The 111,500-nt window shown below is 67.6% G+C and carries 111 protein-coding genes (1 of these 111 only partly in view); 43 read left to right on the top strand and 68 right to left on the bottom strand.

The genetic code is table 11. From position 1 onward, the window contains the following. Nucleotides 1-980, bottom strand: the 5' portion of a protein-coding gene (locus E0H75_RS21210) for a thiamine pyrophosphate-binding protein (protein ID WP_202873084.1). It extends 970 nt beyond the left edge of the window; the window shows 980 of its 1,950 coding nt (coding positions 1-980); it begins with the start codon at nt 978-980; its stop codon lies off the left edge, out of view. 66 nt (nt 981-1,046) lie between these two features. Between E0H75_RS21210 and E0H75_RS21205 the strand changes: the two genes are divergently transcribed. The 4 genes from E0H75_RS21205 (at nt 1,047) to E0H75_RS21190 (ending at nt 3,709) form a co-directional block, all read left to right on the top strand. After that, nucleotides 1,047-1,667 (top strand): hypothetical protein, encoded by a 621-nt coding sequence (locus E0H75_RS21205; RefSeq protein WP_131515336.1) that lies wholly within the window; start codon nt 1,047-1,049, stop codon nt 1,665-1,667. 148 nt (nt 1,668-1,815) lie between these two features. Then, nucleotides 1,816-2,262, top strand: coding sequence for a pyridoxamine 5'-phosphate oxidase family protein (locus E0H75_RS21200; protein WP_131515335.1), 447 nt, complete (start codon nt 1,816-1,818; stop codon nt 2,260-2,262). 126 nt (nt 2,263-2,388) lie between these two features. Beyond that, the gene (locus E0H75_RS21195; protein ID WP_131515333.1) at nt 2,389-3,204 is read left to right on the top strand and encodes a universal stress protein; all 816 of its coding nucleotides are present in this window, start codon (nt 2,389-2,391) and stop codon (nt 3,202-3,204) included. A gap of 247 nt (nt 3,205-3,451) precedes the next feature. Continuing rightward, nucleotides 3,452-3,709, top strand: a complete 258-nt coding sequence (locus tag E0H75_RS21190) for a hypothetical protein (protein ID WP_131515331.1) — start codon at nt 3,452-3,454, stop codon at nt 3,707-3,709. 83 nt (nt 3,710-3,792) lie between these two features. Here E0H75_RS21190 and E0H75_RS21185 read toward each other — a convergent pair whose 3' ends face one another. Beyond that, nucleotides 3,793-4,395: an Rv1733c family protein gene (locus E0H75_RS21185; protein ID WP_131515329.1), complete on the bottom strand. Its 603-nt coding sequence runs from the start codon at nt 4,393-4,395 to the stop codon at nt 3,793-3,795. Nucleotides 4,396-4,858: 463 nt separating this feature from the next. Between E0H75_RS21185 and E0H75_RS21180 the strand changes: the two genes are divergently transcribed. After that, nucleotides 4,859-5,305, top strand: coding sequence for a CBS domain-containing protein (locus E0H75_RS21180; protein ID WP_131515327.1), 447 nt, complete (start codon nt 4,859-4,861; stop codon nt 5,303-5,305). A gap of 49 nt (nt 5,306-5,354) precedes the next feature. Then, nucleotides 5,355-6,644 (top strand): ArsB/NhaD family transporter, encoded by a 1,290-nt coding sequence (locus E0H75_RS21175; RefSeq protein ID WP_131515326.1) that lies wholly within the window; start codon nt 5,355-5,357, stop codon nt 6,642-6,644. 848 nt (nt 6,645-7,492) lie between these two features. Here E0H75_RS21175 and E0H75_RS21170 read toward each other — a convergent pair. The 4 genes from E0H75_RS21170 to E0H75_RS21155 all read right to left on the bottom strand — a co-directional run bounded on the left by E0H75_RS21170 (nt 7,493) and on the right by E0H75_RS21155 (nt 12,712). After that, nucleotides 7,493-8,854, bottom strand: a complete 1,362-nt coding sequence (locus E0H75_RS21170) for a PASTA domain-containing protein (protein WP_131515324.1) — start codon at nt 8,852-8,854, stop codon at nt 7,493-7,495. 19 nt (nt 8,855-8,873) lie between these two features. Next, nucleotides 8,874-9,401 carry a peptidoglycan DD-metalloendopeptidase family protein gene (locus tag E0H75_RS21165; protein WP_131515322.1) on the bottom strand — a complete coding sequence of 176 codons (528 nt, stop codon included), beginning with the start codon at nt 9,399-9,401 and terminating at the stop codon, nt 8,874-8,876. Between the two features lie 12 nt (nt 9,402-9,413). Continuing rightward, complete coding sequence (locus tag E0H75_RS21160) at nt 9,414-10,034, bottom strand: hypothetical protein (RefSeq protein WP_131515320.1); 621 nt, start codon at nt 10,032-10,034, stop codon at nt 9,414-9,416. Nucleotides 10,035-10,108: 74 nt separating this feature from the next. Further along, nucleotides 10,109-12,712 (bottom strand): ATP-binding protein, encoded by a 2,604-nt coding sequence (locus tag E0H75_RS21155; RefSeq protein WP_131515318.1) that lies wholly within the window; start codon nt 12,710-12,712, stop codon nt 10,109-10,111. A gap of 125 nt (nt 12,713-12,837) precedes the next feature. Between E0H75_RS21155 and E0H75_RS21150 the strand changes: the two genes are divergently transcribed. Beyond that, on the top strand, nt 12,838-13,275 hold the full coding sequence (locus E0H75_RS21150; RefSeq protein ID WP_131515317.1) for a nitroreductase family deazaflavin-dependent oxidoreductase: 438 nt from the start codon (nt 12,838-12,840) through the stop codon (nt 13,273-13,275). A gap of 14 nt (nt 13,276-13,289) precedes the next feature. On the opposite strand, the gene E0H75_RS21145 is transcribed toward E0H75_RS21150, so the two are convergent. Continuing rightward, a complete protein-coding gene (locus E0H75_RS21145; RefSeq protein WP_165553900.1) occupies nt 13,290-16,676 on the bottom strand; it encodes a glycoside hydrolase family 84 protein in 3,387 nt (1,128 codons plus the stop codon). 137 nt (nt 16,677-16,813) lie between these two features. On the opposite strand from E0H75_RS21145, the gene E0H75_RS21140 reads away from it, so the two are divergent. Beyond that, nucleotides 16,814-17,908: a serine hydrolase domain-containing protein gene (locus E0H75_RS21140; protein ID WP_131515315.1), complete on the top strand. Its 1,095-nt coding sequence runs from the start codon at nt 16,814-16,816 to the stop codon at nt 17,906-17,908. 22 nt (nt 17,909-17,930) lie between these two features. Here E0H75_RS21140 and E0H75_RS21135 read toward each other — a convergent pair whose 3' ends face one another. After that, nucleotides 17,931-18,635 (bottom strand): NUDIX hydrolase, encoded by a 705-nt coding sequence (locus E0H75_RS21135; RefSeq protein ID WP_238163167.1) that lies wholly within the window; start codon nt 18,633-18,635, stop codon nt 17,931-17,933. 70 nt (nt 18,636-18,705) lie between these two features. Here E0H75_RS21135 and nadA point away from each other — a divergent pair, with 70 nt between their 5' ends. After that, complete coding sequence (nadA, locus tag E0H75_RS21130; protein WP_238163166.1) at nt 18,706-19,686, top strand: quinolinate synthase NadA; 981 nt, start codon at nt 18,706-18,708, stop codon at nt 19,684-19,686. Then, nucleotides 19,683-21,194, top strand: coding sequence for an L-aspartate oxidase (nadB, locus tag E0H75_RS21125; RefSeq protein ID WP_131515313.1), 1,512 nt, complete (start codon nt 19,683-19,685; stop codon nt 21,192-21,194). Before nadA ends, nadB begins: the two co-directional genes overlap by 4 nt. Before the next feature lie 88 nt (nt 21,195-21,282). On the opposite strand, the gene E0H75_RS44845 is transcribed toward nadB, so the two are convergent. Further along, nucleotides 21,283-21,384: a hypothetical protein gene (locus E0H75_RS44845; RefSeq protein ID WP_337589514.1), complete on the bottom strand. Its 102-nt coding sequence runs from the start codon at nt 21,382-21,384 to the stop codon at nt 21,283-21,285. Between E0H75_RS44845 and E0H75_RS44205 the strand changes: the two genes are divergently transcribed. Further along, on the top strand, nt 21,343-21,642 hold the full coding sequence (locus tag E0H75_RS44205; protein ID WP_238163165.1) for a hypothetical protein: 300 nt from the start codon (nt 21,343-21,345) through the stop codon (nt 21,640-21,642). The genes E0H75_RS44845 and E0H75_RS44205 overlap by 42 nt on opposite strands. Nucleotides 21,643-21,972: 330 nt before the next feature. On the opposite strand, the gene E0H75_RS21110 is transcribed toward E0H75_RS44205, so the two are convergent. From E0H75_RS21110 to E0H75_RS21090, 5 genes are all read right to left on the bottom strand, one after another. Next, nucleotides 21,973-22,272 carry a hypothetical protein gene (locus E0H75_RS21110; protein ID WP_131515312.1) on the bottom strand — a complete coding sequence of 100 codons (300 nt, stop codon included), beginning with the start codon at nt 22,270-22,272 and terminating at the stop codon, nt 21,973-21,975. After that, complete coding sequence (locus E0H75_RS21105; RefSeq protein ID WP_131515311.1) at nt 22,259-22,654, bottom strand: J domain-containing protein; 396 nt, start codon at nt 22,652-22,654, stop codon at nt 22,259-22,261. Before E0H75_RS21105 ends, E0H75_RS21110 begins: the two co-directional genes overlap by 14 nt. Further along, entirely contained in the window at nt 22,651-23,127 is a 477-nt protein-coding gene (locus tag E0H75_RS21100; protein ID WP_131515310.1) for an Hsp20/alpha crystallin family protein, read from the bottom strand. The genes E0H75_RS21105 and E0H75_RS21100 overlap by 4 nt, the downstream gene beginning before the upstream one ends. A gap of 245 nt (nt 23,128-23,372) precedes the next feature. Further along, on the bottom strand, nt 23,373-23,660 hold the full coding sequence (locus tag E0H75_RS21095; protein WP_131515308.1) for a hypothetical protein: 288 nt from the start codon (nt 23,658-23,660) through the stop codon (nt 23,373-23,375). Nucleotides 23,661-23,735: 75 nt separating this feature from the next. After that, nucleotides 23,736-24,182 (bottom strand): Hsp20/alpha crystallin family protein, encoded by a 447-nt coding sequence (locus E0H75_RS21090; RefSeq protein ID WP_131515307.1) that lies wholly within the window; start codon nt 24,180-24,182, stop codon nt 23,736-23,738. Between the two features lie 132 nt (nt 24,183-24,314). Here E0H75_RS21090 and E0H75_RS21085 point away from each other — a divergent pair, with 132 nt between their 5' ends. After that, the gene (locus E0H75_RS21085; RefSeq protein ID WP_131515306.1) at nt 24,315-24,998 is read left to right on the top strand and encodes a hypothetical protein; all 684 of its coding nucleotides are present in this window, start codon (nt 24,315-24,317) and stop codon (nt 24,996-24,998) included. 74 nt (nt 24,999-25,072) lie between these two features. On the opposite strand, the gene E0H75_RS44655 is transcribed toward E0H75_RS21085, so the two are convergent. Then, nucleotides 25,073-25,204: a hypothetical protein gene (locus E0H75_RS44655; RefSeq protein ID WP_272948914.1), complete on the bottom strand. Its 132-nt coding sequence runs from the start codon at nt 25,202-25,204 to the stop codon at nt 25,073-25,075. Nucleotides 25,205-25,409: 205 nt separating this feature from the next. Between E0H75_RS44655 and E0H75_RS21080 the strand changes: the two genes are divergently transcribed. Further along, a complete protein-coding gene (locus tag E0H75_RS21080; protein ID WP_131515451.1) occupies nt 25,410-28,172 on the top strand; it encodes a helix-turn-helix transcriptional regulator in 2,763 nt (920 codons plus the stop codon). A gap of 75 nt (nt 28,173-28,247) precedes the next feature. On the opposite strand, the gene E0H75_RS21075 is transcribed toward E0H75_RS21080, so the two are convergent. The 5 genes from E0H75_RS21075 to E0H75_RS21055 form a co-directional block, all read right to left on the bottom strand. Further along, nucleotides 28,248-28,628, bottom strand: a complete 381-nt coding sequence (locus E0H75_RS21075) for a nuclear transport factor 2 family protein (protein ID WP_131515304.1) — start codon at nt 28,626-28,628, stop codon at nt 28,248-28,250. Nucleotides 28,629-28,686: 58 nt separating this feature from the next. After that, nucleotides 28,687-29,919: an MFS transporter gene (locus E0H75_RS21070; RefSeq protein ID WP_131515303.1), complete on the bottom strand. Its 1,233-nt coding sequence runs from the start codon at nt 29,917-29,919 to the stop codon at nt 28,687-28,689. A 74-nt stretch (nt 29,920-29,993) separates the two neighbouring features. After that, entirely contained in the window at nt 29,994-31,334 is a 1,341-nt protein-coding gene (locus E0H75_RS21065; RefSeq protein WP_131515302.1) for an NAD(P)/FAD-dependent oxidoreductase, read from the bottom strand. A 114-nt stretch (nt 31,335-31,448) separates the two neighbouring features. Continuing rightward, complete coding sequence (locus E0H75_RS21060) at nt 31,449-32,189, bottom strand: SDR family NAD(P)-dependent oxidoreductase (protein ID WP_165553898.1); 741 nt, start codon at nt 32,187-32,189, stop codon at nt 31,449-31,451. A 119-nt stretch (nt 32,190-32,308) separates the two neighbouring features. Then, on the bottom strand, nt 32,309-32,947 hold the full coding sequence (locus E0H75_RS21055; RefSeq protein ID WP_202873082.1) for a TetR/AcrR family transcriptional regulator: 639 nt from the start codon (nt 32,945-32,947) through the stop codon (nt 32,309-32,311). Between the two features lie 224 nt (nt 32,948-33,171). Here E0H75_RS21055 and E0H75_RS21050 point away from each other — a divergent pair, with 224 nt between their 5' ends. From E0H75_RS21050 to E0H75_RS21035, 4 genes are all read left to right on the top strand, one after another. After that, the gene (locus E0H75_RS21050) at nt 33,172-33,471 is read left to right on the top strand and encodes a DUF5709 domain-containing protein (RefSeq protein ID WP_131515300.1); all 300 of its coding nucleotides are present in this window, start codon (nt 33,172-33,174) and stop codon (nt 33,469-33,471) included. Next, nucleotides 33,471-34,520 (top strand): GNAT family N-acetyltransferase, encoded by a 1,050-nt coding sequence (locus E0H75_RS21045; protein ID WP_131515298.1) that lies wholly within the window; start codon nt 33,471-33,473, stop codon nt 34,518-34,520. Before E0H75_RS21050 ends, E0H75_RS21045 begins: the two co-directional genes overlap by 1 nt. Before the next feature lie 72 nt (nt 34,521-34,592). Next, nucleotides 34,593-35,366, top strand: coding sequence for an SDR family NAD(P)-dependent oxidoreductase (locus E0H75_RS21040; protein WP_131515297.1), 774 nt, complete (start codon nt 34,593-34,595; stop codon nt 35,364-35,366). A gap of 236 nt (nt 35,367-35,602) precedes the next feature. Beyond that, nucleotides 35,603-36,466, top strand: a complete 864-nt coding sequence (locus tag E0H75_RS21035) for an alpha/beta fold hydrolase (protein ID WP_131515296.1) — start codon at nt 35,603-35,605, stop codon at nt 36,464-36,466. 29 nt (nt 36,467-36,495) lie between these two features. Here E0H75_RS21035 and E0H75_RS21030 read toward each other — a convergent pair whose 3' ends face one another. Both E0H75_RS21030 and E0H75_RS21025 read right to left on the bottom strand, forming a co-directional pair. Beyond that, entirely contained in the window at nt 36,496-37,095 is a 600-nt protein-coding gene (locus tag E0H75_RS21030) for a sulfite oxidase-like oxidoreductase (RefSeq protein ID WP_131515294.1), read from the bottom strand. Nucleotides 37,096-37,146: 51 nt separating this feature from the next. Next, nucleotides 37,147-37,686 carry a sigma-70 family RNA polymerase sigma factor gene (locus tag E0H75_RS21025; RefSeq protein ID WP_202873081.1) on the bottom strand — a complete coding sequence of 180 codons (540 nt, stop codon included), beginning with the start codon at nt 37,684-37,686 and terminating at the stop codon, nt 37,147-37,149. Nucleotides 37,687-38,086: 400 nt separating this feature from the next. Here E0H75_RS21025 and E0H75_RS21020 point away from each other — a divergent pair, with 400 nt between their 5' ends. Beyond that, on the top strand, nt 38,087-38,761 hold the full coding sequence (locus tag E0H75_RS21020) for a uracil-DNA glycosylase family protein (RefSeq protein ID WP_238163164.1): 675 nt from the start codon (nt 38,087-38,089) through the stop codon (nt 38,759-38,761). Here E0H75_RS21020 and E0H75_RS21015 read toward each other — a convergent pair. Together E0H75_RS21015 and ctaD are read right to left on the bottom strand one after the other, a co-directional pair. Continuing rightward, complete coding sequence (locus E0H75_RS21015; protein ID WP_202873080.1) at nt 38,724-39,044, bottom strand: hypothetical protein; 321 nt, start codon at nt 39,042-39,044, stop codon at nt 38,724-38,726. The two genes, E0H75_RS21020 and E0H75_RS21015, sit on opposite strands and share 38 nt — an antisense overlap. 1 nt (nt 39,045) lies before the next feature. Continuing rightward, nucleotides 39,046-40,806 (bottom strand): aa3-type cytochrome oxidase subunit I, encoded by a 1,761-nt coding sequence (gene ctaD / locus E0H75_RS21010; RefSeq protein WP_131515290.1) that lies wholly within the window; start codon nt 40,804-40,806, stop codon nt 39,046-39,048. A gap of 144 nt (nt 40,807-40,950) precedes the next feature. Here ctaD and qcrB point away from each other — a divergent pair, with 144 nt between their 5' ends. Then, on the top strand, nt 40,951-42,633 hold the full coding sequence (gene qcrB, locus E0H75_RS21005; RefSeq protein ID WP_131515288.1) for a cytochrome bc1 complex cytochrome b subunit: 1,683 nt from the start codon (nt 40,951-40,953) through the stop codon (nt 42,631-42,633). A 6-nt stretch (nt 42,634-42,639) separates the two neighbouring features. On the opposite strand, the gene msrA is transcribed toward qcrB, so the two are convergent. Together msrA and E0H75_RS20995 are read right to left on the bottom strand one after the other, a co-directional pair. After that, nucleotides 42,640-43,191, bottom strand: coding sequence for a peptide-methionine (S)-S-oxide reductase MsrA (gene msrA, locus E0H75_RS21000; RefSeq protein WP_131515286.1), 552 nt, complete (start codon nt 43,189-43,191; stop codon nt 42,640-42,642). Next, the gene (locus tag E0H75_RS20995; RefSeq protein ID WP_131515284.1) at nt 43,184-43,423 is read right to left on the bottom strand and encodes a hypothetical protein; all 240 of its coding nucleotides are present in this window, start codon (nt 43,421-43,423) and stop codon (nt 43,184-43,186) included. The genes msrA and E0H75_RS20995 overlap by 8 nt, the downstream gene beginning before the upstream one ends. 217 nt (nt 43,424-43,640) lie before the next feature. Between E0H75_RS20995 and E0H75_RS20990 the strand changes: the two genes are divergently transcribed. Next, complete coding sequence (locus E0H75_RS20990) at nt 43,641-44,558, top strand: NADP-dependent oxidoreductase (RefSeq protein WP_131515282.1); 918 nt, start codon at nt 43,641-43,643, stop codon at nt 44,556-44,558. 81 nt (nt 44,559-44,639) lie between these two features. On the opposite strand, the gene E0H75_RS20985 is transcribed toward E0H75_RS20990, so the two are convergent. From E0H75_RS20985 to E0H75_RS20955, 7 genes are all read right to left on the bottom strand, one after another. Next, nucleotides 44,640-45,023 (bottom strand): Cif family virulence factor, encoded by a 384-nt coding sequence (locus E0H75_RS20985; RefSeq protein ID WP_131515280.1) that lies wholly within the window; start codon nt 45,021-45,023, stop codon nt 44,640-44,642. Between the two features lie 48 nt (nt 45,024-45,071). After that, complete coding sequence (locus E0H75_RS20980) at nt 45,072-45,329, bottom strand: DUF6510 family protein (RefSeq protein WP_131515278.1); 258 nt, start codon at nt 45,327-45,329, stop codon at nt 45,072-45,074. A 5-nt stretch (nt 45,330-45,334) separates the two neighbouring features. Further along, complete coding sequence (locus E0H75_RS20975; RefSeq protein ID WP_131515276.1) at nt 45,335-46,084, bottom strand: ferredoxin reductase; 750 nt, start codon at nt 46,082-46,084, stop codon at nt 45,335-45,337. Further along, on the bottom strand, nt 46,054-46,650 hold the full coding sequence (locus E0H75_RS20970) for a sulfite oxidase-like oxidoreductase (protein ID WP_238163163.1): 597 nt from the start codon (nt 46,648-46,650) through the stop codon (nt 46,054-46,056). Before E0H75_RS20970 ends, E0H75_RS20975 begins: the two co-directional genes overlap by 31 nt. Then, a complete protein-coding gene (locus E0H75_RS20965; RefSeq protein WP_165553896.1) occupies nt 46,650-47,147 on the bottom strand; it encodes a Dps family protein in 498 nt (165 codons plus the stop codon). The genes E0H75_RS20970 and E0H75_RS20965 overlap by 1 nt, the downstream gene beginning before the upstream one ends. A 158-nt stretch (nt 47,148-47,305) precedes the next feature. Continuing rightward, nucleotides 47,306-49,123, bottom strand: coding sequence for an ABC transporter ATP-binding protein (locus tag E0H75_RS20960; RefSeq protein ID WP_131515271.1), 1,818 nt, complete (start codon nt 49,121-49,123; stop codon nt 47,306-47,308). Continuing rightward, a complete protein-coding gene (locus E0H75_RS20955) occupies nt 49,116-50,927 on the bottom strand; it encodes an ATP-binding cassette domain-containing protein (RefSeq protein ID WP_238163162.1) in 1,812 nt (603 codons plus the stop codon). Before E0H75_RS20955 ends, E0H75_RS20960 begins: the two co-directional genes overlap by 8 nt. 259 nt (nt 50,928-51,186) lie before the next feature. On the opposite strand from E0H75_RS20955, the gene E0H75_RS20950 reads away from it, so the two are divergent. Continuing rightward, the gene (locus E0H75_RS20950; RefSeq protein WP_131515269.1) at nt 51,187-52,233 is read left to right on the top strand and encodes a glycoside hydrolase family 43 protein; all 1,047 of its coding nucleotides are present in this window, start codon (nt 51,187-51,189) and stop codon (nt 52,231-52,233) included. 52 nt (nt 52,234-52,285) lie between these two features. After that, nucleotides 52,286-53,524 carry a hypothetical protein gene (locus E0H75_RS20945; protein ID WP_131515267.1) on the top strand — a complete coding sequence of 413 codons (1,239 nt, stop codon included), beginning with the start codon at nt 52,286-52,288 and terminating at the stop codon, nt 53,522-53,524. Between the two features lie 56 nt (nt 53,525-53,580). Here E0H75_RS20945 and E0H75_RS20940 read toward each other — a convergent pair whose 3' ends face one another. Together E0H75_RS20940 and E0H75_RS20935 are read right to left on the bottom strand one after the other, a co-directional pair. Next, nucleotides 53,581-54,210 (bottom strand): LysE family translocator, encoded by a 630-nt coding sequence (locus tag E0H75_RS20940; protein WP_131515266.1) that lies wholly within the window; start codon nt 54,208-54,210, stop codon nt 53,581-53,583. Nucleotides 54,211-54,237: 27 nt separating this feature from the next. Further along, a complete protein-coding gene (locus tag E0H75_RS20935) occupies nt 54,238-54,981 on the bottom strand; it encodes a metallophosphoesterase (RefSeq protein ID WP_131515265.1) in 744 nt (247 codons plus the stop codon). Between the two features lie 33 nt (nt 54,982-55,014). On the opposite strand from E0H75_RS20935, the gene E0H75_RS20930 reads away from it, so the two are divergent. Beyond that, the gene (locus E0H75_RS20930) at nt 55,015-56,328 is read left to right on the top strand and encodes a nucleoside hydrolase (RefSeq protein ID WP_337589512.1); all 1,314 of its coding nucleotides are present in this window, start codon (nt 55,015-55,017) and stop codon (nt 56,326-56,328) included. Here the strand turns inward: E0H75_RS20930 and E0H75_RS20925 are convergent. Genes E0H75_RS20925 through E0H75_RS20890 form a run of 8 tightly spaced genes read right to left on the bottom strand, consistent with a single transcriptional unit; the run spans nt 56,319 to nt 63,997 of the window. Next, nucleotides 56,319-57,146, bottom strand: a complete 828-nt coding sequence (locus E0H75_RS20925; RefSeq protein WP_131515263.1) for a sugar phosphate isomerase/epimerase family protein — start codon at nt 57,144-57,146, stop codon at nt 56,319-56,321. The genes E0H75_RS20930 and E0H75_RS20925 overlap by 10 nt on opposite strands. 1 nt (nt 57,147) lies before the next feature. Then, entirely contained in the window at nt 57,148-58,212 is a 1,065-nt protein-coding gene (locus tag E0H75_RS20920) for a Gfo/Idh/MocA family protein (RefSeq protein ID WP_131515260.1), read from the bottom strand. Next, the gene (locus tag E0H75_RS20915; RefSeq protein ID WP_131515258.1) at nt 58,209-58,961 is read right to left on the bottom strand and encodes a PIG-L deacetylase family protein; all 753 of its coding nucleotides are present in this window, start codon (nt 58,959-58,961) and stop codon (nt 58,209-58,211) included. The genes E0H75_RS20920 and E0H75_RS20915 overlap by 4 nt, the downstream gene beginning before the upstream one ends. A 45-nt stretch (nt 58,962-59,006) precedes the next feature. Continuing rightward, nucleotides 59,007-59,759 carry a PIG-L deacetylase family protein gene (locus E0H75_RS20910; RefSeq protein WP_131515257.1) on the bottom strand — a complete coding sequence of 251 codons (753 nt, stop codon included), beginning with the start codon at nt 59,757-59,759 and terminating at the stop codon, nt 59,007-59,009. 6 nt (nt 59,760-59,765) lie between these two features. Then, entirely contained in the window at nt 59,766-60,656 is an 891-nt protein-coding gene (locus E0H75_RS20905; RefSeq protein WP_131515255.1) for a carbohydrate ABC transporter permease, read from the bottom strand. Then, a complete protein-coding gene (locus tag E0H75_RS20900; protein WP_238163161.1) occupies nt 60,653-61,633 on the bottom strand; it encodes a carbohydrate ABC transporter permease in 981 nt (326 codons plus the stop codon). Before E0H75_RS20900 ends, E0H75_RS20905 begins: the two co-directional genes overlap by 4 nt. Next, nucleotides 61,626-62,903: an ABC transporter substrate-binding protein gene (locus tag E0H75_RS20895; RefSeq protein ID WP_165553894.1), complete on the bottom strand. Its 1,278-nt coding sequence runs from the start codon at nt 62,901-62,903 to the stop codon at nt 61,626-61,628. Before E0H75_RS20895 ends, E0H75_RS20900 begins: the two co-directional genes overlap by 8 nt. Next, nucleotides 62,900-63,997, bottom strand: coding sequence for a LacI family DNA-binding transcriptional regulator (locus E0H75_RS20890; RefSeq protein ID WP_131515251.1), 1,098 nt, complete (start codon nt 63,995-63,997; stop codon nt 62,900-62,902). The genes E0H75_RS20895 and E0H75_RS20890 overlap by 4 nt, the downstream gene beginning before the upstream one ends. Before the next feature lie 392 nt (nt 63,998-64,389). Between E0H75_RS20890 and E0H75_RS20885 the strand changes: the two genes are divergently transcribed. Further along, a complete protein-coding gene (locus E0H75_RS20885; protein WP_238163160.1) occupies nt 64,390-65,133 on the top strand; it encodes a glucosamine-6-phosphate deaminase in 744 nt (247 codons plus the stop codon). A 104-nt stretch (nt 65,134-65,237) separates the two neighbouring features. Beyond that, nucleotides 65,238-66,221: a LacI family DNA-binding transcriptional regulator gene (locus E0H75_RS20880; RefSeq protein ID WP_131515249.1), complete on the top strand. Its 984-nt coding sequence runs from the start codon at nt 65,238-65,240 to the stop codon at nt 66,219-66,221. A 1-nt stretch (nt 66,222) separates the two neighbouring features. Here the strand turns inward: E0H75_RS20880 and E0H75_RS20875 are convergent, their stop codons facing one another. Continuing rightward, a complete protein-coding gene (locus tag E0H75_RS20875; RefSeq protein WP_131515248.1) occupies nt 66,223-67,098 on the bottom strand; it encodes an alpha/beta fold hydrolase in 876 nt (291 codons plus the stop codon). A gap of 138 nt (nt 67,099-67,236) precedes the next feature. Continuing rightward, a complete protein-coding gene (locus E0H75_RS20870) occupies nt 67,237-68,301 on the bottom strand; it encodes an alpha/beta fold hydrolase (RefSeq protein WP_202873078.1) in 1,065 nt (354 codons plus the stop codon). A gap of 112 nt (nt 68,302-68,413) precedes the next feature. Between E0H75_RS20870 and E0H75_RS20865 the strand changes: the two genes are divergently transcribed. The 5 genes from E0H75_RS20865 to E0H75_RS20845 all read left to right on the top strand — a co-directional run bounded on the left by E0H75_RS20865 (nt 68,414) and on the right by E0H75_RS20845 (nt 75,711). After that, nucleotides 68,414-71,110 carry an MGH1-like glycoside hydrolase domain-containing protein gene (locus E0H75_RS20865; RefSeq protein WP_202873077.1) on the top strand — a complete coding sequence of 899 codons (2,697 nt, stop codon included), beginning with the start codon at nt 68,414-68,416 and terminating at the stop codon, nt 71,108-71,110. Nucleotides 71,111-71,467: 357 nt separating this feature from the next. Next, nucleotides 71,468-73,675, top strand: a complete 2,208-nt coding sequence (locus E0H75_RS20860; protein ID WP_131515246.1) for a S8 family serine peptidase — start codon at nt 71,468-71,470, stop codon at nt 73,673-73,675. Continuing rightward, nucleotides 73,672-75,015 (top strand): MBL fold metallo-hydrolase, encoded by a 1,344-nt coding sequence (locus tag E0H75_RS20855; protein ID WP_131515244.1) that lies wholly within the window; start codon nt 73,672-73,674, stop codon nt 75,013-75,015. Before E0H75_RS20860 ends, E0H75_RS20855 begins: the two co-directional genes overlap by 4 nt. A gap of 77 nt (nt 75,016-75,092) precedes the next feature. Next, nucleotides 75,093-75,332: a VOC family protein gene (locus tag E0H75_RS45045; protein ID WP_420323297.1), complete on the top strand. Its 240-nt coding sequence runs from the start codon at nt 75,093-75,095 to the stop codon at nt 75,330-75,332. Nucleotides 75,333-75,369: 37 nt separating this feature from the next. After that, complete coding sequence (locus E0H75_RS20845; protein ID WP_131515243.1) at nt 75,370-75,711, top strand: TraR/DksA family transcriptional regulator; 342 nt, start codon at nt 75,370-75,372, stop codon at nt 75,709-75,711. A 4-nt stretch (nt 75,712-75,715) separates the two neighbouring features. Here E0H75_RS20845 and E0H75_RS20840 read toward each other — a convergent pair whose 3' ends face one another. Continuing rightward, nucleotides 75,716-76,381 (bottom strand): Type 1 glutamine amidotransferase-like domain-containing protein, encoded by a 666-nt coding sequence (locus E0H75_RS20840; protein WP_131515242.1) that lies wholly within the window; start codon nt 76,379-76,381, stop codon nt 75,716-75,718. Nucleotides 76,382-76,507: 126 nt separating this feature from the next. On the opposite strand from E0H75_RS20840, the gene E0H75_RS20835 reads away from it, so the two are divergent. Further along, nucleotides 76,508-77,011, top strand: coding sequence for a hypothetical protein (locus E0H75_RS20835; protein WP_131515241.1), 504 nt, complete (start codon nt 76,508-76,510; stop codon nt 77,009-77,011). Between the two features lie 42 nt (nt 77,012-77,053). After that, the gene (ppk2, locus tag E0H75_RS20830) at nt 77,054-77,854 is read left to right on the top strand and encodes a polyphosphate kinase 2 (protein WP_131515240.1); all 801 of its coding nucleotides are present in this window, start codon (nt 77,054-77,056) and stop codon (nt 77,852-77,854) included. Nucleotides 77,855-77,867: 13 nt separating this feature from the next. Here ppk2 and E0H75_RS20825 read toward each other — a convergent pair whose 3' ends face one another. Beyond that, nucleotides 77,868-78,920 carry a Gfo/Idh/MocA family protein gene (locus tag E0H75_RS20825; RefSeq protein ID WP_131515239.1) on the bottom strand — a complete coding sequence of 351 codons (1,053 nt, stop codon included), beginning with the start codon at nt 78,918-78,920 and terminating at the stop codon, nt 77,868-77,870. 183 nt (nt 78,921-79,103) lie between these two features. On the opposite strand from E0H75_RS20825, the gene E0H75_RS20820 reads away from it, so the two are divergent. Then, nucleotides 79,104-82,052: a beta-N-acetylhexosaminidase gene (locus E0H75_RS20820; RefSeq protein WP_131515238.1), complete on the top strand. Its 2,949-nt coding sequence runs from the start codon at nt 79,104-79,106 to the stop codon at nt 82,050-82,052. A 66-nt stretch (nt 82,053-82,118) separates the two neighbouring features. Here E0H75_RS20820 and E0H75_RS20815 read toward each other — a convergent pair whose 3' ends face one another. The 4 genes from E0H75_RS20815 to E0H75_RS20800 form a co-directional block, all read right to left on the bottom strand. Then, nucleotides 82,119-82,853 (bottom strand): calcium-binding protein, encoded by a 735-nt coding sequence (locus tag E0H75_RS20815; protein WP_131515237.1) that lies wholly within the window; start codon nt 82,851-82,853, stop codon nt 82,119-82,121. A 124-nt stretch (nt 82,854-82,977) separates the two neighbouring features. After that, nucleotides 82,978-83,622 (bottom strand): Crp/Fnr family transcriptional regulator, encoded by a 645-nt coding sequence (locus tag E0H75_RS20810; protein WP_131515236.1) that lies wholly within the window; start codon nt 83,620-83,622, stop codon nt 82,978-82,980. Further along, nucleotides 83,615-85,621, bottom strand: a complete 2,007-nt coding sequence (locus tag E0H75_RS20805) for an adenylate/guanylate cyclase domain-containing protein (RefSeq protein ID WP_131515235.1) — start codon at nt 85,619-85,621, stop codon at nt 83,615-83,617. The genes E0H75_RS20810 and E0H75_RS20805 overlap by 8 nt, the downstream gene beginning before the upstream one ends. Next, nucleotides 85,615-86,604: an SMP-30/gluconolactonase/LRE family protein gene (locus E0H75_RS20800; RefSeq protein ID WP_131515234.1), complete on the bottom strand. Its 990-nt coding sequence runs from the start codon at nt 86,602-86,604 to the stop codon at nt 85,615-85,617. Before E0H75_RS20800 ends, E0H75_RS20805 begins: the two co-directional genes overlap by 7 nt. 80 nt (nt 86,605-86,684) lie before the next feature. Here E0H75_RS20800 and E0H75_RS20795 point away from each other — a divergent pair, with 80 nt between their 5' ends. Then, nucleotides 86,685-87,536: a helix-turn-helix transcriptional regulator gene (locus tag E0H75_RS20795; RefSeq protein ID WP_165553892.1), complete on the top strand. Its 852-nt coding sequence runs from the start codon at nt 86,685-86,687 to the stop codon at nt 87,534-87,536. A 6-nt stretch (nt 87,537-87,542) separates the two neighbouring features. Here the strand turns inward: E0H75_RS20795 and E0H75_RS20790 are convergent, their stop codons facing one another. After that, nucleotides 87,543-87,770 (bottom strand): hypothetical protein, encoded by a 228-nt coding sequence (locus E0H75_RS20790; protein WP_131515232.1) that lies wholly within the window; start codon nt 87,768-87,770, stop codon nt 87,543-87,545. A gap of 150 nt (nt 87,771-87,920) precedes the next feature. Here E0H75_RS20790 and E0H75_RS20785 point away from each other — a divergent pair, with 150 nt between their 5' ends. From E0H75_RS20785 to E0H75_RS20765, 5 genes are read left to right on the top strand one after another with little or no spacing between them, the layout of a single operon-like run. Beyond that, the gene (locus E0H75_RS20785) at nt 87,921-88,457 is read left to right on the top strand and encodes a hypothetical protein (protein ID WP_131515231.1); all 537 of its coding nucleotides are present in this window, start codon (nt 87,921-87,923) and stop codon (nt 88,455-88,457) included. A 5-nt stretch (nt 88,458-88,462) separates the two neighbouring features. Next, a complete protein-coding gene (locus E0H75_RS20780; protein ID WP_131515230.1) occupies nt 88,463-89,593 on the top strand; it encodes a DUF4331 family protein in 1,131 nt (376 codons plus the stop codon). A 6-nt stretch (nt 89,594-89,599) separates the two neighbouring features. Continuing rightward, nucleotides 89,600-90,937 (top strand): Dyp-type peroxidase, encoded by a 1,338-nt coding sequence (locus E0H75_RS20775; protein WP_131515229.1) that lies wholly within the window; start codon nt 89,600-89,602, stop codon nt 90,935-90,937. After that, nucleotides 90,934-91,797 (top strand): enoyl-CoA hydratase/isomerase family protein, encoded by an 864-nt coding sequence (locus E0H75_RS20770; RefSeq protein WP_131515228.1) that lies wholly within the window; start codon nt 90,934-90,936, stop codon nt 91,795-91,797. Before E0H75_RS20775 ends, E0H75_RS20770 begins: the two co-directional genes overlap by 4 nt. 26 nt (nt 91,798-91,823) lie before the next feature. After that, entirely contained in the window at nt 91,824-92,900 is a 1,077-nt protein-coding gene (locus E0H75_RS20765) for a sulfite oxidase (RefSeq protein ID WP_131515227.1), read from the top strand. 9 nt (nt 92,901-92,909) lie between these two features. On the opposite strand, the gene E0H75_RS20760 is transcribed toward E0H75_RS20765, so the two are convergent. Continuing rightward, nucleotides 92,910-93,464, bottom strand: a complete 555-nt coding sequence (locus tag E0H75_RS20760; protein WP_131515226.1) for an HdeD family acid-resistance protein — start codon at nt 93,462-93,464, stop codon at nt 92,910-92,912. 17 nt (nt 93,465-93,481) lie between these two features. Then, a complete protein-coding gene (locus E0H75_RS20755; protein ID WP_238163159.1) occupies nt 93,482-94,975 on the bottom strand; it encodes a DUF2252 domain-containing protein in 1,494 nt (497 codons plus the stop codon). Between the two features lie 141 nt (nt 94,976-95,116). Between E0H75_RS20755 and E0H75_RS20750 the strand changes: the two genes are divergently transcribed. Beyond that, complete coding sequence (locus tag E0H75_RS20750) at nt 95,117-95,653, top strand: potassium channel family protein (protein WP_131515225.1); 537 nt, start codon at nt 95,117-95,119, stop codon at nt 95,651-95,653. Here the strand turns inward: E0H75_RS20750 and E0H75_RS20745 are convergent. The 5 genes from E0H75_RS20745 to E0H75_RS20725 all read right to left on the bottom strand — a co-directional run bounded on the left by E0H75_RS20745 (nt 95,634) and on the right by E0H75_RS20725 (nt 98,603). After that, nucleotides 95,634-97,211, bottom strand: coding sequence for an MFS transporter (locus tag E0H75_RS20745; protein WP_131515224.1), 1,578 nt, complete (start codon nt 97,209-97,211; stop codon nt 95,634-95,636). The two genes, E0H75_RS20750 and E0H75_RS20745, sit on opposite strands and share 20 nt — an antisense overlap. Before the next feature lie 9 nt (nt 97,212-97,220). Then, a complete protein-coding gene (locus E0H75_RS20740; protein ID WP_131515223.1) occupies nt 97,221-97,544 on the bottom strand; it encodes an SHOCT domain-containing protein in 324 nt (107 codons plus the stop codon). Nucleotides 97,545-97,553: 9 nt separating this feature from the next. Further along, nucleotides 97,554-98,000 carry a DUF6325 family protein gene (locus E0H75_RS20735; protein WP_131515222.1) on the bottom strand — a complete coding sequence of 149 codons (447 nt, stop codon included), beginning with the start codon at nt 97,998-98,000 and terminating at the stop codon, nt 97,554-97,556. A 101-nt stretch (nt 98,001-98,101) separates the two neighbouring features. Next, nucleotides 98,102-98,344, bottom strand: coding sequence for a hypothetical protein (locus E0H75_RS20730; protein WP_131515221.1), 243 nt, complete (start codon nt 98,342-98,344; stop codon nt 98,102-98,104). Beyond that, a complete protein-coding gene (locus tag E0H75_RS20725) occupies nt 98,331-98,603 on the bottom strand; it encodes a hypothetical protein (RefSeq protein ID WP_131515220.1) in 273 nt (90 codons plus the stop codon). The genes E0H75_RS20730 and E0H75_RS20725 overlap by 14 nt, the downstream gene beginning before the upstream one ends. A gap of 404 nt (nt 98,604-99,007) precedes the next feature. Between E0H75_RS20725 and E0H75_RS20720 the strand changes: the two genes are divergently transcribed. Beyond that, on the top strand, nt 99,008-101,464 hold the full coding sequence (locus E0H75_RS20720) for a winged helix-turn-helix domain-containing protein (RefSeq protein WP_131515219.1): 2,457 nt from the start codon (nt 99,008-99,010) through the stop codon (nt 101,462-101,464). A gap of 16 nt (nt 101,465-101,480) precedes the next feature. On the opposite strand, the gene E0H75_RS20715 is transcribed toward E0H75_RS20720, so the two are convergent. The 6 genes from E0H75_RS20715 to E0H75_RS20690 all read right to left on the bottom strand — a co-directional run bounded on the left by E0H75_RS20715 (nt 101,481) and on the right by E0H75_RS20690 (nt 107,117). Further along, nucleotides 101,481-101,918, bottom strand: a complete 438-nt coding sequence (locus tag E0H75_RS20715; protein WP_131515218.1) for a DUF7144 family membrane protein — start codon at nt 101,916-101,918, stop codon at nt 101,481-101,483. Between the two features lie 10 nt (nt 101,919-101,928). Next, the gene (locus tag E0H75_RS20710; RefSeq protein ID WP_131515217.1) at nt 101,929-102,411 is read right to left on the bottom strand and encodes an RDD family protein; all 483 of its coding nucleotides are present in this window, start codon (nt 102,409-102,411) and stop codon (nt 101,929-101,931) included. After that, on the bottom strand, nt 102,408-102,974 hold the full coding sequence (locus E0H75_RS20705; protein WP_131515216.1) for a hypothetical protein: 567 nt from the start codon (nt 102,972-102,974) through the stop codon (nt 102,408-102,410). The genes E0H75_RS20710 and E0H75_RS20705 overlap by 4 nt, the downstream gene beginning before the upstream one ends. 87 nt (nt 102,975-103,061) lie before the next feature. After that, on the bottom strand, nt 103,062-104,657 hold the full coding sequence (locus E0H75_RS20700) for a phospholipase D family protein (RefSeq protein WP_131515215.1): 1,596 nt from the start codon (nt 104,655-104,657) through the stop codon (nt 103,062-103,064). Nucleotides 104,658-104,666: 9 nt separating this feature from the next. Then, complete coding sequence (locus E0H75_RS20695) at nt 104,667-106,694, bottom strand: alkaline phosphatase family protein (RefSeq protein WP_131515214.1); 2,028 nt, start codon at nt 106,692-106,694, stop codon at nt 104,667-104,669. A 12-nt stretch (nt 106,695-106,706) separates the two neighbouring features. Continuing rightward, nucleotides 106,707-107,117 carry a DUF7144 family membrane protein gene (locus tag E0H75_RS20690; RefSeq protein ID WP_131515213.1) on the bottom strand — a complete coding sequence of 137 codons (411 nt, stop codon included), beginning with the start codon at nt 107,115-107,117 and terminating at the stop codon, nt 106,707-106,709. Between the two features lie 199 nt (nt 107,118-107,316). Here E0H75_RS20690 and E0H75_RS20685 point away from each other — a divergent pair, with 199 nt between their 5' ends. Both E0H75_RS20685 and E0H75_RS20680 read left to right on the top strand, forming a co-directional pair. After that, complete coding sequence (locus tag E0H75_RS20685) at nt 107,317-108,477, top strand: AI-2E family transporter (RefSeq protein ID WP_131515212.1); 1,161 nt, start codon at nt 107,317-107,319, stop codon at nt 108,475-108,477. 10 nt (nt 108,478-108,487) lie between these two features. After that, entirely contained in the window at nt 108,488-109,102 is a 615-nt protein-coding gene (locus E0H75_RS20680; protein ID WP_131515211.1) for a hypothetical protein, read from the top strand. Nucleotides 109,103-109,111: 9 nt separating this feature from the next. Here the strand turns inward: E0H75_RS20680 and E0H75_RS20675 are convergent, their stop codons facing one another. The 3 genes from E0H75_RS20675 to E0H75_RS20665 are packed head-to-tail and all read right to left on the bottom strand — an operon-like array spanning nt 109,112 to nt 111,440. Further along, the gene (locus tag E0H75_RS20675) at nt 109,112-109,576 is read right to left on the bottom strand and encodes a DUF6069 family protein (protein ID WP_131515210.1); all 465 of its coding nucleotides are present in this window, start codon (nt 109,574-109,576) and stop codon (nt 109,112-109,114) included. Continuing rightward, on the bottom strand, nt 109,573-110,157 hold the full coding sequence (locus E0H75_RS20670; protein ID WP_165553890.1) for a phosphatase PAP2 family protein: 585 nt from the start codon (nt 110,155-110,157) through the stop codon (nt 109,573-109,575). Before E0H75_RS20670 ends, E0H75_RS20675 begins: the two co-directional genes overlap by 4 nt. Next, nucleotides 110,154-111,440 carry a diacylglycerol/lipid kinase family protein gene (locus E0H75_RS20665; RefSeq protein ID WP_131515208.1) on the bottom strand — a complete coding sequence of 429 codons (1,287 nt, stop codon included), beginning with the start codon at nt 111,438-111,440 and terminating at the stop codon, nt 110,154-110,156. The genes E0H75_RS20670 and E0H75_RS20665 overlap by 4 nt, the downstream gene beginning before the upstream one ends. Between the last annotated feature and the right edge of the window lie 60 nt (nt 111,441-111,500).

The following is a 111,500-nucleotide window of genomic DNA, read 5'->3' as shown; positions in this document are numbered from 1 at the left end:
TGACCGACGATCAGGGCCGGCCGACGGGCATCGCGGATCAGCGCGGCCGCCCGGACCAACGTGTCCTCGTCGGGCCTGATGCATCGGCGGGACAGCCGTCCGGTCGAGTCCTTCGCCGCCGCGTCGGACGGCAGCACCTGCACCTCGTCGGGCAGGACCAGATGAGCGACGCCGCGACCGTCGAGCGCATGCTTGACCGCCAGGGCCGCCAGCTCGGCGTGATCGCTGCCGGCCTGGATCGCCGTACTGGACACCGCGACGTCCTTGAAGACGGCGGTCAGATCGAGGTCCTGGAACGCGCCCCTGCCGAGCACCTTGGACGGCACCTGGCCCGAGATGGCGACCACGGGCGAGCCGTCGAGCTTGGCGTCGTAGAGGCCGGTCAGCAGGTTGGTCGACCCCGGGCCGGCGATCGCGAAACAGGCTGCGGGCCGGCCGGTCAGCTTGCCGTAGGCACTGGCGGCGAACGCCGCCGCGCCCTCGTGCCGGATCCCGATGTAGGTCAGCTCGCCGCGTTCCTCCGCCCGTCGCATCGCCTCCGCGAACCCGAGGTTCGAGTGCCCGACCATGCCGAACACATGAGTGATGCCGTGGGCAATCAATGTCTCGACCAGTACGTCGGCAACGGTGCGGACCGGCGCCGGCGGCTCGGGCAACTGGACGTAGACACCGTCCGCCCGCTCGTCCACCGGGTACGACGGAACGCCGTCGGAGAACCCTTCCGGCGGCTGACCGGTGATCGGGTCGTAGTCGTACCCGTGCCAGGGACACCGCAGCAGCCCCTTCTCGATCGAACCCTCACCCAGTGGGCCGCCCTGATGCGGGCACCGGTTCTCCAGCGCACCCAGCCGCAGCCCGCACCGCGCGAGCGCGATGCTCCGGCCGTCCACCACCGCGCTGCGGACCCTGCCGTCGTCCGGTACGTCGTCCTCGTTCACCCGATGCCAGTTGCCCGACATGTAACGCCTCCCGTCTTTCATGACACGAACCATCCGAGAGATCAGTGCCGGGCGACGGCCCGGGCGTTACAGGAGGAGACTGCAGTCATGGACGAACGTTCGCTCGCCGTAACCCGACGGTCCCTGCACGGTGTCGCCGAGATGGTGCTGGCGGGACCGCAGTACCGGCACAGCAGTGACATCAGGCTGCGCGTCGTACCCGGTGGGTTCGGCACGGTGGTGATGCCGGACCTGCGCGTCGACGGCGTCACACTGGTCACACCGACCGCCTCGGTGCCGCTGGCCGGAAGCCTCGCAGAGCTGGCGGATCGCGTCGGTGTGGAGGCCAGCCGGCTCGACGACGTGTACTCAGGTGGTCCAGCGTTCCGGCCGGACGACAGGATCGAGATCGACCCGCAAGCCGCCCGCATCCTCGCCGACGCCTTCGCGCAAGGCGACGCCGCCCTCCGCGTGCTGGCGCCGGACGAGGAGCCGGTGCTGTGGCCCGAACACTTCGACGTCGGCATCAGCGTAGGCGAGGTCAACTACGGCGTATCACCCGGCGACGACACAATCCCCCAGCCCTACGCGTACGTCGGCCCCTGGACGCCGCGGACCGGTGATTTCTGGAACCAGCCGTTCGGCGCCGGCCGGCCGATGTCCGAGCTTCCCGGCGCGGCCGCCGTACTCGCCTTCTTCCGAGCCGGCGCGGAAGCAGCGAACGCTTGAGACCGGCTCTCCGGATCGGATCCGCGATGCCGGTGGCGAGTTCGACGTGGGACTTTCGGCCCTACTGCGCGGCTCCACTGCCGCCGATGGTTGATGGGGTGGACAAGCACAGCCCTGACGTCTCGTCCACTACTGTCTGGAGACCGTGATGACCACCACCGAGTTCGACCAATCCCAGCTCGAGATTCTGAGCGCGCCGGAGTGTTTGCGGCTGCTCGGTTCAGCTCCGCTCGGCAGACTGGTCTACACGCTCGGTGGTCTCCCGGCGATCCGGCTGGTCAACTTCTTGCTGGACGACGACACCATCGTCCTGAACACCGGACCGGGTCAGAAGCTCCGCGCGGCGGAGCGCGGTGACGTGGTGGCCTTCGAGGCCGACGATGTCGATCTTGCTCGTCAGGTCGGGTGGACCGTCACAGCCATCGGCCACCTGTCCGTCGTACCGGCCGATGAGGCCGAGGCTCTGCGCCGCTCGCTGCCGCTGCACTCCTGGCTCCCGATGGACGATCCACAGCTGATCCGTCTGGGCATCGAATCGGTGCACGGACGACGGCTGCTGCCGTGGGCCCAGCGTCCCCACGCGGCCGGCTCGTAGCCCCAGCCTCGGTTCACATCATCATCGGCGACCTTTCGTAGTCTGAGGCTGATAGGGCCGTCGGCACCGGACGTGCGGGACTTTCGCCCCTGCGGTGGTGGTGCCTCGCCGCGGCATCGTGGTCGCATGGTTGAGAAGAGAGTTGTCGTCGGCATCGACGGTGCGGGCGACAGCGAGAGCGCGATCCGCTGGGGCGCGGTCGAAGCGGCGGCCCACGGTGTCGGTCTGCATCTCGTCCATGCGTTCGTCTGGGCGGAGTTCCGGGTGCCGACGGGGCCGAGCGATGCCGCGCCGGGGCTTCGTGCCGCCGCCGACAAGATCGTTGCCGACGCGCTGGACTTGGCGCGCACGTTCGAGCCTCGGGTAGCCGTCACGGCCGACAGAGTCGACGGCTTCTCCTCCCCCGTGCTGCTGGCGGAATCCCGGAACGCCGAGCTGATCGTGATCGGCAGCCGTGACGCAGGTCGCGCACTCGGACTGCTGGTCGGCTCCACCGGGCTGGAGCTCGCCGCCCACGCACACTGCCCAGTGGTCGCCGTACGGCCCGCAGAAGACGCAGTGATCGGCAACCGGGTGGTGATCGGGTACGACGGCTCTCCGGCCGCAGACGCCGCCGTCGACTTCGGTCTCCAGTACGCCGATCGCCACGGCCTCGTCGCCCGGATCGTCACGGTCCGATCAGAGGACGAGGATGAGGTCGCGTCGCCCCTGCAGACCAGACCGGGCACGCAGGCGGCTGAGGTCGTCCAGGTGAGCGGCCACCCAGCCGAGCTGCTGCTCGAGTGGTCCGCCGACGCCCAACTCTTGGTCGTCGGCTCACGCGGTCGCGGCGGCTTCGCCGGCCTGCTCCTCGGCTCCGTCAGCCAAACCGTCCTACATCAGGCCCCCTGCCCAGTCGCCGTGATCCCCACCTCAGCACTCGACAGCCATCCGACCCGCTGACCGCCTCCACCCGCGCTACTTGCGCTGGTTCTTGGCGTGCACGATGGCGAAGACGGCGGCTCCGGTGCGGCGTTCCACGTTGAGTTCGCGGAGGACAGAGGAGACCGCTTGTTGTTGCCCACGGCACTCGTTCGCCAAACGTCATTCTCTTGGAATCGAATGGTTTGCCCGGCTGTCTAGACCGGTACTAACGTGGCAAGAGAGTTGCATAGGGCAACTATTTGTTGACGCGAAAGGCAGATACTGCATGAGATCGATCGGGCGAATGGTAGCGATGGCCGCGGCTGCGGTGGCTGTGGTCGCGGGCGGCGCGACAGTGGCCCAGGCGCAGACCCAGACCATCCACACCGTCACCTGTGCGAGCCAGGACGAGTGCCTTCAGAAGCAGAACGTGTACCGGCACTACGGCTACGCGGTGTCCGACGTCTGGTACCACGACCCAAACTCGACCTGCGCCCCCGAGTGGCCCTGCGCTCCGGGCTGGCAGTTCCAGTGGGAGGAATGAACTAACCGTTAGGCCGATGCGGTGAGCTGGCGGGTGGCATCCTCTCTCGGAGGTGGGATGCCACCCGATCTCGCACCAGAGCACTAGGTGCTGCGATGGCGCCAGCGTGGACCGACGCTGGCCCACTCACGGTCCCAGTCGCGCAGGCGCCGGCGATCGAGGGGTACGACGGACAGCCTCGCCAGCCCCGCAATCAGCAGCCACGACACCATCGCCGTACTCAGACCGACCGCACCACCCACTGCCGCGCCGTCGCCCGGCCGGCGAGGTGGCGTGGCGATCGCGCCGGACTGATCCAGCCAGATCGTCACCTCGGCGTCTTTCGCGGTTCCGAGCGGCACATTGGCTCGTCCCTCGTGCAGCCATCCGGCCGGATCGGTCCAGGACACCCGCACCCTCGATGTCGCCTCGGCGCCGGCCTCCGGGATCGCGGGCGGCGTCTCCTCCAACGCTCGTGCCTGGACCTGAGTCAGGGTGGCTCGACGTACGGCGTCAGATCGTTCGATTGAGTCGGTAACCCGACTACTCACCGTTACCGCGACCGGGATCATCAGGACGGCGACCAGGACCGCGGTCAGCACGACCAGCGACTGGATTCGGTCGAGCCGGCGGCGCAGGGGGCTGCGGCCGAACCCCAGCCGTCGCGCCAGCATCAGCCCCCACGAAGGCCCGCCCCCGCTGCTCATACCGCACTCCTCGACGGCGTCGGTAGCAGACGCCTTCGGCTCCCCCTGCACTCATCACAATGCGCGCACAGAGCGATCGTGACCAGGGTCCAAAGTCCCCAACGACTGATCGACCACTGCGAGAGAACCTCCAGCTCGCCATCGGTCAGCACCAGCCTGCTTCGTTCCTTCGGTGCAGTCGGAACCTGCCGCGAGCTCCGCCGCCCGGCGTACACGGTCTCGGTCTGGGCGTGATGGTGGGTGCCACGGTCGGCACGACTCGGGTGGGGTCGGTGTTTGAACCTTGTGAGTGGATGAGGGAGGGTGGGGCCTGGAGCGCCGGGAAGTCTGGTCGGCAGTGCCCGTCCCCGTTCGGGGTGCGGGCTGGATGTCGACCCTGGAGGCTGTGTGGCGCTCGCCGATCGGTGTCAGAAGCCCGTGAGAGCCGATCGAGACACGGATGGCCGCGGCGTAGGCTGCAAGTGTGCACGGAGAGCAGATGGCCGAGGAGTTCCCGGTGGTCAGCCTGGACTCGGAGGCGCGCGAAGCGGTCCAGTTACTCGCGGCGCGGCGCCTGCCCGGTCTGATCGTGGTCCGCGAGGACGGGACGCCGTACTCCGTGCTGCCGGCCTCGCAGGTCGTTCGCTTCCTGGTGCCGAGCTACGTCCAGGACGATCCGTCGCTGGCGCGGGTGATCGACGAACCGTTGGCCGACAGGGTCGCGGACAAGTTGTCCGGCGTGCCTGTGCGCAAACTGCTGCCGTCGGAGCCGGCCGAGCTGCCGGTGGTCAACCACGACGACACCGTGCTGGAGATCGCGGCCATCATGGCGCGGTTGCGCTGTCCCCTGGTCGCGGTGGTGAAGGACAAGCAGATCATCGGCGCGATCACCGCGTCCCGGTTGCTCGAGCTGGTCGCGCCCAAGGACTGACCTCGTCCGCTGCCGCGGCTCCGTCGCGGTGCGTGGCCGGAGTTGTGGCATGACTGCGATCGCCATCGTCGTCTTCGCCGTGGCCTATGTCCTGATCGCCACCGAGTGGACGCACAAGCTGCTGGCGGCGCTCGGCGGCGCGGCGGTCCTGCTCGCGCTGGGCGTGACCGACTCCGAGCATGCCTTCTACTCCCCTGACACTGGCGTCGACTGGGACGTCATCTTCTTGCTGTTCGGCATGATGGTGATCGTCGGTGTGCTGCGCCGGACCGGCGTGTTCGAGTACGTCGCGATCTGGGCGGCCAAGCGGGCCAAAGGCTCTCCGCTCCGGGTGATGATCCTGCTGACGCTGATCACGGCAGCTGCGTCGGCGTTCCTGGACAACGTGACGACCGTGTTGCTGATCGCACCGGTCACACTGCTGGTCTGCGAGCGGCTGGGGATCAACCCGGTGCCGTTCCTGATCGCCGAGGTGATGGCGTCGAACATCGGCGGCGCGGCCACCCTGATCGGCGATCCGCCGAACATCATCATCGCGAGCCGGTCCGGACTCACGTTCAACGACTTCCTCGTGCACATGACGCCGCTGGTGGTGATCGAGCTGGCGGTGTTCACGCTCGTCCTGCCCAGGCTGTTCCGCGGGTCGTTCGCAGTCGACCCGGAGCGGGTCGACGACGTGATGCGGCTGAACGAGCGGGAGGCGATCGCGGACAAGGTCCTGCTGATCAAATGCGGTGCGGTTCTGGTGCTCGTCTTCGCCGGCTTCATCGGCCGGTCACTGTTCGGCGTCGCGCCTTCGGTGGTCGCGCTGCTCGGCGCGGGGCTGCTGGTGCTGATCTCGGGAGTGAAGACCAGGGACTACATGGGCAGCGTGGAGTGGCAGACCCTGCTGTTCTTCGCCGGGCTGTTCGTGATGGTCGGTGCGCTGGTCAAGACCGGTGTGATCAGCAGGCTGGCGGACGCGGTCGGGGCGGCGACCGAGGGCCGGGCGTTGCTGGCGACGATGCTGATCCTGGTCGTCTCAGCCGTCTTGTCCGGGATCGTGGACAACATCCCCTATGTCGCCACCATGAGTCCCGTCGTACTGGAACTCACCAAGACCGTCGCCGATCCGTCCCAGGCGAACGCGTTGTGGTGGGCGCTGGCCATCGGCGCGGACTTCGGCGGCAACGCCACGGCGATCGGCGCCAGCGCCAACGTGGTCGTCATCGGGCTCGCGCTGCGAGCCGGGTACCCGATCAGCTTCTGGGAATTCACCCGCAAAGGCATAGTGATCACCGCGATCACCATCGCCGTCGCCGCGCCCTACCTGTGGCTGCGGTACTTCGCCTTCGCCTGAACTCCCGGGCAGCGGCTTCACCGCGCTCATCACAGCCGCTGATCGGTCTGCTGACGACTCTCGTCCCCCGGCGTATGGCGTGGACCGGACGGTGGGCAGGGGCCCCAGCCGCACTCCCCCTCCCCCCGCCGCGGCTGGCCCAACGACCACTGACCGGTTTCGGCGTGGGTGCTTGGAGCTGACTGCTGCGCTACCAGGCCCAACTCACGTGTAGAAGTAGAGGTAGCCCGTCCAGGTGCCGTTGGACTGCTTGTAGCACTCCCAGTCGTCCGCATGCTGCCGGCCCGCTTGAGTCGCCCCGAAACTCATGCAACTCGAGTAGGTGGGGAAGCCGTGGCCGAACTCCCGAGTGATAACGCCTTCTTCCGTAGCGGACGCGGACGCAACTGTCGCGCCCGCAAGCGTCAGGCCGAGCGTCAAAGCAACGGCGGCACGTTGTGCGACGCGAAGTCGTGGACTCGTCGATCTACTCATCGTTGGCTCCGTTCTCATGGATGATCTCGCTCGGCGAGCATGCCAGGCACCGCTTTCAGATCGCTGTCAGCCACCGCACGCTGCGCGGATGCCGGCCCGACTCGCCAATGCCGCGGCCGCGGGCTGCGACGTCGGAGTGAGCACCACGCAGCCAGCCTCCAAGTCACAGCAGAACGCTCGACGCAGCGGCTTCGACCTGCTCCGCACCCGCACGGTGCTGGTCAACCACCTGCCGCGGGCGAGGCGGTCGGGAGAACGTGGTCACGCCAGCCGCCGAGCCTCGCAACCGCCTGATGCCATCCGATGATTCTGGACCCGATGCATCTCACCCGCGTCTTCTAGAAGTTTGACCCCGATATACCGGCGGCCCGTGGCTACCGCTTCATGAGGACTGGTGTGAAGGGTTTGCGCAGGACGGAGGCGTCGCGGCTGAGTCGGGCCCATTTGAAACGGTTAGCTGCGACGTAGTTGTACTCCAGGACCACGCTCGTGCCCTTGGGCACCGACGTTCCGGCTGCCGGGCTCTGTCCTGTGACAACATCCACAGGGACCTTCGAGCCCGATGCGATCCCGACCCCGTTGGAGGTCGGGTTAAGCCCCTGCGAGGTCAGCAGGCTCTTGGCCGCGTCGACCGCTGAGCCGACCAGGTTGGGAACCGGGACCAGGTCCGAGTCCGGTGCCTTCTTGCGGAAGACGAACACTGGTAGTTCCTTGAGTGCCGGGTCATACTCGCCGGCGTTGAACAGGCTTGGTTCGATCTCCTTACCGGCGACCCGGCGAGCATGCCGGTTGAGCATGTTGATGACCGCGGTGTAGGTGTCGTATCCCTTCGCGAGTACGTCGCCCGCATAATCGGGCAGGAACAGATCGGGATTGTGGCGGACCAGGTCTATCTCGGCGCGCATGCCTGAATACTTCATCTTGAGACGGGCGTAGTCCTCGAGCGCCTCCGTCCGCTGCTGGAACCCGACCTCGTCGAACGGCGGCATGGCAAGAACCTGATAGTCGACGACCTGGGCGAGGTAGCCGACAGGAGCCGCGTTGGCGATCGACGGGAAGTCCTTCAGGCGGCGAGCGATCTCGTCGGGCGTGGTGACCGGCGAGATGGTGGTGTCCTTGCCGGCTCGTTGATAGAAGAGGGTGGACATCGAGGAAACCTGGCTACTGCTCTTCGTCAGGTGCTCGACGCTCGCACTGACCGAGCCTCCGGCCAAGAGCCCCTGCACCTCAGCCGACACTGAGGCGGCGATAGTCCGCTGTTGTTCGAAGCTGGTCGACGTGAGTTGGAAGACGGCGTACAGCTCGCCGCCCGTGCGCATGCCTCGCACGAACGCGTCACCATAGCCAGCCTTGAAAGCGTCGGGGCCATCGGAGCTCATGCGCTGCGCCGCTTCGGGCAGGACCGAGGGACGGCTGAAGGAGCGAAAGGCGTTCTCGACGACGCACTTGGCGACAACATAGGTCGATTGCGATGTGAAGGCCGACTGTTCGGCGAGGCCGAACCGTCCCTCCGCGGAGAACAGACCGTAATGTCCACTCACCTCGACGGACACGTTCAGGGACTCCATCATCTGTTCCTGAGACTCCACGACGACCGAGTTCGACTGGGCGCTCTGACCAGACGCTGTGGCCGTTTCGACATCGCCATCGACGGCGACGCCACGCACTTCGCCGGTGAGCGTGTTGAAGCCGTACCCGATATCGATGCCCGGACGTGCGGGGATGAAGCGTTCCATTTCGCTACTCCTCTCCTCTTCAGCCGCCAACGACCGGCGGCGTACCGTCCCGGGCGAAAGCGACGGAGGCGACGAGATCGCTGTTGGCCGCCTCGACGACGTGCCCGTAGAGGTCGACACCCTGATAACTGCCACCTGGCAGGCCGCCGACGATCTCGACCAGTGCCAGGTGGAGATGGGCGGGGATCCCGTCGAAGGCGAACACCCTGCCCAGCCAGTCCCCGCGACTCACTGCCGACCCGACGGTGAGCTCCGGCGGTACGTCGGTCATGTGCGTGTAGAACCCGCCCATCATGTCGTTGTGAGCGCGCACGAACAGCTGAGCGCCGTATACCTTCCCACTGTCATCACTCGGCACGTGCGGAGACATCCTGGTGATGTGCCCGTCGAACGTGGCGTAGACGTCGGTGCCGTCGTCGGCACCCAGGTCCATCCCGTACTCGATATACCAGTGCGGCGGTTGGTGCCCGCCTTGTTGTGGACCGCCAAGCCCGCCGGTGAAGCCGGACGGGAATGGGGTGGACAGTTCGATGGTGAATCCTGACATCGGCTACTCGATTCAGCTCAGGAGCGCCGCGACCGGAGGCGGCAGCTCAGACGAGTCGGAGGCAAAGCTGTCGCCCGCGATCACGCCCTCGATCTCGGTGATCTTGTCCTGGACGAGAACCATCTGGGCGTCGTCCAACTGGTCGACCGTCACGGTCTCGGCTACCCCGGCCGCGGCGGCGACGTCCCGCGCGTACTCCTGGGGCTTGTTGCCGTCACTGGCGGGCGCGTACTTCGCGAACGCCTCAGCGAGAGTGAGGCCGGCGTACGTCGATGAGTGCAGCAGTGCCGCGATTGCGGCGTAACCGGCTCCCCACGTCGGGAAGACGAGGAAGTTGTGCCAGCTGAACTTGCCCGGATATTGTCCGTAGTCCGGTCCTCCGGGCGATCCGGTGATGTTGCCGGGATTGTTGTTCAGCCACGCGTAGCTACCCTCGTAGCCCCGCATGTGCGGACGACCGCGCGCGAGTTCACCGGCGTGTACGACGAAGTGGTAAATGTCCTTGCCGTTGCCGAGGTAATCCGTGCGGTCGTTCGGGTCGCAGCCAGGAAACCACGTTTCCCGTGGAATGTCGGTGTTCTGCGAGACCTGGCCATTCCAATACCAGACATGGTCTCCGAGTTCGAGAGTCATGGATCGACCGTAGGAACGCGCGCGCTACGGCGAATCGGGTACGTACCCCCAGAAACGACTCTGCAGCACCCCAACTACTCAGAGTGGCGGATCCGCTGACGGTACTTCGCGACAGCCTCGGCACGGCTGTGCGCACCGAGCTTCGCAAGGATTGCCGCGACATGGTGCTCGACAGTCTTCGGGCTGATGTGCAACTGCGCGGCAATCTTCGGGCTGCTCAGCCCGGCACTGACCAACTCGAGGACCTCGACTTGCCGGCTGGTCAGCCCGTTCGGGTGCGCACGTGTGCTCTCTCGGGGCCCTCGGGTTCCGTAGCGGATTCCAAGCTGCCGAAGGCGCGCCTTCGCTCTCGCCGCAGCCGGGCGCGCACCAAGGGACATGAACGTCTCCAGCGCTTCTGTCAGCGCGGGAACATCACCGGCCAGCGCCGCAATGGCCGCGTCGTAGCGGCAACCCAGCTGTGACCACTCCTGTCGTGCGCCAGGCCAGTCCCCGGCGAGCTCAGCGACTGCCGGCCCTGCCACGATCAACGCTGGAGGATCGCCGCCGGCAATGCCGATCCAGCGCGCAACGCAGCCCACCTGGAACGGATCCCGGCCATGTGTGGCCGTCAGTCCCCGGCGTGCCTCGTCCTGGGCGCGCACATCGTCACCGCACAGCCATGCGACCTCGGCCCGCGCCTCCCAGACAGGACCGAGCCGAAGCAGATCGTTGGGGTCGGCGTAGGTGAGCGCCTCATCGAGCAGCGACTCGGCGTCCGGTTCGCCACGCCGGGCGCGGACGAGCGCCAATGCAACCGCCGCGAAGATCCGGGTGAGCGGCGAGCCGAGCGGCATCTCCAGGACGGCGGCCGCCTCGGCAGCGCCCTCGTCCCATCGCCCGCGATGGACGAGTCCGAGCGCGTGTGACGCCCACAGGAACTGCCGGAACATGTCGAGATCGTGGTCACGACTGAGGGCCAGGCCCTTGGCGGCATAACGGTCCGAGCGCACGAAGTCGCGATGTACGGCGGCCACGCCTGTCGCGACTGGTCCGAACATCCCCGCCTGTTCGACCATGTCGTGATCCAGTGCGACCTGCCATGCGGCCTCGAGCTCCGGCCAGCCAGTGCCGTCGCACAGCACTCGAACCAGCGCTGCATGGAACCGGGCGCGCACAACCACCGCGAGCGCGCCGATCTCTCCGCCGATAGCGATCGCCTTCTGGGCGTGATCGGTGGTGGTCGGCAAGTCGCAGGCGAAGCACGCCTGCTCGGCAAGGTTCGCGTGGGCCCGGGCCAGCGGAACTCCCGGAGGCCCGGACTGGAGCAGCCGGACAGCCAGTACGCCGTCCTCCCAGGCCTGCGGGTTCCTCCCGAGCAACCACTGCATGTACGAGGCCCACCGCAGGTCATCAGCTTCCCGCACGCGGGCTCCGAGCTGGTTCCACAGTGCGCCGGCGTCCAGCCATGCCTGTCCTGCCTCGGGAATCCTGTTGATGAGGTAGAAGGCGTAGGCCTGGCCCTCGAGCAGCCCCGCCCGTTCTTCCTTCGGTGCTTCGGTCGCGTGACGCAGAACGCGTGCGTACTGCGCCGCCGCTTCGCGATGCGCGCCGAGCGCTGCTGCGTGCAACGCGGCGCGATGTCCGAACAGCCGTACGGCGGTCGTGTCCCCCGCCTCCTCCGCGTGGTAGGCGAGGTGAGGCAGATCGTCCAACGCAATATCGGAGCCGCGCATCGCTTCCAGAACCCGTGAGTGCAGCTCGATCCGGCGGAAGTCCGGAATAGCGCCCACGACGGCCGCGCGGGCAAGTTCATGCCGGAAGCCAACCGATCCGGGATTGGCCTGCAGCACTCCGCTGGCCGGAACGGCCTCGAGTGCGTCATGGCAGCGCTCGCGCAAGACCGCCTGAAGCACCGAGACCGGCGCCGACGGTCCGATCACCGCCACAGCCTCAGCCAGCCGATGCGCACCGGTCGGCAGCCGGGCGATCCGCGCCAGCACCGCATCGCGAACCGAGACCGGAATGCCGAGGGATCCAGACCGCACCACCTCCGCGACGAAGAATGGGTTCCCGCCCGTCACCCGGTGCAACTCAGCCGCGTCGAGGCCCCGCCCCGTGGCCAGCCGCGAAACTCCGCGCACCGTCAGGGGCTCGAGCCGCAGTCGATGAACGGCGGAACCAACAGCGAGGTCACCGAGCATGACGGCGAGCGGATCCAGCAGCCCGATCTCGTCGTCGCGGTAGGTCAGAACCAGGGCTGCCGGCAGCCGCGCAATCCGGCGACCGAGGAACCGCACCAGGTCCAGCGTCGCGCCGTCGGCCCAATGCAGATCCTCGAACACCACGATGGTGGGCTGTTCGGAATCCCGAAGCGCGCGGAGCACCGCCTGGAAGACGTTCCCGGGCCCGGCAGCATCTGATGATGCGGACTCCAGCGCGCGCTCCACTCCGGCACCGAGCTCCGTGACAATGTCCGTCAGCGGACCGAGCGGCCGCGGCGTAGCCAATGGATCACAGGCTCCGACAAGAAACCGCGTCCGCGGGCGCGCCAGTTCAGCGACGTGCCGAACCAGTGACGTCTTGCCGACCCCGGCCTCGCCACTCAGCAGCACGAGACGGCCATCGCCTCCGGCAGCCACCTCTATGTGCTCCACCAGCGCCGCGATGGCGCCCTCCCGCTCCAGCAGTACAGCCATCCATCAAGCGTATGAAATCCGGACTAGTCAGGTGGCATCAGCCGCGCGCCGAACGTCGCGGCGGAGCTACGGTGAGTTGCAGCGATCGGTGGTATTGGTGATGTGTCATCGGTATGCTGGGTGACATGTCAACTCAAGGTGAGTACGCGCCCAGTCCGATGGCGTTCGTTGCGGACATGGTGGACAAGATCGAGCAGGCCGGAACGACTACCGTGATCGACCACGGTAAGGGTGTCGTGCTCTTGACCATGCGAGGCGCCAGGTCCGGCAAGATCCGCAAAGTACCGCTGATGCGGGTCGAGCACGGCGGCCAGTACGCCGTGGTCGCGTCGCTCGGTGGCGCACCGAAACACCCGGTCTGGTACTACAACCTCACAGCGGAACCGCGGCTCAAACTGCAGGACGGCGACGTCACCAGCGAGTTCGTCGCCCGTGAACTGAACGGCGACGAGCGTGAACTCTGGTGGGCACGCTCGGTCGAGGCATGGCCCGACTACGCCAACTACCAGACGAAGACCGACCGCATCCTCCCCGTCTTCCTCCTGGAACCAGTAGACGACTGACCCCGCGACACAGGTCAGGTTGCTGGGTAGAGCTCTAGTTCGTAGAGGGAATAGCCGTACTGCGTGGCGCGGTGGACACCCTGCAGGCGGACGTAGCGGCCGGTGGTGTCGAGCCACAGCGTGTCGGTCGCTCCGTCGCCGTCGGACACCTCGGTCGCGGTCGTCCACGTGCTCGCGTCGTCGGAGACCTGCACCTTGTACGCCGAGCCGTACGCCGCCTCCCATCGCAGCACGAGCTTCCCGAGTCGAGTCGGCGTACCGAGGTCGACCTGGAGCCACGATGCATCGTCGTATCCAGACGCCCATCGGGTGGCAGTGTCCCCGTCCACCGCGAGGTCGGCGGAGAACGACGTACCGGGTTCGATGCTTGAGGCAACGACCGGGCGACCGCGCGCCACGTTCGTCGCATCGGTACGCGGTCGTACGGCGACCCGCAGTACGGCCTCGACACTGGTCGAGCCGGACGTGAACGTCACCGGGATGTCCACGTCGGCCAAGGCGGCGTCGGCGGGAGGTGTCAGCTTCACAGGTACCGACTGGGTGAAGCCACGCTTGACGACCACGCCGGTGCTCACCGGTTGCGCGCTCCACCCTGCGGGCGGCGCGACGCGAAGGGTGCCGCTCACGTCGACGCCACGTTCGGCCGTGATGTCCACCACGAAGGTCGACGCCTCGCCACGGACCACGTCCGCGCGGTTCTCGCCGACACGAAGTCCGGCCAGTGGCGTGTCCGTCCACAGCGGCACGATCTCGGCCACGGCCGGAGTCCCGCTCTTCCACACCAGCCGCACCGCCTCCGCCCGGAGATCGGCCACGGCCACCTCGGCATATGCCGACGACACAGCTCCGACCCGCTGCCAAGCGCCGTCGACCTGGACCTCGACGTCCGCCGCGCCGACGGCCGACGACTGCTGAAGAACGGTGAGACCCGCGAGTTGTCTGGGCGACGACAAGGTGACCGTCAATGCGTCGCCGGCACCGGGCGCGGTGACCGGTACGTAGGCGGTCTCGAGACTGCCGTCCACCGCGCGCTGGTACGACGACCCCGGAGCGGGCGCCGGCGTACCGCGTGCCGTCAGCGTCGTCGTCGTACCGCCGATCGTCTCGACCGAGAACTCTCGCACCACCAGCCAGAAGTCGCTCGCAGCCAACGAGCGGTAGCGCACGTACCGAGCCGTCGTGCCCGCGGGAGCCGTCACCCGTACTTCGGCTGTCGTCGCGCGAGTCAGCTCCGTCCACTGGACGCCGTCCAGCGAGTATTCCAGCGCCCCCGAATGGAGGTAGTCGTCCGGGCTGGAGGCCTTACCCATCAGCACCTCGATCGCGCCGAGCGTCGCCGGCGCGCCGAGATCGACCCGGATCTCCGACCCCGGAACGGGCGCACCGTTGCTCCAGAAGAACGTGTTCTGGTCCCCGTCGACCATCCGGGCGGGCTCGTTGTCCTGGTAGGTTCCCAGGTTCGTCGTCGCGGTGCGACCCGGCTGTACGCCGAGCCAGCGGTCGTGGACCCGGCCGGTTTCGGCGATCAACTCGTCGATCACCCGTTCACCGATCCGGGGATAGGTGCCGCTGTGCGGCAACCGGCTGTCCCGGATCGCCTTCGCCTGGGTGACGAGGCCACTCATCTGCTGCCGTGCGGTCCAGGCGGCCGCGCCGTCGCCGGCGTCCAGAGCCGCGAGCAGCTCCAAGGCGCTCCCCATCGCCTGGCCCCACAACTCCGTTGCCTTGAGCCACGATTCCGCCTCGTCGGCGAACGCCGGGTCGACGACACCCGCCCGAATAATGCCGGGAGCCGCGATGACAGCGGTCACCCGTGGCCGCAGTCCCGCGATCGCCTCGGCCCGCTGCCCGGATCGCCACCGCTGCCAGAACTGATCGACCGCGGCACCGAAGGACGGCGCACTGTCCGGGTGCAACGTACCGTCGTAGGTGTTGAGGTCCGCGAACACCTGCAACGCCGCAGCCGTCGCCGGATCACCGCCCGCACGCTCGGCCAGAGCGCGACGCCAGGACGCCTGCTCGTCGTACTTGGCCGGATTCCAGCCGAGTTCGGCGAACGAGTACAGCGCGATCTTGCTCACCGCCGCCTGGTTCATCGGGTTCGAGATGATGCCGGCGACATGGTCTGCGATAGCAGGCTCGCGACCGCTGTACGGCGCGAGCAGAAGCCTGCCGGCGGCGTAGTCGTTGACCGGGTAGTTGTCCCAGATCAGGATGTCGTGGCCGAACACGGCCTTCGCCTGGGCCGCCTGGGTCGCGGTGATGGTCCGCGGCACGACCCCGATCCCGGTCCAGTGCACGACCACGTCGCTGTCGAGCTGCTCCCGCAACGCCTTCTTGTACGGCGTCTCGCTGACGTTGTAGTACTCCGTCGGCACCATCTGCAGCGGCGCGACGTCCGGCTTCGTCTCCACCCACTCGCGCTGCACCCGGTTCAGCAGGTCGCTCTGCGCCCGGCCCGCGGCACCGCCGCCCGTGCCGTACTTCGCCTTGTCCGCATCGCAGTGCCAGGTGTTGTAGTCGATGTCGTCGAGCGGCACGTTGAAGGATCGGCCGCCCACGTCGTACAGCGCCTGGAACTTGGCGATCAGCGCCTGGAAGTCGGCCTCCGAGGTGTAGCAGATCGACAGGCCCGGCGAGAGCGCGAAGGTGAAGTCCACCTTGTTCTGCCGCGCGCGGGTCACGAGTTCGGCCAGTTGCGCGAGCTTGTCCGCCGGGTACGGGTCGCGCCACTGCTCGCGGTGGTACGGATCGTCCTTCGGCGCGTACTCGTAGGTGTTCATCCGGTGCTCACCGAGGTAGCTGAGCTCGTCCAGGCGATCCGCCTGCGACCACGGAGTGCCGTAGAACCCTTCGATCGCACCGCGGTAGCGCATCGTCGGCCAGTCCCGGATGGCGACGCCGGGCATCCAGTCGCGACCCGGGCGGGCCTGGATCAACTGCGCGAGCGACTGTGCGGCGTAGTACGTGCCGTCGGAGTCGGCGCTGTCGAGCACCACGTGGCCGCGGTCGTGCCGGTCGCGACCGGCTGCGAGCACGTACCCCTCCGCGGCCAGGCCAGTGCTGTCCGGGACCCGCAGGTCGCTGAGCACCGACGCCTCGCGACCCAGCCAGATGGTCGTCGGCGTACCGGGATCGCTGCCGTCCGTGGTTCGGATGGTCTTCACACCGGCACGGTTCAGGGCCTGGCGTACGACGCGCTCGGCATCCGCATCGGAGCGTGAGGTCCGGACGAGGCCGACCACCGGGGTGATCGGGAAGCCGTCGGCACGTGACACGAGTTGCTGCGGCTCAGGAGAGACCGCGACAGTGGCGGGACGGCCGGCGCCGGCCTCCTGTGGCACCAGCAGAAGGGGCGTGACCAGGGCGAGCACGCTGACAGCAGACCGGAGCAGGCGCATCGAGTCTCCTCAGGCAGGGCGGTTGAGGACAGTTAGCCAGTGCGCAGAACTGCTCGTCAAGAGCTCACGGCAGGCACCTTCAGGCAAGATCGGTGAAGTCGGAGCGGTCGCGAGACCCTGACGGGTACGGTCCGGTTGTGAGTGACCTTCAGGCCACTGCCGCACGCCTGGTCACCGAGCCTGGTGCCGGGGCTCCCCCAGGCATCGTCCTGGGGATCGACACGGCCGGCCTGAAGTCGTCGGTGAGTGCCGGTCACCGCACCGTCCGGTGGGATGGCGACGTGCGGCACGGGGTGTCGGCGATGACCGTCGAGACGCATCACGACCTCGCCTCGGTCACCAAGGTCGTGGCCACCACGACGGCGCTGATCCGGCTGGTGTCCGCGGGCCTGGTCGACCTCGACTCCGCCGTACGTCGCCATCTGCCGCAGTTCACCGGCGACGCGACGGTGCGGGATCTCCTCCTCCATCGAGCCGGCCTGTGGGAGTGGTACCCCCTCTACATCACTGCCCGCCAGGTGGAGGAACTCCCGCTGCGGTACGAACCTCGCCGGCAGCGTCACTACTCCGATCTCGGCTTCATCCTGCTGGGACGGATCATCGCCACGGCCTTCGGCGACGATCTGGAGCGGGCCGTGGCCGAACTGGTCACCACGCCGCTCGGGTTGACCAGCACCCGCTTCGCCCACCCCGCCGGCGAGGCAGTCGCGACCGGTGCCCGCGACGATCGGGTCGAGATGACGATGCTCGACACCGGCCAGCCCTACCCGGTGCCACACCGCAGTACCGAGTTCACCGGCTGGCGACATCACCCGATCGACGGGGAAGTTGCCGACGGCAACTCCTACCACGCCTTCGGCGGCGTCTCCGGCCATGCCGGCCTCTTCTCGACCGTGCCCGATCTGCTCCGCTGGGCCACAGCCCTTGCCGACTACGAGGAGCACGACGCCCTCTGGCGGCCGGACGTCGCCCGGGAGTTCTTCGCGGCATTACCGGATCAGTCCGAGGCGTTGGGCTTCCGGCGCTACCGCCTCGACCTGTCCGGCGAGACCGTCACCGTGCTGGGCCATCCCGGGTACGTCGGTTGCGCGGCGGGCTTCGTCCCAGGCCGCAGCATTGCCCTCGCCCTCGGGAGCAACCGGCTGCTCGTCGCCGGCACCACCCCGGTTCCCACCGAGACGCTCTTCACCGAGCTGCTCACCACGACCAGCGATCTGCTCCGGCCGGACTGACCGACAGTCGGCGCGATCCGGCTCAGCGCGGCGGCCGCAGTACGGCGAAGGGGTCCGTGACCGTCAACTCGTGGGCCACGAACTTGTAGACGGTCGCGGGACGTCCGCCGGACTGCCCGGGCCGAGCCGTGCGATCGGTCGGGTCGATCACGTGCCGCCGGGTCAGCACACGCGTCAGATTGGTCGCGCCGAGCTCGTAGCCCAACGCCGCGCCGAACAGGTCGCGCAACTCCGCGATGGTGAACTCGGGCGGGGCCAGGGCGAACCCGATGTTCGTGTACGACAGCTTCGCCCGAAGCCGGCCGACCGCGGCGTCGATGAAGAAGTGGTGGTCGAACGCCGTACTCGGCAGGTCGTCCACCGGATGCCAGGCCGTGTCGGCCGGCAGATCGGGACGCTCGTCGGACGGAACCAGGCCGAGATAGGCCGTCGCCAGGACCCGGGCGCGCGGATCGCGGTCGATCGCACTGTGGGTGGCCAACTGCTCCAGATGCGCGACACCGCGTACGTCCACCTTCGCCGCGAGATGAGCGGTGATCGCCTCTCGGAGCCTTTCAGCGGGCTCGACGCCCCCACCGGGCAGTGCCCAGCGGCCCCGGTGCGGCGCCCGGGCGCGTTTCCAGAGCAGAACGCACAGCCTGTCGTCGCGGACGGACAGCACCACGGCCAGCACCTCGTGGGGATAGCTCGGGAAGTTAACCGGATCACCTTTCTTGGCTTCGGGCACGTCGCCGATGGTACCGTCATCCCTAGTTATCGCCTGTGAAGCGAAAACCTGCCTCAGGAAGGATCGGGTCGTGACCGTTGCGCAGAGCACGGCAGTGAGCTGGCAGGACGAGGTACGCCGCCTCGCCCGGGAGCGAGACGCGGTGATTCTCGCCCACAACTACCAGGAACCGGCGATCCAGGATGTCGCCGACCATGTCGGCGACTCGCTCGCACTCTCTCGTATCGCGGCCGGTACCGACGCGTCCACGATCGTGTTCTGTGGTGTGCACTTCATGGCGGAGACCGCCAAGCTGCTCAGCCCTGACAAGACCGTGCTGATTCCCACCGCTCGGGCCGGCTGTTCCCTGGCCGACACCATCGATGCCGACCAACTGCGGGCCTGGAAGGCTCAGCATCCCGGCGCCGCGGTCGTTGCCTACGTCAACACCAGCGCGGCAGTGAAGGCCGAGGCCGACATCTGCTGTACGTCGTCGAACGCGGTGGAGGTGGTGAACTCGATCCCGGCGGACCAGCCGGTCCTTTTCCTGCCCGACCAGTTCCTCGGAGCCCACGTCCGCCGGCAGACCGGCCGGGAGAACATCCACGTCTGGATGGGCGAGTGCCACGTGCATGCCGGCATCAGTGCGGCCGACCTGCGCACCCAGGTGGCGGCCGATCCCGCGGCCGAAGTCCTGGTCCATCCGGAGTGCGGCTGCGCGTCCTCGGCGATCTGGCTCGCCGGCGTGGGTGATCTGCCCGCGGAGCGGACCCACATCCTGTCCACCGCCGGCATGCTGGATGCCGCGCGTGACATGACCGCGAAGACCGCCCTGGTCGCGACGGAGATCGGCATGCTCCACCAACTGCGCAAGGTGAACCAGCAGACGACGTTCCTGCCGGTCAACCCGAAGGCCTCCTGCCGCTTCATGAAGATGATCACCCCGGAGCTGCTGGTCCGGTGCCTGCGCGAGGGACGCGACGAGATCCAGCTGCCGCCCGAGGTTGTCGAACGTGCCCAGCGGTCGGTCCAGCGGATGGTTGCCATCGGCAAGCCTGCGGGTGCTCGATGACGCGCGCCGTCGACGTCGTCGTGATCGGGGCCGGCGTGGCAGGTCTCTCGACCGCGCTCGGACTGGCGGCGACCCGCGAGGTGCTCCTGCTCAGTGCGGGCGACGGCAGCACGCCGTGGGCGCAGGGTGGTGTCGCCGCCGCGTACGGCGAGGACGATCCGCTGGACCACTTGCTCGACACCGATGTCGCGGGTGCAGGATTCTGCGATCCCCGCAACGTCCGGGCGCTGGTCGAGGAGGGTCCGCAGCGACTGGCCGAACTCATCGCACAGGGGGCACGCTTCGACCGCAACGCCGACGGTTCGCTGTCGAGAACGCTCGAGGGCGGCCACGGTCATCCCCGGATCGTTCACGCCGGCGGTGACGCCACCGGCGCCGAGGTTCATCGAGCCCTCCGCAGCGCAGTACAGCTCGCCGGTGTTCAGACGATCACCGGGCGGACCGTCGGCCTGATCCAGTCGGACACCGGCCGCATCGGCGGCGTGCTCGTCGAGGCCGGAGGACAGATCAGCCAGATCGACGCACGCGCCGTAGTACTGGCGACCGGCGGGATCGGCAACGCCTACCTGGCGAGCACCAATCCGTCGACGGTGTGCGGTGATGGCATCGCGCTGGCGCTGCGGGCCGGCGCATCCCTGGTGGACATGGAGTTCGTGCAGTTCCATCCGACCGCGCTCTTCACCGGCGAGACCAGCGGTCAGTTGCCGTTGGTCACCGAAGCCGTCCGCGGCGAAGGCGCCGTACTGCGCGACATCCATGGTCGTCGGATCATGGCCGGCCGGCATCCACGAGCCGATCTGGCCCCTCGCGACATCGTCGCGCGGGAGATCGAGGCGACGATGCGCCGCGACGGATCCGACCACGTGTGGCTGGACGCGACAGCGATCGCGCCCGACGTACTTCGTCAGCGGTTCCCGACCGTACTGGCCTCCTGCGCACGGATCGGCGTCGACCTGCTGTCCGAGCAGATCCCGATCGCACCCGCCGAACACTTCCTGTGTGGCGGCATCCGAACCGACCGCAACGGCGCGACCGACGTACCAGGCCTGTACGCCGCCGGCGAGGTCGCCGCGACGGGCGTCCACGGGGCCAATCGGCTGGCCTCCAACAGCCTGCTGGAGGGCCTGGTGTTCGGACGGCGTGTCGCAACGGCTCTGACCCTCGACCTCCCGCCGACTGTTCAGGGTCGCTCCCACGAAGTTGCTTTGGGCCACGATCGCGAACCGGAACGGATTCGCGCGATCCTGACCAAGTACGCCGGTATCCGTCGCGACGGCGCGGGGCTCAACGCTGCCGGAGAGGAACTAGAGGCCCTGGGCAACGGACCGCTGGCGACCGTGGCGCGATCCGTCATCGAGGCCGCGACCGCACGACAGGAGAGCCGCGGCTGCCACTGGCGCTCGGACTACCCCCGCTCCGACGAACGATGGAACGAGCACGTCGTCGTACGCCTCGACGAAGAAGACCGCCCGACAGCCCGCCACCTCCAACGCGCCGCCACACGATGACCCCGCCGCCATCCCGGGTCAAACCCAGTGGCGCGGCCGGACGCGCCGTCTGGGACAGCTCGACCACGCCTCCCCAGCAGCTGGAGCGTCAGGTTTCGCGGACGACCTCGAGCGGGTTCTTGTCCGTCCGCAACCCGGTGTAGCGCGGATGCCGGAGCAGACCGTCCCGGGTCCACTCGGTGAAGCCGATCTGCGCGACGAGCCGCGGTTGCGTCCACGAACACGCCTGCGTGAAGTGCCGGTTTTGCGACTCGACCCCGCCCAGTTGCCGCGCATCGAGGAGATGACGGCCAACGCGACCGACCGGCTCGCCGAGGCCAAGGATCAGGCCTGGCTCGGGGAGGTCGCCGCCTTGGAGGACTCCCTCAAACACCTGCGGCAGCGCCGCGCTGAAGCAGAGCAGCAGCGGACAAATCGCCTGACGACGCAGCCGCCGACAGGGGGCTGAGACAGTCGGCGGTAGCAAGGGTTTCCACGTCTCGTTCGGCCGACTACCTCGAGCGCGGTTCCGCGATTCCGGCCGAACTACGGGTGCCTCGGCGTGCTCGCCCCGCTGATGGCTTCGACGGTGCCGCGGTACGGATCCGCTTCCACTCGGGGCGGCCGGCACCTGGACTAGTCCCTTGATCCCACCGCGGGCAGTACGTCGGCTCATTCCTGCGAGCCGGGATCGGGGTCGTGACGTCGGTGAACTGCAGTGGCGGTGTGCTCGGCGGCCAGTTCCGCAAGCCGGGCACGGCGGGGTGTCCATGACTGGGCAGAGGTCAGCTGGACTGCCCTATCCAGCGGCCAGTGCGGCAGTGTGGGTGAGCGTGGACTTGCCCGGTGCCGTGGGGGCGACGTCCAAGGGGCCGACGGCGTGGGCTTCCGTGCGGTAGCGGTAGGAGTTGTGCTCGGCGGTGCTGCCGTCGGGGTTGGTGATGATGTGGTCGACGCCGTACCACTGTGCGACGGTGGCGCCCTGGGAGACTTGGCGGTCCCGGCTGCCGCCGGCGGCGAAGGGTTGCGGGCTGTTGCGCCAGCGGGTCTTCCAGACGCCGTTGTCGCAGTAGGTCTCGATGTCGTCAGCGGGGGCCATCGTGCTTCCCTCCTGGTTGTGGCGGTTCCCAGTGCACGGGGCTGACCCGGATCGCCGGATCGACCCGGATGGGCGCAGCGCCGGATGCGACAGTGTCGGAGCTCCGCGGCCGTGGTGAAGGTGCGCCAACTAAGGGTGCACTGGGCGCGGCTGCCTGGGCGCGGTCGTAGGCGGCGCGGCGGATCGGGTCGCGCAGGGTGGCGTAAGCGTTGAGGAGTTCCTGCAGGCGGTGGTCGGCGTCGTCCGCGTCGTCGGACTCTGGTGTGCGGGTGTCGGGGTGGAGTCCGCGGACGAGGCCGCGGAAGGCGTGGTCGAGGTCGTCGTCGGTGGCCTCGGTGGTGACGCCGAGGATCGCGTATGGGTCGAGCGTCGGCGCGGTCATGGCAGGTACCCATCGGTCGTGTCGGCGTCGACGATGTAGACGGCGGGGCACGGGCGGTGCTTGGGGGCGTGGATGGTGAGTACGCCATTGGCCAGGGTCGCGGTGATCTTGTCGCCAAGCACCGGCCCGGGAAGGTTGACGGCGTAGTGCACCGGTCCGGTACGCCGGCCGCGCCGGCGCAGCGTCCCGGCGTGCACCCGTGTGGGGATCCGGCCGTGCACGACGAGCTGCTGGCCGTTCCACTGCACGGCCACCTGGCGTGCGACGGCGCCAGGCAGGTCGAGTTCGATGACGAACTCGTCGGCGGTTTCCTCGATGTCTACTGCCGGAGCCGGTTCGCCGCCGGTTGAGGACGCGGCGGTGAGACGGCGCAGGCCGCGGCTGGTCCGGTGGTGGATGTCGTCGAGGTGAGCGAACGGCTCGGCCGGCAGCCACCGCACTGCCGGCGCCTGCCGGACAGCGCCGAGGGTCATATCGCTCACCTTCTCTGTCTGTGTCGTCGTCCAGTGGGGTTCGGTGACCCGGAAGGTGGTGCGGCGGCCCACAACGGTGCGGTCCTAGGAAGGACAAGGCGGGTCGAGCGCCGCCGCAGTGTGAGAGTGTGCCAGCGCGGGCGGCCGCACCACCGGCTCGGGTCAAGGAGCACAATCGAATCTAGCTATCACCTCCCCAAGGCTTTCGTTGCACAGCTCCATCGGGGATCGTCAGGACGGCGATGTCATCGCTTCGGCCGCAGCGGAGGGCCGCGCTCCCGGCTCAGCGGCCGTCGCGCCGGGACGCTGCCGGCAAGGGGGGACCGTTGCCATGGTGGCCACCGGTGCGGTGGCCGCCCGGCCCACCCGCCGCCGGGTGGCGACGGCTTGCGGCGTGGAGGCTCGGACGGCGCCTCCCAGCAGGCACCGATCAGCGCGTCGAACTCGGCGCGCATCAGATCGTCATCGTCCAGGACGAGGTCGACGAAGACCTCGGCCTCGGCGACGGTCTGCTGCTGGTTGGTCGCCGTCATCGAACTCACCTCATCGACAATCCGCCTCACGTCACCGGGACTGGTGCGTGATCCCGTGGCATGGTTCGCCCAGGGTCAGGCGTCGATCTGCTTTCGGTCCCCGCCGTCCGCTGCGCTGATGGCGATCTTGCGCGGCTTCGCCTTCTCGGCGATCGGGATCTTCAGCGTCAGTACGCCGGCTTCGTAGCCGGCCTCGATCCGGTCGGCATCCAGGGTGTCGCCCAGGAACAGCTGCCGGGAGAACACCCCGAGCGGACGCTCCGCGACCTGCATCTCCACTCCGTCGCCGAGCTCGAGCGGCCGGCGCTCGGCCTTCACCGTGAGTACGTTGCGCTCTATGTCCAGCTCGATCGCGTCCGGCGTGATCCCGGGCAGGTCGAACGAAACGACGTACTGGTCGCCGACGCGGTAGGCGTCCATCGGCATCGGGGTCGGTCGCGACCACGTGCCCGGCGTCTGGCTGCCGAAGAACTGCTGGGCGAACCGGTCCAACTCCCGGAACGGGTCGGTGCGCATCAACATCGTCCTACACCTCCTGGAAGTCTGTTGATCAGTGGTGTCAATACGCACCTCTCTTATAACATGTCATCGGAACGATGACAAGTAGGCAAAGTCAGCGGATCGCTGACACAATGGAGCGGAAAGGAGGTGACAATGACAGTCACGAACACACCCGACGAGACGCAGGTCTTGGACTCCTCGGCGTCGGCCGCGATCGCCGCCGTCGAGGAAACCGTCCACCACATCGCACACCAAGACACCCCGGCTGCCAGGCGGCAGGACACCACGAACGCCAGTTCGGACGACATACTGGCCGCACTGGCCGGCCTGCGGGCCGTACAAGATCAGCTCGCCGCCTGGGAGCCGCTGCTCATCGGCGCCGCCCGCGCCCGCGGGACCAGTTGGGCCGCGATCGCGCCAGCGCTCGGCGTCGCCAGCCGCCAGGCCGCGGAACGCCGCTACCTGCGACTCAACCCGCACACCGCCGACCCCGCCGGCATGACCGGCGAAGAACGCGTCCAGGCCGCCCGTGACCGCCGCGCCGGCGACCGAGCCGCCAACCAATGGGCCCGTGACAGCGCACCCCGGCTACGCCGGCTCGCCGCCCAGATCACCGCGCTCGACGACCTCGAACCGACCACCCAGAAAGCCGTCGACCGCGTCTTCGACGCACTGGGCGACAACGACAGCGCAACCCTGCTGACACCCCTGGCCGACGCCGGAAACAGACTCCAGCACAGCCACCCCGCACTGGCCGAACAGGCAGCCGACATCACCACGACCACCAACCGACTACGCCACTCCACCTCACACGAAGCGATGCGGAATGACGGGTAGCCCGGCATACCGCCTCATGTCGCAAGCTCCTCGAACAACTCCACAAAGTCGCCGCCAGATCCCAGTTGACAGGTTCAGTGAAGCACGCCGTCCCACTTCCGTTCGAACAGCCACTCCGGATCGGAGAAGCGCTCGTCGGTGAGCGTGGCGAGCATTGGGCTCGCCGATGTGGGCATCGGCTCCCGCTGGCCGTCCTCGGTCGGCACCACTGGTCCTCCAACGGAAGTCTCGCTAGCGGTAGATGTCGTGGAGCTTTGCTCGGCTCAGCGCCTCCAGGTGGCGAACAGCGCGTCCGCTTCACCCTCTGAAAATACGCCTCCGTAGAACGCCTCGCCGCCGACCTTGAACCGACCGGGCCGATTGGGTCGTGGAGGGTTGCCAAACCAGTGCGGGCACTACCTACCATCGACCATGGGTCCGTCCAGCGGTCACCCCCGGTCAGTCCTGCGTGGTCGGCGCAGCGAGTGCGAGGTACTGACCAGGCTGTTGGCCGCGGTACCTACGGGGCGGAGCTCCGTGCTGGTGCTGCGCGGCGAGGCCGGCTGCGGCAAGTCGGCACTGCTCGACTTCATGCTCGAGCGAACGTCGGGTTTCCGCGTCGTGCGAGTCGTGGGCGTCGAGTCGGAGATGGAGCTCGCCTATGCCGGCCTTCATCAGCTCTGCGCGCCGATGCTCGACCGGGTCGAGAGGTTGCCGGTCCCACAACGCGACGCGCTGCGCGTCGCCTTCGGGCTGCAGAAGGGCGACGTACCTGATCCCTTCCTCATCGGTCTTGCCGTCCTGACCCTGTTGGCCGGCGCGGCCGAAGAGCAGCCGCTCGCCTGCCTGATCGATGACGCACAGTGGCTCGATCGGGCCTCCGTGCAAGCTCTGGCCTTCGTGGCACGACGATTGATGGCCGATCCGGTGGCCTTGATCTTCGCCGTGCGTGAGCCCAGCGACGAGCTGACTGGCTTGCCCGAGCTCAAGGTTCAGGGCCTCGGCGAGCGCGACTCATGCCTGGTCTTGGCATCGGCGGTTCGTGGACCGCTCGACGTACAGGTGCGCGACCGCATCGTCGCCGAAACGCGGGGCAACCCGTTGGCCCTATTGCAGCTGCCGCGCGTGTTGACGCCGGCCGAGCTGGCCGGCGGGTTCGGCCTTCCGAACACGGCGGCTGTGGCGAACCGCGTCGAACAGAGCTTCTCTCGGCAGTTCCGATCGCTTCCGGACGACACCCAACAGCTTCTGCTCACTGCTGCCGCTGAGCCGATCGGCGACTTGACGCTCTTGCGGCGCGCGGCCGCGCTACAGGGAATCCGACCCGATGCTGCAGCGCCCGCCGTGGCCGCAGGACTGGTCGAACTCGGCGCCCGAGTCCGGTTCCGCCATCCGCTGGTCCGCTCGGCGGTCTACCAGACGGTGTCTGTGGGCGACCGGCAGGCAGTGCACCGGGCGCTGGCAGAAGCAACCGATATCGTGCTCGATCCCGACCGGCACGCGTGGCATCTGGCCCGGGCGGCGTCAGAGCCGGACGAGGCAGTCGCCGACGAGCTGGAACGTTCGGCCGACCGGGCACGCGCCCGCGGCGGCGCGGTCGCGGCAGCCGCGTTTCTGGAACGCGCGACCGAACTGACGCCCGATCGTGAGCGCCGAGGAGCGCGTGCACTCGCCGCCGCTCAGGCAAAGCTCGAGTCCGGCGCGCCGGACTCGGCCCAGGCGCTTCTTGCGGCGGCAGAGCTGGGGCCGCTCGACGACATTCGAAGAGCCAGGCTGGAGCGGCTGCGCGCACAGTTGGCGTTCTCTGTCAGACGCGGCAACGATGCTCCGGCGCTACTTCTGAACGCCGCTGAACACCTCGAGCCGCTGGACGCGCAATTGGCGCGGGAGACTTACCTCGAAGCGCTCGGAGCGGCGATCTTCGCCGGCCGACTCAGCAGCAGCGGCGGCGGCGTGGCCGAGGCGGCCGACGCAGCCCGCACCGCGCCCCGCGCACCAGAGCCGGCCCGTGCGATTGATCTCCTCCTCGATGGTCTGGTGAGAAGGTTCACCGACGGCTACGAGGCAGGCGTTCAACCGCTCCGGCGAGCACTGCGCGCATTGTCCGAGGAGAAGGGAGGTCAGGACGTCACCCGCTGGCTCTGGCTGGGATGCCGAATCGCCCCGGACCTGTGGGATGACATGTCGTGGCATGAGCTGGCAACGCAGCAGCTTCGGCTCGCGCGGGATGCCGGCGCGCTGACCGCACTCCCGCTCGCGCTCACCTATCGTGCCGGCGTCGAGGTACATGCCGGCGAGTTCGCGTCCGCAGCCGAGCTCATCGACGAAGCGGACGTGATCACCGGAGCAACCGGCAGCGCCCGCTTGATGTACACCTCGCTGGTGCTCTCCGCCTGGCGCGGTCAGGAAGCCGAGGCCATGGCGCTGATTCGGGCCAGTCTCGAGGACGCGACAGCCAGGGGTGAAGGACGGGCGATCGCCTTGGCGGACTACGCCACAGCGGTGCTCTACAACGGTCTCAGCCGCTACCAGGATTCGCTCGCCGCCGCGCAACGGGTCTGTGAACACGATGACCTGGGTCTCTACGGCTGGGGCCTGACCGAGCTGGTCGAGGCGGCTGTGCGCAGCGATCGACCGGACCTCGGCGCGACCGCCCTGCGGCGACTCGAGGAACGAACCCGCGCTGCCGGGACGGACTGGGCGCTCGGAATCGAGGCTCGCTCCCGCGCGATGCTGTCCGACGGCCAAGCCGCCGACGACCTCTACCGGGAGGCGGTCGAGCGCCTCGCCCGGACCCGGATCATCGTCCACCTCGCCCGGGCACAACTCCTGTACGGCGAATGGCTGCGCCGCGGGAACCGTCGCGTGGAAGGCCGCCAACAACTTCACAGTGCCCATGACACGTTCAGCCGCACCGGAGCCGATGGATTTGCCGAGCGTGCCCGGCGTGAGCTGCTCGCCACCGGCGAGACAATACGGAGGCCCTCGGTCGACACGCTCCAGGACCTGACCGCACAGGAGGCGCAGATCGCCCGGCTGGCCCGCGACGATCTCACGAATCCCGAGATCGGCGCGCAGCTGTTCATCAGCCCTCGCACCGTCGAATGGCACCTCGGCAAGGTGTTCGCCAAGCTTGACATCACCTCTCGAAAGCAACTCCGCCACGCGCTGGCCGACTCGAGCCCTGCCGGCTAGTCGGCGGACTGATCACACCGACTGAGCTGTTCGCACGAGTCCGGTGAGCCGGTGTCCGGCAGCACAGGAAAGAGGTCAGGTGCCCGGGGCGATCGCGCAGGCTGAGACGCAGACCCAGGTGCCTTCACGCTTCTGGTAAGCGTCCGTGTACAGAGCTTCCTGCTCCGCGCCGTTGGCGAGCAGCGTGTAGGTGCTGCGCCCGTGGATCAGGGCGACATCGCTGAGGATGCGGACCTTGACGTCGTGCACAGCGAGATCCTTGAAGGGCCGCGGCTTGGCGATGTACTCGAGGAACTCGGCGCGGTTGCGGGTGACGCCCGGAGTCTGTACGACGAAATCTTCGGCAAGCAACTCGCTGAAGCGGGTGGCATCGCTGGCCTGGTCGGCCTCGACGTAGTCGAGGTTGAGCCGTTCGAGGATGGCCAGATCCTCGGCCGACTGCTTGGTTTCGCTCATCTTCTTACTCCTTTGTGTGCGGTCCGATGGTCGTTGTAGGTGTGCACCGCGATCGGCGTCATCGTGCATGCTCGCCGGTCGCCTCGGGGTACGGGTTGTGTGCGGCGGCGACGGTGAACAGGGTGGCGAGGAGAGCGAGTACGCCGTATCCGAGAGCGATGTGCGGTAGCGAGAAGACGTTGGTGAGTTGCGCGGAGATGAGGCTGGGAACGGTCGCGCCGCTGTAGCTGAGGAGATAGACCACGGCGAAGATCGGTGCCCGGTCGGCCAGGGTGCTGCCGTCCAGCAGTCCACGGGTGACGGCGCTGATGGCGATGCCCTGAGCGGCTCCCGCAACGATGGTTGCGGCAATGAACAACGGCAGTGTGCCGGTGGCAATCGCTGTGATGAGGCCGGTCCATCCAGCCAGGAAGGCGATCATGCCGATGCGCTGAGCCGCCGCCGGTGAGAACCGGCCGCCGAGGGGGGCGCCCAGCGCGCTGGGGCCCATGTAAGCGGCGAACACCAGTCCGAGAACGAGCGAGTTGCTGGTGCGAAGTTGATCTGCGACCAGTGCGGGCACGAAGGCTTGGTAGAAGGCTCCGGTTGCCCAGGTGGCCAGGAGCACCGCGGCCGCGACCGGCAGCAGATGCCGGACTCGGATCGGCACGCGAACGCTGGGACGCAGTGAACGCCAACCTCCCGGCGACGGCGTCACGGTCTCCGGACTGATCGCAACGAGCGCGGCAGACAGGAGGAGCAGGCCGATGACAACCAGGTAGATGAGGTCACGTGGCCACGGGCCGAACTGGACCAAGGCACCGGAGGCGATGGCTCCGGTGGCGAGTCCGAACATCACTGTTTGGCTGGAGGCAACGGAGGCCAGCCAGGCCGGCCTGGCCGGCGCGCTGTCGACGATGTAGGCGGTGAGGCTACTGCTGGCCAGCCCGGCGCCAAGGCCCATCAGGAGCCGACCCGCGATCAGGATGCCGATGTCATGCACGTTCAACAGCAGCAGACAACCCAGGACGAGCAGTCCGAGGCTGGCGATCGCGGGCGGTCGTCGGCCGACATGATTGGACAGTCGTCCCAGCACCAGCAGTGTGCTGAGGGTAGCGGCGGAGTAGGCGACGACGGTCAGCGAGATGCCGGCGTTGGTGAACCCGTCCTCGGCTCGATAGATGTTGAACAAGGGGATGGTCGAGCCCACCGCGGCAAACACGGCCACCAGCGAGACCACCGCGGAGACGAACGCCAGCCGGATCGTTCTGTCCCGACCGCCCAGGGTGGTCCTTGGTGTCACCTGTTGCATCGAGCCGTGCCTCTCTGTTGTTTGAACCAACGCGGCGTCTCCGGAGTTTCGGGGCTGGGTACTGCGGCCGGACGTCACGCCGAGCGGGCCGAGCCGAGCGCGTTCGCCTTGGCCTCGGCCCGGAAGGCCTCGCGCGGACTCTGGACCGAGGCCAGCGAGACGATGTCGCGCCCGTACAAGAACGCGACCAGCCAGACAGCGAGAACCCGGACCTTGCGATCCCAGGTCGGGATGGCGAGCAGGTGGTATCCGCGGTGCATCAGCCACGCCAGGAGGCCCTTGATCACGAAGCCGCGGTACTGGAAGATCCCCTTCCCCAGGCCGAGGGTCGCGATCGCGCCGAAGCTGTGGTGCACGTAGTTCTTCGGTTCGCGGCCGCGCAGCGCCCGGACCAGGTTCTTCGCCAGCCGCTTGCCCTGCCGGACGGCGTTCTGCGCGTTCGGAACCGTGAACCCACCCGGTGCCGACGACGCCAGGTCGGGTACGGCGGCGTCGTCACCCGCGGACCAGGCGTCCGGCACGATCTCGGCGTCGGTGCCGATCCGCAGGTCTGCGCGGACCTGGACCAGTCCACGCGGGGTGTGCGGTAGATCGGTGTAGTTGCGCAGCAGCCGCGTCGCGGCATTGCCCGCGGTCCAGACGACCAGCTCGGAGTCGAACTCCGTCCCGTCCGACAGCACCACGTGGCCGTCCTCGGCCGAGTCCATCGTGGTGGCCAGGTGCACGTGCGCGCCACGGCGTTCGAGCATCCTCACCACCCACCGGCCGGGCTTCTCGGTCACCTCCGGCAGGATCCGCGCGGTCGCCTCGACCAGGTGGAACGCCAGGTCGTCCGCGGACAGCTCCGGATAGTGCTTGACCAGCGCCTGCGCCAGCGACATCAGCTCGGCGAACCCCTCCACACCGGAGAAGCCACCGCCGACGAAGGTGAAGGTGAGTAGCCTGCTCCGGTCCCGGCCCGGCGGCAGACAGGCCGCCTCGTCGAACGCAGTCAGCACCCGGTCCCGGATCGCCACCGCTTCCTCGACGTGCTTCATCCCGATCGCCCGGTCGGCCACGCCGGGAACGTCGAACGTCCGGGTCACCGCGCCGGCGGTCACCACCAGGATGTCGTACGTCATGGTGAAATCCGGCCCCTGTGCCGGCCGGATCGTGACCGTCCGGTCCGCGTGCGCGATGTTGTTCACCATGCCCGCGACCAGCTTGGTCCGGGGCAGGTTGCGGCGCAGCGACACCGCCGCGTGCCGCGCCTCGATCGAGCCGGCCACGACCTCGGGCAGGAACGGCTGGTAGGTCATGTACGGCCGCGGATCGACCACGACCACCTCGGCCTCGTCGCGCCGGAGCTTCTTCTCCAGCTTCCACGCCGTGTAGAACCCGGCGTACCCACCACCGATCACCAGGATTCTGCGCACCGACTCGCCTCCGTCCGTTCACTGCATCAGTTGAGAACCGGCAGACACCTGACTTGTGGCACGGCCGAGCCCTGATCTTTCGGGGAAGGCGGAGGTCGAGGTAGCAAACAGGCGTCAGCCCACCGGGCCACGGTGCACGGCATTCCAGATACGGCCTGTCTCCGTCGTCGCCAGGCGACCCAGCAGGTCTGCGGCCGACCCGTCGAAGTCGACGATGCCGACGTCGGTCTGGCTGACAACGAACCGCCGGATCAACGGATCGTCGATCGCCGCGGGATCTACGCCGGCGAGCCACGTCCGCAGTGACGTACCCATCCTGTGCACACGCAGGGCGTTGACCGTGATACCGGTGCCGGTGAGCTCCGCGGCGAGGTTCACGGTATGTGCTTCCAGCGCAGCGGCACAGGCCGCGTAGACGTTTCCACCGGCCCAGGAGGCCAGGTTGCCGATGACACCGCAGACATTGGCGATCCGCCCCCAGCCATGGCGGCTCATCGCTGGGATCACCATGCCTGCGAGGGTCACCACGCTGGCGACATTGATGGTGAGGGCACGCAGTACAGCCGCCGAGTCGAGGTCGGCGACAGGGCCGAGCGGTGTCACAGTGGCGGCGTTGTTGACCAGGATGTCGACCTCGCCGAAGACCTGCTCGACGGCGTGGACGAGGTCAGGAATCGACCCGGGATCGTGGAAATCAGCAGCGAACCCCGCCGCCTCTCCCCCGGCTGCGCGGACGGCCTCGACGGTGGCCTCGGCACGAGCGCTCGACAGGGCAACGACCGCGACCGCGACGCCGGCAGCACCCAACTGCCCGGCAATCGCCCGTCCGATCGCACTGCCTCCGCCGGTCACCATGGCAACTCTGCCGGCGAAGGGTCCTGCCGGATTCACGCCTGCGAACATGGTTGTTGGAGTCGCTACGACGCCCGGCTCTTACCTGTACGGCGATGTTCACCGTCCGGCGGACCGCCGCTCTACTTCTCGTTGGCCGACGTTGCGTACGCTCGGACCGAATTCATCGCAAGGTCGAGTGCGACCTGCATCGGTCCGGGATCGCGGGCTGCCTGGGCGAGAACATATCCGCCCTGGAGCGCGGCCATGATGCCGGTTGCGAGCGTCTGTGGGTCAGCGTCCTCGGACAGTGTGCCGTTCGCCTTCATCCGCTCGAGCGCGGCGGTCAGCAGGGAGATCCACGATGTCAGGGCCGCCTCGAGATCGATGCGGGCTGCCTCGTCCTGGTCGGCGAGTTCGGTCGACAATGCCCCGAGTTCGCAGCCCCGCGCTCCACGGCGTGCTGTGACTCGCTGGAGGATGGCGCGGCACCAGCGGTCGAGGCCACTGAACGAGTCGACCCTGCGGAGGTACTGTTCCTCACGCTCGAGCACCCGGCTCCCCCGCAAGGCGACGACCGCCTGGACCAAGGCGCTCTTGTCGCTGAAATGCCGGTAGAACTGCGACTTGCTCGTCCCGCTCGCCGCTGTCACGTCGTCGAGCGTGGTCGCGGCAGCACCCTTGAGGGACATCAACTCGTCGGCGGACGCAACGATCCGGGCTCGCGTCGCCGCGCCGCGGGCGGTCAGGCGGCGATCGAGCTCGTTCACTGTCTCGGGCACGCCACGAGCTTATCGGGGCTGAGCAACGATTGGTGCTGCTTCGTGGAGATCAGCGAACGGTCCGCCATCGAGGGAGCATACCTCGGTGGTGTCCTTGATCGATGCTGCCTGGCCGCGGGGGGCAGGTTCAGCGTGATCTCACTGACCGGTAAACACCTCGGCCGGGGCCGACACCAATCCTCGTGAGAAGCCGGCACGCCGCCGGCCCGCAGTCAGGAGGACGTATGAGCGAGGTCAGTCGAGAGTATTACGGCAGTTACAGCGTGGACGACGAGGATCAGCTGCAGTTCTCCGACACGCTCGACGGGCGGGGGGTCTCCGACCCGTCGGAGTATGGCGATGGCCCGGAGGTCGGCCGGGACCGTGCCGGTCGTCTCGCGACCCCGGACGAGGGGTCGCACTTCGATTTCGAGGAAGAGCTCGTTGCGGCCGACGTCGGGATCGACGCGGGCGCTGCGAGCGCCGAAGAGGCCGCGATCCACGTGGTGGACGACGAGCCGCTGGAGCTCGCAGAGGTGAACTGATGAGAATCTTGATGAACGACTCCCAGCGCAACCTGACCGTGGTCGAGAACTACGACCTGCGAAGGTACGAGCTGCGCGCAGAAGGAACGACGGTAGGGACCCTCGACTTCCGTGTTCTCGGCCGAAGGCGTGTCCTGGGGCATACCGAAGTCACAGCGGATCTCCGCGGCCGTGGACTCGCCACGGCACTGATCAAGGCGGTCCTCGACGACCTCATCACCGAGGGAGTCCAGATCACGAATTACTGCCCTGCGGTCGAGGGGTTCCTTCAGGGCAATCCGGAGTACCTGGTGGTACTCGATCCGTCGCACCCACCCATCCAGCCCCGCTCCAAGTCCCAGGTGGACGAGAAACGGCAGGACGGCCGTTCCAACCCGCTGCAGCGGCTCGTGCAGATCCAGCACGCCAGGCTCAGCGAGCTCGCCGCGCGTTCTCAGGATCCGAAGGTCGACGGGTTCGAGAGACGTCGCACCACCGACCAGTTCACAGCTGTTGCCGCACAGCACGCCGCGGCCGCCGCCGACGTTCTGCTCACCGCTTCCAGGTCCTCTTCCGGTCAGGACGCCGCGGTCCTTCTCGACAACCTCAAACAGCTCGAACAGACGCTGCGGGTACTCAAGGGCAAGGTGTACGGCGACGCGCGCTTTCTGAATCTGAGCGCAGCCGAGATCTGGCGAGAGACCGAACGGCTACTGGATGAGCACGACTCGTTGGAGACCAGAATCGTGTCCGGTCTCGAGCAACTCCATGATGCCGGCGGCTCCGAGGATCTTGCCTGGGCCTTGGCGAAACGGCAGTGGAGCTCGCCGACCAGACCGCACCCCAACTCGCCGCATGCCGGAGTGGCCGGACGCATAGCACACCAGCTGTGGCGCATCGCCGACTCGACCTGGGACGAGCTGGAAGGACGAGGGCTTCCGGACGAGCCGATGGAGCACGCGAATCGTCATTCGACCTTCTCTCATTACCTGTTCGGAACCGCCGACGTCGCCGACCTCCCGGCCGAACCCGATCCGTCGCAGGCCCACTCGGATCGCGAGAACCAGTAAGGGCAGCACCCGATCGGCACACGAACAGGACATCCGGGTCAACCCGGCCTGGCACAGATCTAGGGGCAGCTCATGAGTGGGTACTTCGAAGGCCGCAAGCTCATCGTGGTCGGTGGCAGCAGTGGCATGGGGCGACAGACAGCTGCGGACGCCGTGGCGCAAGGAGCCGAGGCCGTCATCGTCGGCCGTCAGCAGGCGAAGGTCGACGACACGGTCGCCGAACTCGGCAAGAAGACGAAGGCCTGGGGCATCACTGCCGATCTCGCGGATCGCAAGCAGGTGGAAGACGTGCAAGCGCAGCTCGCGGACGAGCATGCCGATGCGACGCTGCTGGTCAACGCGGCCGGGTTCTTCATTCCCAAGCCGTTCCTCGACTACAACCAGGAGGACTACGACGCGTACCTGGAGCTGGACCGGGCGACGTTCTTCCTGACCCAGACCGTGGTGCGGGGTATGAAGGCTGCGGGTTCCGGCGGTGCGATCGTCAACATCGGCAGCATGTGGGCACATCAAGCGATCGCGGCGACGCCGGCGACGGCGTACTCGATGGCGAAAGCCGGTCTGCATGCCCTGACCCACAACTTGGCCATGGAACTGGCGGCCGACGGCATTCGCGTCAACGCTGTGGCTCCTGCGGTGGTGGCCACGCCGTTGTACGAGGGCTTCATCCCCGCCGACAAACTCGAGGAGACCGTGAAGAGTTTCGACGGCTTCCACCCGTTGGGACGGGTCGGAACAGCCCAGGACATCGCCTCCTCGATCGTCTTCCTGCTCTCCCCCGAGGCCAGCTGGATCACCGGCGCGATTCTCAACGTCGACGGGGGCGTGATGGCCGGCCGCAACTGATGCCAGATGGCGGTGCGGCCCGGGCGGCCGCGCGACCTCGAGCCGCACGGTTGCCCGGCCTCCTCAATCCTGTGAACCCTCGCGGTGGACGGGCGAAAGTGCCAGGTAAGAAACCGATCTGTCCCGGAGGCCAAGTCGTACGAGAGCGGGCGCCTGGGCCGATCACGTGAGCCCGAACGATGCCCCTGACGAGCGAGCGCTCGATCACGTCCCTGTGGAACGACTGTGGAGTGTCCATGACGAGTTTTCAGACCGTGTCCGCCGGCGGCTTGGAGGTCTTCTACCGCGAAGCGGGTAAGCCCGGAGCACCGAAACTCCTGTTGCTGGGCGGATTCCCCTCCTCGTCCCACCAGTTCCGGAACCTCATGCCGGCCCTCGCGGACAGATTCCACCTGGTCGCGATCGACTACCCCGGCTTCGGGAACACCGAGATGCCGGATCCGGCGGAGTGGGACTACACCTTCGACCACCTCGCGGAGATCGTCGACGAGGCGTTGCTGGCCATCGACTTCACCGGACCGATGGGGCTGTACATGCAGGACTACGGAAGCCCGATCGGGAACCGGCTGATCTCCCTTCATCCGGACTGGCTCCAGTGGCAGATCATCCAGAACGCCAACCTCTACGCAGAGGGGTTCACCGAGATCTGGGACGGGATTCGTCACGTCCTCTGGACCAACCGCAACGCCGAGACCGAAGCGCCGCTCGAGGCACTCCTCGGGCCGGAGTCAGTGCGAGCGATCTACCTGGCCGGTCATCCTGATCCGACGAAGATCAGCCCGGACAACTGGAACCTGGATCTGCACTTCCTGGCGCGGCCGAACGCGCACCGGGTGCAGCTGGATCTCTTCTACGACTACCAGACGAACGCCGCCCAGTACCCGACCTGGCAGACTCGGCTGCGCCGCGACCAGCCCAAGACGTTGATCTTCTGGGGCCAGGGAGACATCTTCTTCACCCCGGCCGGCGGAGAGGCGTACCTGCGCGATCTGCCCGACGCCAAGCTGATTCGCCTCGACTCCGGACACTTCGCGGTCGAGGACTGCCTGGACGAGATTGTTGACGGAATCAACAGTTTCTACGACGAGACCGTCAAGTAGACCGCCGCGGGCCCGGCTCGCGGTACCACTCAATCGAAGTCGTAGCGCTCCTCGCGCCAGGGGTCACCGTGATTGTGGTACCCAGCTCGCTCCCAGAAGCCTGGCTCGTCCTGCAACAGCAGTTGCAGCCCGTTCAGCCACTTGGCCGACTTCCAGAAGTACAGGTGCGGGACAAGCAGACGGGCCGGGCCGCCGTGCAACGCCCCGAGGTCCTGTCCCTCGTAGCGGTAGGCGATCCAGGCCTTCCCGCCGCGGAGCTCTGCCAGCGGCAGGTTGGTCGTGTAGCCACCGTAGGAGCTGACCATGACATGGGTCGCCTCAGTGGTCACGTCAGCAAGGACGGCATCAACGGAGACCCCCTCCCAGTGAGTCCCGAACTTGGACCACCTGGTGACACAGTGGATGTCGGCCATCACCGGCTCGGCCGGAAGGGCCAGCAGGTCGTGCCAGCTCCAGCGTCGCTGCGCACCGGTCTCCGACGTGACCGTCAACTCCCACTTGTCCTTGGGGATCAGTGGAGTCACGCTCGCCGACAACACCGGGAAGTCCTCGGTGAGGTGCTGACCGGGTGGAAGTCTGTGGTCGTCAGGGCGGCCTCTCCCCTCGAACCCGCGGTTCACGACTGCCATCCGAACCTCCTCACCGAGCGATCCGTCGTACTTCGCCGTCCGGCGGCTTGCTCAGGCGATCTGCTGCTCCGGCAGGTAGCCGGCGTCGACCAAGGCCGTCCGTAGTTTACGGCGGGCGTCGAACATCATCTTGTAGACCGCATTATGTGTCGCGCCGAGCTGATCAGCGAGCACATCAGTGGGCATGCCGTTCAGCACCAGAGCGACGAAGACCGTCCGCTGCTTCGCCGTCAGCTTCTCGTCGACGGCGCGATGTACGGCGTTCATCAGGTCCCGGCTTTCGGCATGCGACTCCGGCTCGATCCCCAGCCGTGCGGGAAGGCGCTCCCAGTCCTCGTCGTCGAACGCCACCCCAGCCCGCTGCCAGAAGTGCCGGTTGACCTTGGCGGCCACGTCGAAGATCACGAACTTGTACGCCCAGGTGGTGAACTTGCAATCACCGCGGAACGTCTCGACCTTGCCACAGATCGCCAGCAGGGCATCCGCGGCGGCCTGGTGCGCGATGTCGTCCAGCTCCGGGCCGACGAGTCGGAGCCTGGCCCCGCGCCGCCCGGCCTCCGCCCTCGCGGCGCGCAGGAGAACCTCGTACAACCGTCGGCTCGCAAGCTCGCGCTGATCTCCATCACTGCTCAGGTCGCGAACCCACGCGCGGTTCTCCCGGGCCACCTCTGGACAGACGGGCCGTGCCTGCGACAACGATTCAGAACCTTCGCTCTTCATGGATCTCCGGCGATCAACGCAACGTAGTGATCACAGGTCCGGCACGTCTGTGCCGAACGGTAAAACAACAACATGGACGATACCGTCCATTTATCATTCCGTCCAACTCGACGCCAGACGACACGTCGCCAACTGAGAGCCGGACTCAAACGATCCTGTAACTGGTCGATCTCGTCCTGTTTCTTGTCATGTGGACCCCGGAAGGTCGGCCGGGCCCGCTGACACGAACATGCACCGGGGCGTCGTACGCCGATCGTGAGAAGGGAACTCCATGTCGAAGAGCGAACAGTGGCCGACGTCGCAGTCAGGCCGCATGGACGAACTCACGGCGATCCGTGACGAGCTCAGGAACCACGCCTCGAACGCGTGGGCGACGGAGCGTGGGTACGAGCCGATCTACTCCGCATCACCGCGGTCGAGAATCGCCGTCATCGGCCAGGCACCCGGCAGGCAGGCTCAGGACAGCCAGATCCCGTGGAACGACGCCAGCGGCATCAAACTGCGGCAGTGGCTGGGCGTCAGCGAGGCACAGTTCTACGACCCCGACACGATCGCCCTGCTACCGATGGACTTCTACTATCCGGGCAAGGGCGCCCACGGCGATCTCCCCCCACGTCCGGCCTTCGCGCCGTTGTGGCACCCACGCATCCTGAAGCTGATGACTGGACTTCGTCTCACCGTTCTCATCGGGAACTACGCCCAGAAGCACTATCTGGGAACCACCGCCAAGAAGAACCTGACCGAAACCGTCCGCGCCTATCGAGACTACGTTCCGGACCGGATCCCGCTGGTCCACCCCTCACCCTTGAATTTCAGGTGGCAGGCGAAGAACCCTTGGTTCGAGACAGAGGTGATTCCCGCGCTCCAGACGCTGGTCGCGGACGCTACCCAGACCGGCCGCCCAGGAGCTACTCGTAGCGGCCCTCGAACGTCACACCGTCCTTGACGCCGGTGAATCTGAGCCCGACGATCCGCGTGTCCTCGACCATCCAGCGAAGCGCGTAGCAGGCTCGATACGACGGTGGCCAGAAGGAACAGAACCGGCCTTGGTCATCGACGTACCACTCGCCTGCGCTGTCACCGCCTCGTTCGGAGTAGGTGGTCTTCCCGTCGACCGTGAAGACCTGAGTCGCACCGTCGACGTACAGCAGCCGGCCGGCCGTCACGGCCTTCGGGATGTCGGCTGCGGCAACCGCCGTGTCGTCAGCGGCTCGGATTCCCTGCAACATGTCATTCATCGCGTATGGCCTCTTGTTGTCGAGTTGGGTCAGATTCGACCAGCAGGTTGTCGCGATCGATCTGATCGTGAGAAGTTCCCGTCCCGTTGACGTGAGGATGGTGCAGGTCGAACGCCGGGCTCTCGGACCGGATCCGCGGCAGCTTCTCGAAGTTGTGCCGCGGCGGCGGAGAGCTGGTCGCCCACTCCAGCGAACGGCCCCAGCCCCACGGGTCGTCCACGCCCACCTGCGGCGACGTGCGCGACTTGTAGACGTTGTAGAAGAACGGCAGCATCGACAGACCCAGGACGAAGGACCCGATACTCGAGATCTCGTTCAGCGTGGTGAAGCCCTCGTTCGCGCCGTACGACGCGTAGCGCCGCGGCATGCCCTCGACACCCAGCCAGTGCTGCACCAGGAACGTCGTGTGGAAGCCGATGAACAGCAACCAGAAGTGCAGTTTGCCGAGCCGCTCGTCCAGCATCCGGCCGGTGAACTTCGGCCACCAGTAGTAGAAGCCCGCGAACATCGCGAACACGACCGTGCCGAAGACGACGTAGTGGATGTGCGCGACCACGAAGTACGAGTCGGACAGCTGGTAGTCCAGCGCCGGCGACGCGAGGATGACGCCGGTCAGACCGCCGAAGAGGAAGGTGGTCAGGAAGCCCAGCGACCAGAGCATCGGTGTTTCGAACGAGACTGATCCGCCCCAGATCGTGCCGATCCAGTTGAAGAACTTCACCCCGGTCGGCACCGCGATCAGGAAGGACATGAAGGAGAAGAACGGCAGACTGACCGCGCCGGTGACGAACATGTGGTGCGCCCACACGGTCGTGGACAACGCACCGATGCCAAGTGTGGCCGCAACGAGTCCCATGTAGCCGAAGACCGGCTTGCGGCTGAACACCGGCAGGATCTCGGTGACGATGCCGAAGAACGGCAACGCGATGATGTAGACCTCTGGATGCCCGAAGAACCAGAACAGGTGCTGCCACAGCAGCGGGCCGCCGCTCGCGGCATCGAAGATGTGCGCCCCCAAGGCTCTGTCCGCCTCGAGCATCAGCAGCGCGCCGCCCAGGGTCGGGAACGCGATCAGCACGAGCAGCGACGTCACCAGCACGTTCCAGGTGAACATCGGCAGCCGGAACATCGTCATACCCGGAGCCCGCATGGTGATGATCGTGGTGACGAAGTTGACCGCACCGAGGATCGTGCCCAGGCCTGACATCCACAGGCCCAGAATCCACAGATCCCCGCCGATGCCCGGCGAACGCGCGGCATCGGACAGTGGCGAGTAGCCCGTCCAGCCCCAGTCCGCTGCACCGCCTGGAGTCGCGAAGCCACCGATGGTGATCAGTGCGCCGAACAAATAGAGCCAGTAGCTGAACATGTTCAGCCGCGGGAACGCGACGTCCGGGGCACCGATCTGGATCGGCATGATCGCGTTCGCGAAGCCGACGAACAGCGGGGTCGCGAACAGCAGCAGCATGATCGTGCCGTGCACGGTGAAGAGCTGGTTGAAGACCTCTTCGTTCACGATCTGCAGGCCCGGCTGGGCCAGCTCGGCCCGGATGATCAGAGCGAGAACGCCTGCCAGCAGGAAGAAGCTGAACGAGGTGATCAGGTACAGGGCACCGATCCGCTTGTGATCGGTCGTGGTCAGCCACCCGGCCAGTTTCGTCCCGGGGTACGCCGTGGCCGACGACGTCTCCACATTCCTGAGCGCAGCGCGCTCGGTTGTCGCCACCGCATCTCCCGCAGGTTGTCTTGGCATCGACCTTCACTGGACGGTACCGTCCATTGCGCGTCTGCGGCAAGCGGGCTGAACTCGACAAAGACCGATGGATCACGGTATCTAGAGTGGACGATATAGTTCCTTGGTACCGGGCTCACGGTTTCCGACCCGAAGGTGAACGCGATGGCTGACCAGCAACTCCCCACACCGGTCGAGTGGCTCGACTCACGCTTGGGCGTGCTCAGATCAGGCGCCAAGAAGGACGGGTCGGGAGGGCTGCGGAAGGTCTACCCGGAGCACTGGTCCTATCTGCTCGGCGAGGTCGCGCTCTACAGCTTCGTCATCCTGATCCTCACCGGCATCTTCCTGACGTTCTGGTTCAAGCCGTCGATGGGCGAGGTCGAGTACCAGGGCTCGTACGGCCTGCTCAAGGGTCTGCACATGTCCGAGGCCTACGCCTCCACGCTCGCCATCTCGTTCGACATCCGCGGCGGGCTCCTGGTCCGGCAGATCCATCACTGGGCGGCCGTGCTGTTCATCGCCTCGATGATGGTGCACCTGCTGCGCACCTTCTTCACCGGCGCCTTCCGCAAGCCACGAGAGCTCAACTGGCTGATCGGCTTCGGGACACTGTTCCTCGGCATCATCGAGGGCTTCATCGGCTACGGCCTGCCCGACGACCTGCTGTCCGGCACCGGTCTACGCATCACCAACGGCATGATCCAGGCGTCCCCGGTGATCGGTACGTACCTGAACTTCTTCATCTTCGGCGGCGAGTTCCCCGGCGACACCTTCGTTCCGCGGTTCTTCACCGTTCACGTCCTCCTCCTTCCTGGTCTGCTGCTCGCGCTGATCACTGCCCATCTCTTCTTGATCGTCTACCACAAACACACACAGTGGGCCGGTCCCGGCCGCACGGAGCGCAACGTCGTCGGCTACCCGTTCTTCCCTGACTACGTCGCCAAGGCCGGCGGCTTCTTCTTCGTGAACTTCGGCGTCACCGCGCTGATGGGCGCACTCATACAGATCAACCCGGTCTGGCTGTACGGGCCGTACAACCCGGCCGAGGTCACCGCGGGCTCGCAGCCGGACTGGTACATGGGCTGGCTGGAAGGCTCGGTCCGCATCATGCCCGGATTCGAGTCGCACTTCTGGGGCATCACGCTCAGCTGGAACCTGCTCATCCCCGCGCTGATCATCCCGCCCGCCTTCGTCACCCTGGTCGCGCTCTATCCGTTCATCGAAGGCTGGATCATCGGTGACAAGCGCGAGCACCACCTACTCGACCGGCCGCGGGACGTGCCGACCCGCACCGGTATCGGCGTCGCCTTCATCACCTTCTACGCGCTCCTGTGGATCGGTGGTGGTAACGACCTGGTCGCCACCCATTTCGGCCTCTCGCTGAACAGCGTCACCTGGTTCCTGCGGTTCGCGGTCATCCTCGGCCCGATCCTGGCCTTCTGGATCACGCGGCGCTGGGCGATCTCGCTCCAGCGTGCCGACCGGGAGCGGTTGCTGCATGGTCTGGAGACCGGTGTCATCGTCCGCTCCCCCGAGGGCAAGTACACCGAGAAGCACCAGCGGATCTCGAAGTACGAGGCCTACTCGCTCACGGCGCGGGAACAGGTCCTACCGCACGAACCCGGCGCGGGGACCGACGACAACGGCGTCCGCGCCCCGCGCCAGGCCCTGAACAGGCTCCGCGCCCGGTTGTCCCGGTTCTACTTCGCCGACGCGGTGCAGAAGCCGACGACGCAGGAGCTCGAGGCCGCGCACGCGCACGACGCCGACGAGATCCACGACCTGACGGAGGACACGGAGACCTATCGCGAGGTCACCAGCGACAAGCGCGTAGCCAGTGAGTAGCAGACCTCAGCTGGCGGTGGCGCGCCGCGGCAGCACCCAGTTCGGGCGCACGAAGTGGCAGGTGTAGCCGGCCGGGTGCGTGATCAGATAGTCCTGGTGCTCGGGCTCGGCCTCCCAGAACGATCCTGCGGGCTCGACCGTGGTCACGGCCTTGCCCGGCCACAGACCTGACGCGTCGACGTCGGCGATCGTGTCGCGAGCCACAGCGTCCTGTTCGGGAGTCAGCGGAAAGATCGCCGAGCGATAGCTCGTACCGACGTCGTTGCCCTGACGGTTCAGCGTCGACGGGTCGTGGATCTGGAAGAAGAACGCGAGGATGTCACGGTAGGTCGTCTGCGCCGGATCGAAGACGATCTCGACCGCTTCCGCGTGCCCAGGGTGATTGCGGTACGTCGCGTGGTCGTTCTGCCCGCCGGTGTATCCAACACGCGTGTCGAGCACGCCGGGCTGACGGCGAATGAGATCCTCCATACCCCAGAAACACCCGCCGGCGAGAACCGCGGTCTCAGCACCGGGCTTGCGGGTCACCTGTCCGGTGTCGTGAAATCCACTAGTCATGATGCAGGGTCCTTTCGTCGTTCTGCACAGCGGCCAACAGTCCGTCGGCATCCTCCGCGCATGGTCCACAGGCAGCGAGGTGTGCCGCCAATCCGGGGAAGCGCTCGGCAGCATCGACTCCGGCCGCGAGTAGCTCGGCATAGACGTGCAGAACAGCCATCGCCTCATCGCACCCGACGTCCCGCGGGTCGGTGGCCAGGAATCGGTCGAGCCTTTCCCTCCACCCCGTCATGAATTCACCTCTACCTGTTGGTCAGCAAGCTCGATTGCCCTCGGCCGCTCTTCTGGATACCCGTTAGTACGTGAGTTACGCACGGATCTTACGGCGTACACCGAAACAATCTCGCCAGGCCGGAAACGCCCTGCGCGGTAAGACATCGAGGGTGCGGTGCCGCCAACTCTTACGAGCTGCCATTGTGTAGGCGAAGACTGGATACAGGAGGTGCCGGATGAGGGCGATTGTGGTGACGGACCAGGCCGCTGGAACGGCCGGGATGACGCTGGTGGAGCGGCCCGAGCCGCAGCCGGCGATCAACGACGTCGTCGTTGAGGTTCATGCGTCGGGGTACGTCCCGACTGAGGTGGAGTGGTCGTCGACCTGGTCCGATCGCGCCGGCCGTGACCGGGCACCGTCGATCCCTGGGCACGAGCTGGCCGGAGTGGTCACCAGCCTCGGTTACGGCACGACAGGGCTGTCAGTGGGACAGCGGGTGTTCGGCCTGGCCGACTGGCATCGCGACGGCAGCCTGGCGGAGTACGTGGCGATCGAGGCACGCAACCTCGCACCACTGCCGGGCGGCGTCGACTTCTCGGTCGGCGCGAGCCTGCCGATTTCCGGGCTGACCGCCTGGCAGGGACTGTTCGACCACGGCCGCCTTCAGGCGGGTCAGAGCGTCCTCGCGCACGGGGCGGCCGGCGCTGTCGGAACGATGGTGACCCAGCTCGCCAACGAGGCGGGCGCGTACGTCATCGGCACCGGACGCGCCGCCGACCGCGACAAGGTGCTCGACTTCGGCGCGCAGGAGTTCGTCGACCTCGAGACCGACGCGCTGGAAGACGTCGGCGGAATCGATCTGGTCTTCGATCTCATCGGCGCAGACATCCAGAAGCGCTCCGCGGCCCTGATCAAGACCGGAGGGACGCTGGTCTCTGTCGTGGGCCCGATCGAGGCGCGGCCGGCGGAGGGCCTGGCGGTGGATTTCGTGGTCGAGGCCAACCGCGCCCAGCTGAGCGAGATCGTCCAGCGGGTGCGGGACGGGCGGCTGCGGACGAACATCGGCAAGGTGGCGACTCTCGACGATGCGGTCGCCACCTTCAATTCCACCGAGCGGCTCAAGGGAAAGACGATCATCCGCCTTCGCCCGTAAGGAACCCTGGTGGCGGTGCTGAGGAACGGCCGTTCCTCAGCACCGTGGGAGGAGGTCCGTGCCTCCTCAGACGTCAAGGAGTCAGGGAGCGATCTCGAGCTTGGTGATGAGATCGTCGGCGAGGGTGAAGCGGTAGATGATGTCGACGACGCCGCCGGGGAAGTCACCCTCCAGGTGGTTGGTGACGACGTAGTGGGTGTCGTCGAACTTCTCGACGTGGCTGACCTCCACCGTGTAGGTGTACTCGCTGGCCTCGGTCTCCCGCCAGTGGTGGATCTCGTCGTGACCGGTGTAGGTCTTGCCGTCGTCGTCGATCACGATGGCGTCGGTCGCGAAGGCCGACAGCAGGTCGTGAGCGTTCGCCTTGTGCTGGGGATCGGCCTCGCGCAAGTACCTCGTGATCGCCTGCGGCAGGTGCTTCGCCAGGTCGGCGGCCGTCGGGTCGGGCGGGGTCTGGATCGTCATCAGGTGCCTTTCAAGCTGAGGGCGAAGGTGGATACTCCAAAGCCAGGGCTAGGCCAGAGGGAGCACTGGCTGCGCCATGCCGGACATGTCAATGCAGTACATCCCGCGGCGTTCGGTGAGCATCATCAGGATCGTTTCACAGCCCCTGCAGCGGGCCACTGTGCCGGGTCCTGACATGTACACGACCATCTCCGCCATGACTCCGGTGTGGCCACAACTCGTGCACTTGTATCCCATCGTCGTCATGTCGCGCGCAAAGAGATCATGCATCACGCCGGCCAGAGCATTGCCATCGAGAGGTTCCATCGTCGTCATACTCCTGTTCCGCCGAAGCGTTCGGTCCGGATCCGTCCCGCGTCGTACCCCAAGGCCACCAATCCGGCGGCCGCGGTCTCGACGAACGCTGTCGGTCCGCAGACATAGGTGAGTGGCTCTTCAGCAGCTGCCCAACCGGCCGTGGACAACAGCGCCGGGTCGATGCGTCCGCGGTACCCACGCCAACTGCTCGGGGCCTCACGAGTCAGTGTGATCGAGACATCGATGAGGTCGTCGGCCGCCCTCTTCATGAGCTCCTCACGATAGATCAGCGACTCGAGCGAGCGCGCCGAGCACAGCACGCGGACAGGCACCTGGCTCCCGATGGCGCGGTGATGCCGAAGCATCGACCGCAACGGAACCAGTCCGGATCCGCCGCCGACCAAGAACAGCGGACCACCGAATTCCTCGTCCCAGACGAAATGTCCGCCGACCGGACCACGGAACTCGAGCTCGTCGCCTCCTCGCAGCTCGTCCACCAGATAAGGAGACACCTCACCATCGTCGAGTCGCTCGACAGTGAGCGACAGGTAGTCGTCTCCGGGCGCCGACGCGATCGAGTAGCTCCGCTGCGTCTGATACCCATCGGGCGCTGTCAGCCGCACGTCCACGTGCTGACCCGCACGGTGCCCAGGCCAATCAGGCACGGCGAGCGCGATGGTCTTCACCCGCGGAGTCTCGACGGTCGTCGCGATCACCGTGCCGGTCTGCCACGTCAGTCGCCGTAATAGCGCTGCTCTTTCCACGGGTCTCCATAGTTGTGATAGCCGAACATCTCCCAAAAGCCGGGCTGATCCGCGGTCCGCAGGTCCAATCCACGGATCCACTTCGCGCTCTTCCAGAAGTACAGGTGCGGCACCAGCAGACGTGCCGGCCCACCATGCTCCGGATCGAGCGGCCGCCCGTCGTACTCGTCGACGATCCAGGCCTTTCCACGTCGCAAGTCCGCCAGCGGAATGTTGGTGGTGTAGCCGCCGTCGGAGAACGCCACGGCGTACGGCGCCTCGGTCGGCACCGCGGCAAGCAGGGTGTCGAGAGAGACTCCCGACCAGGTCACGTCCAGTTTCGTCCACTTCGTGACGCAGTGGATGTCAACGGTGAACTGCTCGCGCGGCAACGCCTGGAAATCCGTCCACGACCACGAGACCGGCTTGTCCACAGCCCCACGGATCGTGAATTCCCAGGTGTCCAGTTGCGGGTACGGGGTCGGCCCGGCCGACAACACCGGGAAGTCCCGCGTGACGTACTGGCCGGGCGGTACCCGCGAAGGGTCTGCGGCGCGCCGGCCGTGAAAGCCTCTGGTGACAGCCATCAGGCCTTCTCACCAAGCTGCACACGCAACAGCCATTGCTGCTTCTCCAGCGTCCCGACCACCCTGATCAGTACATCCTGCGTCACCAGATCCGCACCACCGATCGAGCCCAGCCGTGCACGGATCCGCTCGGCCACCGCCGCCACCCGCCGACCCAGCTCCCAGACCACGACGTGATCGGCCAGCGACCGCACCACGACAGGTTCGACCCGGGACCCGGCCGCCACCGCCGAGCTCTGTCCGTCCGGGACAAAGCCCAACGTGACCGCACGCTCGGCGACGACATCCGCGAGTTCGCTCCACTCCTCGACCAACTCGTCGAGGAACAGATGCACCCCGCGTGCGGACGCCCCGAACACGCTCCAGTGCAACTGCTTCCCGACGAGCGACAGATCGATCAGATCCTGCAGCATGAGCTGCAGCTCCTCACCAACGGCCGCCCGCTCGTTCGGATTGTCCAGCGGCGGCAACTGCACCGAGTTCGCAACAGATTCCATAGCCATACCTCCCCTGTGTCACGACCCCCGCCCGACCTTTCCCCACCACCCGAACCAATCCCCACCCACCAGCACCACGAGCGAGGTAGCCTTCCACCTCGACGCCTCGAGGTGGAGTCACTCGGCGTCTCCGCCAGGACGCCTCGGCGGCACGGTTCTCATCGGTAGCCGGAGGCTTGGAGATGGAAGAGTTCGGCGTACAGGCCGTTCTTGTGGATCAGTTCTTCATGTGAGCCGTGTTCCGCGATCGTTCCGTGCTGTAGCACGATGATGCTGTCCGCCATCCGCACTGTGGACAATCTGTGCGATACCAGGACAGTGATGGAACCGACACGCTCGCGCAGATCCTGCGCGACGTGTGACCAGGCTTCGAACAATCGGTACTCGGTTTCAGGGTCCAGTGCTGCTGAGGGTTCGTCAAGAAGCAACAAGGCAGGAGACCGGCGCATCATTGCTCTGGAGATCGCAAGCTTCTGCCACTGACCCCCAGACAGGTCTACTCCGGCCGGCCAGCCTGAGCCGAGCTGTGTGTCGAGCCCGCGAGGCAGAGCGGACAGAACGTCGGTGGCGGCGGCGCGCTCGAGTGCGTCGAGGACTTTCAGATCGGCACTGGTGTCGTCGGACAATGTTTCGATGTCTCCGAGCGCCACGGCCTCGCGGGCCAGGAGTTCGAACCGGGCGTGATCCTGGAACGCGGCAGAAACCCTGTCCTGCCATCGGGTGAGGTCGACCGAGGCCAGATCTTCCCCGTCGATGGTGATGGTGCCGCTGGTCGGGCTGTAGAGGCCGGCAAGGAGTTTGACCAGGGTCGACTTGCCGGCGCCGTTTTCGCCGACGACGGCGACCGTCGAGCCGGCGGGAAGGTCCAAGTGGATCTTCTCGAGGGCGGGCTGTGCTGCTCCGTCGTACCGGTAGGACACGTTGCGCAGCGAGATTCCGTGACTCAGCCGCTGGGGCTCAGCGGCCCTGCTGCGGCCACGTTGAGCCGCGCGGCCGAAGACATCCTGCAGGCTGACGAACCGGTCCGCGGCGACAAGGCTGCGGATCGTGAGCTGCAGGACCTCACTGGAACCGCTGACCAGCCCGAGCACTTGGCCGGCCAGCACCGCGATCAATGCGGCCTCGCCAACGGTCGCATCGCCGATGGTGACCTGCCGCACCACAAATGCGATGGAACCTACATATCCGGCGATGAAGACCAGTCGTCCGGCAAGACTCCAGCCGGCGGCCTGGATCTGGGCCCGCCCGTCGAAGCGCCGGATCTGGTGGTGCGCTTGCTGAAACCTGGACTGCATCTCCGCTTGCAACCTGAAGAGGCGGACCTCCTTCGCGCCACCCGGGGTGGCCGTCAGCTCTACGAGATGCTCAGCAAGCCGGGCGGGTTCGGCCGCGCGCCGGCCGCTGTCGCGGAAGATCCGGCTTGTCTTGAAGCTGACGAGCAGCGACGGCACCGCGAACAACGGCAGCGCGAGGAGGACAGGACTGACACGAACCATGAGGACCGCGGTCGTGATGATCTGCACCGTGACGGCGCAGAGTTCTACCATCCTCGGCAGGACCTGGCTGAGCTGATGGCCCTCTCGTTGGAACGCATCCAGCTGGTTCAGATGCTGTGGGCTCTCGTGGAGCTCCAGTGTTGGCGCCGCGCCGACCAGGTTGAGAATCTGCCCGTTCATCATGTACCGGGTGTGATCGCGGAGCCGAGACTGGGCACGTTGTGCGCCATACGCGACGCTGACAGTGGCGGCGATCGAGATGACGCCTCCGGCAGCGCCGACCACCACGCGAAGTGGACTGCCACTGTGGATGCCATCAACGATGAACATCAGCCACAGACCATAGAACGACTGCGTGATCGCCTGGAGCCCGGCCAGTACGAACGCAAGCACTGCCGCGACGCGATCTGCCTGCCAAGCCAGGTGCAGCATCGTTGTGATGACCCGCAGGCGGCTGGTACTGCCGGCGTTCTCAGCCATCGATGTCCTCCTCGTCACCGGAGCCGAACCGCATCGCCTGCTTGCGGAACATGCGGGCGTAGACCCCCTCAGCCACGAGCAACCGTTCATGGCTGCCGTCTTCGATGACGTGTCCACCGTCGAGCACGATGATCCGGCTGGAGCGACGGATCGTGGAGAAACGATGGCTGATCACGACGCTGGTCAAACCGGCCGTGAGATCGAGGAACTTGTTGTAGAGGTCTGCCTCGGCGCGCACGTCAAGTTGTGCTGTTGGTTCGTCCAGAACGAGAACGCGTGCGCCGCCGTGAACCGCCAGGAGTGATCTGGCGAGGGCCACCCGCTGCCACTGACCACCAGAGAGGTCGACTCCACCCTCGAGTCGGGACGACAGCGTCGTGTCCAAGCCATGCGGGAGCCCGCCGAGGACGGCGTCCGCGCCGGCTCGTGCGGCAGCGCAACGGATCTCCCCGTCGATACTTGGCTGTGTCAACTGCTCAACTGCACCCAGACCGATGTTGTCCCGCGCCGACATCTCGTAGTGAACGAAGTCCTGAAAGATGGCCGCCACGGACCTCCGCCACGATTCCTGATCGATCGCGCGAAGATCGGTTCCATCGACGAGGATCCGTCCACTCTGCGGTACTTCGAGGCCGGTGAGCAGCTTGATCAACGTTGTCTTGCCTGCTCCGTTCAGGCCGACGATGCCAACTGACGTTCCCGCCCGGATCTCGAGGTTCAACCGATCGAAGATGATCTTGCCGGCTCCGGGATATCCGAAGGTCACCTCCTCGAACACAATCGCTTCCGCCGGACGTCCTGACGCACTGACAGCGCCAGAGTGTGCGGTGGTGGACGAGTGGTCGGCGACGACGCGTTCCAGCTCCAGAACGACTGGGACACGGCTGGCGCCGTACTCGATCAGATCGTCGCCGGTCTGATCGGCAAGGAGGCTCATCCCCAGCATGCCCTGGAGCAGCAAGACGACAGCACCCACGTCGAGGCTTCCGTTCACAGCCGCCCGTGTGGCCAGAGCAACGACGGCGGCATTGGCCACGACAACCAAGCCGAGAAGCACGGTCAGAGAGCGTTGTCCGACCTTGCGGGCATTGGCCAGCTCCGCGAGTAGGCGGGACGTCTGGCGGCCATAGCGATCCGACAGCCAGCCGACGAGACCGAAGATGCGGACCTCCTTCGCCCACTCCTGACGCAGTCCGATCCGGTGCGTGTAGCTCGCGGCATGTACGGCGTCTTCCCAGGTGAACTGATCGGCGCGGAGCATGTTCGCCTGCAGCCTGTTGCCGACCAGGATCCAGACCAGGAGGAGAATTGCGGCGGCCGGGACGGAGACGGTGGCCACCAGCACAGCAGCCGCGACCCCTTGAGCCTGCAGAGACCACTTCATGCTCAAGCCATCGACCAGGTCCCCCGGCTCGAGGCCCGCGACGCGCACGGCACGGTCAGTCTTGGCGGCCAGGTCGGGCCGCTCGAAGACATCCAAGGTGCCTGCGCCGAGGGCGGCTCGGATCACGCGACCGGTCAAGTGTTCCTCGTACCGCCGGTACAGAGCCCAGCGCGCCACCTCATAAGCGGCCCGCGTCACCTCTTGCGCTGCCAGCACAAACGCGGCCCCGGCCAGCGCGAAAGTGACGTCGGCTACTGCGGCTGAGTTCAACCCCGAACTGGCCGCAGCCGGAAGGATTGTGATCAGGTATGCGACCAGCGCTGCGAACATCGCCGGCCAGATGGCGGTCAGGACAATGCACCCGACCAGCAAGACAGTCCAGCCTGGAAACGCCCGAGCCAGCTCGACGACCGCGAGCACCCGCGGCGAGCGGGATCGCCGCTGCTGTGAATACTTACCCTTCCCGCACTGCAGGAATGTGACAGGTCCTTCCCTCGGTGTCAAACCCTCACCAGCGAAGCGCGAGGCGTATCAACCGAGGCGCGTATCGACCGCCGCGGTCGACCGGGAGACATGTCACAAGGACTGTCAATCGACCGACAAACTTGGGTTTACAGCGTTGTAAAGCTGCGTATACGGTTGGGTCTCTCATTCGCGGGCGGGTCTGAGGAGGCGTGGCGTGAGTGGTCGAACGGGTACGCGGATGGTCGTTGCGTTGGCCGCTTGCGCGGTTGTCTTGCTGTCGACCATCGGGTCCGGTGCTGCTGCAGCCCGACGGCCGGTGCCCGCGCCGGTCTACGGGCCGAGTGCGGCTGACCCAGGTCTGTTGCGGGTCGGTAGCGACTACTACGCCTTCATGACCGGCGGTCCTCTGGCCGAGGTCGCGCGATCCAACACACCGGGTGGCCCGTGGACAGCCCAGCCGAACGCACTGAGCGGTTGGGGGGACTGGGCCAGCGGCGCGGGCGCGGTCTGGGCTCCGGATGCCTGGCAGACCTCGGCCGGCTGGGTGCTGTACTACGCGGCGCAGGCGAAGGGCTTCGCCGGACAACGGTGCATCGGGACAGCACTGGCCGACGATCCCGGCGGCCCCTACACACCGACCGGCACTCCCCTGATCTGTCCGATCCTGGGCGGCGAGGACCCGGTCGCGGGCCGGCCCGATGCGACCGCCGGAGTGATCGACCCGAATCCTTTCCAGGATTCCGATGGCCGGCGCTACCTGCTGTACAAGACGCAGAAGACGCCCGGCACCATCCGCATGTTCCCGCTGTCGGCGGACGGCCTGCACAGCCGTGGCGAGCTCAGCCACGAACTGGTGCGGCACGCGGACAGCATCGAGAACCCGGCGATGGTCAAGCGCGGCGACCAGTACGTCCTGCTGGCATCGGCGAACTGGTTCGACCAGTGCCGCTACTCGACCGTGTGGCGGCGGTCGACCGACCCATGGTCGTTCGCCGACAAGGAAGAGCATGTGCTGCTGGATCAAGCCAGCACCGGCCTGTGCGGCCCCGGCGGAGCCGACGTCGTGACCGGTGGTGGCGGCCCGGACCTGATCTACCTCCACGGTTGGGTGTGCACGGCAGATGACCAGCCATGCCAGTACGACGGCGTGGTGACCGACCCGAACAAGAGACGCGTCATGTACGCCGCGAGACTCGTTTGGGGCACGGACGGCGCCACGCCGGCCGTCTCCGCGTTCCTCCCGCCCGTCCCGGCGAGATAAGCAGGTCGGCAAACAGTCACGGCTCCGGGCTCGGGCGATGTTTCATGGTGGTGTGGAGCCGGATCAGGACGAGGTCCTCGAAGTCGGGAAGGCTTCGGGACGTGGGCGCCGGAGGGCCGGATGGATTCTGGCCCTGGTGGTGCTGACCCTGATCGTCCTCCACGCCTCGACGGATCGTTCGCACCAGGCCGTGCCGAGTCCCACTCCGTCCGACCTGATCAGCACGGTCCCAGACGGGCGGACGGCGCGCGCTTGGCCGACGGCACCCGGCGCCTGCGGAGCGGACACCCTGCTGCCGATCGTGTCGAGTGCGCCACCCGCGGAGCACACCGGGATCGAGGTACTGCTCGGTGGAGATCGACTCCGACTCGTCGGGTTCGACAGCGGCGAAGCGACGACCTTGCCTGACGCAGTCGTCCGCCCGGGCGAGTACGCCGCAGTGCTGGCAAGCGATCCGATCACGGCGTACGCGACCACCGGGGCGTGCGACGAGACGGCTCCCTACGCGATGTTGCGCATCAGCGTCGATCACCAGGTGAATGTCATCCGCCCACTCGGTCCGACCGAGTCACCGCTGACCGATGGCAATCGGGTGTGGATCGCTTCCTTCGCCAGTGACATCGACAACCCGTATGCGACGATCACTCCGGTCGCCGGCGGGCAGCGGGTGCGGCTCCCGCACGGCTTCTACGCATCCGCAATCGTGGGCGACACGATCGTCGGCCAGATGCAGCCCGATCCGGGGATCTCACCGACGTGGCTCGCGCTCGTCGACGCACGGACCGGTCGGTTGCTGGCAAAGCTCGAACAACACGTGGCGCCGCTCGCGGCCGGCGCAGGCCAAGTCCTGTGGACCAGTGGCTGTGACGACGACACATCACCGTGCATGCTCCGGCGCCGGGCGATCGCCGGCGGGGAAACCATCGGATCCCCTCTGCCGCGCCCAGCCTGCTGCGGCGTCGTCAGCCCTGACGGCACGAGGATCGCCTTCCTGATCGAACGGGCACCGACAGACTCACAGTTCGCCCGCCACCCGCTCCCGTCCATGGACATCGCGATCATGCAGCTCGGCACCGGCCGGCTCGACATCGTGCCGGGCATCGAACTGCCCGCCAAGTCTCAACCCGGTCTGGCATTCGCCGGGCGTGGAGACTGGTTGGTGATCGCCCTCAACGCGGGCTCCCGCACCCGGCTACTCGCCTGGCGGCCCGGACTGCGGCAACCGTACGAGACAAACGCCGTTCCCGGCCCCGTCCACGACCCTCCAACACTCGTCGTCACCAGCCACTGAGCACCCCAGCTCGTCGACCGCGAGCGTGGCGTGTTCGATGAGCCGACCGGATCCGGTCATCGTGCCGCTGCTGCTGTCCTGAGGCCGAGGCCCACCAGGACCACCGAGGTGATCCTGCTGGTGATGAGCTTGGCCCGGGCGCCGCGCAAACCAGGCGAAGCGCGGCGGATGACGATGGTCCAGAGCACGAGCCACAGCCCGATCAGCAGCGCGTGTGCGGTAGCCAGGGCCAGGATCTGACCAGCGACGGACTCACTGGGCGCGGTGAACTGAGGAATCAGCGTCAGGTAGATCGATGCAGCCTTCGGATTCAGGACGTTGGCGAGCAATGCCTGCCTGTAGAGGGATCCCGTCGACCTCGGCAGGCGCCGACGGGTGGTCATGGCGCCGGCACGCGACGTCGTTGTGTACCAGTTCCACAGTCCGAGGCCGATGAGGTAGGCGGCTCCGGCGAGCTTGACCGCGGTGAAGGCACGGCTTGATTGCATCACCAGAACCGACAGACCCGCCAACGCCAGGGTGGCGTGCACGTACAGACCGCTGACCGTGCCCGAAATGACGGGGAATGCCCGCCGGCGCCCACCGTCGCTGACGTGCTGGATGAGCAGGGTGAGGCTGGCACCAGGGGTAGCAATGAGCGGAAGGACCGCCGCGGCGAATCCGGCGACGGCAGAGCGGTGGATCATGGCATCTCCACGGTCGGGGCGAGGGGATCAGAGCACGACCCGGTAGTGCGTCGTCAGTCGTCCGTCGTCGTCGAGAATGTGGAAGGCGAGTCCGGGCGGCTGCTCGAGGTCCGCGGCGTGATCGCCCTCCCACGGAAGGCGCAGCGTCCAGGTGATCGCCGGGCCGACGATCAGCGGCCGCCCGGCGAACGTCGAGACTGCCGCAGTGTGGGCGTGTCCGGTGATGACGGCGGCGACCTGCGGATGCTTCGCAAGTACGGCGGCCAGTTCGCCGGGACTCTCGAGCATCCCGGCGTCAGGGAGCGGATGGTGCAGCTCGACCGGTGGCTGGTGGAAGCAGATCAACGCTCGAGTGTCCTGCGGAAGCTCGGCGAGGGTGGTGTCGACCCAGGCCAGAGTCTCCGGTGCGAGCCTCCCCTCGTCGCGGCCGGGGATCGTGGCGTCGCACATCAGCACGGCCGTCCCGGCGATCAGGTGCACCTGATTGACAGGGGAACCGTCGGGCTCCTCCCCCAGCAGCGCTTTTCGGTACGCCGGGCGCGCGTCGTGGTTCCCCGGACACATCAGCACGGGGAACTCGGCAGCCAGGATCTGTGCGGCCTCCTCGTACTCGGCCTCGGCGCCGTGATCGGCGATGTCGCCGGTGACCAACAGGCCGTCCACCGGTCGCGGCAGATTCCGCAGGTAGTCCATGACACGGACGGCACGGCGGGTCGCCCGCTCACTGCCGTCCAAGTGCAGGTCGCTGATCTGGGCAAGCAGCACTGACATTTCTCTCCTCCATCAGCAGGTCTGTCATCCCTAATGGGATATCGACTCTCTTCCGTTAGGCACGGTAGCCTGGGTTCATCGCCACCAGCAAGCGATATTTCCGGCCGGCCACCGACCACCTCGTTCGTGGTCGCCGCGGTTCGGGATGAAAGCGGTCTGAAAGCGAGGTCGGGAAGACTCGTCGCTTCGATCGGTTCGACCTTGGAGTTGTCGATGAAGCGAGCCACGCAGGTCAGTGCCCGCGCAGGGAGATCCCGGTTCCGGAAGACTGTCGCCGCCCTGGCAGCCGGAGCGGCGCTGAGCGTTGCCTCCGTCGGAGTAGCTCCGGCCACGGCGGCCACCGTGACGGAAACGGCAGGGCACCGGCCTGTTCCGGTTGTCTACGACAGTGACTTGGACTTCGACGATGCGTCGACGCTGGCGTTCCTGTGTCAGGCGCACAAGCAAGGCCGGATCGAACTGCGCGCCGTCACGGTGGTGAACAACGGCATCGGTACGGCGGGCCGGTCGTTGACGCATGCCCGGACAATTCTCCGCAAGTGCGGTCTTCCGCGCGTTCCGGTGGCCGACGGTTCGCCGACCGGTGTGCACCAGGCCCCGCCAGAGGCGAGGGAGACGTTCGAGCGCGTCCTGACCGGAGCGCTCGACGACGCCGACCAACCCGACCAGCCGTCCGCGTTGACCGCGGCACAACTCATCGCCAGGTCGGTCCTGAGCTCACGCGACCCCGTCACGGTGCTGGCTACCGGCCCGGTCAGCAACGTGGCCGCGGCGTTGCGCGAGCACCGGGGTGTTGCGCAGAGGATCGCGTCGCTCTACATGATGGGCGGAGCGTTCGACGTACCAGGCAATCTCTTCGGTTCGACCACCGGCGGGTTCGACAACACCCAGGAGGTCAACCTCTGGATCGATCCGAACTCAGCCGACTTCGTCTTCAAGACGATGCCTGCCGGCCGGGTCCGGATCGTTCCGCTGGACGCCACGAACCATGTGATGATCACCCAGGCGTACGTCGACCGGCTCGGCGCCTCTGCCCGCACGGTGGAGGCCCGGCTTGTCCACACGATCCTCACGCAACCGGACCTCCCGCCGCTGATCGAGCTCGACATCATGTTCTGGTGGGACGCACTCGCCGCCACGTCACTCGTCCTAGGACCGCGCGACGACCTGGTCCAATACCAACCGCGACGTGTCTCCGTAGTCCTCGACGGCGCCTCATCAGGCCGCACGATCGACTCGCCTGACGGCACACCCCAACTGGCCGGGTACACCGCCGACGGCGCACGCTTCGAAGACACGTTCACAACAACCCTCAACGGCGGCCGGCACCAACTGGGTCAGCGGTAAGCGATGTTCTCCTGTTCGAGGATGTGGGTGAAGGCGGTTGTGGCTTGCTGGAAGAGGTCGATGCCGCTGAAGCCTCCGGCGGGGCCGGCGGTGCTGAGGTGGGGTTCCATCGAGAAGAAGCCGTCGAAGCCGTCCGCCTTCAGGGCGCGGATCGTCTCGACGACCCCGCCGTCGCCGGCACCCGCCACGACCACGCGCTGGTCGGCCAGCAGGGCGTCCTTGATCTGCATGTACTCCAGATGTGGCCGCAACAGCTCGAAGGCTTCCGGGAAGGGCGAGATCCCGCACTGGACGAAGTTCGCCGCATCCCAGGCGATCTTCAGGTTCGCTGAGCCGACGGACTCGATGATGTCGAGGCAGCGTTCCGGCAGGTCGCCGTAGATCTTCTTCTCGTTCTCGTGCAGCAGGATCACCTCCCGCCCCGCGGCCCGCTCGGCGAGCGTCGACAGCCGTCGCAGTACCTCGTCACGGTGCTGCTTCGGCTCGTCGCCGTCTGGATAGTAGAAGGAGAAGATCCGGAGGTACGGCGCCTGGAGCACCTCCGCGACGTGCAGAGCCCGGTCGAACCGGCGCAGATGCTCATCGAAATCGTCGACGACCGAGACCTTGCCGATCGGCGAGCCGATCGATGATGTCTGGATGCCGCTGTCGCGCAACTGGGCGGCCACGGCGGCCAGTTGCTCGTCGTCCAGGTCGAGCACATTCGTGTTCCAGGCGCTACGGAACTCTAGGTAGCCGATGCCCAAGCCGTTGAGCACCTCACACTGCACCGACAGTTCGGGTGAGATCTCATCGGCGAAGCCGGACAGTGTCCACATCTCATTCTCCGCTCAGCGCGACCGGCGCTTCGGTCTTGGAGGATTCGTACACGGACACGATGAACTCCAGCGCCCGGCGGCCGTCCTGCCCTGAGCTCAGCAGCGGGGTGCCCGACTTGATGGCACTGATCAGATCCACCATCTGGCGGCGATGCCCCTCGTGCTTGATGGCGGTGGGATCGGAGGCGGCCGTCGTCGCCGAGACCCCCTCGGAGGACGAGGACTTGCGGTTGCCATAAGCACCGGTCTCGCCCTTCTCGTCCTTGAGCTCCTTCATCACGATGGTCCCGTCGTCGATCGCCACGGAGCCCTCCGTACCGCAGATCTCCAGTCGCTCCGGAAGCCCCGGGTACATCGTGGTGCTCGCATGCACCGTGCCGACGGCACCGCTGGCGAATCGCACCAGTGCCGCCGCATCGTCCTCGACCTCGATGTCGTGCGCGAGGGTGTTGGCCTGGGCCACCAGGCTCTTCACCGGACCCATCAGCCACAGCAGCAGGTCGACGTAGTGGACGCCCTGGTTCATCAGGCTGCCGCCGCCGTCGAGCTTCCAGGTGCCTCGCCAGTCGGCGCCGTCGTAGTAGGCCTGGGTGCGGTACCACTTGGTCGACGCCGTCCCGACCACGAGCCGGCCGAGCCGGCCGGAATCGATCAGGCCACGCACTTCCTGCAGCCCGTCGTCGAAGCGGTGCTGGGAGATCACGCTGAGCTGGACGCCGGCGTCGGCGCAGGCGGTGATCAGCCTGTCCGCCATCTCCAGCGTGACGTCGATGGGCTTCTCCACGAGCACGTGCTTGCCGGCCTGCGCGGCCGCGATCCCGATCTCGGCGTGCAGGCCGCTCGGGGTGGCGACGCAGATGACGTGGATGTCGTCGCGGGCGAGCATGTCGTCGAGGCTCGCGAAGCTCTGTACGCCGAACTCCGCGGCCAGAGCGTCGGCGCGCTCACCGATCACGTCGTTGACGCCGATCAGCTTCGCCTCGGGAATCTCGCTCAACGCGTTGGCGTGCCAGCGGCTGATCACGCCGCAGCCGACGATGCCGAAGCCGAGAATGTCGTCACTCATACCTGAGGGCCTTTCGCTGGTTCGGTTTTCAGGATCTCGATGCTGCGGAAGCTCTCCGCGAACGCGACACCGATCTTCGCACCCGCCGCGCGCAGCGCCGGCCCGGGCCGGTCGTCGAAACTCCAGGCGGGCTTGCCGGTCTTGCCACCGAGCTGGCTGGTGTGGCACTTGATGGCGCGGGCCTTGAGCTCCACGACGTCCGTCACATCGATGATCCGGTCCGCGTCGCCGTTGGCCGGGATCCAGACATCGTTGACCCGGTGCGGCTCGAACCCCTCGTCGAGCAGGTCCGTATAGGCGCGCGGGCTGCTGGCTTCCGGGTACGTCGCGATGAGCGTCGCCTCGGCCGCCGCCATGTGATCGGCATGGGACAGCGAGATCGGCATGTCCAGGACGCGGAACGGCGCCATCGTGAGGATGAGCTGGGGCTTGTAGCGCCGAATCTCACGGACGATGTCGTGGCGGAGGTCTTCGGTCACTTCCAGCGTGCCGTTCTTCCGGCCCAGGTACCTGACCTCCTTGACGCCGAGCACGTCCGCCGCGGCCCGCTGCTCGGCCGCACGGATCGCCGTCAGCTCGGCATCGGTCATCGACGGATCCGTGCCGCCGCGGCTGCCGTCCGTACAGCACACGTAGTTCACCTCTGCCCCGCGCCGGGTCAGCGCGGCGACGGTGCCGCCGAACTGGAACTCGGCGTCGTCGGGATGGGCGAAGACGGCGAGGACGCGCCGGTAATCCTTGAAATACATCGGTCTCCTCGAGAGTGCGTCGGCCGGGGATGGACCCGGCGGGATTCAGGCCTGCGGGCTGGGAGCCGGTTCGGAGGTCGTGATCTCGATGGTGCGGAAGCTCTCGGCGAAGGCGACGCCGATCTTGGCGCCGGCCGCCCGCATCCTCGTGCCCATCCGGGGCTCGAAGGACCAAGCCGGTTTGCCCGTCTTGGCGCCGGCCTGGCTCTTGTGGCAGAGCCAGGCCCGTGCCTTCACCTCCACCGTGTCTGTGACGTCGATGATGCGATCAGCCCCGTTCACCGCCGGAATCCAGACGTCGTGCACGCTGTGCGGCTCGAACCCCTCGTCCAGTAACTCGGGATAGGCCCGCGGGCTGTCGGCCTCGGGGTACACCGCGACGAGCGTGGCCTCCGCCGCGTTCATGTGATCGGCGTGCGAGAGGCCGATGGGCGCGTCGAGCACGCGGAACGGCGAGAGCGTCAGGATCAGCTCGGGCTTGTGCCTGCGGATCTCCCGGACGATGTCGCGGCGAAGGTCAGTGGTGACCTCCAGGGTGCCGTTCTTCAGGCCGAGGTACGTCACCTCCTTGACGCCGAGCAGATCGGCGGCCGCCCGCTGCTCGGCCGCGCGGATCGCGGTCAGCTCGGCATCGGTCATCGCCGGGTCGGTGCCGCCCCGGCTGCCGTCCGTACAGCACACGTAGTTGACGTCCGCGCCTTGCTGGACCAGCCGGGCGATCGTGCCGCCGAACTGCCCCTCGGCGTCGTCGGGATGGGCGAAGACCACCAGGACCTTCCGGTAATCCTTGAAGTACATGTCACCTCACTTGATGCCGGTCGTGGCGATGCCCTCGACCAGCAGTTTCTGGAACACGAGGAAGAACCCGATGACGGGCAGCAATGCGAGAGTCGACATCGCCAACAGGCCCGCGTAGTTCGAGGTCGCGGTGTTGTCGATGAACGATCTCAGCGCCAGCGGCACGGTGAACTTCGACGTGTCGGACAGATAGAGCAACTGACTGAAGAAGTCGTTGTAGGTGAAGATGAAAGTGAAGATCGCCGTGGTCGCGAGCGCCGGCAGACACAGCGGCATCATGATCCGCCAGTACAGTCCGAGCGGTCCGCAGCCGTCCAGGGCCGCCGCCTCGTCGAGTTCGCGCGGCACGTTCCGCATGAACTGGATCATCAAGAAGATGAAGAACGCGTCGACGGCCAGGAACTTCGGCACCACCAGCGGCAGGATCGTGTCGACCATACCCATCGTGCGGAAGAGCACGAACTGCGGTACGACCAGTACGTGGAACGGCAAGATGATCGTACCCATCATGATCGCGAACATCTTCCCTTTGAACCGGAACTCGAGCCGGGCGAACGCGAACGCCGCCAGCGAGCACGACAGCAGGTTCCCGACGATGCACAGCACGCAGATGACGAACGAGTTGAGGAAGTAGCGCCAGAAGGGAAAGCCCAGCGCCGACCAGCCCGAGATGTAGCCCTTGAGGTTCGCACCCTTGCCGGGAAAGGGATTCGCGGTACCGAGGATCTGGCTCTCAGGCTTGAACGACGATCCGAACATCCACAGCAGGGGGTAGATCATCAGGACCGCTCCGAGGATCAGCACCGCGTGCTTGACGATCCGGCGCCACAGCGGCTTGCTGTTCTTCACCTGGGGCCGGGTGCGGACCTGCCCCACGTCGATGCTGCTCGTCGTCATCTCGAATCTCCGTAGAACACCCAGTACTTCGCGGTGAAGAACAACAGCCCGGTGATGGCGCCGACCACGACCAGGAGCACCCAGGCCATCGCGGAGGCGTATCCCATCTGGAGGTTCCCGAAGCCCTGGATGTAGAGGTAGAGGGTGTAGAACAGCGTGCTGTCGACGGGTCCGCCGGTGCCGCTGCTGATGATGAAGGAAGGCGTGAAGGCCTGGAACGATCCGATCATCTGCAGCACGAGGTTGAAGAAGAGGATCGGGGTCAGCAGCGGGAACGTGACGTTCCAGAACTTCCGTAGCGGCCCGGCGCCGTCGACGGCCGCCGAGTCGTACAGGTCCTGAGGCATCTGGCGCAGGCCCGCCAGGAAGATCAGCATGGGTGAGCCGAACTGCCAGGCTTCCAGGACGATGAGGGTGTTGAGCGAGGTGGCCGGGCTGGTCAGCCAGCCCTGGCTCTCGATCCCGAACAGGGCCAGGAACGACTGGAAGATGCCTGGATCACCGAAGATCTGACGCCAGAGGATCGCGATCGCCACACTGCCACCGAGCAGCGAGGGCACGTAGTAGATCGCCCGGTAGACCGACATGTGCCGCATACCGTCCTTGAGCAGGATCGCGATCAGCAAGGCGATCCCGAGCTTGATCGGCACCCCGATGAACACGTACTTCACCGTGACGATGACCGAGGCCCAGTAGCGCTTGTCGTGGAACATGTCGCTGTAGTTCTTCAAGCCGACCCAGTGCGGGCTGGCCAGCAGGCTGTAGTCGGTGAAGGAGAAGTACAGCGAGGCGATGATCGGCCCGAGGGTGAGGCAGACGCAGCCGATGATCCACGGGGTCAGGAACAAGTAGCCTGCCTTGCCGCTCTTGCCTTTCTTGTTCATCGCCGCGCCCTCCGGCGGGCGAGCCAGGTCGGCGGTGCCCGGGGTCGGCACCTCGACCTGCTCGCCCGCGCTCCGGACCAGCGAACTACTCACCGGCGGCGGCCTTGATCTCGCTGAAGTACTGGGCGCCGGCCTGCTCCGGGGACAGCTTCTTGGCCAGCACCGCCTCGGCGGCCCGGGTCAGGCTGTCCTGGACCTTGCTGCCGATGCTCGGCGGCGAGGCGGGCTGCGAGGCCGGGGAGATCGTGTAGGAGTCCATGAAGCCGAGCATGGTCTTGATCGCCCCGGTGGCGCCCTGGCTCACGGTGTCGAGCTGCTTCTTCGAGGCCGGGATGGCACGGTCCAGGCCGAGTTCCTTGAACGCCCCCGGGTCGGTGAACCAGAGGTTCAGGAAGTCCTTGGCAGCCTGCGGATTCTTCGTCTTCGAGGAGATGCCCCAGCCGAAGAAGGCATTGACCTCGCCGCGTCCGGACGGGCCGGTCGGACAGGGCGCCAGGCCGAGCGGGACCTTGTTGACCTTCTGATAGCCCTGGAACTGCACGATCGGGCTCATCGAGATCACGGACTTGCCGGTGGTGAGCGGATCGACAGCCGCGCCGCCGTTGGACACGTACGTCTGGCTCTCCGCACCGGGAGCGATGGCGCCGCGGTCGCGCAGACCGCTCCAGTACTGATACCAGGCCACGGCGTCGCCCTCGTCGTGTGCCAGCTTGCCGTCGGTCGAGAACAACCCCTTGCCGCGGCTGGTCAGCCACGACGCCCAGGTGTTCGACTCGGCGCTGTTGTCACTCATGCCATACACGCCGTTGCCGAGCTTCTTGGCCAGCTCGACGCCGAAGTCGCCCCATGCGTTCCAGTCAGCCGGATCCTTCGGAACGGCCAGCCCGCTCTTCGTCACGAGCTCGGTGTTGTACATGACGGTCAGGTACTGGTACCCGAAGTTGATGCCGTAGAGCTTGCCGTCGATCTTGCCGGTCTCCAACGACGCCTTGGCGTAGTCACCCAGATCGACATCGCCGAGATCGAGCAGCAGGCCGTTCTTCACGTAGGCGGCGAGGTTCGGCAGGTTCAGCTGAATGATGTCGGGCAGGCTGTTCGACGCCGCCAGCGTGTTGAGCTTGTTGAAGTAGTCACCGAACGGCAGGAACTGCCCCTTCGCGGTGTTTCCGGGGTACTTCTTCCCATACATGGCAAGGATCGAGTTGGTGATCGCCGCCCGGTCATCGGCGCCCCACCAGATGACCTCGAGATTCGCCGCGCCCTTGGCGTCACCACCGGCCGAACCTCCGGAACAGGCGGTCAGCCCGGCGGCGGAGAGCGAAGCCAGGCCGGCGGCCGCTAAGAAGTTGCGCCTCGTAATCATGTTTCTTTCCTTCCAGGACTGGACGGTCCAGCGACCTTGCCGGACGGCAGGCATCCGGCTGACTGACGGTGGTGCGGAGGTTCTGGCGAACTGGAGTCCCTGACCACGAGTTCCGTGTCGAGCCGGACCGCACGCATCGACTGCCCCGCGATGGTGTCGACGAGCATTTTCAGGGCCCGCTCAGCGGCTTCCTTCACCGGAAGCCGGATGGTAGTGAGCGGAGGATTGAGCAGTGCTGCGAACATCTGGTCGTCGATCCCGACCACGGCCAGATCACGGGGAACCGACAGCCCCCGGCGCTGGGCGGTACGGATCACGACAGCCGCCACCGAATCGTCGGAGGCGATGACGGCCGTCGGCGCGGGATCGAGATCGAGAAGCTCGCCGGCGGCCCGCTCCCAGGTCAACGGATCGGCGGTGTAGTCCGCGTGGCGGACATAGTCCTCCTGGTACGGCAGGCCGGCCTTCTTGAGGCCCCGGCGGTAGCCTGCGGCACGCTCGCGCGTGCTGTCACGGGATCGAGGACCTCGCAGGAAGGCGATCCGCCGGTGCCCCAGATCGTGCAGATGCTCGACCGCGCCGCTGACGCCGGCCCGATCGTCCCAGCTGACCCGACCGAACTCCGGACCGGGACGCCGCCGGTTGATGACGACGGCAAGGATCCCGGCGGCGGGGAGATCAGACAGATGGGTGTTGTCCACCGCCTCCGAGTTGGCGATGAAGATGATCCCGTCCACGCCCTTCGTGCGCAGGACCGTGACCACCTCGGCCTCGTCCCGGGAACCGCGGGCGTGGCAGACGATCAGGTTGTAGCCCGCGTCGCGGGCCGCCGTCTCGAGGGCACCGACCGCGCTGAAGAACAGCGCCGTCTCGATCTCGGCAACGACCAGCCCGATGGTCGCGGTCCGTCCGGTGACCAGCCCACGGGCGATGCTGCTCGGGCGGTAGCGGAGCGTCGAGATGACACCGCGGACCCGTTCCAGCGTTTCCGCCGACATCCGCAGAGTGCGGCCGTTCAGAACGTTCGACACCGTACTCACGGAGACCTCGCTCATCTCGGCGATCTGCCGGATCGTCACTCGATCAGAGCTCATCGCCGACCTCCTGGTAGAACGTTTTAGTAAAACGCTCCATCAAGCCAACCGAACAAAGCATGGACAATACGATGGAATGGCCGCGCGGACATTTCGGCAGATCCTTTGTCACCGATTCTCCGCACCCGCACGACTGACACTCTCCCGCCGAGTCGTGAAGGATTTCCTCACGCCGGCCGAGAGACGTCCGCCCTCTCTGGATCGTTCGGTCATTAGAGCATGCAACCGCTTGCAGGTCAACGACTCCACGACCGCTCGGTCGGGCCGCACCGCCCGGCCGTTCGACGCCAGTACACCTACGGACAGGCTCGGAGGCACGCCAGCGCGGCTTGACCTGCAAGCGGTTGCAGCCCAAGCTATGCAGCATGACAACGCCAACGATCGAGCCTTGGGTGCGCATCTTCTCCGATCCCGTCGCGACGGGACGGGCGGCCGCGGCCGATATCGCGGCCGAGCTGCGCCGGGTCATCTCCCGCCAGGGACAAGCACGGGTGATCTTCGCCTCCGCACCGAGCCAGGCAGAAACCATCAATGCATTGCTGGCCGAGCCGGATATCGATTGGTCCGCCGTGACGGCATTCCATATGGACGAATACATTGGCCTCGACGCCGACGATCCGGCCGGATTCGGCAATTGGCTCAAGAAAGCGCTGTGGAATCGGGTGCCACTGGGCACCGCACACGTGCTCGACCCGACCCACGGGGCGGCCGACGAAGCCCGCCGCTATACGGATCTGCTCGCGGAGGCACCCATCGACATCGTCTGCCTGGGCATCGGCGTCAACGGCCACATCGCCTTCAACGATCCGCCGGTCGCGGACTTCGACGACCCGCACGCGGTGAAGGTGGTCGAGCTCGACGAGATCTGCCGGCAACAGCAGGTCGACGACGAGTGCTTCGACTCCTTCGCCGACGTACCCACGCGCGCGTTGACCCTCAGCGTTCCGCGGCTGCTCGACGCGGCCCGGCTGTTCTGTGTCGTGTCGAAGGAGGGCAAAGCCGAGGCTGTGCGGGCCACGCTGCTCGATCCACTGGGCGAACACTGCCCGAGCACCATCCTGCGCACCCATCCGGGGTGCACCCTCTATCTGGACGCGGACGCCGCGAGCCGGCTGCGCGCGACTCTGGGTGCCTGACCGCGCCTTCCCGAGCCGCGGAAGACGTGCCGCGATGTCGATAGAGTGCACGCGGGGGCGAGTGCCGATCGCGCCGGTGCCCGAGAACAGAAGGAAGCCGACCCATGACGAAGGTCACCATCTACTCGATCGCCGACGCCCTCGGGGTGTCGGGATCCACGGTGTCCCGGGCCTTCACCCGTCCGGATCAGGTGCGCGACGACGTCCGGGCGCGGATCCTCGCCAAGGCCGATGAGCTGGGCTATCAGCCGAACAGGTCGGCACGTCGCCTGGCCACCGGCCGTACGGGCGCCATCGGGCTGTACATCCCCGACATCACCAATCCGTTCTTCCCGCCACTGGTCCGCGCGATCCAGCAGGCGGCGGCGGACAACGACGCCTCGGTCATCATGGTGGACGCGGAAGAGAGCACCTCGGCGGAGGCCGCGCTCATCCGCCGGTTGGCAGGACAGGTGGACGGCGTGATCGTGGCGTCGCCGCGCGGTACTCCGGCCCGGCTGCGCGACGCACTCGGCTCCACCCCGGCGATCGTGGTGAACCGGGAGATGATGCACACGACCACGGTGATCTGTGACAACTCGGCGGCACTCGCGCAGGCCGGCGACCATCTTCGCGACCTGAACCACGAGACGGTCGCCCTGCTGCACGGCCCGTCGGCGTCCTGGGCGGCCCGGCAGCGTGCCTCCGCGATCAGGAAGTGGGCCGCGTCAGCCGAGGTGGAGCTCATCGAGCTCGGACCTTTCGAGGCCTCGTACGAGGGGGGCAGGGAGGGAGCCGCGGCCTTCGCCGACTCCCCCGCGACGGCGGCCTTCGCCTTCGACGACCTGACCGCGTGCGGTGTCGTCGCGGGACTTGCGGAGCGGGGACTCTCTGTGCCGCGCGATCGCTCCATCGTCGGCTGCGACGATGTACTGCTGGCCAGGGTTCTGACGCCGAAGCTCAGCACCGTGAGCGCGCCGATCGGGAGGCTCGGCGCGGCCGCGGTGGATCTACTGGGCGAGGTGATGGCAGGCAAGCAGCCCGCCTCCCTCCGGATCCAAGGGGACTTCACCCCGCGCCAGTCGTCGGGACCGGCCCCGACGACCTGAGTCAGGCGACGTCCTCTGCGAGCTCGGCGACCTCGCGATCGAAGCGGGCCTGGTCCTCGACGAAGGGCATGTGGCCCACGCCTTCGTACCAGGACGGCCTGGCGGTCCTGCAGACGTCGAGAACGTGTTCGGCCATCGAGGGCAGCACGATCGTGTCGGACCGTCCGTGGGTCACGAGCACGGGCACCGACAGCCCGGCCAGTACGTCGTCGCCGTCGATCCGGCGCGAGATCAACGCCCCCTTCACCTCGGGCGGAACGACCATGTTCCAGGCCAGGGCCGCGCTCCAGTCGTCCGGCTCGAGCGGCTCGGCGGTGCTGACGCCGAGAAAGCGTCGTACGGCGGCGATGTTCGTGGCCAGGTCGGGCAGGCTGGCGTCCGGAGCGTTCTCGAGGAATCCAGGGCCGATGTTGTCGAAGGTGGGTGGCTTCATCATCACGGCAGCCCCGACCAGGTTGACGGCCCCGATCCGGTCCTCGCCGTACGCCCGGATGTAGTCGGAGACGATGAACCCGCCATACGACCAGGCGACCAGCACTGGCCGGTCCAGGCCCAACTGATCGATGACCGCCGCGAGATCGTCTGCCCACAACTGCGGTTCGCGATAGCTGTCTGCGCCCAACGGCTTCTCGGACATGCCGTGGCCCCGGTTGTCGAACGCCACCAGACGAAACTCGTCGGCGAGCCGGCCCTGCATCTGCCGCGCCCAGCAGACGTGGCTGGCCGACCAGCCGTGAATGAAGACAACAGCACGTCCTTGCCGGTTTCCCCATTCGCGGGCGTGCAGCCTGACACCTCCCCCACCGCGGATGTCGTACGTCGCTGTCGGCTCGGCGAGAACCGCCGTTGCTTGATCGGAAATGACCATGTGCTCCATCGAACGCCTCCTTCGACCGGCCCGGGACCCGGGCGCTTGTCCTGATACCTGTGAAGGTAGGCAGCCGCGCGAGTCGCTCGCATCGGAGTCAGCACGCAATGCCGCGGCGTTGGGCTGGCGGTCAACACGCAGCCGGGATCAGGGACGCTGCGCCTCGGAGAACCTGGCCGCCGCGGCCGCGCGTCCTGCCTTGCCGGAGACGCGCAGCTTGACGTATGTGTTCGTCAGATGACGCTCGACAGTGCGGACACTGAGGCTCAGCCTGTCGGCAATCACCTCGTTCGTCAGTCCGGCCGCGACGAGCGCGAGGACGTCCAGCTCCCGCGGACTGAGCTCCTCGATTCCTGCTCCCGGACTCGCACTGACCGGTTCCGTCCCGAGGAAGGCACGCAACTCGGCGACGAACCTCGTCCACGCGGGCTCGTCCGACAACAGGATGTGGTTCGCCGACTCCAGCAGGACCAACTGCGCTTCGGGGAGCAGGGTGGCGAGCAGCCGGCCCTCGTCCGCCGGCACGACTCGGTCCTCCGCCGCGTGGACGACCAGCGTCCTCGTCCGCACCCGCGCCGCGAGGTCCACCACGTTGAGACGGCCACGCGCGTCGTACAGACGTACTGCGGTCGCGGCCGAGGTGGAGTGTCGCTGCAAGTCGTCGTACCATCCCATCTGCTCGGGCGTGCCGGCTGGGAGGAACAGCATGCTGAAGAGGTGCCGGAACGTCGGATCGGGGTTCGCCCAGCCGGCCGAGATCGCTGCGACCAGCGCCTCCTGCAGCCGGCGCTCCCCCGCGCCGCGAAGGGTCCGGCCACGCGCGTATCCCCCGTAGAGAACGAGATGCGTGAGCCGCTCGGGATGACGAGCCGCGTACGCGACCGCGACCGCCGCACCGGCCGAGACGCCGAGCAGCGCGAACCGATCGACGCCGGCCGCATCGACCACCGCTTCGAGGTCAGCCACCCAGGCGTCGAACGAGATGTCGTCGACGTCGCGATCCGAGAGCCCACAGCCGCGCTCGTCGTACCGGATCAGAGTGTGCCCGTCCCCGAGAGCGTCGAGCCAGTGGCGCCAGACCGGGCTCTCCCAGTCGAACTCCAGATGGGTCATCCAGGTCGCCACCCGGACGATCGGCGGACCGCCACCATGGACGGCATACGCCAGCTTCACCGCATCCGGCGCCGCGCAGTAGCCGACCTTCTGTCGCACCTGCCGATCGTAGCGAGAACAGCTCTGCATCATCAGCCGCAGACGAGGCGGGAGGTGGCGCGGCTGTCGAACAATGGGCACAGGCTGGGAGCGCCACCGCTGGGAGGGCCACGTGACAACAGAGCCTCACGCGTCCGGAGTCGAACACGAGCGGATGGCGGGTGACCGCCGCGACTGGTATCGGTGGGGTCCGTACCTGAGTGAGCGTCAGTGGGGCACGGTGCGGGAGGACTACAGCGCCGACGGCGAGGCGTGGGGGTACCTCTCGCACGAGAGTGCCCGCTCCAGGGCGTACCGGTGGGGTGAGGACGGACTCGCCGGGTTCAGCGACAGCGAACAGCAGCTGTGCCTGGGGCTGGCGTTGTGGAACGGGCGCGACCCGATCCTCAAGGAGCGGCCGTTCGGACTGACCGGCGCGGAGGCGAACCACGGCGAGGACGTCAAGGACTACTGGTGGTACCTCGACGCCGTACCGAGCCATGCCTGGAACCGCTGGCGCTACCACTATCCGCAGCGCGCGTTCCCCTACGAGGACCTGCGCGCCGAGAACGGCAGGCGCGGCAAGCACGATCCAGAGTACGAGCTCCTCGACACCGGGGCGTTCGACGAGGATCGGTACTGGATCGTCGAGGTGCACTACGCCAAGGCGAGCCCGGCCGACCTGTTGATGTCGATCCAGGTCACGAACGCCGGACCGGACCCGGAAACACTGCACGTCCTGCCGACGGCCTGGTTCCGCAACACCTGGTCGTGGAGCCCGGGTGCACAACGACCCGAGCTCGCCGCCACCGGCGCGACGAGCGTGCACGTCTCGCACCCATCCCTTGGCGAGCTGGAACTACTCACGGCACCGGGACCGGACGGGACGGCGCCGACTCTGGTGTTCTGTGACAACGAGACCAATACCCAGCGCCTGTACGGCGTTGCCGGGTCAACGCCGTACCCGAAGGACGGCATCAACGACCACGTCGTCACCGGTGCACCGACCGTCGATCCGGCGCAGCGCGGTACCAAGTGCGCGGCCTGGTACCGCGTCGAGGTCGCGCCGGGTGCGACCGCGGAGCTGCGGTTACGGCTGCGTCCGGCAGGGTCAGGCGCTGACGCCGGGACCGCGCTCGGATCGGAGTACGAGGACGTCGTCAGGACCCGCCGGTCGGAGGCTGACGAGTTCTACGCCGACCTCACCCCGGCGGCCGCCTCGCCCGACGAGGCGATGGTGATGCGACAGGCCTTCGCCGGGATGCTGTGGAGCAAGCAGCTCTACTACTACGACGTTGCCCGCTGGCTGGACGGCGACCCGGGACAGCCAGTGCCGCCGGCTTCGAGGCACACCGCACGCAACCATCGATGGCGCACCTTCAACGCCTTCGACGTGATGTCGATGCCGGACAAGTGGGAGTACCCCTGGTTCGCCTCCTGGGACCTCGCGTTCCACTGCATCGCGCTGGCCCACGTCGATCCCGAGTTCGCCAAGAACCAGCTGCTGCTGGTGTGTCGCGAGTGGTTCCAGCACCCGAACGGCGCGCTTCCGGCGTACGAGTGGGACTTCAGCGACGTGAACCCACCGGTCCAGGCGTTCGCGGCGCTCGAGGTGTTCGCCATCGACGGCGGCCGCGATCTCGACTTCCTGAGCCGGATCTTCGACAAGTTGCTGGTCAACTTCACCTGGTGGGTCAACCGGGAGGACGCCGACGGGTCGAACCTGTTCGAGGGCGGGTTCCTCGGGCTGGACAACATCGGCCCGCTCGACCGTTCGCACCTGCCGGTCGGCGGGGTGCTCGAACAGGCCGACGCCACCGGCTGGATGGCGGCGTACGCGCTGGCGATGACGACGATCGCGGCGATCCTGAACTGGACCGGGCACCGGCCCGCGCGCGACCTGGTACACAAGTTCCTCGAGCACTTCGCCGCGATCCGCTCCGCGATGGCCCAGCAGGGCATGTGGGACGAGGCCGACGGCCTGTTCTACGACCGGATCGCCACCCCCGGCGGCGTCGTACCGGTGAAGGTGCACTCGATGGTCGGCATCATCCCGATGCTCGCGGTGGCCGTCATCGACGACCAGTTGCTCGAGCGAGCTGTTGCCCCAGGCAAGCAGTTCGCCGAGTTCCTCGATCGCCAGGGATTGCGGGACCGCGAGAGTCTGGCGGAGGCCGGCGTACTGCGGGGCGACACCGGGCAGCAGCGACTGCTGATGGGAGCCGTCGGGGTCGAGCAGGTGCTGCGCCTGTTCGGCAAACTGTTCGATCCCGAGGAGTTCTTGTCGCCGCACGGACTGCGCTCGCTGTCCGCCATCCACCGCGACCACCCGTACACCCTCGAGGTGGAAGGGATGCGCGCCACGGTCGACTACGAACCGGCCGAGTCGACCACGGACATGTTCGGCGGCAACTCGAACTGGCGCGGGCCTGTGTGGTTCCCGCTGAACTTCCTCGCGACCACCGCTCTGCTGCGCTACCACCGCTTCTTCGGCGATGACCTGAAGGTCGAGTACCCCACCGGATCGGGCGAACTGCTTGCTCTCGACGCCATCGCCGACGACCTGTTCGGCCGGCTGGTGTCGATCTTCCTCGTCGGTCCGGACGGCCGGCGGCCCTGCTTCGGCGTGGTCGACCGGCTGCAGAGTGACCCGAACTGGAAGGACAACCTGATGTTCCACGAGTACTTCCACGGCGACAACGTCGCCGGTCTGGGCGCCGCGCATCAGACCGGCTGGACCGGGATCGTGGCCGACCTCATCCGGCGCAGGCACGGGTCGGTGCAGTCCATCGGGGATGTCCTCCGCACGATGGGCAACAACTCCGCTTGAGGGCGGGCTGTTTCGGCCCGCCCTCACGTTTCGTCGGTCAGCTGTGGTGGTGGTCCCGTTGGCACCGCCTGTCGCCGTGGCCGCCAGCCCGATCGCGAAGGCCGCAGCCACCCAACGTGCTCGTCTTGCCACCATGTGCTCCCTCCCTCACTGAGGATGTAACCGTCGTCACACCCGATCAACGATGTCGGGGCTCAAGGTTCAATCACCTGATCCGGCCGCTGAGGTCACAAGTGGTCGTTGGCCTCTACTTTGTCGACGAGATGAGGTCCATCATCGTTGTGTAGCGCAGTGGCTCTGTCGCGACGCGTTTCGTGACCGGACGGCCGGCGCTGGGGGACGAAACAGGGGGATGCTATGGCCGCGCCGAAAATCAGGTCGCTCGATCCACGGCTGTCGCCGAAGCTCGATGTCTTCTTGGGCGGGACCGACCAGGTCAACCAAGCGCGGGCGGAGCAATGCCCGTCCGTCGCCTTGGCAGAGCCTGCGGTCGACGGCACGGGAACCGCGCCCGTCATCAGAGAGGCGCTCGCGCCCGGTGAGTTCCGCGAGACCATCGACGTCGGGGGCGAGGCTCCGGTCGACGCCGCGAGTCCGCGAGCCCCGACCGCTCTGTCGCCGGCGGAGGTGATCGCCCTTGCGGCGAAGGCCCCGCCGGAGGCGCCACCGGAGAACGTCGTCTTCAGCCTCTTCGTCAAGCTCGATCGGGACCTGACGCCGAAGGTCCGTGACGATGCCATCGATGCGGTCAACCGTTATGCCAAGAGGTCGCGCTGGAAACTCGACACCGGAGTGGTCGAGGTCGCCGCGAAGGACGTGCGAGACCTGCTGGTCAATGCGGCCGTCGCCTACGTCGAACCGGGCCAGGCGTTACGCGGTCCGGAGCCGGTGGTGGGCCACAACATCACGAACGGCCCGGGCGATGTGCGGCGGGTGAAGGCGGAGAGCGCTCGCCACCACGACGGTCAGGATGTCCTGGTCGGGATCATCGACGTCGGTGGATTCGACTTCGCCCACCCGGACTTCCTGGACAAGAGCATGACTCGCTGGGTTGCCATCTGGGATCAGGCCGGCACCTCTCGCCCCGCTCCAGCCACCCGCAATCTGGGGCGGTACGTCGGTTTGGACTACGGCTCGGAGATTCGCGGTGAGCACATGAACGCCGCCATCGAGGGCGCCCGCAGCCGGAACATGGCCGCCAGCAGCCTCGAGCCCCAGTCGCAGATGGTCATCGGGTCGCACGGCACCCATGTGGCATCGATCGCCGCCGGGAACGACGGAGTTGCTCGCAACGCGTTCATCGCGGGCGTTCTTCTCGCGCTGCGCCCCGAGGACACTGTTGCGGCGTCGAGCTTCTACGACTCCACGCGCATCGCCGACGCTGTCGAGTACCTGATCGAACTGGCAGCCGAACTCGGCGACGGCAACACCCCTCTCCCGCTGTCGATCAACATCAGCCTCGGGACCAACGGTCACGCCCACGACACCTCGAGCGCCATGGCCCGGTGGATCGACAATGCCCTGGCGACGCGCGGCAGATGTGTGTCCGTCGCGGCCGGCAACGCGGGCCAGGTCGAGCCCGGCTCGCCCACCGACCGTGGGTACGTCAAGGGACGGATCCACGCCAGCGGCAAGATCCCCGCGACCAACCTGCGACGCGAACTCGGCTGGATCGTCGGCGGAGACGGCGTACAGGACATCTCCGAGAACGAGCTGGAAATCTGGTACGGCCCGCAGGACCGCTTCGACGTCGAGGTCAAGCCGCCCGGTCAGCCCTGGCTGGAGCCGATCAAGCTCGGCCAGATGACCCGGAATGCGCTGCTGGCCAACGGCACGGTGCTGAGCGTCTACAACGAGGCCTATCACCCCGCCAACGGGCTGAACCGGATTTCGGTGCTGCTCTCACCGTTCTTCGGGCCGCAGGAGCCAGGCGGTAGCCCGCAACTGGGTCCGATCGCCTCCGGGGAGTGGCGGGTCCGCCTCACCGGGGCGGTCGTGCGCGACGGCAGCTTCGACGCCTGGATCGAGCGGGACGACCCACGGCGGGTGCCCGGATCCGCGCAACAGTGGCGCTATCCGTCGTACTTCGCACCAGGCTCGTACACCGACGACCGGATGATCGGCTCGCTGGCCTGCGCCGAGCGCCTCCTGTCCGTCGCGAACGTCGACATCGATCGCAACGCCGCCCATGTCACGTCCAGCCGCGGTCCGACCCGGGACGGCCGGCCCAAGCCAGACATCGCCGCGAACGGCACCGCTGTGATCGCCGCCAAGGGCTTCGACAGCGAGGTCCCGTGGATCGAGATGACCGGCACCAGCATGGCCAGCCCGCAGGTCTGCGGCGTCGCCGCGCTGATGCTGGGGATCAAGCCCGATCTGACGTCAGCGCAGATCCAGGGAATCCTGCGGTCGACATCGGCACCGCTTCCTGGCCAGACCTTCGGCTGGCGCAACGACACCGGCTTCGGCCTGATCGACGCCGCCGCCTGTGTGCGGGCAACCGCGAAGTTCACCGACATGGTGATCAGGTCGACCGCCGCAACCGAGAGTGGGAGCACGAAATGAAGCTCGAGGTGTTCTTCGCCAAGGACGGGGACTGTCTGCTGCTCACGTCGGCCGACGGCCACCACATCTTGGTGGACGGCGGGCGAACCGCCAGTTTCGAGTCACAGACGCGCCCGGTCCTGCAGGATCTCGCCGACAACGGCGCACCGCTCGACCTGGTCGTCGTCAGCCACATCGATGCCGACCACATCTCGGGAATCATCCCGTTGCTGCAGGACGTCGCGGCCTGGGAGGTGCACGACTTCCAGGTGAAGGAAGGAAACAACCCCACCTTCCCGGAGCCGAAGCGTCCGCGTCCACCGGAGATCCTCGGGCTGTGGCACAACTCGTGGCGTGCGCAGCTCGGCGACCTGGCCGGACCGATCAGTGCGATCGCCACGCAGGTCTCCGAGGCCATCGAACTCGCTCCCCGCAGCGACGCCGAGAGTACCGGCCCGGCACGGATCGCGCTCACGTCCATCGTCGACCTCACCGAGAGCATCAGCGACGGCATCGAACTCATGAGCCTGGTCGACGACCAGACGCCTGTCCCCCGCAACAAAGGCTTCAGGAACAAACTCGTGCGGCTCCGCAAGCCCATCCAGCGCCGGCACTTCGGGAGCCTCACGCTCACCGTTCTGGGACCGACCGAAGAACACCTCGACGACCTGCGGAAGGAATGGCGCAAGTGGCTCGAGGACCTGCTCGGTTCGGGACGGCAGGCTGGGCCCCGCGGCGACGGGCAAGGATCGGCCGGCGGACCCGGGCTCGGTCTCGATGGTCTGCTGCCGGCCGGCCCGCCGACCTCGAGGGGCGAGGCCGAGGCCCTCATCAGCTCCATCAGCAACGCGGCGGAGATCATCGCAGAGTCGAATGCGGCGCGAGTGACACCACCCAACCGCGCCTCGATCACCGTGCTCGCGGAGGAAGACGGCAAGACCTGCCTGCTCACCGGGGATGCCGCCGAAGACGAGCTCCTCGAGGGCCTGGCGGCCGCTGGGCGCCTGGCCGGCGGGCCGTTCCGCTGTGACATCCTCAAGGTCCAGCATCACGGCTCGGAGAACAACCTGAGCACGAAGTTCGCCGACCAGGTGCACGCCGACCACTATGTGTTCTGCGGCGACGGCGCCCACGGCAACCCGAATCCGCGGGTGATCGCAACCATCGTCGAATCCCGGCTCAAGGGCCCCGGCCGGTTCACGATGTGGTTCAACTGCTCCGAGGACCGCACCATCGCCAGCCGCCGGGAAGCTCTCGCAGCAGCCATCAAAGAAGCCCAGGATGCGGAGTCGCGGCATCCGGACCGCATCGAAGTGAAAGTCCTCGACGACACGCAACCCTCGTTCGCCGTTGAGCTGTAGTGCGGTGGTGGATCCCTTGGAGGATTAGGGTTGCGGAATGGCTCTGCGGCTTGTTCAGGTGAATTTGAAGGCTCGGGATGACTCGGCGGCGGGGCGTTTCTGGGGGCGGTATCAGCGTCGATGTGATCGCCGTACCGGATCCTGAAACTGTGAGGTACCGCGAGCACATCGAGCTTGGCACCACCTCCGCGGCGCATCACGCGGAGTTGGTTGCACGGTTGAAGGAGCTTGGCGCGACGTCTGCCGATGGAGGCCGAAGCGACGTAGCTCTGGCTGCCCCGGAGGGGAACGTGTTCTGCGTCCTCGGCCCAGCCTGATGCGGAGCCTCGGCGCCAGCGGTGTCAGGATTGACGGATGGATGGGGCTCGCGAGCTGCTCGAGGCGGAACGGCGACAAGCGCTCCGTCGCCTCGCGGACCTGACCGGCGACTTCAACGAGGTGGTCGCTGCCTCCCGTGACGCCAACGCCGACGACGAGCACGATCCTGAGGGTGCGACGATCGCGTTCGAGAGGTCGCAGGTTTCGTCGCTCGTGCTGCAGGTCCAGGGTCACCTCGCAGAGGTCGACGCAGCACGCGATCGGCTGGCGGCCGGCACCTATGGGATCTGTGAACGGTGCGGACAGCCGATCGCGAAGGGCCGGCTCGAGGCGAGACCGACGGCACGCACCTGCATCGGGTGCGCGTCGTCAGGATGAGGTTCTAGGAGTCGAGGCGCTTCCACTGGCCCTCGGAGATGACTTCGACGGTGCCGTCGGTCACCTTGATGGCTGTCTGGTCGTCGATCGCGTACGCCGGACCCGCGATGTCGGCGGCCCACCTCTCGGCCTCGGCCAGGGTGTTGTCCGGCATGGACTCGTGATCCAGGTGCGGGAAGATCGAGAAGTCGACGACCCCAAGCGTTCGGTCGTCCGGTGCAGTCGGCCACGCGACGAAGTCCGCACCGATCCGCGGTGTCATCACCATGCTGCCGGCACTCACCCCCACCCAGACCGTGTCGGGCAGCGACGGCATGAGGTCCGCCAGCCCGGACTGCCGCATCCAGTGGCACAGGTACGTCGCGTCGCCTCCGTCCACCAGCAGGACGTCGGCCTCCCGGACCCAGGGGACCCAGCGCTGCTCACCGATGCTGGGCAGCGCGGTGAGCTCCAGCAAGCCCACCGACTTCCATCCCAGGCTGCCCATGTCCCACGTGGGCTCGGCGGCAACGAAGCCGCGTACCGATGCCGGCCCGCACATCGGGTGACCCCACTGCGCGGTCGGGATCAAGAGCGCGTTGCAGTCGGCGATCGGTTTGCCCAGGAGGTCCACGAGCGCGTCGCGGATGCTCGGGTTCGTGATGCCGCCGGAAGTGAGAAGAAGCCTCACGCTTGCCTCCTGGGCGTAGCGGTCATGAGAGTCGGGCGATCAGGTGCAGGAGAAGACAGACTGGACCATAGCGCAACCATCGCCGTACCGGCCGGTGCGTCGAACCCGTGGTTGGAGAGCGTCGACATGAGCGAGGCAAGGGAACAAGAGGCAGGGCGGAGTACAGGTCGGGCGTGGTCCTCGGCCGGCGCGATCTACGGCACCATCGCGTCGATGGCCGTGGTTGCCGGCGGTGCGCAGCACACTGCCATCGGCCGGCTGCTGGTGGTGACCGTCATGACCTTGGCCATCTTCTGGCTGGCACATGTGTACGCCAACGCGCTCGCTCACCATCTCACTGCGGCGGACGGCCTCGACTGGAGTGCGGTGCGGAGTGCGATGGCCGAAGAGTGGCCCCTGGTGACCGGACCGCTGCCGGCTCTGGGACTCCTGGCGCTCGGGGCCCTCGACGTACTGCCGGACGATCTGGCGATCAGCCTGATGCTGTGGTGCGGTGTCGCGCAGCTCCTCGTCTGGGGAATAACGTTCGCCCGCCGCCAGCGCTGGGGCTGGCCGATGGCGCTGACCGCCGGCGCCGTGAACGCGACGTTCGGCATCGTCATCGTCGTTCTCGAGGTGCTCATCCACTGACTTGACCTATCCCGGTCACACTTCGTGCGAGATGGTTCAGGGATGAGTGGCGCGAAGAAGCGGTTGCCGAAGAAGGTGTACGAGCGGGAGTTGCTGCGGCTGCAGGCCGAGTTGGTGAAGCTGCAGGAATGGGTTCGGGTCGAGAAGGCCCGCGTGGTGGTGGTCTTCGAGGGCAGGGACGCGGCCGGGAAGGGCAGCACGATCAAGCGGGTGACGCAGTTCCTCAACCCGCGGATGGCGCGGATCGTGGCGCTGCCGGCTCCGACCGAGCGGGAGCGGTCCGAGTGGTACTTCCAGCGCTACATCGAACATTTGCCGGCCGGCGGCGAGATCGCGCTGTTCGACCGCTCCTGGTACAACCGGGCCGGCGTCGAGCGCGTGATGGACTTCTGCACCAACCAGGAGTACTCGCGGTTCCTGCACCAGTCCCCCATCTTCGAGCGGCTCCTGGTCGAGGACGGCGTACTGCTGCGCAAGTACTGGTTCTCGGTCAGCGACGGCGAGCAGGAGAACCGGTTCCGCAGCAGGCTCGAGGATCCGATGCGGCAGTGGAAGCTGTCACCGATGGACCTGGAGTCGATCACCCGCTGGGAGGACTACTCCCGCGCCAAGGACGAGATGTTCGTGCACACCGACATCCCGGAGGCGCCGTGGTACGTCGTCGAGAGCGAGGACAAGCGATCGGCGCGGATCAACATGATCGCGCACCTGCTGTCGACCATCCCGTACTACGAAGTCCAGCGACCACCGCTGGGCCTGCCGCCGCGCCCGCCGTCGAAGGGCTACGAACGAACGCCGCGAGAGATGCAGACCCAGGTCCCCGACCACGCGGCAGGGCTCTAGTCAGGGCTCTAGATCATCGGGCTGCGCCACGGACGGTTGCCTGCTGCTGGGCCTTCAGGGCCAGGCGCATGGTCTCGAAGGTGTGGGCCTGTGGGGCGGCCGTGGTGGTTCGGTCGCGTACGTCGCGGACCAGGTCGGGATAGTACGTCGTCTCGACGTCCGAGCAGTCGATGTACTGCGTGCCTTCCTGGTTGACCAGGAAGAGGTGGTTGCCACCGTCACGGCCCGCGATGTCGACGTACTTGCGCAGCTCGATGTAGCCGTCGGTGCCGAGGATCATCAGACGCCCGTCGCCCCAGGTCGGCAGTCCGGCCGGCGTGTACCAGTCGACCCGGATGTACCCCTGGGCGTTCTCGCTGCGCAGCAGGATCTCACCGAAGTCCTGCAGGCCCGGCTCGTCCGGGTTGGCGAAGTTCCCGATCGTGCTGGCCACGATCTCGGCGGTCTGGGCGCCGGTGAACCAGAGGAACTGGTCGATCTGGTGGGAGGCGATGTCGGTCAGGATGCCGCCGTACCGGTTGTTGTCATAGAACCAGTCCGGGCGGCCGGCGCCACCGCCGAGGTGGCCGCGGTCCCCGACGCGGTGCGGGCCGAGCCCGATGGTCTGTACGACGGTCCCGATCTTGCCCTCGCGAACCAGCTCACCGGCCTTGACCACACTGGCCACTTCGAACCGCTCGGAGAACGTCACCGACCAGAACCGCCCGCTCTGGCCGACCGCCTTCTCGATCTCGTCCAGCTGCTCGAGACTGACGCAGCCGGGCTTGTCGGTGACGACGTCCTTACCGGCCAGCAACGCCGCGACGGCGATCGGGCCCCGTCGATCCGGTACGGCGGCGGTCACGATCAGGTCGATTCCATCCTGGCCGATCAGGTCGTCCGGATTCTCGACCACCGGAACGTCGGGATACCGCTCCCGGACCCGGGTCGCGATCGCGACCGAGGGGTCGTCGGTCGCCATCCCGGCGAACTCCGCACCGGCCCCGATCAGACCGGCGATCTGACCGAAGATGTGCGCGTGATCAAGTCCGACCGCGGCGAACCTGACTGCGTGCGTGGAAGTCACCCGGATTCCTCCCGACTCGGCAACGTTTCAACGCTCACCCTATGCCAGATCGGCAAACGCTTGCCAGCCCCGGCGAGTCGGGCCGGCCCGGGCTCTTGCACCGGCGGGGAGTGGGACGGAAAATCGCCGGTACGGTCGCCCTCAAGGACCGCGTGACACCGCCCTGCACCGGTAAGGAGTGACGTGAGAATTCCGTTCCTGTCGCTGAAACCCGAGGGGAGGCCGGGCGCAGGCCATCGGTCTCGGCCTCGGGCTGTCCCCGCTCTGACCATCGGCGCGCTGGTGGCCGCTGCCCTGGTCCCACTCACCGTGGGACAGGCTTCCGCCGGCACACCCACGACGTACGCCGAGACCCCCGAGAGCGTCAACCTCGCCCTGCTGCCAGGCGCGGTCGCCTCTGCCAAGTCTCAACGCATGACCGCACCCGCCGCGACGTACGCGCCCGCCAACGCGATCGACGTCTTCGTGCACAACGGATGGACCTCGAACTACGCGTCGGTCGGTGGCGGCTACGACCCGACGCAGGACTGGTTCCAGGTCAAACTGGCCTCGCCTGCCCCGGTCTACGAGGTGTTCAGCCGCTGGACGTCTCCGGCCAAACCGACGGAGTACGACCTGCAGGTCTCCACGGACGCCGACTGCCAGACCTGGGCCACGGTTACCCATGTGGTGAATCCGGCCGACAAGGATTCCCAGGTGATCGACCGCAAGGACCCGATCTCGTGTGTCCGGATGCAAGCCACGGCCACGACCTCGACCACCGGGTACACGCTCAACGAGTTCGAGCTCTGGTCAGGCCCCAAGCCGCCGCCGACCGTGGGACAGATCATCCCCGTGCCGGTGCAGCAGACGGCCGGCACCGGTCAGCCGTTCGAGCTCACGGCCACGTCGCGGATCGTCGTCTCCAGCAGCGCGCTCGCCGCGACGGCCGAGGTGCTCGCCGGCTACCTGCGGCCGGCCACCGGGTTCGTGCTTCCCGTGGTGACAGGCTCCGCTACGGCCTCCGACGTTGCGCTCAGCACAGGACCGGTGTCCGGCATCCCGGCGGACAAGGCGGACGAGGGCTACTCCCTCACGGTGTCGAGTGCGGGCGCGAAGATCGTCGCCCCGCAAGCACACGGTCTGTTCAACGGCTTCGTGAGCCTTCGGCAACTGTTGCCAGCAGCAATCAATTCGCCGGCTACCGGCGTCGGACCGTGGACAGCACAGCCCATCACGGTCCTGGACTACCCGCGCTATGCGCATCGAGGTCTTCAGCTCGACCCTGCCCGCAACTTCATGACCGTGGCCGAGATCCGATCCATGATCGACCAACTGGCCGCGTTGAAGGGCGACCGGCTGCATCTGCACCTGAGCGACTCCCAGTCCTGGCGGCTGGAGATCAAGGGCTACCCGGCGCTGGACGGCACCGGGTGCAACGGATCGGGTTGTATCGCAGGCTTCTACACGCAGGAGGACTTCAAGGGCCTGGTCAAGTATGCCGCCGACCGGTTCATCGAGCTCGTCCCCGAACTGGAGGGCCCGGCCCACGCGACGGCGGCGGTCAGGTCCCTGGGCGGCGTCGCGGTGATGGGTTGCCAGGGCCAGACGCAGACCGACCGGTTCTGCACCAACCCGCACGACCCGGCCAGTGAGCGGGCACTCGCGTTCTGGCGGGACGCGATCGCACAGCTTGCCGCGATCTCACCTGCACCGATCGTCCACATCGGCGGCGACGAGGCCATCGGGATGCCCCACGAGGACTACAAGTGGTGGATCGGGCAGATGGAGTCGATCGTCAACAACAACGGCAAGCGGATGATGGGCTGGAACCCCGCGCTCGAGGGCTACGCACCGGGCACGACCTCCATCAACCACTACTGGTCCGATTACACCGGCGGTGGTCCCCCGCTGATCAAGCCCGAGTGGTTCAACCAGGGCCGCAGCGTCATCACGACCCCGGAATGGAACGCGTACCTCGACTTCGGGTACGACGGCTCGCCCGGCCGGACGCCGCGCACCGAACTCGACAAGGCCTACTCCTGGGACCCGGAATGGGTGTGGGAGAAGTACCGCAACGTCTGGGCACAACCGGCGTACGGCGGTCCGAAGGCTGAGGACATCATCGGCATCGAGGCGCCCATCTGGGGCGAGCAGATGCGTGGGCTGGCCACGAACGAGTTCATGGTCTTCCCGCGACTGGCCGGAATCCTGGAGAAGGCCTGGTCGCCGAAGGTGCTCACCCAGGACTACGACGCGTATGTGCAACGGCTCAGCGTCGCCGGACCACGGTGGGCGTTCGCGAACGTGAACTACGGCTCCATCGCCCAGGTCAACTGGACTCCGGAATCGATGGGGACGGTCACCCACTTCGGCGTGGACCGGACCGTCAGCAACGCACCGCTGGGACGTCTGGCCGCCGGCTCGACGCCACCTGGTGAGTTCACCGCCGCGATCGATTGGGGTGACGGGTCAGCTGCCGAAACCGCCGCCATCGCAGCACGCGACTACGTGGCGAGCCAACGTCAGGGCAGAAGCTTGATGACCGTCAGCGGAAGCCACACTTATCCGGTCGACGGCGTCTATCACGGGACCGTCACCTACAGCCGTCAGGGCCAGACCTGGATTGTGCCATTCGTCGCGACCGCCGTCCCGTCCTGTACCACGATGATGACCGGGACACACCAGGGTCCGTTCACAGTGTCCTCGGGCGTCGCGTGCCTCGACGGCGCGACGGTCTCGGGACCCGTCAACGTGGCGGCGGGTGCGGGACTCTACGCATCCGGGTCCGTGGTCCGCGGTCCGGTGACGGCGTCCGGCGCAGGAAACGTTCTGCTCTGCGGTACGACGGTGTCCGGGCCTGTGAGCGTGACCGGTCGAACCCGGGTCTGGATCGGCAACCAGAACGGCGAGTGCGCGCCGACGACGGTCCAGGGTCCGGTAACAGTCCGCAGTTCGGTGGGTCAGGTGACGGTCGACGGTGCCACCGTGGCAGGACCGCTCGTCGTACAGAACAACACCGGCTCGACGATTGTCTCCGGCAACCACATCAGCGGACCACTGTCCTGCACGGGCAACTCCCCCGCCCCGACCAACGCAGGCCAACCCAACTCCGCCTCCGGCCCAAAGACCGGCCAATGCGCCGGCCTCTGACAGCAGGAAGGTAAACGTGTAGGGTGCGGGCCGCTCGGGCGGCCCGCACCTGGGTTGGGAGGTGGATCAGAAGGACCAGGGGGCGAAGCTTTCGCAGCTGAAGGCCTGGTCGTGGTCGTCGATCTCGCATTGGTCGGAGCCGGTGTCGCCGTACGCCGCGTCGTCCGGAGCCGAGAACGGTGTTGAATTCCGCGTGTCCAGTTGGTCGTTGCCGGCGCCGCCGCGGAGGTCGTTGCGGCCGTCCGGGTCGTAGAGCCGGTCGTTGCCGCCCCATCCTTCGAGCCGGTCGTTGTCCGCGTCGCCGCGGAGGTCGTCGGCACCGCCGCTGCCGCGGACCAGGTCGACACCGGGACCGCCGTACAGATCCGAGTTGCCCCAGTTCCGTACGAAGTCGTTGCCGTCCCCGGACTCGATCCGGTCGTTGCCGCTGCCGCCGCTGATCCAGTCGTAGTCCTCGAAGCCCTCGAGCTGGTCGTGCCCGGCGTCCCCGTAGAGGTGGTCCTGACCGGCGTTCCCGGCGATCTTGTCGTTGCCGTCGGCACCATAAACGGTGTCGTTGCCGTCGCCGGCGCAGATCACGTCGTCACCGCCGCCGGCAAAGATCTTGTCGTCACCGCCGAGGCTCACGATCACGTCGCGGCCACCCGAACCCTGAATCTGGTCGTTCGAGCTCGAGCCGACCGTCGTTGCGACCTGTCCGTAACACATCACGGCAGCATCGGCCGGCGCCGCCGCGACGAGAGCCGTGACGGCCAGGCCGGCAGCAGCGGTCAGCGTTGCCAAGTTCCTCAGCATCCGCATGGTCTTCCTCCCCAAGTGTTGTCGGTGCCGCCCCGGTCGAGGTGGCACCGACAACACTCGCGGCGTCGGCGGCCGGCGTCTGTCAAGGTCGTGACAATCCCACCGTCAGGGCGGTGACAGCCCGTCAGCCGGCCGCCCGGCCGAGCGCGGTCCGGTCCGTCACGGAGACCCGGCCACGCGAGACCCGGACCGCACCTGCCTCGACCAGCTCGCCGAGCACTCTGTTGACGGTGGCGCGCGACGTACCGGCAAGGCCGGCCAGATCGTCCTGGGTCAGCTTGATCGCGCCGCCACCGTACGCGATGTCGAGTGCACGGATGCGTCGTGCGACCCGGATGTCGGCGGCTAGGTAGAGCGCCTCGAGCAGGTGGTCGGTGAGCCTCCGGACGTAGCCGCTGACCAACCCGAGCAACAGGTCGTCGACCGCCGGGTACGCCGCACGCAGCCGGTGCACCTGATCGCTGTGCAGCACCCAGGTCTCGGTGTGCTCCAGCGCGACCACGGTGGCGCTGCGAACCGCCTCGGCGTCGAGCACCGACAACTCGCCGAAGGTGTCGCCCGGGCCGAGCACAGTCAGCGTCGCGACATCGCCGAGCGGGGTGGTGACCCGGACCGCGACCCGGCCACGTTCCACCAGATGCACGCAGTCACCGGGATCACCTTCGTGGAAGATCACCTCGCGCCGCGCGAACCGGCGCCGCCGGCAGACCCGCAGGACGTCGCGGCGCTGCGGTTCCGGCAGCGGTGCCAGTAGTGGCCAGTCAAGCACCGTCGTGGACCGCCCGCAGAACGAAGACCTCGACCGGGCTCGCCTTGCCCTTGACCAGGACGGAGCCGAGCGAGCGTACGTCGGCCTGAGATCCCACCAGCTCACTGGTCGCCCGGCTGATCACCACCTCGCCCGCGGCGGCGGTCGCCTGCAGCCGCGCGGCGAGGTTGGTGGTGTCGCCGATCACCGCGAAGTTCCGCAGCTCCGCCGTACCGATGTTGCCCACGAGCGCCGGCCCCGTACTGATCCCGACCCTGAACCTCGGCCATCCCGGCCGACCGGCCGCCGTCGCCGCCTGCTGCAGCCGGAGTCCCGCGCGAGCGGCGCGGAGCGCATGGTCGGACTGCCTGACCGGGGCGTTGAACACCGCCAGTACCTCGTCGCCGACGAACTGCAGGACAGTTCCACCCTCGGCCAGGATGACCGGCACCACCGCGTCGAAGTACCGATTGAGCATCCCCACCACCTCGTCCGGCGCGGCACGCTCGGCGAACGGCGTGAACCCACTCAGGTCCGCGATCAGCACCGACACCTCGACCACCTCGCCGCCGAGCCCGGCCTGGGCCGGATCGGCCAGCAACGCGGTCGCGACATCCGGAGACAGGTACGACCGGAACAGGCCCTCGAGCCTCCGGTACAGCCGGGCGTTCTCCAACACGATCGAGAGCTGACTGGCCAGGGAACGCAGCAGCGATCGGTCCGATTCGTCGAACGCCCCGTGCGCCCGCACCGCGGTCAACACTCCGGCCGCGTGCCGCTTCACATCCAGCGGCACGACGTACCGGCGCCGGTCCGTGCTCTCGACGGCCTCCAAGGTCCGCAATGCCTCGTCCGCCAGCGGATCCGCCGACGACACCGACAGCGACAACTCGAGCTGATCCGGCGCGAACGCAGCCGAGGCGACCGACATCGCCCGGTCCAGCAGTTCCTCCTCGTCCCTGATCACCCGGGCCTCGCGCGCGACCCGGACCAGGCCACTGAGCCGCTGCCGTTGGGTCCGTTCGTGGCCGAGTGCCCGAGCGCTCTGTTCCAGTACCGCGACCTGTCCCTCGGTGAGTCCGAACCGGGTGCCGAGCCTGGCCGCCACCTGTGCGACCGGCTCGCTGGCCAGCCCGTCAGCGGAACGGCGCATCGCGGTGGTCAGCTCGTCCAGCGCGGTTGCCTCATCGCGCTGTAACTGCCGGATCGTGCGTTCCAGTGCGACACCCCTGAACAGGCCGGCCGGCGATCCCTCCCGGCGGTACTCGACGAACGCGCTGTACGCGACCAGTCCGAACGCGGTCGTCATCAGCACGTGCCACTCCCACCAGGACGCGTGCCAGTTGCGGCCGAACGCGACCGCGAACATCGCCTCCGCGAGCAGCACGAACGCGGTCACGATGCTGATCAGCATCACCGAAGGCCGGCGCCGGTGGACCCGGAAGTACCGTGCCGCGGCCACGGCGTACATCAGGCTGCCGCCGAAGGCGAGAACCAGCAACGGACCAGCGGCGTCGGCCGGTGGGAGCGGCCGGTTCAGCGGCGCCGACCCGGACAGCGACCAGACGCCCCACCCGATCAGCACCGCAGCGACGATCAGGTGCGCCGCCGGCGCTCGGCGGTGCAATCCGGCCGACCCGAACTCGACCGAGGACAGCGCCGACAGGAACCCGGCCAGCAGCAGCCCGATCGAGGTGGCCAGATCGAAGCCGGCGTTCGAGCCGGGAAGCAGCACACCGGGCGTCGCCAGCGCGTGCAGCCCAAGGAACCCGGCGCTGACGACAAAGCCGAGCGAGACCAGGAAAAGCCGGGTGTCGTCATGCCGGACGGCGGCACGGCCGACCACCACGCCGAGTACGACGTTGACCGCGGCCGTGATCAGGACCAGGCCGAAGTGAGCCTGGTGGTGCTCCCACCGTGCGTCGGCTGCGGGTCGGCGTACCAGCAACCAGAGTGCGGCCATCGGGATCGCCAGGTGCAGGAACCAGAGCGTGACCCGCGGCCAGGACCGGCTCAGCACATCGCCGAGAACGTTGCCTTCCGCAACGTGAAGTGATCGGACCCTGAGCCACCGAACAACACGTCCAGCCGGCCGTCGAGCACATAGTTGCCGGCCGGCGTACGGGTGGCGGTGGTCGGCGCGACGTCGGGCCACGGCAGCAGGCAGGTAGTCCGGGCGGATGACCAGCCGTCGCGACTGCGGAGCAACCGCACCGCCGACACACCCTGCGGACCGAGCGGGTTGGTCACCGCGAGCAGACTGCCATCCGGTCGCAGCACCAGGCCGTCACCGTTGTGGATCGGCTGGTCCGTCGCGACCTGGCGCACCGACGGCTTGTGTCCGAGTGATATCCGGAACAGCTGACCGCCCCAGGACTTCACGACCAACAGGTAGCCGCGCGGATGCCAGACGATGCCGTTCAGACCGAAGCTGGTCGGCGGGTCCGGATCGTGGAACCGGGCGTCTCGTACCAGTACCGCCGCCCGCCCGCGGACGTCGATTCGCAGCAGCGCGTCACTGAGTGCGTCGGTGACGTACGCCGTTCCGTCGGACGCCAACGCAAGGTCGTTGGCCAAGTGCAGCCCGGGGCCGGCAACCGCGGCGAGGTCGACGAACTGCCGGAGTGCGCCGGTGCGGAGATCGAAGATGCCGATGCCGGACCGATGCATGGCGGTCTCCGGCGTACTGCGCGCACCGACGCCGAGATCACCGTGCGCGACGAGGACCCGCTGACGCCGTACGTCGACCTTCACACCGAGTGTCGAGATCATCCACGGGTGCGAGATCAGCGTGCTGGTCCGGCCGTCGGGCCGCACCACCGAGACGGTGCCGTGCCGGATCGAGCTGACGAGGAAAGCGTTCCGGGTCGGGTCGTAGGCGGTTCCCTCGGGGTGCAGCGACGGCGCTGAACCGTTGACCACCTCCGGGAACGCCGACCCGTGCGCCGGTGTCGCCAGGAACAACAGCGCGGTGGACAGTGCCACGAGAGCTTTGAAACGCATGGCCCCTCCCAGGGTTGTCCTGGGCAGAAACGATCCGTCCGAACCCTCGACACGAGGAAGGGCGTACGGATACTGGCACTGTGAGTACCAGGACGGAACCCGCCTTCGACGATGTAGCCGACGACTACCGACGCAGCGAACTCGGCGACTTCCTTCGGATCCGGCGCGGCAAGGTTCACCCGGAAGACGTCGGCATGCCGTCCGGCGGCCCGCGGCGTACGCCGGGGCTACGCCGTGAGGAGGTCGCCGTCCTCGCCGCCGTCGGGGTCACCTGGTACACGTGGCTCGAGCAGGGCCGTCCGATCAACCCGTCGGAGGAGGTCCTTGCCAGCATCGCCCGCGCATTGCAGTTGTCGAACGACGAGACCGACCACGTGTTCATCCTGGCCGGCCTGCGCCGCGAGGTCCACGGACACACGGCCCGCCGGCCGCACGTGAGCGACATGCTCCGCCGGCTGGTCGAACAGCAACGGCCCGCCGCCGCGTTCCTGATGGACGCGCGCTGGGACCTGGTGTGCTGGAACGATCTGGCCGGCGCGTTGCTCGGCTTCGGCCGAGCCGCGCCCGCGGACCGCAACGTCGCTTGGCTGATGTTCGCCGACACCGGGTACGGCGCCGTACTGGATGACCGCGACCGTCATGCCCGCGGCCTGGTCGCGCAACTGCGGCTCGCCAGCGGACGGCTGGTCGGTGACGACGGCTTCGACCAGTTGCTGACCCGGCTCCGCAAGGAGCAGCCCGAGTTCGAGCGGCTCTGGAACCTCGGTGAGGTCAAGTGCCGGATGGACACCGAGAAGACCTTCGTCCATCCCGAGGCCGGGCCGATCGAGGTCGACGAGGCGGTACTGCGACCGTCGTCAGCACCCGACCTGCAACTCACCATCCTGGTCCCCCGCCCAGGCAGCGACGAGCGGCTGGTCAGTCTGCTCTGAGGGCGTTCAGAGGGTGTGCAGTTTGGCGAAGGGTGACATGACGCGCAGCAGTTTGCCGCCGCCCAGGTCGACCACCACCGCGTAGGTCCCTTCGACCGAACTGATCCGGCCCAGGCCTTCCTTGTCGTGGGAGACCCGATCACCAACCTCGAAGGTCTTGATCGGTTCGGGCACCTTCGGCTTGAAGGGACTCGTGGACAGGTGACGACGCGTCGTCGCGCGGGAGGGCTCCACAAGGCCAGTATGCGCCCAACTCCGTCCCCTGTGCACACCGAGACTCGTTCTGACTGCGTCATCGGACCATTCACTCGCCATGGATGAGGTTTGCGGGCTCGCGGTGGCCAAGACTGAGCCGGCCAGTTCCCGTCAGGAGGGTGATCACTGATGACAGCCGAAGCGCCGTCCCGGCCGGGTCTTCAGGTCGGACCGACGAGTGAGTTCAGCCTGTTCTTCCACGTGAAGCCGGGGCACGGCGAAGCGCTGCGAGAGAGCCTGGAGGCCTTGCAGGCAGCCCCTGGCTACCGGCCCGGCGACTACGACCTGCCGATCGGGACCATCCACGAGGCGCGGTTCGTGCCGTTCGACAACGACACCCGACTACTCTTCGCCACCAGCTTCGACGGCTCGTGGGACGCCTACATGCTGGACTTCGCGTCCAAACCGCTGAAACTGTTCGACGCCATCTTCCAGAACGTGGAGGGCTACGACGGCCTGCCCGACCTGGAAGCGGTCAAGGACTTCATCAGGTCGGCGCAGCTCACCGCCGGTGGTTACTCGCGCAACTACGGCGGAACGGTCAAGGAGATCCGCAAGGCCGAGCGCGTGAACAAGGCGTTCCAGCAGGTCCTGGACGACCCGGAGGCGGCCGAGTTGCTGCAGGCACCAGCCCTGGCTCCGTTGCTCGCCGAGGCGAGCGACTGACTGGCATGTCCGATCACATCTCGGGCCCGCGCGCGCTCGCCGAGCCGATCGCCGACATCACCGACGTCTTCGCGTTCCCCAGCCCGGAGACACCGGGCAACTTGGTCCTGGTCCTCAACACGCTGCCGTTCGCGCCGCCCGACGGCCGCTTCTCGGACGGTCTGATCTACCGGTTCCGGCTCCGGCCACTCACGCCGGCCGGCGGACCGCGCGGATCGGCGCCGTTCGACGTGGGCACCGAGGAGCTGGTCTTCGACTGCGTCTTCTCCGACCAGTCGCCCGAGGCAGGCCGGCAGTCCGGCTTCTGCCACACGCCGGCCGGCGACGAGGTCACCTTCGAAGTCGGCGACCCCGAAGGAGGCAAGGGTGCGGGGGTACGGGCGTTCGCCGGTTGCCGCTGGGATCCGTTCATCCTCGACGCCCCGGCGGCACTGAAGACGATCGCCACCGGCAAGCTCGCGTTCACCGACCCGTCGGCGATCTTCCTGGACGGCAAGAACGTGCTGAGCATCGTCGTCGAACTCGACTGCGCGCAGTTGCTCGGCCGGCCGGACGGCCTGGTCGGTCTGGTCGCGGAGACCCTGACCCGCGGCCGGCTGAACATCCGGATCGAGCGGACCGGCCGGCCCGAGGTCAAGAACCTGCTGCTGGGGCCGAAGCAGTTCGACCCGGTCAACCGGGACCTGGAGATCCGCGACCTCTACAACATGGAGGACGGGTTCCACCTGGCCGACGGCTATCTCGGCGCCTACCGGGCGCGGCTGAACGCGAACCTCGCGTTCTGGGACGGCTTGGACGGCACCGTCGACTGGCCCGCCGACGAGCACGGCGACCATCCACTGACCAACCTGGTACTCGCCGACCAGCTCGCGATCGACATCGGCAAGCCGTACCAGGAGCACGGGTCCTTCCTGGAGATCGAGCAAGCTGTCCTGGCGGGGCAGGAGCACAGGACCTGCGGCGGGAGAGCGCTGAACGACGACGCGATGGACACCTTCTTCACCTTGCTGATCAACGCCGGCAACGGCGAGGTGATCCGGGACGGCGTCGACCGCTGCTCGCGGCCGGCGTCAAGCGTCTTCCCGTACCTGTCCCCCGCGAACCCCTCGCCTCCGCAACCACCCGAGCATGTGTAGGCGGCCATGACCGACGCACTCGACCTCGATGACATCCAAGCCGGCGCATTACACGAACGGCCGTCGCCGTACGTCGGCACGTACGTCCTGCTGCGGGTGAACGACGCGCACGACGGCCGCCGCCTGATCCGCCGGCTGATCCCGCTGCTGTCACCGGCCCGGTCCGTCCTGGACGCCACCCCGTCCGCCTGGATGACAGTCGCCTTCACCTACCAGGGGTTGCAGGCGCTCGGCGTACCGCAGGAGTCGCTCGACAGCTTCGCCCCGGAGTTCAAGCAGGGTATGGCGGCCCGCGCGGCCGAGCTCGGCGACGTCGGTGACAGCGGCCCCGATCACTGGGAAGAACCGCTCGGCAGCACTGACGTACACATCGCGCTCGCCACGCTCGCCCCGGACCAGGCGAGTCTCGACGAGCTGGTGGAGCGGGCGCGCCGTGCCCAGGACGAGTTCCCGGGGATCGACGTGATCTGGCGACAGGACTGCCACCAGCTCGCGTCGGGCCGTACGTCGTTCGGGTTCCGGGACGGGATCGGGCAGCCGGCCGTGGAGGGTGTCGGAACAGCGCCGACGAACCCGGGCGAGCCGCCGATCAAGGCGGGCGAGATCGTCCTCGGTTACCCGGACGAGACCGGTGGGCTGCCGCCGATGCCTACGCCGGACGTACTCGGCCGCAACGGCACCTATGTGGTGTTCCGCAAGCTGCATACTCGGGTCGCCGCCTACCGCAGTTATCTGCGTGAACAGGCCGCGAACCGGAGGGAGGAGGCACTGCTCGGGGCGAAGATGGTCGGCCGCTGGCAGTCCGGGGCGCCACTCGCGCTGGCCCCGGACGCTGACGATCCGGAGCTCGGTGCGGACCCCAAGCGCAGGAACGACTTCCTCTACCGCGACGATCCGCGTGGACTCAAGTGCCCGGCCGGGGCGCACGCCCGGCGCGCCAATCCCCGCGACTCCCTCGACCACGACGCCGTCGACGTACGGCTGCATCGGATGATCCGCCGCGGCACCAGCTACGGTACGGCGCTGCCGGACGGCGTCCTGGACGACGACGGGGTGGACCGGGGCATCATCTTCGTCTTCGCCGGTGCGCACCCGGGCCGGCAGTTCGAGTTCGTCAAGACGCAGTGGCTCAACGACGGCATCTTCATCGGCGCCCCGCAGGAGAGCGATCCGCTGGTGGGTCCCCAGGACGGAAGCGGAACCTTCACCGTGCCCCGGCACCCGATCCGCCGCCGCCTGCGGGACATTCCGCCGTTCGTGGTCACCCGCGGTGGCGAGTACTGCTTCGCTCCTGGCCTCCGCGGGCTGCGCTGGCTGGCCGACCTGACCGAGGAGAGCCGATGACCCAAACCACCGGAACCGACCGCTGGAAGGACCTGGACTTCGGTCCACCCGCGCCGGACGACGCGGACCCCGAGGAGTCGGTGCTGCTGGACTACACGTCCGAGGGCGCCGTCGCCGTCATCACCCTGAACCGGCCCCAGGCCGACAACGCGATCACCACCGAGGTGGGCGCTCGGCTCACCGAGGTTCTGGAGACCATCGCGGTGGAGCCGGCGATCCGCGTCGCGATCATCACCGGCGCCGGGACCCGCGCCTTCTCGGTCGGCAGCGACCTGCGCCAGCGCAAGAGCATGACCAAACAGCAGTGGTTGCGCCAGCGGCAGGACTTCGACAGGACGTTGTACACGCTGCGTCAGCTCCGCAAGCCGATCTTCGCCGCGGTCAACGGGATCGCGTACGGCGGCGGTTCGGAGATCGCCCAGAGCACCGACTTCATCCTTGCCGCCGACAACGCCACCTTCGGCCAGCCCGAGGCGATGATCGGGCTCGCGGCCGGCGGGGGCTCACCGGTCCTGCTGCCGCGGGTCCTACCGCCCGGCAAGGCCCTGCAGATGCTGATGACCGGTGACCCGATCACCGCCCAGGAGGCGTACCGGCTGGGCATGGTCAACGAGCTCCATCCCGCGGACGAGCTGATGCCGGCGGCCCATCGTGTCGCCGCGAAGATCGCGAGCAATTCGCCGACCGCCGTACAGGCGGTCAAGCGGGCGGTCCAGCTGGGTGCCGGCCAGCCCGTCGAACAGGCGATCTCGATCATGATGGAGGCGCACTGGCGCTCCGCGGTGCACCCGGACCGGATCGAGGGAATCGGCGCCTTCAACGACAACCGCGACCCGCACTTCCAGGACCCCGATTACTGATCCGCCAGCACCGAGGAGCACCTGCCATGTCCGTCACCAGCACCGATGCGATCGCCGCGAACCGGGCCGCCCTGGCCATGATCAAGGAGGAGCCGTTCAACGCCGAGGCGCCACACGCGGCGCTGCGCGATCACATCACCTCGACCGACGAGCATTACGTCCGCAGCAACTTCGCGCTGCCGGAGCACGACGGGGCCCTGCACGTGGGCGGCGCTGTTGCCACTCCTGTCTCGCTCACGCTCGATGACCTGCGTGCGATGCCGGCCGTCGAACACGCCGTCACCCTCGAGTGCGCCGGCAACGGCCGCCTCGACACCAAGCCGTTGCCGACCGGCGAGCCGTGGGGCGGCTACGCGGTGTCGACCGCGTACTGGAAGGGCGCGCGCCTCACCGACGTACTCGCACAGGCTCGGCCCGGCGCGGACGGCGTCGAGCTGCGCTGTGAAGGTGCCGACCACGGCAAGTACCACCTCAGCTCGGTCCTCGACGACGTCGACGACCTGACCTTCGTCCGCTCGCTACCGCTGGCGAACGCCGCCGATCCAGCCGCCGAGATCCTCATCGCCTACGAGATGAACGGCGAACCGTTGCGGCCCGACCACGGCGCGCCGTTCCGGCTGGTCGTGCCGCACTGGTACGCGGTCGCGTCGGTGAAGTGGCTGACCCGGCTCGACGTCATCACCGAACCGTTCGTGGGCGAGTTCCAGACCGGCCACTACATCTACCAATGGCCGGACCGGCCGTTCGAGCCGGTCACCCACATGCGGGTGCGGGCCCGGATCACCGACCCGGCGCCGACCTCCACCATCCCCGCCGGCACGTACACGATCCGCGGCAAGGCCTGGTCGGGCGACGGGGCGATCACCGAGGTCGGGCTGAGCTTCACCGGTGAGAGCGAATGGAGCCCCGCCGTGGTCGAGCCGCCGCAGACGCCGTACGAGTGGCAGGACTGGAGCTACACGTGGGAGGCCACGCGCGGCCGGCACAGCCTGCGGGCGCGTGCCACCGATGCGGCCGGCAACATCCAGCCCGACGTACCGCCGTGGAACCGGATCGGTTACGGCAACAACGCCATCGAGATCTCGTACGTCGACGTGCGCTGACCCGCCGGCTCAGGCGGGTGCGGCGGCGGGCGAGGAGCGTTCGCGGCGGAGCATGAAGCCCATCACGACGAAGACCAGACCCCAGCACAGCGCGATCAGGCCGAGCCAGATCGCGATCCCGACGGCACCGCTGCCGGGGTTGGCGACGAAGAACACGCCCAGAAGGATCGACAGCGCGGCACCGAGGAGGAGTACCCAACGAGGTGTGAGCCGGTAGCTGCTGAACGCCGTGAAGATCTCGAACAGCCCACGGATGATCAGCCAGATGCCGAAGATCCAGGTCAGGGTCTGCGCGGTCACGCCCGGACTGAAGATCGCGAAGAACGCCACCACCAGCGCGATCACACCCAGTAGCGCACGCCCCAGCCGACTGCCCTCCGTGCTGGGCCGAACCGCCGACACCAGCAAGCTGATGCCTTCCAGCAACGCCCAGAATCCGAACAGCACCATCAGGGCCAGCCCGGTCTCGATCGGCCAGACGATCACCAGGATCCCGAACACGATGCCGACGGCTCCGCGGACCACCATCATCTTCCAGCTCGACGTGAACAGCTCCCGATCCATCTCCAGACCTCCCTGGCCTACAGGCCGGTCTCGGCCTGCAGGCGGCCGCTCTTGATCGCGTCCAGGAACACCTGGTAGTCGCGCTCGTTCTGATCGGCGTACGCCTCGGCGTACTCGGCCATCGCCTCGGGGAAGGCGTCGTCGCTGTTCAGGTACGTCGCCAACGCGATCCGGTCACCGGATCGCGCATGGGCCCGGGCCAGCGTCCAGCCGCACAGCTGGCCGTACATCGTCATGCCGCGCGGGTCCATCTTCTCCACCACGGCCGAACCCTTCATGTCCCGCAACTGCCGGACGTAGAAGTCGCGGGTCTGGCCGTCGATGCCCTCGAGCCGTTGCCAGCCCAGGAAGATGTCACTGGCCGCCTGCATGAGACGTTGCCCCAGCACCACGCGCTCCCCCTCGTTGCGCGGGGCGGACCGCTGCCTGAGCACGGTCGGCACCCGCCTCTTGAGCACCGAGGGCCCGGCCTCCTTGACCTGCAGGAGAAGCGGATCACCATCGTCCCGGCCACGCAGCAGCACGATCCAGCACCTGGTATCGACGCTGCCCACCCCGACCACCTTGCGGGCCAGGTCGACGAACTCGAACTGGTCGAACAGGTCCCGCCGCTCGGGCGGCAACGACCGGCGGTAGAGGGTCAGCAACTCCTTGATCGCGGCCTCGAGCTCTTCGCGGCCGGCATCGGGCAGGAGATCGGCGATCGGCACGACCAACGGCGGGTCGGCCTTGAGCCGGACGCCGTCATCGGTCATTTCGGTGAGCTTGGCGAAGGCCTTGAGGTTCCCGCTGCCGCGTGCCTTCAGCAAGGTCTGGTCGACGTTCCGGCGCCGGCTCGAGGTCATCTTGCTGCGCAGGGCCTCCTCGACCTCGTCGATGTCGGCACGGGCGTACCAGACGTCGAGATTGCGCATCGTCGCGAAGTCGGCACTGGCATCGCGATAGCGCCGGACGGTCTCCAGGACGCACTTGCGGCGTTCCTTGCGCGAGAACCCGTTGCCCCGGCCGGCCACCGCCAGGCTCGCGACGAGCCGCTTCACGTCCCACTCCCACGGACCGGCGATGGTCTCGTCGAAGTCGTTGAGGTCGAACAGCAGTCGCCGTTCGGGAGATCCGAACACCCCGAAGTTCGACAGGTGGGCGTCACCGCACAGCTGTGCGGTGAGGCCCGACACCGGTGCCGCGCCGAGGTCGGCAGCCATCCCGAGGGCGTTGCCCCGGAAGAACGTGAAGGCCGACACCATCATCCGGCCGTGCCGCACCGGCACGAGTTCGGCAACGCGGGTCCGGGCCTGCGCCTCGAGCAGCGCGACCGGATCCGGACGGTTGGACGGCAGTACCAGTTGCCCCTGCTCGCGCGGCGGCAGCGCTGCCCGCGCCGCGAGTCCCAGACGGGCATGGTCGGACGGAGCGAGACGATGGGCAGCGGGCGTCGGCCCACCGTTGGCGCGGGCTGATCGAGCGGTAGGCGGGACTTGCCCTGCCCTCACCATCGTGCTCCGTGCAGTCATGCTGATCGCCCCCTCCGGACATGTCGAGCCGGGTGGTCAGACCCTGGTCCGCCAGGGTCCCAGCCAACACCGGGCATCGCTCGGCCAGCATCACCCCAACTGGATGAATCGGCCGCGGACGGTTCGAGCTTCACTGAGGCTGTGAGAGATACCGAGGTCAGCTACGCTCAGCTGCCCAGGCGGACCCGCCGCCGCCTCGCCGTGGCGTCGCTGCTGCGTTCGTTGCTGGTGTCCTTGGTCATCATCGTCGGCTATTTCGTTCTGCCCATGCGCCTGGACAGCTCCGCCGTGGCAGGCCTGGTCATCGGCCTGGCTGTCGTGGCGGGTGTGCTGTCCTGGCAGGTCCGCGACATCGCCCGCTCGCCGTACCCGCGGATCAGAGCGATCGGCTCGCTGGCGACGTCGGTGCCCCTGTTCCTCGCGGTCTTCGCAACGACGTACTTCCTGATCGCGCGGGCCCAGCCGGCGAACTTCTCCGAGCCGTTGAGCCGGCTCGATTCGGCGTACTTCACGGTGACCGTCTTCGCGACCGTCGGCTTCGGCGACATCGTGGCGGTGTCATCGCTGGCGCGCACGATCACCATCGTGCAGATGATCGGTGATCTCGTCGTCGTCGGTCTGGTCGCTCGCACTCTCTTCGGTGCGGTCCAGCACAATCTCAGTCACCGGGAGGACTGAGCGCATCCTTGCGGCGGACCATCCGGAAGGAGACCACCAGCCCGGCCAGGCCGGCGAGAATCGGAATCCCGAGCGCCACCTGAAGGGCGATCGGCCGGGCCTCGGTGTTGATCCGGAGGACCTCGTCCTGGATAGCCTGCGGTTGCTTGGCGAGCACCTTGTCGAGCTCGGTGTTGCTCATCACCTCGGCATCGGTTTCCAGCGCCTGGGCGACCTGCGCCTTCTCCGCCGGTGGAAGGACCGTGCTCGAGTCCGACAGGTTCGTGAAAGTGAACGACAGCGTTGCCAGCATGATCGCCCCGGCGAAAGCCAGCCCGAAGGACAGTCCGAACGATCCTGCCGCCGAGTTGACGCCGGCCGCCTCGCTGACCCGCTCCTCGGAGACCGGCCCCAGCGTGTAGTTGTTGAGCTGCGACACCAGCAGACCCAGGCCCACTCCGGCGATGACCAGGGGCCCGATGAGGATCCAGCCGGAGTCGGCACGGGGCACGATCGGGATCAGTATCAGCAGGCCCCCGGTCAAGCACACGTATCCCCACCTGATGATGCCGCTCGGGCTTCGCCCGCCCGCCTTCTTCTCGGCAAGGATCGCCATCCCGAACATGCTGAGCGACAGCGGTGCCAGGGACAGGCCCGCCTCCATGGCGTTGTACTCCAGCACCATCTGCAGATAGATCGGCAGCACGATCATGGTGCCGCCCAGAGCGATCTGCTGGAGCATCTGCCCGGAGACGCCGAGCCGGTAGACAGCGGAGCTGAACAGGGCCGGGTCGAGGAGCGTCGGCTTGCCCTGCCGCTTGCGTCGCACCAGCCAGTAGATGAAGCCCGCCAGCGCGATCGCGCCCGTGGCGATGATCAGGCCGACGAACTCGCCGCCTTCCTGCCACACCAGGACGCCCAGCACGATGCCGCCCATGCCCAGCACCGACAAGACGGCACCGACCACGTCCACCCGCCGCGATCCCGTGTACGGCACGTCGTGAACGAGATGCTGGCCCGAGATCACGATCGCGATCACCACGACCTCGAGCAGGAACGCGATCCGCCAGGACAGGTACGTGGTGATGAAACCTCCGAGCAGGGGTCCGACCGCGGCAGCCAACGCCGCCGCGGCTCCGACCATGGCATAGGCCTTCACCTGCGCCGTGCCCTCGAAGTTGCCGTGGATCAGGGACTGCATGGCGGGCAGCAGGAGGGACGCTCCGAGGCCACCGATCAGGGCCCAGAACACGATGATCGCGGCCAGGTTCTGAGCCAGTGACATCGCCAGGGCGCCGACCGCGTAGCCGAGCAGACCCAGCAGGTAGGCGCGCTTGCGCCCGATCAGGTCGCCGACCTTGCTGCCGATCAGGATGAAGGCCGCGGACACCAGCGCCTCGAGCGCGATCGCGGACTGGACGCCGCTCACCGTCGTGTCGAGGTCCCTGACCACGGAGGAGATGGAGACGTTCATCAGCGACGTGTCGACGACGAGGACGAACATCGCCATCGCCAGGAGGACGGCGAGCCTCTGGTTGGCCTCCGTCCCCGCCGGAACGCTCCTCGTCTCCTCGGTCATGACAACGGCTCAGCCGGCGAGGATCTTGGCTTTCTGCGCCTGGAACTCCGCCTCGGTGAGAACACCTGACTGCTTCAGTTCGCCCAAGGTCTTGAGCTGATCCAAGCGGTCGGCCGTGAGATCTGTCGCCGGTGCAGCGGGCGCCGGTGCGGCGTACACGGGCGCTGGCGCAGGTGGGGGTGCGGCGTACGTCGGTGCGGGGGCCTGTTCCTGTGCCGCCTCGGCGTCCTGCCGGGCGAACTTTTGGTCCTGGTGGTGCCGGACCCGGCCCGCGACAACCGACGCGGTACCTGCGACAGCCGCGGTCCTCGCTAATCCTCGCAACAGTGGCATGTCGGGCTCCTAACTCGTCGTTTCCAGGGCTTCCAGGGCGTCGAGTGCTTCCATCACGTCCTCGGCCGGAATCCGCCCGCCGGCGATCAGCTGGCCGCCGGATTCCATGGCCGCCGCGACGAACGGAATCGCCCAGGTGTTCTCGTAGACGATCGCCGCCGCCAAGGTGCCGGGCTGCATCGCACCGGCCACCTCGAGGAGGTCGTCCTCGGCCAGGATTCCCGACCGGGCACCGGCGAGGTCGGCGAAGCCGCCGGCCTGACCCGACTGCTCGGCCAGATCGACCATGTAGGTGGAGCCGTTGGCGTCCTTGCCGACCAGCAGCACGTCGTACACATGGACGATGCCGCGCTCGACGAGGTTCACCAGTTCCTCGGCCGCTCGACCGGTCAGCTTGTTGCCCGTGAACTCGAGGAGCACGTAATCGATGGGTCCATGGACCTCTGTATCTGGCATGACTCTGCATCCCTCCACACGGATCTCGACGACCCTGCGTCCTGTTGATCGCCACCCTGCCGCGCGGCTGCCGGCGACGTCATCACCCGCGCGGGATGAACTCAGGCGGACACGCGCGCAGCGGCCGGCGGCCTGATCTGCCGGATGCTCAGGATCGTCAGTCCCGCGGTCTCGAGCATCGCGACCAGGTCGGCGATTCCCTGCTCGTCGTGGACCCGCAACCGAAAGACCCCGGACGTCTGGTGATGAGCCTGCGGGCCCGCGCAGAAGACGAGAACGGCCGGCTTCAACTCCCCTTGAACGGCGACCTGGTACGACGGGCCGTGGCCCTCATGTGCTGTCATCGTCTCCGTCTGCCCTTCCCGGATCGATCTCGGTCCACTCCTTCGATGCCGACGCCGGGTCAAGGATCCGGCGGACCTCGACCACCTCGATGCCGAGGGCCCGGAGTCTGGCCAGCAGACCGTAGAGCGCCGACTGGTCGGGGATGCTGTAGACGACGGTGCTGGCCTGGTCGACGGCCAGTGTCTCCGCGCCCATGTCGCGAAGGTCCTGTTCGGGTACGGCACCCGCTACGCGGATCTCGTACGTCGCGTCGACCATCGCCCCACTCCGTTCCCAACGTGTGCGTTTACGCTCGCAAAGGTCGGGTACCGCGGCTTCATCCCTGTGGGGTGAACTGGCTCGGCCCGGCCGAGCACCATCGTCCACGGCGCGCTCAAGATGAGACAGCTACGTCCCGGATTGTCCGGCAATCGGACGAGAAACGCTGGTTTTAAAGGGCTTTCCGTGGTTTGGTCAGAGTGTGCGCTTCGCGGTGCACCCCTCCTCAGCTGTTCAGTGATCCGCACTCGCCAGGAGGGGCCATGCCGAGCGACCGGAACGCAGGGGCGGACAATCGACGCAGCACCTCACCGGATGCACCATTCGACAGTCGCCCGAGATCCAGACTCAGGACCTCGGCGATCCCACCGGGGACCGTGCCGCGGTCACGGTTGGTCGAACGCGTGAGCCTGGGGGTTCAGCTGCCGCTCACCTTGATCAGTGCGCCCGCGGGCTTCGGCAAGACCATCCTGCTGGAGTCGTGGGCAGCGCTGTACCACGGCCCGGCCGTCGTCAAGCGAATCACCTTGGACGCCGGCAGTGAAGATGCCCCGGCCATCGTGGAGTCCGTGCGCGACGGTCTGCAGGGCCGCGATCACGACATACTGGTGCTCGTCGTGGACTGCGGCGACCTCACGGTGACGCCCAAGTTCGGACGCAGCCTCCATCGCCTCATCCGCGGCAACGCGGGACGCGTGCGGGTCGTGCTGGTGACGCGATCCGACCCGCCACTCCCCCTGCACCTCTACCGGCTGGCGGGCACCGTTGCCGAGATCCGGGCCGCTGACCTGGCCTTCACGACGGAAGAGGCCACCGCGCTGATGCGCACGCACCAGCTCGAGTTGACCGCCCCGGAGGTCGCCGAACTCCAGGCGCGGACCGACGGCTGGCCCGCCGGCCTGATGTTCGCGGCCATGAACCTGGCTGGGAAGGCGGACACGGGGCGGGTCATCCGGGAGTTCCGCGGCGACTCCGGCAACCTGGCGGCGTACCTGATGACCGAGGTCCTCGACGCCCAGCCATGCGAGCTGCGCGAGTTCCTGCTTCGGACCTGCATCGTCGACGAGGTCCGGCCGGCGCTGGCCGAGGCGCTGACCGGTCAGGCTTGTGACCTGCGGTCGTTGCAGTTCCTGTCGCACGGCAACTCGTTCATCCGGCCCGTTGCGGGGACAGCGGACAGCTACACCTACCAGCCGCTGTTCCGCGAGTTCCTTCGCGCCCAACTGCTGTACGAGCGGCCTGCCGGCGTCCCTGCGCTCCACCGCGCTGCCGCCGCCTGGTTCGGCCAGAACCGTCAGCCGCTGGAGGCGATCCACCATGCCGTCACGGCCGGTGAGTGGCGGCCCGCAGCGCGGTACCTGGTGGAGGACCTCGACGTCGCCGGTCTTCTCGTCGGGCGCAGCCGGCGGCAGCTGACGACGTTGTTCGCCGACCTGCCCGACGATCTGGACGGCGCCGACGCCGCGATCATCAGAGCCGCCCGCGCCCTGGCCGGGTTCGATGTCGACCGCTGTACGTCGGAACTCGGCAAGGCCAGGGTCCGGCTGGACCAGCAGACGTCCCCGCGACGGCAGTCGGCCATGTCCGTGCTCCGAGCGGTCTGCGCAAGCCTCAGCGAGGATCCGGAGTGCGCACTGGTCGAGGTCCTCACAGCGGAGGCCGACCTGAGAGCGACGTCGCCGGCGTCGGCCGCCGCGCATCCGGAGCCGAGGCTGTTGATTGCCGGCTGCAAGGGCCGCGTGCTGCTCCAGCGCGGAGACTTCCCGGCGGCACTCGCAGCGTTCACCGAGGGGATCGCGCTCGCGGAAGACACCGGTGCCCACGAGGCCCTCGTCGACTTCCTCGGCATGGCCGCCCTGGTGGAAGCGGCCTGGGGGCATCTGCGGCGAGCCGGCGAGGTCGTCGCGCACGCCACCGCGCTGGCCGAGTCGGGGGCGCAGCTGTCGCAGTCCGCGATCGTGGCCGGGGCCTGGGTGCACACCGACCGGTGCGATCTGCCCAGCGCCGAAGAGATGGTGCAGCGGGCCGCAGACACCGCACCCACCCATGACGCGCGAGTTCTCGCCGCCGCACTCGCTCTGGTCCGGGCCAGGCTGCTGCGCGCAAGCGGCGACATCGATCTGGCCGCTGCGGAACTTCGGGCGGCGCGCAACAGCTACGGCGCGCAGGGTGGCTGGCTCGGCCAGGCTCTGACCATCGACGAGGCGAAGATGCTGGTGGCACAACACCAGCCACAAGAGGCCGTCACGGCGATCGAGCAGTCCGCGGGGCGCGACCAGCTCGGATCGCGTCTGGTGCTGCAGCGAGCAGCCGCCGAAGCCGGTGAGCGCCCGCCCGCTCAGTCGCACCCGGGCACGGACCGCGTCATCGCACTCGAAACTCAGGTGGACGGCTGGCTGATCCAAGCTGCGGAGTCGATCAGGACCGGCGACACCGGTCGTGGTGGGATCTGCCTGGAACGTGCCCTCAGACTGGCCGCCCCCGAGCAGCTGCGCCGTCCGTTCGCGGAGGCACCGCCCGCGGTGCGAAAGCTACTGCAGCCGTCCGGTGATCTGATGAGACATCACCCATGGCTCCGCGCGCCGAGTCCTCACGGTCGCGACCGGACCGCCGATCGCTGGGCAGTGGCACGGCCCGAGTTGGTCCTCACCACGTCGTTGACCAGCAAGGAGCATGAGGTGCTCGAGTACCTCGCCGAGTTGCTGTCCACCGAAGAGATCGCCAGCACGATGTACGTCTCCGTCAACACGGTACGGAGCCACGTCCGGAGCATCCTTCGCAAGCTGAGCGCATCACGCCGCAACGAAGCCGTACGGCGAGCCTGGGAGCTCGGACTGCTGCCCTCACGCCCAGAGGCCTAGGACGTGCCCTCGTGCGCTACGGACGGGCACCGGCGCCATGCCTGGGCCGCACGTCACGACCGTGGAAGGTCAACGCCCAGATCACCAGGATGTCCACAGCGATCATGATCGTGCTCCAGCCCGGAGCCGCGGCGAGGAAGGCCGCGTTCACCAGAATGCTCACGACGGCGATGATCACGCCGACGACCCTGGCCCACACCTGACCTACGAGGACGCAGAATCCGGCCACGAAGACGACCGTGCCGACGATCAGGTGTGTCCAGACCCAGCCGGTGTAGCCCATATGGATGGCGAGACCATTCTTCTCGACCGCGTAGTACTCCTCGTTGAACAGGGCGACGAACCCCTGGAAGCCGTGGGAGAGGCCGAGAACGATCATCATCACGCCGGCGAACGTGATCGGGCCGGCCCAGACCTGTCGCGGCTTCGCGGTGCTTCGATCGGTGTCCGTCATGGTCGCCTCCTCAGTGTGGCAATCCGGGTCGCCAGTCGTAGATGACCGACGTCCGCAGAACGACGTCCTGCACAGAGTGCTGGCGCCCACCGGCGCACAACAGCAGCCCGAGCGGGAACAGGGCTGCGAAGACGGCCCGCAGCAGCGCGACGAGCGGCCGCACCCGCCGGCCACGACGGTCGACGACCCGCAGTCCCATCACGTGGCAGCCGTAGGTCCGTCCGGTGGTCGCCCACGCGATGCTGAGGTAGACGACGAGAACCAGCAGTGCGGTCGCCACGCTCGGCAAGGGCGATGCCTCACTGAACTGGAAACCCCGTGGATGGAGCAGGAACCTTATCCCGTTGACGCCCACATAGCCGGCCAGCACCGCGACCGCCACGACGGCCGCGTCGATGACACTGGCGATCGATCGAGTGACGAGGCCCGCTCGTCGTCCCTGGTACGGCTGGGCCTCCCGCGGGACGATCGACACGGGTTCGTCCGTTCTCATGGTTGCGTGGGCGTCATCTCAGATTCTGTCCGGCCGCGCCGCAGCCTCAGCCGGGCCACCACCCGGCCCACGGCCTCGTCGCCGGAGATGCCCTGCATGCGTACGCCGCGCACAGTGTCGGACGCCACGGATCCGGTGGACTGCCGGATCATCTCGGCGAGATCGACCTCCGCGATGACGCCCTCCGCCATCGAGGCCATGTCGAGTCGCTTCAGCACCTCTGCCGCCACCGCGGGAACCACTCGGTCCAGGATGACCGACAGTTGACGCTCCGCCTCCGCACGTCCTCGGCCACCGCGCTCGGCGAGGCCTTCCAACCAGGTAGCGGCTTGGTAGCGCTCCGCCAGCATCGGCGGTCGCAGGATCACGACGGCGACCGGGTTGAGAACTCCCCCGACCCGACGTCTGACCGGGCTGAGAGCTCCCCCGAGCCGGCGCCCTACCGTCTGCGCGGCAGCCGCTGCCAGCACAGAGGCCCCGACCGCCGCGTCGAGCACGAGGATCGCGTCACGGCTCGCCGGCGGCGTGTCAGGCGGGCTCTCGGACTGCTCTGAAGTACCCACGCGACCATGCTGCGTCCGCCGGCCCGGCCTCGCCTCATCCGTGGTGGGGGAGACCACGAGGATGAGTGACGTCCTCGGCACTCAGGGTCAGAACTCGTTGTCGCGGCGCATCTGGCGGGGGCGTCCGTCGGGGTCGTAGATCAGCCGGTACAGCGGTTCGGCCCAGAGCGCCTGGAAACGGGTCACTGGCTGGGTCACGTGCGGACGGATGTTTCCGGGTGGCCGCCGACCCTTCTTGCCGCCGGCGTACCAGGCCTCCAGGTCCGCGGCGGTGCGCTGCCACAGCTCGAACCCCGTCCACGGGTCGAGTTGCGCCAGACTGGCGATCGGCCAGTCGAGATGCTCCGACCACACCTCCAGCCGAAGATCCCGGGCCAGCCGGCGGGAGCCCTCGGCAACCAGTTCCCGGTCGTCGGGAGTCTCGTCCAGCACCGCACAGGTGAGTTCGCTGTCGCAGGTCCAGGAGCGGCGGTTGAAGTTGTCCGAGCCGCAGGTGAACCACACGTCGTCGACGATGCAGATCTTCGCGTGCACGTAGATCGGCGCCCCCTCGGCGTTCTCGAGGTTGTAGATCCCGACCCGCTCGGGCGCGGTCCGCCGCAGCATCCGCACAGCACGCAACTGGCCGAAGCGGGCGGGCGGCCCACTCACGGCACCGTCGGCATCGGGATACCGCGGTACGACGATGATCACGCGGAGATCCGGCGACCGCTCGAGGGCATCGTGGATCCCCTGCGCGATCAGCTCGGACCACAGGTACTGGTCCTCCAGATAGATCAAATGCCGAGCATTGCCGAACGCTTTGCCGTACGCGCGGGCGATGCTCCGCTCCCCCAGTGGCGCGAACGGGTAGCCCGGTCGTTTGTGGCCGTATGTCCGCAGTACCTGGACAGTGTGCGGACCGGCCGGCGGCGGATCGGGGAACTGCTCCGGCAGCGACTGCGGATGGCGCGGCATCCGGGCGAGCCGTTGCACGATCATCCGGTACGGCGTCCGCCGGTCGAGTGGATGACCGTCGTCCCAGCGCTCGATGAAGGTGCGGAGCAGATCGCCGACGACCGGTCCGCGGATCTCCAGCGCCGCATCGTGCCACGGCGTACGGTCGCCGTACCTGCGATCCATCGGTGCCTGCTGTGGATCCCCGAGGTGTTCGCCGTCGTCACGGCGCTGGTGGGACAGGTCGATGCCGCCGACGAAGGCGACCGCCCGATCCGGCCGGCCGTGGTGCCGGATCACGAACAGCTTCTGGTGGTGCGAGGCCAGGCGCCGAACCCGCTGGTCGAGCAGCACCTCGGCGCCGGCCTCGTTGAGCTTCGTCCCCAGCCGCCGGTTCTCCCGTGCGTTGAACTGCAGGTGATCCGAATGCGATCGCCACAGCAGCGCTCTGACCTCGACTCCCGATCGGGCCAGATCGGCCAGCACGGTTCCGATCGCCGGACCGTCGGGCAGCAACTTCTCGTCCGCGTCGCCACGCCAGTCGGTGAAGTAGATCCGGTCGCCCGGCCGCAGCGCGCACAGTTCTTCGTACAGGCGCCGGAAGTACGTCGCCCCGTGGATCAGCGGCCGGACCAGGTTGCCGTCGACCCAGGACCCGTCCACGTCCCCCACCCGGTCGATGTCCGTGCCGGGATTGCCGCGCTCGTGCGGACGGAGGAACCATTGCCCGGAAGTGTGATCGGTCATCACGCCCCCTCACACGTCCGCGGTGTCGCGGGAGACGCCGGTGCGCTGCCCGAGCTGTTCGAGGTACGCGACCAGCACACGGTGGAGCCCGTCCGCGCCCCGGATCGGCTGGTCCGGGATCACCAGGTCGGGCGGAGCGAGCAGCATCGCCCGTCCCTGCCACCCGCCGAGTCCACCGTGACTACCGACCAGCCCCTCGAACGCCGAGACCTCGCCGGTGTCGGGGTCGACAGAGCTGTTGACATACAGGTCAGGTGCCTCGGGCATCGATACGGCTCTCAGCAGGTCGGCCGTGGCGTACGGACCGAACGGCGCCAACGGGTCATCGCCTGTCACCTTGGCGTCGGACAGCCGGTGGACACCCGACGGTCCGAGCACCAGCGGTCCATGCTCGGTGCTCATCACCGCGACGAAGCCGATCCCGTCGTGGTTCACCAGCCCGGGGATCAGGGCCGGCCAGCGATCGGTGATGTCCTCCATCGTCAGCCGGTGCTCCTCAGCGGCGTACACCAGGCCGAGGTTGCCCGACCCGAGGACGACCAGCTCCGAACTGGTGGTGACCGTCGGCGGTGCAGAGCGGTTCTGCACCCGGACCGCGGCATCGTGGGCAACCCGTCGCGTTCCGGAGGCGCCGCCGGCCAGATCGGCCAGGAGGCCGTTCAGGCGACCCCAGCCTTCGACCGACTGCTCGACGGCTTCGACCTGCGCCGCGGTCAGCTGCGAGCAGACCGCCGCCAGGTCGATCCCGTACCGATCGGCGAAGATCGCTCCTTGGGACTGCCCGTGGTCCGACAGGATGACCAGCCGGTACGGCCGCGGCGCTTCCGCGGCCACGGCCTCCAAGCACGCCAGCACATGATCGAGCCGATCCAGGGTGCCCAGCGACTCCGGTCGCAAGGAGCCGGCGTGATGGGCCACCTCGTCGTAGTCGACATAGTCGACGTAGACGACCCGGGTGCCGTGAATCATCTCCTCGGCCACCAGTGCGGTGTTCAGGTCTCGCAGTACGACGTTCGTCACCGCCCGCATGCCGGCGAACAGCCAGCCACGGTGTCCCCTCGGAAGAACATCGCGGCGGCGTTGGCGACGCGACTCGAACCTCTCGCGGGCGATCTCCGCGATCGCCCCGAACAGGCTGCCGGCGAAGCCGTCCGGCCGGGCCAGATACCAGGCAGCGCGGCGACGCGTGTCGACCGAACCGCGCTTGAGTTCGATCTTGCTCATCGTCAGCACCGACCGCTCGGCGTCGCCGCTGAAGAGGTTGGAGATACTCACGCCGCCATCGGCCAGCAGACCGCGACCGTCGGTCGCCCGGCGCTCGATCTCGGCCGCGTCAGCGGCCCGGTTGCTCACCAGCACGCGCCCCAGGGCCCGGTCGTACCAACGGAAGGCGGGTACGCCGTCGATGCGGCCGTGCAGGATCCCCAACTGACTGGCCGGCGTGGTGGGTGGCAGCACCGGGGTCCACTCCACCAGCCGATAGCCGCCCTCGCGGGTCCAACGCCCCATCGTGGGCAGCGTGGCGGCCATCAGCTGCCAACGCAGGACCGGGAAGGGTACGCCGTCGAGCTGTACGAAGATGACGCCAGGAGCATCGGGATCTTCGACCGCTGTCCGCCGCCGCTTGGTCCGGCGGACGAGGACCGCCGTGAACGCTTCCGGCGTACCGGAGGTGCAGAGCCACGCGACGATCGTCGCCGCGGCCGCCGCGATCCACGCCGCCGCGAGCACGACCCAGAACGAGGTCGCCTCGACCCCCGGGATCAGCGTGAGCGCCAACGCCAGGATGGCTGCCTGCCCGAGCACCGCCAGCAGCAGTACCGCCAACCATCCGACCGCGGCACTCGCGGCCACGAGCAGCGGGCGTACCAACGCACCGACCAGGAACGTCGCTGCGGCCGCGGCCAGCAACTGCGGGAACGACGCGAAGTGGAGGCCGGACAGCACGGCATCCGCGATCGCGAGGGCCAGGACCGAGCTGACGAAGGTGGCAACGATCCGGCCGAGATCGCCGGTGCGGACCAGCGGCGTGGACACGGTTGGCCGCCGTCACGAACGGAGCGCGCGCGGACGCGTCAGCGCCCAGATCACCCATACGTCGAGGGCGATCAGCAGTAGCGCCCAGAACGGCTGATAGGGAATGAAGAAGAAGTTGTCGATCGCGCTCAGCACCACCAGGAAGAGTGCGACCACACCCGCCCAGCGCGCTCGGGAGAACAGGCCGAAAGCGGTCACGACCAGCGCCAGGCCCAGGATCAGATGGATCCAGCCCCAGGCGGTGATGTCCAGATCGAAGGCGTAGCCCCTGACCCGGACGAGGTACTCGTCGTTCAGGATCGCGGCGAAGCCGGCGATCACGTGGAAGGCACCGATCAGCAGCAGCATCGCGGCGGCGAAGGCGACTCCGGTCATCGCCCAGCCCGAGTCGGCCTGCGACTCGACAGAACGGTCGTCGGTCATGTGTGTCCACCCCTCCTGCTCGGTCCTCGACGGACGTCGAGCGCGTCGACAGTAGGACCGCACCGGCCGGTGGCGCGTCACCCTTGGCGGACGACGTACCGGCAGTCGGCGAATGATCATCCGGGGTGGGGGATGCTGGCCAGGGCGATCTGAGCGATCTTCGAAGCCCAGGTGGGCCGGGGAAAGGAAGGTTGCGACGATGTCCGCAGGCTCGACGGACTCCCCCGACGGCCGGGTTCCGGCAGCCGAAGCATCACCTGCCCCAGTGGACCTGCCACGCGGGGTCGTAGTCCTGCTCGGCACCGGAGCCGCAGTCCTGACCGCGGCCGGGGTGCGCAGCTTCGCCGACATCATCGGTCCGGCCTTTCTCGCGCTCGTCCTCACGATCGCGGTGAGTCCGCTGCGCCGGCTGCTGGTCAGGCGCGGCATGAAGGGATGGCTCGCCGCGCTGATCGCGCTCGTGGTCGTGAACGCCTTCTTGCTGGGAGTCGCGGCGGCGCTGGCCTTGTCGCTGGCCAAGCTGGCCGGCCTGCTGCCCGCCTATCAGGACAAGTTCGCCGAACTGGTCGCGGATACCCGCGGCTGGCTGGCCGACCATGGCATCGGCCAGGCGCAACTCGAGGCCGCCTTACAGAAATTCGACATCGGAAGGTTGTTCGACCTTCTGCAAAGCTGGCTGGGCGGACTCCTCGGGGTCTTCGGAGACCTCGCCTTCATCGTCGCCGTCCTGTTCTTCATGGGCATCGACGCCGTTCATTTCCCGGACCGTCTGCGCGCTGCGGCACGGGCCAGGCCGGACGTCACCTCCGCCCTGACCGGCTTCGCGTGGAGTACGACGCGCTACCTGATCGTCTCCACCATCTTCGGTGTGATCGTGGCATTGTTCGACGTCGGAGTGCTGTACCTGCTGGACATCCCGCTGCCGTGGCTGTGGGGGCTGCTCGCCCTGATCACCAACTACATCCCGAACATCGGGTTCTTCATCGGGGTGATCCCGCCCGCGCTGCTCGCACTCCTCGACCACGGGTGGGCGACCCTGGTGTGGGTGATCGTGGCCTACAGCGTCATCAACTTCATCATCCAGTCGCTGATCCAGCCGAAGGTCGTCGGCGACGCGGTCGGGCTGTCCACGACTCTGACCTTCCTGTCCCTGGTCTTCTGGGCCTGGCTCCTCGGTCCGCTGGGCGCCGTACTGGCCATTCCGCTGTCGCTGCTGGTCAAGGCCCTGCTCCTCGACGCCGACCCCTCCACCCGCTGGCTCAGCGGCCTCATCTCCGGCGACCAGCTCCCAGGCGACGCCCCGCCGGCGGAACCCGCGGAGCTCCCCCCGGGCGACGTCGCCGCCGAGCCGGTCGGTTGAGGAGATCGCGATGTGGCGCTCGGTGTTGCTGCACGACTTCCCGGATCACAACATCCGGTCCTTCCAGGGTCTGCCCGGCACCCTGTCGCCGAGTTCGCTCGCGCTGAGCCCGTCCGAAGGCACCGTGCTGATCGCACCAGGCCGCACCCTCCACTATGTCCTCGATGCTCCCCTGCTCGAGGTCATCGGGGTCAGCTGCCTGGTGCGGATCAAACACCCAGGTCCGACCGTCACCACGTCGCTGCCGATCCTTCGCGTCGGTGACGAGTTCACCCTCGGTCTCGAACCGTTGACCACGTCCCAGGCCCTGGTCCGGGTCCGGCTGCACCGGACCTGGCACGACATCGGCCAGCTGCCGAATCCCCGGACGCACTTCGCGGAACTGAGATTCGACTGGCACACCAGCGGCAAGACCTACCTTCGCGTGGACGGCCGGCTCGTGGGCTATCACGACGCGCTGAGTCGAGGTTCGCGGCTCACCATCTCCGACGTCACCTTCGGCGTACCCGAGTCGCTCGCCACCTCGTCCGACCCGCACTATCAGCTGGGCGAGTTCCTGGTCCGCGCCCAGAGCCGCCGCGCGCGCTGGCCGCGGCGGCAGGCGACAGCCGTGCGCAGACTCTGACGTCAGCGTCTACCGACCGGTGCGGGCTTCTCGCCTCGCTGCCCGCGCTGCTCCGTTCAGCAGGGTGGTGACGGCGATCCCGACGGCGAGGTTGATCACCGCGGTGGCGACCTTCGACTCCGTCGATCCGTTGGTGGCGAAGGGGGCGAGCGCTGCCGCGACTGTCGCCAGTCCCATGATCCAGCTGAAGAACTGCTGGGGCCGGGGCGTGGAGACCAGCAACAGATGCAGCAGGCCGGTCGCGATCAACGCCGCGAGAGCGCAGTACAACGCGTACCGGCCGGTGTCCGCGTCTCCCCAGGTGCCCTCGCCTTCGGGTGCAAGGATCGGTACGTCGAAGACGCCGCGAGCGAGCAGGATGCCGACAATAGCGATCAGCGCGGCGACGACTGCGGTGGCCGCGCCTCCGGCCCACAACCGGCCGGCCGCCAGCACGTTCGCATCGCCTTGCGCGGGCTGGGGCTGAACTGTCATGACGTCTGCTCCTTGTCCTTCGGCTGCGATGGTGGCCAGCGGCGGAGCACCAACCGCCCCGTCAACCGGCCGAACAGCGCTCCCGCCGTCACCCCGACCAGAACGTCGCTCGGATAGTGCACGCCCGTGTACACCCGGGAGAACGCGATGACCGACGCCATCAGCCGCAGAGCCGGCCGGAGTTCGGGCACAACGCCTCCGGCGGCAACGGCGAAGGCAGCGGCAGACGCGGAGTGTCCGGACGGAAAGGATCCCGAGGAAGGCATCCGCACCCACCGCTCCACGGGAACGCCGTGGCCGGTGCGGTCGGGCCGGAGGCGTTCGCCCGCCACCTTCTTGAGCGGCTGGTTCACCACGAGGGACGTTGCCCCGATCGCAGTGAGCCCCGTCAATGCGGCGCGCCGGCCCCGCGGGCCGCCGGCCAGCGCAAGGGCACCGGCCACCAGGAACCACAGCTTGGAGAAGTTGGCGAGATCGGACACTCGCCGGATCGGCTCGTCCAAGGCCGGCGTCGACAGCCGCGCCACCGCTCGGTAGGCGGCGCGATCGTAGCCGGAGATCCGGCGCAGTGAGCTGGTCACGGTGACGTTGCAGCTCTGCGATCCGAGCCGAGGGCGATGTGCACCAGCGCGGCCAGGCCGTCGCGAAGACCCTCGGGAGCAAGCGCGGACGGCGATGAGCCCGGGTGCTGCGGCGCAATGCGTACCCGGAGTACTCCTGGCCTGATCCGGAACCGCAGCGGTGCGTCGAAGACGAGCGCCTCGCCGTCGACGCCGGCCGGCAGCGGGCGATCGGCATCGACCTCGAAGGACGGAGCCGACCACTCGCGCCACGGACGCTCGAGGTGCCGTTGACCGGCATCCGCGGGCGCCCCCATGACGGTGATGCCGAGCAGTCCGTCGTCGATGCGGGGGCGGGTGCCGGAACCGACCGCACGACCGAGGCGGTAACGGTTGTTGGACACGAGCACGGCCGCTCCCCCGCGGTGTGCATGGCCGCCCGGCCCGGTCCAGCGCATGTCGAGTTCGCTGCCACCGGCACCGAGCGCGTCCGGGACGGTGTCGAGCAGGGTCCGGATCTTGGCCGCGCGGTAGCCGGTCCGCTGCACCGCCTCGGCGTACAGGCCGAGCGACACGTTGTTGACGAACACGCGGCCGTTGACCTCCGCGAGGTCCACGAGCCTTTCGCCGCCGTTGACGAAGGCGTCCAGCGCACCGACCACATCGTCACGGTCGACTCCGAGATCGAGCGCGAAGTGGTTGCGCGTGCCGGCCGGGATACAGGCATAGGGCAACGAGACTTCGGCGGCGATCGCGGCGACGATCGCCTGCGATCCGTCCCCGCCGGCCATCGCGAGTCCGTCGGCGCCGCGCGCGACGGCGTCGCGGACCAGGGCTTCGAGGTCGTCCCCGAGCTTCAGCTCGATCGGCTCGATCCCGCGGTCGCGCGCTTCCTTGGCGACCGCGAAACGTTCTGCCTTGCCCCCACCGGATTTCGGATTGAAGAACAGCACCGCATGCTGCGGTGGCGGCACGCGCGGCAGATCCACATGGGAGGTGAAGGCGGCTCGGGTCGCTGCCAGCGTGACCAGGAGCCCCACCACGACGATCAGATCGACGCCGAAGCTCCCACCGACGACAACAAGGACCACCGCACCGGCAAGCGCCAGCGCGGCCAAGGCCAGCCCCAGCACGCGCGCGGTCCCTCTCCGCAACACGCCGTACCAGGCCGCGACAGCAGCGATCACGACACAGGCCAGCACTGCAAGCCCACGCGGGAACTCACTCACCGCGACCACGACGGCAAGTACGGCCGTCGCCGCCCCTACCAACAGCGCCACAACGGCCGCAATCCGCCGCCTCACGAATTCCACCCCATCGGCCCGCCCTCAGCATCTCCGCTCCGGCGCCGAGGCCCCGGCGCC

Origin of the sequence: Kribbella capetownensis, from assembly GCF_004331485.1 — a bacterium.
In the GTDB taxonomy this organism is placed as follows: domain Bacteria; phylum Actinomycetota; class Actinomycetes; order Propionibacteriales; family Kribbellaceae; genus Kribbella; species Kribbella capetownensis.
This window is presented reverse-complemented; position numbering and strand designations above follow the sequence as displayed.

What these genes read in the sequence shown, in the direction of transcription:
- E0H75_RS21205 (WP_131515336.1), top strand. Translation starts at nt 1,047, where the DNA reads ATGGACGAACGTTCGCTCGCCGTAACCCGACGGTCCCTGCACGGTGTC.
- E0H75_RS21200 (WP_131515335.1), top strand. Translation starts at nt 1,816, where the DNA reads ATGACCACCACCGAGTTCGACCAATCCCAGCTCGAGATTCTGAGCGCG.
- E0H75_RS21195 (WP_131515333.1), top strand. Translation starts at nt 2,389, where the DNA reads ATGGTTGAGAAGAGAGTTGTCGTCGGCATCGACGGTGCGGGCGACAGC.
- E0H75_RS21190 (WP_131515331.1), top strand. Translation starts at nt 3,452, where the DNA reads ATGAGATCGATCGGGCGAATGGTAGCGATGGCCGCGGCTGCGGTGGCT.
- E0H75_RS21185 (WP_131515329.1), bottom strand. Translation starts at nt 4,395, where the DNA reads ATGAGCAGCGGGGGCGGGCCTTCGTGGGGGCTGATGCTGGCGCGACGG.
- E0H75_RS21175 (WP_131515326.1), top strand. Translation starts at nt 5,355, where the DNA reads ATGACTGCGATCGCCATCGTCGTCTTCGCCGTGGCCTATGTCCTGATC.
- E0H75_RS21170 (WP_131515324.1), bottom strand. Translation starts at nt 8,854, where the DNA reads ATGGAACGCTTCATCCCCGCACGTCCGGGCATCGATATCGGGTACGGC.
- E0H75_RS21165 (WP_131515322.1), bottom strand. Translation starts at nt 9,401, where the DNA reads ATGTCAGGATTCACCATCGAACTGTCCACCCCATTCCCGTCCGGCTTC.
- E0H75_RS21160 (WP_131515320.1), bottom strand. Translation starts at nt 10,034, where the DNA reads ATGACTCTCGAACTCGGAGACCATGTCTGGTATTGGAATGGCCAGGTC.
- E0H75_RS21155 (WP_131515318.1), bottom strand. Translation starts at nt 12,712, where the DNA reads ATGGCTGTACTGCTGGAGCGGGAGGGCGCCATCGCGGCGCTGGTGGAG.
- E0H75_RS21150 (WP_131515317.1), top strand. Translation starts at nt 12,838, where the DNA reads ATGTCAACTCAAGGTGAGTACGCGCCCAGTCCGATGGCGTTCGTTGCG.
- E0H75_RS21145 (WP_165553900.1), bottom strand. Translation starts at nt 16,676, where the DNA reads ATGCGCCTGCTCCGGTCTGCTGTCAGCGTGCTCGCCCTGGTCACGCCC.
- nadB (WP_131515313.1), top strand. Translation starts at nt 19,683, where the DNA reads ATGACGCGCGCCGTCGACGTCGTCGTGATCGGGGCCGGCGTGGCAGGT.
- E0H75_RS44205 (WP_238163165.1), top strand. Translation starts at nt 21,343, where the DNA reads ATGCCGGAGCAGACCGTCCCGGGTCCACTCGGTGAAGCCGATCTGCGC.
- E0H75_RS21110 (WP_131515312.1), bottom strand. Translation starts at nt 22,272, where the DNA reads ATGGCCCCCGCTGACGACATCGAGACCTACTGCGACAACGGCGTCTGG.
- E0H75_RS21105 (WP_131515311.1), bottom strand. Translation starts at nt 22,654, where the DNA reads ATGACCGCGCCGACGCTCGACCCATACGCGATCCTCGGCGTCACCACC.
- E0H75_RS21100 (WP_131515310.1), bottom strand. Translation starts at nt 23,127, where the DNA reads ATGACCCTCGGCGCTGTCCGGCAGGCGCCGGCAGTGCGGTGGCTGCCG.
- E0H75_RS21095 (WP_131515308.1), bottom strand. Translation starts at nt 23,660, where the DNA reads ATGACGGCGACCAACCAGCAGCAGACCGTCGCCGAGGCCGAGGTCTTC.
- E0H75_RS21090 (WP_131515307.1), bottom strand. Translation starts at nt 24,182, where the DNA reads ATGTTGATGCGCACCGACCCGTTCCGGGAGTTGGACCGGTTCGCCCAG.
- E0H75_RS21085 (WP_131515306.1), top strand. Translation starts at nt 24,315, where the DNA reads ATGACAGTCACGAACACACCCGACGAGACGCAGGTCTTGGACTCCTCG.
- E0H75_RS21080 (WP_131515451.1), top strand. Translation starts at nt 25,410, where the DNA reads ATGGGTCCGTCCAGCGGTCACCCCCGGTCAGTCCTGCGTGGTCGGCGC.
- E0H75_RS21075 (WP_131515304.1), bottom strand. Translation starts at nt 28,628, where the DNA reads ATGAGCGAAACCAAGCAGTCGGCCGAGGATCTGGCCATCCTCGAACGG.
- E0H75_RS21070 (WP_131515303.1), bottom strand. Translation starts at nt 29,919, where the DNA reads ATGCAACAGGTGACACCAAGGACCACCCTGGGCGGTCGGGACAGAACG.
- E0H75_RS21060 (WP_165553898.1), bottom strand. Translation starts at nt 32,189, where the DNA reads ATGGTGACCGGCGGAGGCAGTGCGATCGGACGGGCGATTGCCGGGCAG.
- E0H75_RS21050 (WP_131515300.1), top strand. Translation starts at nt 33,172, where the DNA reads ATGAGCGAGGTCAGTCGAGAGTATTACGGCAGTTACAGCGTGGACGAC.
- E0H75_RS21045 (WP_131515298.1), top strand. Translation starts at nt 33,471, where the DNA reads ATGAGAATCTTGATGAACGACTCCCAGCGCAACCTGACCGTGGTCGAG.
- E0H75_RS21040 (WP_131515297.1), top strand. Translation starts at nt 34,593, where the DNA reads ATGAGTGGGTACTTCGAAGGCCGCAAGCTCATCGTGGTCGGTGGCAGC.
- E0H75_RS21035 (WP_131515296.1), top strand. Translation starts at nt 35,603, where the DNA reads ATGACGAGTTTTCAGACCGTGTCCGCCGGCGGCTTGGAGGTCTTCTAC.
- E0H75_RS21030 (WP_131515294.1), bottom strand. Translation starts at nt 37,095, where the DNA reads ATGGCAGTCGTGAACCGCGGGTTCGAGGGGAGAGGCCGCCCTGACGAC.
- E0H75_RS21020 (WP_238163164.1), top strand. Translation starts at nt 38,087, where the DNA reads ATGTCGAAGAGCGAACAGTGGCCGACGTCGCAGTCAGGCCGCATGGAC.
- E0H75_RS21015 (WP_202873080.1), bottom strand. Translation starts at nt 39,044, where the DNA reads ATGTTGCAGGGAATCCGAGCCGCTGACGACACGGCGGTTGCCGCAGCC.
- ctaD (WP_131515290.1), bottom strand. Translation starts at nt 40,806, where the DNA reads ATGCCAAGACAACCTGCGGGAGATGCGGTGGCGACAACCGAGCGCGCT.
- qcrB (WP_131515288.1), top strand. Translation starts at nt 40,951, where the DNA reads ATGGCTGACCAGCAACTCCCCACACCGGTCGAGTGGCTCGACTCACGC.
- msrA (WP_131515286.1), bottom strand. Translation starts at nt 43,191, where the DNA reads ATGACTAGTGGATTTCACGACACCGGACAGGTGACCCGCAAGCCCGGT.
- E0H75_RS20995 (WP_131515284.1), bottom strand. Translation starts at nt 43,423, where the DNA reads ATGACGGGGTGGAGGGAAAGGCTCGACCGATTCCTGGCCACCGACCCG.
- E0H75_RS20990 (WP_131515282.1), top strand. Translation starts at nt 43,641, where the DNA reads ATGAGGGCGATTGTGGTGACGGACCAGGCCGCTGGAACGGCCGGGATG.
- E0H75_RS20985 (WP_131515280.1), bottom strand. Translation starts at nt 45,023, where the DNA reads ATGACGATCCAGACCCCGCCCGACCCGACGGCCGCCGACCTGGCGAAG.
- E0H75_RS20980 (WP_131515278.1), bottom strand. Translation starts at nt 45,329, where the DNA reads ATGGAACCTCTCGATGGCAATGCTCTGGCCGGCGTGATGCATGATCTC.
- E0H75_RS20970 (WP_238163163.1), bottom strand. Translation starts at nt 46,650, where the DNA reads ATGGCTGTCACCAGAGGCTTTCACGGCCGGCGCGCCGCAGACCCTTCG.
- E0H75_RS20965 (WP_165553896.1), bottom strand. Translation starts at nt 47,147, where the DNA reads ATGGAATCTGTTGCGAACTCGGTGCAGTTGCCGCCGCTGGACAATCCG.
- E0H75_RS20960 (WP_131515271.1), bottom strand. Translation starts at nt 49,123, where the DNA reads ATGGCTGAGAACGCCGGCAGTACCAGCCGCCTGCGGGTCATCACAACG.
- E0H75_RS20940 (WP_131515266.1), bottom strand. Translation starts at nt 54,210, where the DNA reads ATGATCCACCGCTCTGCCGTCGCCGGATTCGCCGCGGCGGTCCTTCCG.
- E0H75_RS20935 (WP_131515265.1), bottom strand. Translation starts at nt 54,981, where the DNA reads ATGTCAGTGCTGCTTGCCCAGATCAGCGACCTGCACTTGGACGGCAGT.
- E0H75_RS20930 (WP_337589512.1), top strand. Translation starts at nt 55,015, where the DNA reads ATGGGATATCGACTCTCTTCCGTTAGGCACGGTAGCCTGGGTTCATCG.
- E0H75_RS20925 (WP_131515263.1), bottom strand. Translation starts at nt 57,146, where the DNA reads ATGTGGACACTGTCCGGCTTCGCCGATGAGATCTCACCCGAACTGTCG.
- E0H75_RS20920 (WP_131515260.1), bottom strand. Translation starts at nt 58,212, where the DNA reads ATGAGTGACGACATTCTCGGCTTCGGCATCGTCGGCTGCGGCGTGATC.
- E0H75_RS20915 (WP_131515258.1), bottom strand. Translation starts at nt 58,961, where the DNA reads ATGTATTTCAAGGATTACCGGCGCGTCCTCGCCGTCTTCGCCCATCCC.
- E0H75_RS20910 (WP_131515257.1), bottom strand. Translation starts at nt 59,759, where the DNA reads ATGTACTTCAAGGATTACCGGAAGGTCCTGGTGGTCTTCGCCCATCCC.
- E0H75_RS20905 (WP_131515255.1), bottom strand. Translation starts at nt 60,656, where the DNA reads ATGACGACGAGCAGCATCGACGTGGGGCAGGTCCGCACCCGGCCCCAG.
- E0H75_RS20895 (WP_165553894.1), bottom strand. Translation starts at nt 62,903, where the DNA reads ATGATTACGAGGCGCAACTTCTTAGCGGCCGCCGGCCTGGCTTCGCTC.
- E0H75_RS20890 (WP_131515251.1), bottom strand. Translation starts at nt 63,997, where the DNA reads ATGAGCTCTGATCGAGTGACGATCCGGCAGATCGCCGAGATGAGCGAG.
- E0H75_RS20880 (WP_131515249.1), top strand. Translation starts at nt 65,238, where the DNA reads ATGACGAAGGTCACCATCTACTCGATCGCCGACGCCCTCGGGGTGTCG.
- E0H75_RS20875 (WP_131515248.1), bottom strand. Translation starts at nt 67,098, where the DNA reads ATGGAGCACATGGTCATTTCCGATCAAGCAACGGCGGTTCTCGCCGAG.
- E0H75_RS20860 (WP_131515246.1), top strand. Translation starts at nt 71,468, where the DNA reads ATGGCCGCGCCGAAAATCAGGTCGCTCGATCCACGGCTGTCGCCGAAG.
- E0H75_RS20855 (WP_131515244.1), top strand. Translation starts at nt 73,672, where the DNA reads ATGAAGCTCGAGGTGTTCTTCGCCAAGGACGGGGACTGTCTGCTGCTC.
- E0H75_RS45045 (WP_420323297.1), top strand. Translation starts at nt 75,093, where the DNA reads ATGACTCGGCGGCGGGGCGTTTCTGGGGGCGGTATCAGCGTCGATGTG.
- E0H75_RS20845 (WP_131515243.1), top strand. Translation starts at nt 75,370, where the DNA reads ATGGATGGGGCTCGCGAGCTGCTCGAGGCGGAACGGCGACAAGCGCTC.
- E0H75_RS20835 (WP_131515241.1), top strand. Translation starts at nt 76,508, where the DNA reads ATGAGCGAGGCAAGGGAACAAGAGGCAGGGCGGAGTACAGGTCGGGCG.
- ppk2 (WP_131515240.1), top strand. Translation starts at nt 77,054, where the DNA reads ATGAGTGGCGCGAAGAAGCGGTTGCCGAAGAAGGTGTACGAGCGGGAG.
- E0H75_RS20815 (WP_131515237.1), bottom strand. Translation starts at nt 82,853, where the DNA reads ATGCGGATGCTGAGGAACTTGGCAACGCTGACCGCTGCTGCCGGCCTG.
- E0H75_RS20800 (WP_131515234.1), bottom strand. Translation starts at nt 86,604, where the DNA reads ATGCGTTTCAAAGCTCTCGTGGCACTGTCCACCGCGCTGTTGTTCCTG.
- E0H75_RS20785 (WP_131515231.1), top strand. Translation starts at nt 87,921, where the DNA reads ATGACAGCCGAAGCGCCGTCCCGGCCGGGTCTTCAGGTCGGACCGACG.
- E0H75_RS20780 (WP_131515230.1), top strand. Translation starts at nt 88,463, where the DNA reads ATGTCCGATCACATCTCGGGCCCGCGCGCGCTCGCCGAGCCGATCGCC.
- E0H75_RS20775 (WP_131515229.1), top strand. Translation starts at nt 89,600, where the DNA reads ATGACCGACGCACTCGACCTCGATGACATCCAAGCCGGCGCATTACAC.
- E0H75_RS20770 (WP_131515228.1), top strand. Translation starts at nt 90,934, where the DNA reads ATGACCCAAACCACCGGAACCGACCGCTGGAAGGACCTGGACTTCGGT.
- E0H75_RS20765 (WP_131515227.1), top strand. Translation starts at nt 91,824, where the DNA reads ATGTCCGTCACCAGCACCGATGCGATCGCCGCGAACCGGGCCGCCCTG.
- E0H75_RS20760 (WP_131515226.1), bottom strand. Translation starts at nt 93,464, where the DNA reads ATGGATCGGGAGCTGTTCACGTCGAGCTGGAAGATGATGGTGGTCCGC.
- E0H75_RS20755 (WP_238163159.1), bottom strand. Translation starts at nt 94,975, where the DNA reads ATGACTGCACGGAGCACGATGGTGAGGGCAGGGCAAGTCCCGCCTACC.
- E0H75_RS20745 (WP_131515224.1), bottom strand. Translation starts at nt 97,211, where the DNA reads ATGACCGAGGAGACGAGGAGCGTTCCGGCGGGGACGGAGGCCAACCAG.
- E0H75_RS20740 (WP_131515223.1), bottom strand. Translation starts at nt 97,544, where the DNA reads ATGCCACTGTTGCGAGGATTAGCGAGGACCGCGGCTGTCGCAGGTACC.
- E0H75_RS20735 (WP_131515222.1), bottom strand. Translation starts at nt 98,000, where the DNA reads ATGCCAGATACAGAGGTCCATGGACCCATCGATTACGTGCTCCTCGAG.
- E0H75_RS20730 (WP_131515221.1), bottom strand. Translation starts at nt 98,344, where the DNA reads ATGACAGCACATGAGGGCCACGGCCCGTCGTACCAGGTCGCCGTTCAA.
- E0H75_RS20725 (WP_131515220.1), bottom strand. Translation starts at nt 98,603, where the DNA reads ATGGTCGACGCGACGTACGAGATCCGCGTAGCGGGTGCCGTACCCGAA.
- E0H75_RS20715 (WP_131515218.1), bottom strand. Translation starts at nt 101,918, where the DNA reads ATGACGGACACCGATCGAAGCACCGCGAAGCCGCGACAGGTCTGGGCC.
- E0H75_RS20710 (WP_131515217.1), bottom strand. Translation starts at nt 102,411, where the DNA reads ATGAGAACGGACGAACCCGTGTCGATCGTCCCGCGGGAGGCCCAGCCG.
- E0H75_RS20700 (WP_131515215.1), bottom strand. Translation starts at nt 104,657, where the DNA reads ATGACCGATCACACTTCCGGGCAATGGTTCCTCCGTCCGCACGAGCGC.
- E0H75_RS20690 (WP_131515213.1), bottom strand. Translation starts at nt 107,117, where the DNA reads ATGACCGACGACCGTTCTGTCGAGTCGCAGGCCGACTCGGGCTGGGCG.
- E0H75_RS20685 (WP_131515212.1), top strand. Translation starts at nt 107,317, where the DNA reads ATGTCCGCAGGCTCGACGGACTCCCCCGACGGCCGGGTTCCGGCAGCC.
- E0H75_RS20680 (WP_131515211.1), top strand. Translation starts at nt 108,488, where the DNA reads ATGTGGCGCTCGGTGTTGCTGCACGACTTCCCGGATCACAACATCCGG.
- E0H75_RS20675 (WP_131515210.1), bottom strand. Translation starts at nt 109,576, where the DNA reads ATGACAGTTCAGCCCCAGCCCGCGCAAGGCGATGCGAACGTGCTGGCG.